Genomic DNA, 93,171 nt, shown 5'->3' with positions numbered 1-93,171 from the left:
TATCGTCTTCTTCAATGAATCAAGCAATTCGTGTGGGAACTTATGGAGCAGCTGATGTCGTCGATTAAGGAGGTGATCCAGCCGCAGGTTCCCCTACGGCTACCTTGTTACGACTTCACCCCAGTCATGAATCACACCGTGGTAACCGTCCTCCCGAAGGTTAGACTAGCTACTTCTGGTGCAACCCACTCCCATGGTGTGACGGGCGGTGTGTACAAGGCCCGGGAACGTATTCACCGCGACATTCTGATTCGCGATTACTAGCGATTCCGACTTCACGCAGTCGAGTTGCAGACTGCGATCCGGACTACGATCGGTTTTCTGGGATTAGCTCCACCTCGCGGCTTGGCAACCCTCTGTACCGACCATTGTAGCACGTGTGTAGCCCAGGCCGTAAGGGCCATGATGACTTGACGTCATCCCCACCTTCCTCCGGTTTGTCACCGGCAGTCTCCTTAGAGTGCCCACCATTACGTGCTGGTAACTAAGGACAAGGGTTGCGCTCGTTACGGGACTTAACCCAACATCTCACGACACGAGCTGACGACAGCCATGCAGCACCTGTCTCAATGTTCCCGAAGGCACTCCGCTATCTCTAGCAGATTCATTGGATGTCAAGGCCTGGTAAGGTTCTTCGCGTTGCTTCGAATTAAACCACATGCTCCACCGCTTGTGCGGGCCCCCGTCAATTCATTTGAGTTTTAACCTTGCGGCCGTACTCCCCAGGCGGTCAACTTAATGCGTTAGCTGCGCCACTAAGAGCTCAAGGCTCCCAACGGCTAGTTGACATCGTTTACGGCGTGGACTACCAGGGTATCTAATCCTGTTTGCTCCCCACGCTTTCGCACCTCAGTGTCAGTATCAGTCCAGGTGGTCGCCTTCGCCACTGGTGTTCCTTCCTATATCTACGCATTTCACCGCTACACAGGAAATTCCACCACCCTCTACCATACTCTAGCTTGACAGTTTTGAATGCAGTTCCCAGGTTGAGCCCGGGGATTTCACATCCAACTTAACAAACCACCTACGCGCGCTTTACGCCCAGTAATTCCGATTAACGCTTGCACCCTCTGTATTACCGCGGCTGCTGGCACAGAGTTAGCCGGTGCTTATTCTGTCGGTAACGTCAAAACACTTACGTATTAGGTAAATGCCCTTCCTCCCAACTTAAAGTGCTTTACAATCCGAAGACCTTCTTCACACACGCGGCATGGCTGGATCAGGCTTTCGCCCATTGTCCAATATTCCCCACTGCTGCCTCCCGTAGGAGTCTGGACCGTGTCTCAGTTCCAGTGTGACTGATCATCCTCTCAGACCAGTTACGGATCGTCGCCTTGGTGAGCCATTACCCCACCAACTAGCTAATCCGACCTAGGCTCATCTGATAGCGCAAGGCCCGAAGGTCCCCTGCTTTCTCCCGTAGGACGTATGCGGTATTAGCGTCCGTTTCCGAACGTTATCCCCCACTACCAGGCAGATTCCTAGGCATTACTCACCCGTCCGCCGCTCGCCACCAGGTACAAGTACCCGTGCTGCCGCTCGACTTGCATGTGTTAGGCCTGCCGCCAGCGTTCAATCTGAGCCATGATCAAACTCTTCAGTTCAAACATCTTTGGGTTTTTAAGAAACCCTAAACTTGGCTCAGCAATCGTTGGTTACATCTTTGATTTCTCGCGGAGTAACTTGTGATGCTGATAATCTTGTTGACTATCAGTCTGACCCCACAAGCACCCACACGAATTGCTTGATTCAGTTGTTAAAGAGCGGTTGGTTAAGATCTTTCGTCTCAACCGAGGTGCGCATTCTACGCTTTCCTCTGCTGCTGTCAAGCGGTTATTTTCAGAAGTTTTCAAAGTTTCCCTTGTAACTTCAACCACTTGCGCTTCCGATCACTCGTTAGCGGGATGCGAATTCTACAGCGTTACTCGCTGCTGTCAACACCTGTTTTACACCGCTTTCGACCGAGTGGATCGAACCGTTAATAGGGTCAAACAACACGACTCTATCAACTCCTTCTGGGCTTCGATGAACTGAAGCAACTCGCTGTCGAAAACCGCGTAACTCTTTGTTTACCAAGGAGTTTTCCGTTTCGACTGCGCCGGAAGTGGGGCGAATTATAGACTTCCAGGATCTGCCGTCAAGGCCTAATTGAGGCTTTCTATCGATAAGCCCGGAAAAGCCCGAAAAGCGCCGGTTTTTGCCCCTTCTATATAGAAGCGCAGTTAGCGCCTCTATATAGAAGAGAACACTTACAGCACGCCGGCTTCTCGCAAAGCAGCAACAGCTGACGGCTCCATGCCCAATACCTGCTGCAATACCTGCAAGGTGTGCTCGCCCAATAGAGGAGGGGCATTGCGGTATTCAACCGGCGTCTCGGAAAGACGGATCGGACTGGCCACCTGGGGAACCAGCCCTGCCAGGGCATGGGGCAGCTCGATTGCCAGACCACGCGCCTGGACCTGTGGATCGGCAAACACCTGGGCCAGGTCATTGATCGGCCCACACGGCACACCGGCCTGCTCCAGCAACGCGACCCACTCAGCCGTAGTCTTGAAGACCGTTGCCTGACGAATCAGCGGAATCAGCAGCGCACGGTTGGCCACCCGCAGTTTGTTTGTAGCAAACCGCGGATCATCCGCCCATTGTGGCTGCCCGGCCGCCTCGGCAAACTTGCGGAACTGCCCGTCATTGCCAACGGTAAGAATGAAGTTGCCATCGGCCGTCGGGAAATCCTGGTAGGGCACGATGTTAGGGTGAGCATTGCCTAGCCGCTTGGGAGGAATTCCGGTGGTGAGGTAGTTCATCGCCTGGTTACCCAGACAGGCCACCTGAACATCCAGCAACGCCATATCGATATGCTGGCCACCGCCGTCATGATCCCGATGCGCCAGTGCCGCAAGGATCGCCACCGTCGAGTAGAGCCCGGTCAGGATATCGGTCAGCGCGACGCCGACTTTCACCGGCCCGGCACCTTCGTCGCCCTCAGGACGACCGGTCAGGCTCATCAAGCCACCCAAGCCCTGAATCATGAAGTCATAGCCGGCACGCTTGGCATATGGCCCGGTCTGGCCAAAGCCGGTGATCGAGCAATAGATCAGCTCAGGGTTAAGCGCCTTGAGCGACTCATAGTCCAGGCCATACGCTGCCAGACCACCCACCTTGAAGTTCTCGATCAGGATGTCTGACTTGGCCGCCAGCTCACGCACCAGGCGCTGACCTTCCGGACGCGTGAAGTCGATGGTGACCGACTGCTTGTTGCGATTGGCCGACAGGTAGTAGGCCGCCTCGCTGGTGTTCTCGCCATAGGCGTCTTTCAGGAAGGGCGGGCCCCAGGCGCGCGTGTCATCGCCATTCCCCGGGCGCTCGACCTTGATAACCTCGGCCCCGAGATCCGCGAGGATCTGCCCGGCCCAGGGACCGGCCAGCACTCGCGATAAATCCAGTACTCGTAGATGCGATAGCGCGCCCATGGTCGTTCTCCTATTAATAGAACGCCTGGATGCCTGTCTGTGCACGGCCGAGGATCAACGCGTGAACGTCGTGAGTACCTTCATAGGTGTTCACCACTTCCAGGTTGACCAGATGACGGGCCACACCGAATTCGTCGGAGATACCGTTGCCACCCAACATGTCACGGGCCATGCGAGCGATGTCCAGGGACTTGCCGCAGGAGTTGCGCTTCATCATCGAGGTGATCTCGACGGCAGCAGTGCCTTCGTCCTTCATCCGCCCCAGGCGCAAGCAGCCTTGCAGGGCCATGGTGATTTCAGTCTGCATGTCGGCCAGTTTTTTCTGGATCAACTGGGTGGCGGCCAACGGGCGGCCAAACTGCTGACGGTCCAGGGTGTATTGGCGGGCGGTGTGCCAGCAGAACTCGGCAGCCCCCAGCGCGCCCCAAGCGATGCCATAACGCGCGGAGTTAAGGCAGGTGAAAGGACCTTTCAAGCCACGGACGTCCGGGAATATGTTCTCTTCTGGCACAAACACGTTATCCATGACGATCTCGCCGGTGATGGAGGCGCGCAGGCCAACCTTGCCGTGAATCGCCGGAGTGCTCAGACCTTTCCAGCCTTTTTCCAGCACGAAACCGCGAATGTCACCGGCATCGTCCTTACCCCAGACCACAAACACATCGGCGATCGGGCTGTTGGTGATCCACATCTTGCTGCCGGTCAGGCTGTAGCCGCCTTCCACTTTGCGTGCACGAGTGATCATCGCGCCAGGGTCGGAACCATGGTCAGGTTCGGTCAGACCGAAGCAACCGATCCATTCACCCGAGGCGAGTTTTGGCAGGTACTTCTGCTTTTGAGCTTCGGTACCGAATTCATTGATCGGCACCATCACCAGCGAGGACTGCACGCTCATCATCGAGCGATAGCCGGAGTCGACACGCTCGACCTCACGCGCAATCAGGCCGTAGCTGACGTAGTTCAGGCCACTGCCACCGTACTGCTCAGGAATGGTCGCACCCAACAGACCCACTTCACCCATCTCGCGGAAGATCGCCGGATCGGTCTTTTCATGGCGGAAAGCTTCAAGAACGCGCGGCGCGAGCTTCTGCTGAGCGAATTGCTGGGCAGTATCGCGAATCATGCGTTCTTCTTGGGTGAGCTGTTGATCCAGCAGCAGGGGATCGATCCAGTTGAAGCTTGCTTTACCGCCCATGGGTGTGTCCTCACGAATCAGGTGAACTATCGTGGACCGATCCTAGGCCGACCCAGCGAATACGGCAAACGAGGATTTTGCATACTGTTGTGCTAATTTCTCACTCCGTAACAGCTCGAAACCGCTTTTTGACAGTTTTCTTGTGAGGTTGCCGTAGATGCGCAGGAAGATCCCCAGTACCACTGCACTGATCAGTTTTGAAGCGGCAGCCCGCCACGAGAGCTTCACCAAGGCTGCGCAAGAGCTTTCCCTTACCCAGGGTGCCATTTGTCGGCAGATTGCCAGCCTTGAGGAGTTCTTGAGCGTCGAACTGTTCCGACGCTCCCGCCGCGGGGTGAAGCTGACTGAAGCCGGACTGTCTTATAGTCGCCGGATCGCCACCCAACTGGATGCCGTCGAGCGCGATACGCTGTCGGTGATGGGCCAGCAGGGCGCCAACGTCATCGAGCTGGCCGTCGTTCCCACCTTCGGCACGCAATGGTTGTTGCCGCGGCTCAAGGATTTCCAGCAGCAGCACCCGGAAGTCACGGTCAACCTGACTAACCGGACCCGGCCATTCCTGTTTGCCGACACCGACTTCGATGCCGCGATTTACTTTGGTGATGCCGATTGGTCGGGTACCGAGTCTCACCGGTTGATGGGCGAAAACCCGATGCCGGTCTGTAGCCCACGACTTATGGGGCCTGAAAACCATCTGAGCGCCGAACGGATTGCCCAATTGCCCCTGCTGCAGCAAACCACCCGGCCTTATGCCTGGCGCCAGTGGTTCGGGTCACAAAACCTTAATGTCCCGCGAGACATGACAGGACCGCGCTACGAGCTATTCTCCATGCTTGCTCAGGCCGCCATGCACGACATGGGCATCGCGCTGATCCCGCCGTTTCTGATTCAGCGGGAATTGGCCGAGAAGCGCCTGGTGATTGCCAACCCCCAGGCACTGTCCAGCATCAAGGCGTATTACCTGATGATTCCTGACCGAAAGGTCGAATCGGCCTCTTTAAAGGCATTTCGCGACTGGCTGGTGAACCAGGCGCAGAGCTACAGACTAGAAGGGTAGGGGCTTACAGGCATTAGCTGACCCCGTAGTCAGTAAATTGAAAACCCTACAGATATAACTATATGTCGCGTTTAATGAAACTGTACCGAGATGAGGTACAATCGTCCCATAAGCGCCTGAAAACGTGGCTTCCAGCGGCTATTTCGAGCCGATACCGGCACATTCACAGCGCCGATCTGGAAATCGCAAAATTCCGGCCAGAATCCATGCAAGGCCCGGCTTTCAAGGGATCTAGCCTGTTCATTGCGACATTCGGTCACGGGGTGACTTGTAGTTAATTTTCCGTCACGCGCCATAAACTCTTGAAGGGCACAAAGTTCGCCTGCAAAATGCCGCGCCCCGCCTTTGATTAGCGCGGGGTCGTGCTGATCGGCCGCCCCAGCCGCACCGTCCGGAGTGCGCTGGCCTTCTTATAAAGATCAAAAGCAATAAGATCATGCAGGAGATTTGACGTGCACATTGGTGTTCCTCTCGAAACCCAGACGGGTGAAACGCGGGTTGCTGCAACCCCTGAAACCATCAAGAAGCTGATCGGCCAGGGTCATAAAGTCACTGTGCAAAGCGGCGCCGGCATTAACGCCAGCGTTGTCGACAGTGCCTATGAGGCAGTAGGTGCGACCATTGGCAGCGCCAACGATGCGTTCGGTGCGGAGCTGATTCTCAAGGTCGTCGCTCCCAGCGACAGCGAGCTGGCTCTGATCAAGAGCGGCACGGTCGTGGTGGGCATGCTCAATCCGTTCAGCAATGAAACCATTGCCAAGCTGGCTGAGTGTGGCATCACTGCCTTCGCCCTCGAAGCCGCACCGCGCACCTCCCGCGCCCAGAGCCTTGATGTGCTGTCGTCCCAGGCCAACATTGCCGGCTATAAAGCCGTGCTGGTAGCCGCTCATCACTATCCGCGTTTCATGCCGATGCTGATGACCGCTGCGGGTACCGTGAAAGCGGCACGGGTGCTGATTCTCGGCGCCGGCGTGGCCGGCTTGCAGGCGATCGCTACCGCCAAGCGACTGGGTGCGGTGATCGAGGCCTCGGACGTGCGTCCGGCGGTGAAGGAGCAGATCGAATCCCTGGGTGCCAAGTTCGTCGACGTGCCTTACGAGACCGATGAAGAGCGCGAATGCGCCGTCGGTGTCGGCGGGTATGCGCGGCCGATGCCGGCCAGCTGGATGCAGCGCCAGGCGCTGGCGGTCCACGAACGCGCCAAGCAGGCGGACATCGTCATTACCACCGCGTTGATTCCGGGTCGCAAGGCTCCGGTGTTGCTGAGCGCTGAAACCGTCGCGCAAATGAAGCCCGGCTCGGTGGTGATTGACCTCGCGGCGGCTCAAGGCGGCAACTGCCCGCTGACCGTGGCCGATCAAGTGATCGTCGCTCACGGCGTGACCATCGTCGGCCATACCAACCTGGCGGCGCAGGTCGCTGCAGACGCCTCGGCGCTGTATGCCCGCAACCTGCTGGACTTCCTGAAGCTGGTCTTCACCCCGGAAGGCCAATTCCAGATCAACCTCGAAGACGACATCGTCGCCGCGTGCCTGATGTGCCGCGACGGCCAAGTCATCCGCAAGAACGCCTAAGGACAAGACGATGGAAGAGCTTATCTCCCCCGGTATCTACAACCTGATCATCTTCGTGCTGGCGATTTATGTCGGTTATCACGTGGTCTGGAACGTTACCCCTGCACTGCACACGCCATTGATGGCGGTGACTAACGCCATTTCGGCGATTGTCATCGTCGGCGCCATGCTCGCTGCTGCGTTGACCGTCACCCCATTGGGCAAGACCATGGGCACCCTGGCCGTGGCACTGGCCGCGGTGAACGTGTTCGGTGGCTTCCTGGTCACTCGACGCATGCTTGAGATGTTCAAGAAAAAAGCCCCCAAGGTTAAAGAACTGCCAGTAGAACAAGGGGCTCAGAACTCATGAGTATGAATCTGGTTACTTCTCTGTATCTGATCGCCTCTGTTTGCTTCATCCAGGCCCTTAAAGGCCTGTCGCACCCGACCACGTCACGGCGCGGCAACCTGTACGGCATGCTCGGCATGGCGCTGGCGATCATCACCACCGTGGGTTTGATCTACAAACTCGGCGCCGAGCTGGCAACCGACGGTATCGGCTACGTGATTGTCGGCCTGCTGGTCGGCGGCACCGCCGGTTCGATCATGGCCAAGCGCGTTGAAATGACCAAGATGCCGGAACTGGTCGCCTTCATGCACAGCATGATCGGTATGGCCGCGGTGTTCATCGCGATCGCTGCTGTCGTTGAGCCGCAATCGCTGGGTATCGTCAAGCTACTGGGCGATGCGATTCCATCCGGTAACCGCTTGGAGCTGTTCCTGGGCGCGGCGATCGGTGCCATTACCTTCTCCGGCTCGGTGATTGCCTTCGGCAAGCTGTCGGGCAAGTACAAGTTCCGCCTGTTCCAGGGTGCACCCGTACAGTTCAGCGGCCAACACAAGTTGAACCTGGTGTTGGGCTTGACCACGCTAGGCCTGGGCCTGGTGTTCACCTTCACCGGCGACCTCACGGCGTTCGCAGTGATGCTGGCGCTGGCTTTCGTGCTGGGGGTGATGATCATCATCCCGATCGGCGGCGCGGACATGCCGGTGGTGGTGTCGATGCTCAACAGCTACTCGGGTTGGGCCGCGGCCGGTATCGGTTTCTCGCTGAACAACTCGATGCTGATTATCGCCGGCTCCCTGGTGGGCTCCTCGGGTGCGATCCTCTCGTACATCATGTGCAAGGCGATGAACCGTTCGTTCTTCAACGTGTTGCTCGGCGGTTTCGGCGGCGCAGCCGAAGTGGCCGGCCCTGCCGGTTCCAAGGAAGCGCGCCCGGTGAAGTCCGGCTCGTCCGACGACGCCGCGTTCCTGCTGACCAACGCCGATACCGTGATCATCGTGCCCGGCTATGGCCTGGCAGTGGCGCGTGCCCAGCACTCGCTGATGGAACTGGCGGAGAAGCTGACCCACCGTGGCGTCACCGTTAAGTTCGCGATTCACCCGGTTGCCGGGCGGATGCCAGGGCACATGAACGTCCTGCTGGCCGAGGCCGAAGTGCCTTACGAGCAGGTGTTCGAGATGGAAGACATCAACTCCGAATTCGGTCAGACCGACGTGGTACTGGTGCTTGGCGCCAACGACGTGGTCAACCCGGCGGCGAAGAATGATCCGAAATCGCCGATTGCCGGCATGCCGATCCTCGAGGCCTATAAAGCCAAGACCGTGATCGTCAACAAGCGCTCGATGGCCAGCGGTTATGCCGGCCTGGATAACGAGCTGTTCTATCTGGACAAGACCATGATGGTGTTCGGCGACGCCAAGAAAGTCATCGAAGACATGGTCAAAGCCGTCGAATAAACACTGCTCCAGCGCAACACCCAAAACCCCGGCCTCGAGTAGGCTGGGGTTTTTTATTGCCCGCAAAAACCGACCAAAGGCTCTAAATCAAGGGTCGGCATTCGACCATGGTAGCGGGAGGATTTTTTTTGAAGTCACTAAACTGCATTCCTTGCTTTCGTTGCCCGAGATAACCATCCATGTATCGTGATCGTATTCGCTTGCCTTCGCTGTTAAACAAGATCATGAGCGCGGCTGATGCCGCCGCGCTGATCAAGGACGGCATGACCGTCGGCATGAGCGGTTTTACCCGCTCCGGCGATGCCAAGGCCGTGCCTCATGCACTGGCCGAACGCGCCAAAGTGACTCCGCTGAAAATCAGCCTGATGACCGGCGCCAGCCTGGGCAACGACCTCGACAAACAACTCACCGAAGCCGGCGTACTCTCGCGGCGCATGCCGTTCCAGGTCGACAGCACCCTGCGTAAAGCCATCAATGATGGCTCGGTGATGTTTATCGACCAGCACCTTTCCGACACTGTCGAACAACTGCGCAACCGTCAGATCAAAGCCGTGGACCTGGCGGTGATCGAGTGCGTCGCCATCACCGAAGAAGGCCATCTGGTGCTGAGCACCTCGGTGGGCAACTCGGCCAGCTTCGCGATCCTGGCCAAAGAGGTGATCATCGAGATCAACCTGGCCCAGCCGCTGGAGCTCGAAGGCCTGCATGACATCTATATACCGAGTTATCGGCCGACCCGCCTGCCGATTCCGATACTCAAGACTGACAGCCGCATCGGCAGCCATGCGGTACAGATCGATCCGGCGAAGATCGTCGGTATCGTCATCAGCGACCAGCCCGACTCGGCGTCCACCGTATTGCCGCCAGACCTGGACACCCAGGCCATCGCCAATCACCTGGTGGAGTTCTTCAAGAAGGAAGTGCGCGAAAACCGCCTGACCAACAGCCTGATGCCACTGCAAGCGGGCGTCGGCACCATCGCCAACGCCGTGATGCACGGTCTGCTCGACTCACCGTTCCACGACATGACCATGTACTCGGAAGTCCTGCAGGACTCTACCTTTGATCTGTTCGACGCCGGCAAGCTGAGCTTCGCCTCGGGCAGCTCCTTGACCCTGTCGGCGAAAAAGCACGCCGAAGTCTTCAGCGACCTGAGCCGCTACAAGCCGCGACTGGTGCTGCGCCCACAGGAGATTTCCAACCACCCGGAAGTCATCCGCCGCCTGGGCATTATCGGCATCAATACCGCGCTGGAGTTCGACCTGTACGGCAACGTCAACTCCACTCACGTCTGCGGCACGCGGATGATGAACGGCATCGGTGGTTCGGGCGACTTTTCGCGCAATGCGCACCTGGCGATCTTTGTCACCAAGTCGATTGCCAAGGGCGGGTCGATCTCCAGCGTCGTGCCGATGGTCAGCCATGTTGACCATACCGAGCACGACGTCGACATTCTCGTCACCGGGATAGGCCTGGCGGACTTGCGCGGCCTGGCGCCACGGGAGCGGGCGAGGGTGGTGATCGACAACTGCGTGCATCCAGCCTATCGCGACGCCTTGAACGATTACTTCAAAGCCGCCTGCGCCATCGGCGGACACACCCCGCATATCCTGCGTGAAGCACTGAGCTGGCACATCAACCTGGATGAAACCGGGAAAATGCTCGCGGTGTAATTGATACAGTTGGCAGCTGACGCAAATGCAATTTTGTCAGCTGCTCGCTGCCAGCGCATATACCGTCTAAAACTGTACTGCTGTACCGGTCTTTTCCTAGGGTATTCTCCTACTTTTTCGGGTCAATCGGTCTAAATTGCACCATTATCGTGCAGACAGGTACAGTTGCTCCAATTTGGACCCGTACAGCCGCTATAAACAGTTAACTGGTCCCTCACAATACAGGTGAACTGTATCTACAGAGACTTGCACAAGAGGAGGATCATTGGCATCAGTTAAACCACTACCTAATCCCGCCACAAGCGGAAGGATGCTAATCATGGAACGTACACTCAGTTCCGACCTGTACTTCGAAGACCAAGCTGTAAACACCCAGGCTTCCATGCCTCTTCGTGTTTTCGCCAACCTGATGCTGTGGCAGCGCCGCATCTCCAGCCGCCACCAACTGGCTCGCCTGGATTCGCGTCTGCTGGCTGACGCAGGGATTAGCGAAGCACAACGTTATGAAGAGTTGAGCAAGCCGTTCTGGCGCTAAATTAGCGTCGCTGGCTCTGATCCCACGGGATCCACCGCCAGCACCCTGAATTGCACAAACAAAACCCGTCGCGGGCAACCGCGACGGGTTTTGTCGTTTCAGGCCTGGAAAACAGGGGCCGTACAGACGCGATACTTTCCAACAAGTACAGTTTATTAATAGTGCAAATTGAACCGGTACAATTTATCCGTGGTGTGTCTGTATTCATAGACTCCTGGCGAACAACATGGTGTTCCAAGGCCTGCACGTTGGCCTCTCGGCGAGGACCGCAGCATGAATCACTTATTGGAAGTAGCAGCACCCAAGACCCGCCAGCGGACGTTCATCCAGGCCTTGGGTCGCCTGTTCGCAGCCATTGCCCGGAGCCGGGAGAGAGCCCGCACCCGCCGTTTACTGGGGCAGTTGAACGATCAGCAACTCGCCGATCTGGGCCTCAGCCACGCCGACCGCATCGTTGAACTGGACAAGCCATCCTGGCGTTAACTGCTTATAGTTGACGCGACAGGCTTTTCGAACAGCCGCAGTACGGCCTAATATCCACCTGGAACGTGGCGAACCCGGCAAAGCGCGCGTCTGATATTCAAGGCACCGCAAACCGCAGTGGCTGCCAGGTGCTTTGCTCGGTGCCACTTTGATCTGTTATTTCACAGGAGTTTCACCATGTCCCGTCTTCGTCTGCTCAGTGCTGCAGCCCTGCTGGTCGTGGCCGCCAATGCGCAAGCCACCAGCTTCATCGTGACCACGGACGCTGTCGTCGGTGCGCTCAAGGCCACCTCAGACGCCACCTCCGATCTGACCTCATCCCTGCGCGACGACAAGATCGTTCGTGAGGCCCGTGACGACGCCGCCAGCTTCGTCGCCACCGAAGGCACCATTCGTGGTGTGAAACTGGAAAGCGCTCTGGACCACATTCGCCAACAGGCACCGCAGTTGAATGCGAGCGACGCACAGCTGGCACAAGCGATCCTGGCCATCTGATCGCAAGACGCAAAGCGGGGCATGCTTGCCGTGCCCCATTCTTCGATGCTGGCTCTAGCACGGGCATTGCGCTAGCCTTGGCACTCGCTTTGAGCTATCGAGTCCCATGCGTTATCTGCCCCATACACTCATCATCACCTTATGCATGGCTGCCTGCTGGACAGGTCCGGCGCAGGCCCTCGAGGTCAGCACACAAGGCCTGGTGGTCAGCGGCTACGCCACCAGCAAAGTGATCTCCGCGCCTTTTGAAAACAAACTGATCCTGGCCGCCCAGGATGATGCCGCAGCCTTTGTCGCCAGCGATGGGCAGCTGCGCGGGGCCCAACTGGAATCCGCGCTGAATTTCCTGCGACACAGCCAATCAAAACTTCGTGCCAGCGACCTTGAACTGGCACAGGCAATTCTCGTCCAATAGTTATCCCTGCTTTTCGGAGTCGTACCATGCGTAGCCCGCTGATTGTCGCCACTCTTGGCCTGCTGTTGTTAGCCGATGTGACCCAGGCGCAAACCCTGGTAGCCACCAGTAACATCATTATTCGTGCCTTTGAGCGCTCGATTGATTTCACCTCGGACACCACCTCCTCCATTCGCGACTCGAAAGTCGTGCGAGAAGCTCACGACGACGCCGCCAGTTTTGTCGCCAGCGAAGGCGATATCCGCGGCGCCCACCTGGAAGCGGCCTTTGATTCCCTGCGTAGCCATGTGCCCGAAGCGCGCGATGCCAGTGATCAGGTTCTCGCTGAAGCCATCCTCGCACTGTGAGGTCGCTCGCCACCTGGCTACTGGCCGGGGTTGTACTGCTGCTGGGCAACGCGGCCCAGGCTGACCTGCAACTACGGCTCAAGACCGACGGCCTGAGCCCGGCCGAGCAACAGGCCAGCCAGGTCCTGCTGGATGAGGCGATGCAAGCGCTGCCACCGCGCTTCATCGAGCAACTGGACCGACGCATCCATGTCGGCTGGACCAACAAGATGCCGAGCAACGCCTACGGCCAGGCGTCGCTGGTCTCCGAGCTCGACCTCAATCGCAAACTGCTCGCCAGCCTCACCGATGGTTCTGCGGCAAAGAAAAAAACCCATCGCCCGCACGTTACCGTGCGCCGGGAAATGCTCGCCACGGTACTGCACGAACTGACCCACATCTACGATCGCTCACGTTTATGGCCGAACGCCGAACGCACGCTGATCCAGCGCTGCGCGCGGCAGAACAACAGCTCGGGGCTGATCGGTATCCCGGACCAATGCCGCGGCCAGACAGCGCGGCGCTTTACCCTCAGTGACGACCCGCGCCTGCTGGACCTGGCTGGCTGGCCGCAGTACGTCGGCCGCCGTGGCGAACGCGAACAGCACAACCGGCAGATCGCCCGCAGCCCGGATATCTACGAGACCAGCAGCCCGAAAGAGTTCGTCGCGGTCAACATGGAGTACTTCCTCCTTGACCCGAGCTACGCCTGTCGTCGTCCCGCGCTGTACCGTTACTACAAAGAGCATTTCGGCTGGGCACCCGCTGCCAGGGACAATTGCGCCAAGTCATTCGCCTTCCTCAACGCCGGCAATGACTTTGCCAAACAGCCGCTAGGGCAGGTCGACCCGGAACGGGTGTACGCCGTCGACTATCTATTGGCCGAAGCCAACCAGAACTGGGTCAGCCGCTGGGGGCATAGCATGCTGCGGCTGGTGATCTGTGCGCCTGGCCGCCCGCGCGGGCCAGACTGCCGACTGGACCTGGACCAGCACCTGGTGCTGTCCTACCGCGCCTTTGTCGGCGATGTCCAGCTGTCGAGTTGGGACGGCCTGACGGGGGCTTATCCATCGCGGCTGTTTGTCCTGCCGCTGGCCCAAGTGATCGACGAATACACCAAAACCGAGCTGCGCAGCCTGGCCTCGGTGCCGCTGACCCTGTCACGCAGCGAAATAGAAGATGTGGTCGAGCACGCCGCCGAGATGCACTGGAGCTACGACGGCAACTATTATTTCATCTCCAACAACTGCGCCGTCGAAAGCCTCAAGTTGTTGCGCAGTGGCAGCAACCATCCACAGCTGATCGGCCTGGACAGCATTATCCCCAACGGTTTGCTGGAAGTGCTCAAGGCGCGCGGGCTGGCGGACACCAGCGTGCTGGACGACCCGCGCGAGGCGTTGCGACTGGGCTATCGCTTCGACTCGTTCCGCGACCGCTATCAGGCGATGTTCGAGGTGTTGAAGAAACATCTGCCGATCAAACAGACCAGCGTCGAAGACTGGTTGGCGCTGGACGCTGCAGAGCGTCGTCAATGGTTCGGCCAGGCCGACCTGCGCACCAGCGCCGCATTGTTGCTATTGGAGCAGGCCAGTTTTCGCCGGCAATTGCTGTTGGCTCAGGATGAAGTCAAACAGCGCTATCTCGGCGCGCGCGACCTGAAAAACGGCGGCATGGATAAGGCCAACAAGACCCTGCAACAGATCCTCGCCAATAGCGGCTTCCTCAGTCGCCCGGCCGAACTGCTGGGCAGCGGTGGTTATGGCTTGCCGCAGGCCAGCGAGTGGCAACGGCTGGAATCGGAGAGCAACCTGCGGCAGAAACAGCTGCAAGCCCTCACCGGCGATCTGGACAAAGAAGTCCGCGCCTTGCTCGAGCCGAGCCGGGCTGCGGAGATGGCGGCGAATGAGGCCAACGTCAAACAGGTCGGCGAGCATTTGCGGGCATTGCATAAGGCTGCGGGTGGGTTGGAGTTGCCGTAGCAGCTGGCGAAGCCTGCTGCTACGTGAACGTGTCATGTCAGAGGTTGACAAGGATCGTCACTGTGCCACTATTCAGTCAGTGTAATTGGCAGAATGCCAGCAGTTTGGCGCTTGTCAGCGGTTTTCCTGCTGCACTTCGTCCAAATACTCACCCCCTTTTGAAGTGATTGCCTGAGCTTTCAGGTGGTGGCTTGCACGCCTGTTTTGCGGGTTTCGGTAGGATTATATGGATGTAATCAGCGACGGCGACCTGTACGCGTGGCCGCTCCACAATCAACTTTGGGCACAGAAAAGCGATAACCAATTTGCGCTGGTGAATGTCGCCGGCGTGGAGCCTGATCCAGATCTGGTCGATCTTGATTACGCCGTCGGTGCGCCTCTGTCTCCCGCGTCCAATCCGCCGAGCTACCTTCCCGCAGACTTTGTCTACTGCCCGCAAACCGGCACGGCACTGACTCCTGTTGCCTATCAGAAAGAACGCCGCTGGCTGCCCCCCTATGGCAACGGCAGCGGTCGACGGGTGGTCGACGATGAATGTGATCTGGACAACGCCGAGCGCACGCTCGCGAGCCTGTATCAAAAACTGCTTGCCAGCCCCCAGCGCGACCTCAACAGCAGCAAGCAAGCGATCGAGGCACCGCGCAAGAACGGCCTGAATTTCTTTGTGGGCAAGCTCGGTGGTCATCGTGACGCATTATTTGGGCTGAGCCGGGAAGGGGGCCTGTTCCTCTGGCAACGTGGCTCGCAAAAATGGTTGAGCGTCCTGCCGCAGACCACCCCGATCGGACGCTCCAGCCTTGAGAGCTGGGCCTGGGCCGTTGCGCTGCAGAACGTCGGCCAGAACCAGACGCTGATTCTGGCCGGTGACGAAGGCGCAACCCGGGTCAGCATTGATCCGCTGACGCTCAAGTATCAACTGGATCGCAGTCCAGGCCACGCCCTCGGTGCGCCGGGTGACTTGGATGAACAGGTCTTCATTCCGCTCAAGCTGAACGACAACACTGTCTGCCTGGCCAGCCCACGCGCTGATGGTGGCTGGGACCAGTACGCCGTGGCCAATGCCGACCCGGCGCTGCTGACTCGACTTTCTGCGCCGTTGCGTGAACCCTCTTCGCGGCGGCTGCTGTGGATCGGCGAAAACGGTTACCTGAGCGCGCACCTTGGCGAGTCCGTTGCGGCCCAATGGCACAACTGGCCGACTGGTGCGACCGCCAAACCCGAACTGGGTCCGCCGTTCCTCGACGGTTACGGGCTGTGGCAGTTGTTGTTCGACGACGAAGGCCAGAGCTGCCTGCGCCTGGGCTCCGATGAGCGCACGCCAATCAAGGGCACGCGCCTGGGCACCGGGCACTTGAGTTACAAATTCAATATCCGTCTGGAGCATCCCTGGGCGGAAAACGATGAACACATCAACCCGACCCGGCGCGAAGTGGTGTACCCCTTCATCGAGTTCACCACCGACAAACTGTTGCTGTCCTTCTTCGTAAACCTGACCTCCGGCAGCATGCAGAGCTTTTTCGACAGCGACCAGGCGGTCGATACCGAATTTCGCCTGGAGCAGATCGGTGGTGCGGCCCTGGGCTTGCAGCTCAAGGTCAGCAAACCGTGGAATGCCCAGTGGTTCTTTTTCGATCAAGCCCTGTGGTTGTACATCGACTCATCCGGAGCGCTTTTTCGATGGAACGCTTGAGCCTGCTGGTTCGCCGTAGCCTGCTGATAGTCCTGACCCTCGCCAGCAGCCTGGCCGCTGCCGAGCCGGTACGCCAGGTGTTCCTGGTGCAGAACTCCGGCTGGATGGAACCGTTCTACCTCGATCCGTCCTCACCGTTCAAACCGCTGGTCATTCAACTGGCCGCAGCGGCCGCCGGCAGCTCGCAAGTGGTGGTCGGCGGTTTCAACCAGGCAGACGCACAGCACCCGTCCCCGGACTGGAAATACCGCGGCCCGGGCACCCATGCCAAGCTCGCCGAAAGCGTGAACAACCTGACCCTGGTGCGCAAAGCCAGCGGTGCCTACGCAGACACCGACTTCAAAGAAGCCCTGATGGCCGCGATCAAGACCGGCCTGGAGGGCCGCGAAGGTATTATCTGGATCATCACCAACAACAAGAACAGCCCCAACAACAGCAGCGAAACCCAACTCAAGAACCGCGAGTTCTATGACCTGCTGCACAAAGAGACGGTGATCAGCCGCATCGCTGCGTTCCCGCAGAAAATGCCGGTCAAAGGCACCAACTATCAGGCCAACGGCTTGATGATCTATGCCTTGGCCTACGGTGAGAAAGCCGGCATAGCCCTTGAGCAAGTGCTGGCACAACCGGCGCTGGCCAGCTTGCTCCACGATGATCGGGTGCGACTCAAGCCTCTGACTCAAGCAGCGGTGCGCTTTATCCCCACCGGCGTCAAAGACACGCCGGACGTCAGCGCCGAACTGGCCGCCGACAAGCAGACGCTCATCCTCAACATCAATGTGGACGGGTCGCCCAAGACCGCCGTGTTGCTGGGTCAATTTGAAAATCAGTTCAACCCGTATCAAATTCACGACGCCAGGATCGACATGCGCCTGGACATGCCAGGCGAAGCCTTGCAGTCGAGCATCTCGCTGGAGCGCCTGACCGATCTGGAGCCGGGCGCACGCTCGCCAGAACTGGCCATCAGCATGCAATTGCCAGCGCTGCCGTCCCAGTGGTCCAGCGAAGTCATCTTCTCCAGCGGTTATCAGCGTGCCGGTGCTATCGAAGTGCGGCTCAGCGAACAACAGCTGCGAATCTCCCAACAATTCATCGCCCGGATGAACGAACTGTTCCCCGGTGATGCCTTGCCCGACGTGTTCCTGCCGTCCAGTGAAGCCAGCACCTCAGCCACCCGCTTGCCAGTGGAGTTGCACATCAGCTACCCCCTGGGGCCCGTACTGGTGCTGTTCGGACTGTTCGTGTTGCTGTTGGCCGCCGCACTGGTGGGCAAGAGCATGATCGGCGGCAAGAAGCCGATTACCGTTATGGTCGAAGGCATCGCCCAGAACTACCCGCTCAAGCCGTTCAGCAGTGCCAGCGTCTACGACGCGCAGCAGAACAAGGTTGCGACACTCAAGCGGGGCCTGTTCGGGGCCAAGCTGGAAAACCTGGCACCCGACATCGCCGTACGTCTCAAGTAACCCTCACCAGAATCGCAAGGAAGTTCATCGATGGCCCAGACCAGCACATTGCCAGCCCCCATTGAAAGCGAAGCCCCGACCGTCATCACCACTACGACCCTGAGCGCACCGACCCCGGGTGGCCTGGACCTTGGCCCGAAAAAAGTCGACAGCCGTGACGCACTGATCGGCGTGGCCGTGCTGGTGGTACTGGCCATCCTCTTCTTCGTGATCAAGAACGCCTACGCCAACTGGCGTGTTCGCGAGCGCGTTGCACCCAGCCGAGCCAACGCCTCGGGCTGGTTCCTGTTCCTGGGTCTACTGATGGTTTCGGCCATGGCGGTCCTGGCCGTGGTCAACTCCGGCCAGTTCCTCGTGCCTTTGTACCTGGCACCGTTGGGCGGGGTGGCAATGATCTCGTTGATCGCCTGGCTGATGACGTTCTCGGCCAAGCGCTAAGTCACCTCGATACTGCCCAGGCCCCGATGAGCCTTGCTCATCGACGGCGGGCAACACCTGATCATTGGATTACTACGCCGAGAACGTTCGGCCAGCCCAACGTGGGCTCATGGAGTTTCAGATGAACGAGAGTGCACAACCTACCGGCCCGGCAACACTCAACCCGGTCAGCGAGAAAATTCATCCCACCTTGTTTATCGCCCTTGGCGGTACCGGCATGAAGGTCAACATTCGCCTGCGCCGGCGCATCCTCAACGCTATCTGGGGCGGCAACAATCAGGTTCAGCAGATTGCTGATTTTCCGCTGGTGCAGTTCGTCAACTTCGACCTGGATTCCGGTGAGGTGACTCAGGATGGCAAGTCGGTCAAAACCGACGTGCTGGCCGAGCAGGTGGCCTTCACCTCCGAAGAAAAAATCATCGAACCGCTCAATCTGAGCAAGTACACCCACTCCCTGGACGAGCTCAATCGTCACCGGGAAGTGGCCGAGTGGTTCCCGCTCACGCCTGAGAAAATCAAGGCCCTGGGTATCGACCCCTCCAAAGGTGCCGGGCAGATCCGTGCGTTGTCACGGCTGTACTTCTTCGACAAATACCCGGTCATCCGCGACAAGCTGCGGGACAAGGTCGGTCGTTTACTGAGCAACATCGGCGCCCATGCCGACAAGCTGAAAAAGCTCGGCCTGGAAATCGACCCGGGAAAGATCCGCGTCGTTATCACCGGTTCTGCGGCTGGCGGCACCGGCTCGGGCTCGTTCCTCGACATGGGCTACCTGGCCAAGGCCATCCTCAAGGAAAACAACATCGCCGGTAAGGTCGATCTGTTTTTCGTATTGCCGGGCGGTTTTCATGCCTACAACACCGAACGCGTACAAGCCAACGGCTACGCGGCGCTGATGGAGCTGGAAACCTGCATGCGCGGTAACCCTCTGGTCAAACACTGGGACGCCACCGACAACCTGTTCATCGACAGCCGGCCGTACGACGACGTCTACATCATCGACAATAGCAACGTCGCCCAAGCCAAGACCAGCGACCAGGAAGACATCTACGAGATGCTGTCGGACGTGCTGTTCACCGACTTCACCTCCCAGGACTTCGCCAACAAGAAGCGCTCCATCGCCGTCAACCAGAACCAGCACAAGATCCGCTCCTACACGGTGCGTTTGCCGCAGGATTACGGGGACGACACTGAGCTGCGCTTCCCGTGCTCCTACTCATCCCTGGGCCAGGCAGTGCTCGATACCCAGATCGATGCGCGGCAGAACGTGCGCCTCAATCGCCAGGTGCAGCAGATGCTCAAGGCGTTCTTCGGCGTGGCCAACGCTACCGTCAACGGCAATCGCCCGACAGACAAAGAACGCGACGAATTCCTCAAAGAGCAACTGAACGTTACCCCGCGCACCTTTACCGAGCTGCCGGAGTTCCTCTCCCGGGTCGAGCTGACCCTGGCCACCGGCGAGTTCACCCATTACCAGATCGCCGACGACCTGCTACAGATCGAGGGTGACAACAGCATCACCGCGCAGATCGAACAGAAGGTCGAAACCCTGTTCGAGCGCCTGCAAAACGGTGGCGCCGACAAGGATCAGTGGCTGACCCACGTGCGCGAGATCCAGCAACAGCTGGACCGCGACACCAAGGGCAGTTCCATCGACAGCGCCGAGCGCAACCACGAAGTACGGATCAAGGAAAATCGTCAGAAGCGCTTGGCCGAGCTGGTGCGCGAAGATGCCTTGCCGGAAAAGCTCTTCCGTCGCCTGGACGACGACGAGCGCGGTGGCCTGGATTACACCCTGGCACTGGTGGAAATGCTCAAGGACCGCCTGGAGAACGAAGGCAGTGGCATCATTCCGGCGCTGGAGAAGAACGCCGCGCGTTTCAAGGAGCTGGCCGAGAAGCTTGAATCCTCGGAGCTGAGCCGCGAATTCGAACGCCTCAAGGAAACCACCGGCAAAGGTCTGCTGGCGCGCCTGAGCGGCAAGGAAAAACAAGCCGAGACGGTCCTCACCCAAGTCAAGGATACCCTGCGCGAAGGCCTGCTGTTTTATGTGCGCCACATCGCTGCCCGTGAAGCGGCGCAATTGCTCCGTGAGGTTTCCGAATGGCTGGGCCGCAAGGAGTCGGTGGATCAGAACGGGCGTGCGGTATGGAACGGCTTTGTCGGTCGCCTGCAGGATGGTCGCAATGCAGTTGATCGACTATTGCGCCGAATCGACACCGATATCAGCAAGATCGACGCGAGTATCAAGGAAAAACACGCCACCCTGATCCCGCTGAAACTGGTCCAGGGCGGCGAAGAACAGCCCGTGGACGGTCCTGAAGTGCGCGAATGGGCCAAGGACGCCTTCAAGGACTTCGGCGGCTCCAAAGTACTGTTCGGTAAGCTGCAAACCGAAGAAGGCCAGGAAGAACTGCTGGGCAAGCTGCGCAACAAGGCTGTCCAGCAACTGCCGCCGAACCAGATCGGCACCGACCCGCTGCTCAGCGCCCTGGCGGCATTGACCCCGGACGAGCAACGGGAAAAATTCCGCCTGCTACTGCAACGAGCCATGCCCTGGACCCCGCTGAACCTCAATGGCGGTTTCGGGATCAGCAAGGATCGCTACACCTGCCTGATCGGTGTGCACGACGCCAACGAATTCAAACGCACTTACGGGGCGATGCTCGGCCAGTGCCTACCCCAAGGCACCGGAATGACCGCCGGGCAAATCCAGTTCGTCGAGTCCGGCACTCAGGGCAAACTGATCTGTTTCACCGAGCTGAGCGGCTACCCGCTGCCGGCGTTGACGCCACTGCCGACCTACCTGGCCAGCTACCGCAAGGAAAGCGCAACCATTCCGCTGCACGGACACAAACGTATCAGCCAGTTCGTTCAGCCGATCCAATTCACCCAGGAGCAATACCGCCAGTTCGCCGAGGACTTCAAACTCTATATGCACGGCGTTGGCCTGGGTATTCTGCGGCGCGCCAAGGATGACCGTTACGAGTTTGTGATCGACCAAGACTACTTCACCGTAGGTGACGAATTCGCCATCCGCCAGAATGGACTGAACCTGGGCCAGCGCAAGGACATCGAAGACCAGTTGCGCAAGCGCCTGGACGCCCTGCGCAGCCCAGTGCAACTGGCGGCGTTGCTGGCGTTGTTCGACGACTACCGGCGTAGCGCCTACAAGCCGCAGAAGCGCATCGATGAAATCGGTGTGTCGTCGCTGTACCAGACGTTCCCGTACAAAATCGCCGAACTTCTGAAAAACGAATACGAACTGCGACTCAACCGTTTGGCGCCGGACAGCGCCGGGCAGTTGATCGAACAGGCCCGCAGCCTGCTGTTGCAGTTCGCCGAGCCGATCAACGGTTCAAAGGCCGACGTCTACAACGACGAAGTGCATACCGAGCACAGCGAAAAACTGGCGTTGCGCAAAGAATTCTTCACCGAAGGCTGGCTGGAGAACCTGTTCAAGCCTGCCGCCGCAGCGCCGGTTCACGCGCCTGCCGCGCCAGGCCTGGCCGTGCCGCCACCTCCCGGCGGACCTGGCATCGCACCGCCACCGCCCAACGTGCCGCTATTGAGCTATCACCTGAGCGTCAGCGGGACCAATTACGGGCCTTACACCGTCGCGCAATTGCAGCAATACGTGCAGACAGGCCAGATCACCCGCGATAGCCAGTTGTGGCGTGACGGGATGGCTGCGTGGCTGAGTGCCGGGCAGATTCTTGAACTTGCCCATCTGTTCGTGCCAAGCGCGGGCGGGCCGCCGGCCGCGGCTGGCGTTGCGCCGCCGCCTGCCATCTGAATCAAGACGAGAGCCCTATGTCCGTGTCAGTAAAATCCGTAGAGTTCCCCGCTTCCTGCGTCAACAGCGCTTGTGGCAAGGCCCTCTACGGCCCGGTGAAACATTGCCCATTCTGCGGCAGTCGCCTGGCACAGGTTGCGGCGCTGGCGGCCAAGGCTGTCATCGCACCAACGATCGACCTGAAACCTGCCGCCCCGGCAGCAAAAGTGGCTGCGCCAGTTGCTGCCAAGAAAACCGCAGCGGTGGTGAACTTCGATCTCATAGAGGTTGAGCCGCTAGAACCGCCCGCCAAGCCAGTGCCTTCACCTGTGGTCGAGTCGCCCAAACCCAAAGGCACCCTGAAAAAAATCCTCATGGGCCTGGTGGTGCTCGCGGTGGTGGTCAGCTATGGGCTGTACCAATTGGGTTCGCGTCATACCCGGGAACAGTTCGAGCAGAACCTGCTGGCCGGACAAAACTGCCTGAAGAACAATCGATTCGACTGCGCACTGGAAAATGCCGAACTGGCCTTGCAAAAGGACAGCAAAGAGCCGCGCGCCGTCAGCTTGCTGCAACGGGCGCAAGCCGGCCTTGAACGCCAACAACAAAATGAAGAGGCACAAAAAGCCGCCGCTGCACGCCAGGCGGCCAACAAAAAGGCCCAGCCCGAGAAAGCCGCACAGGAACAGGCAGCCCGCGATCAAGCCGCCCGAGAGAAAGAGCAGCGGGATCTGGATCAGCGCATGCAGCTTCAAGAACAACTGCGCGCCCAACAACAGCAGCAACAACAGCAGCAGCAGCCGGAGATTCGGACTCCGACGCCTCGTCCGTCCCCCCCGGCGCGGCCAATCCAAGGCATTTCCGGCGCCAATCCTGGCGTCGTCGGCCAGTCGCTGTCCCAGGCTCGCAGCGCCCTGGCTCGCCAGGACTACCAGTCTGCCATTGCCGTCGCCAACGTCGTGTTGACCATGGACCCGGGCAACCGTCAGGCCCGGATCATCATCCGTCAGGCCGAACAACTGCGGACCCAGGCATTGAACCGGACCACCATCGAATGATGAACCTGCCTGACCTTTCGCCCATCTTCGACAACCAGGAAGTTACTCGATGACTGCTATCCGTCGCCCTTCAAACAAGCGTCTTCTCGTGCTGAGCGTGGTATCCCTGTTTGGTTTGCAGAGCTGCGCCAATATCGACTCCGGCAGCTACAACCCCACTTCGTGGAGTGGCAGTGACTGGATGAAATGCGGCCTGGCCATCGCTGCCGGAGCTGCCGCCGGGGCCGCTGTCAGCGGCTCCAAGGATCGCGGCGCAGGTGCTCTGATAGGCACCACCGCCGGTATTGCCGTCTGTTTCGTGATTAATTCCAAAACCGTACAAACCCAAACCAGCGAGCAAGTCGAGGAGCAGTACAAGACCGGCGGCAAGAAAATCACCAGCGAACCACAAGTGGTGAGTTACCAGACCAGCATCAAACCCGGGTCGACCATCAAGCGGGGCGAACCGATGCAGATCGTCTCGAATATCGTCGTCATTGATGGCAGCAGCCAATCGGTGAACGAAATCAAGGAACACGTCCGTCTCTTCGAGCCCGGTGCAACCACGCCGCTCAAAGAAGGCACCAAAGTCGCCAACCAAAAACCTGGCAGCGGTGGCTACGAAAACACCTTTACCGTGAACCTCGACAAACAGGTGCCACAGGGCGTCTACCGCGTCGAAACCTCCGTGCTGCTCAACGGCAAAACGGTCAACACCCGCAGCAACGATGTGCAACTGGTGATGATCGATACCGACACCTACCAGTTGGCTTATCTGGACTGAATCGCAGCCGCTCAGCAATGGCGCCATCGCGCTGTTCTCGGCGGGATGCCAACCGTCTAAATGAGCTCTTGTGCCTCACCCGGTAAATGCTCATCCAGATGCACCCATGGCAGCCGGCTGTCGGTCCAGATATGCCGATCAGCGGGTGCCAGCTCTGGATGGTCGAGGGGTCGCGATGGTCACATCGATGCTATCCGGGCTCAGCTGGGTAACCAGAGCCAGTTGAGCACCGCAGCTCTGACAGAAATATCGCACACAACCTGGTGAAGATTCGTACTGCCCAGGAGTGCCGGCCAGCCACTGGAAGGCGCTACGGGGCAGGGTGATCCAGGTCGTGACCAGCCCGCCGCTGACTTTTCGACAAATTGAACAATGGCAGTGGGCAATATCGCGCAGAGGCCCGCTGAACCTGTAACGCAGGCCGCCGCAATGGCAGCCGCCGGTATGGAGTTCGGTCATATCGATGCCTCCTCGAATGATTGGGGGGTCTTGAATCTGATCCTTACCCGGCATTTTCCCACACTGTAATTCCACAATCCCTACGACCAGCAACTCGTCAGACGTTTCGTCAGCGAAAGCTGGCTGAAAGCTTGCGCGATTAGGATCGCCCTCACTCCCGGCAATAGACCGGTTGGCCAAAGCAAGTGTTCCGACCTCTTGTGGCCCGATTAACAACAACAATGGTGATTCTGATGTTTGCTGCTATCCGCCTGTCCGCCTCGACTCCCCCCATACGCCTCGTGCTTGCCGTTCTGCGCTGACCTGTCCGGTTCGCCATTCCCTAGCCGCGCTACGTCTGGAGTATTCCTATGCTGACTTTCCTTGGCTTTGCCATGGTCCTCACGTTCATGTTCCTGATCATGACCAAGCGCCTGTCCGCGCTGATCGCCTTGATCATCATTCCGATCCTGTTTGCCTTGTTCGGTGGTTTCGCGCCGAAAATCGGCCCGATGATGCTCGAGGGCATCACCAAGCTTGCCCCGACCGGGGTGATGCTGATGTTCGCCATTCTCTATTTCGCCTTGATGATCGACTCCGGGCTGTTCGACCCGGCGGTGCGCAAGATCCTCAAACTGGTCAAGGGCGACCCGCTGAAGATCTCGGTCGGTACCGCGGTGCTGGCGCTGATTGTGTCCATGGACGGTGACGGCGCCACCACCTACATGATCTGCGTGGCCGCCATGCTGCCGCTCTACAGCCGTATCGGCATGAGCCCGCGGATCATGGCCGGCTTGATCATCCTCGCCGGTGGCGTGATGAACATGACCCCCTGGGGCGGCCCGACCGCTCGTGCAGCCAGTGCCCTGCATATCGACCCGTCGGATATTTTTGTGCCGATGATCCCGGCCATGCTTGCCGGTGTGGCAGCGATCCTGGCGATTGCTTATATGTACGGTAAGCGCGAACGCGCTCGCCTGGGTGAGTTGCACCTGACAGGCGACGAAATCGACCACAGCGAAATCAGCGTTTCGCAGTTCCCGGATGCCCGTCGTCCGAAGCTGATCTGGTTCAACGGCGGTCTGACCCTGGCGCTGATGGGCACCCTGGTCGCGGGCCTGTTGCCACTGCCCGTATTGTTCATGGTGGCCTTCAGTATCGCCATGATCGTCAACTACCCCTGCCTGCAACAGCAGAAAGATCGGGTTGCGGCCCACGCCGGCAGCGTGCTGGCGGTGGTCGGGCTGATTTTCGCCGCCGGTATCTTCACCGGTATCCTGTCCGGAACCGGCATGGTCGATGCGATGTCGAAAAGCCTGCTGGCGGTGATTCCGGATGCGCTCGGCCCGTACCTGGCGGTGATCACGGCACTGGTGAGCATGCCGTTCACCTTTTTCATGTCCAACGATGCTTTTTATTACGGCGTGTTACCGGTTCTCGCCGAAGCCGCCAGCCACTACGGCATCACCGCCGTGGAAATGGCCCGTGCCTCGATCGTCGGTCAGCCCGTCCACTTGCTGAGCCCACTGGTGCCGTCGACCTATTTGCTGGTGGCACTGGCCGGGATCGACTTCGGTGATCACCAGCGTTTCACCTTGAAGTGGGCAGTACTGGTTTGCCTGTGCATAATGTTCGCCGCTTTGCTGTTGGGGATTTTTCCGCTATTCAGCACTCTATAAGCTCAAGTCTCACCACGACGGGTCTAAACTTCGACTTTGAAGTCTGACCCGGTGCGGTTCAACACTCGCTCAAAGGAATACACATGGAATGGCTGACCAACCCGGAAATCTGGGTTGCCTTCTTTACGCTGACTGCCCTGGAGATCGTCCTGGGCATCGACAACATCATCATGATCTCGATCCTGGTCAGTCGTATGCCCAAGCATATGCAGGCCCGCACGCGGATCTTCGGCCTGGCGCTGGCGATGATCACCCGGATCCTGTTGTTGCTGTCGATCACCTGGGTCATGCGTCTGACCGCCGATCTGTTCACGGTCGCCGGCCAGGGTATTTCCGGACGTGACCTGATCCTGTTCTTCGGCGGCCTGTTCCTGCTCTGGAAAAGCTCGCAAGAGATGTATCACGCGCTCGAAGGCGAAGATGAAACCCTCGACGAGCCGACGGGCAAGGGCGGTAACTTCCTTTACACCATCATCCAGATCGCGATCATCGACATCGTCTTCTCCCTGGACTCGGTGATCACCGCGGTCGGCATGGTGTCCCATGTGCCGGTCATGGTCGCGGCGATCGTTGTCGCGGTGCTGGTGATGATGATGGCTGCAGGCACCATCAGCGATTTCATCGACAAGCACCCGTCACTGAAAATGCTCGCGCTGGCGTTCCTGTTGCTGGTCGGTACCGTATTGATCGCCGAAGCCTTCGAAGTGCATCTGCCAAAAGGCTACGTCTACTTCGCCATGGCATTCTCGCTGGGAGTGGAAGCGATCAACATCAAGCTGCGCACCGCGATGGCGAAAAAGCGCAAGCAACCAGATCCAGTGAAACTGCGTAAAGACGTCCCGAATCAATAATCCGAGGCGACGCTGATGAAGAAGGGGCTTTCGAGCCCCTTTTTCACGTCTGCAGTGTCGCGAAAGAAGGTCGCAAGAGAAGCTGATTTCATGACGGTTTTGTTTCAATCGACGCTTTAGCTATGCGATGCTGGCGCCCAGACCGTTAGCCAACTAAAGCTTAAGTACAGAACTTAGAGCGTCGCTTGCCCCTATGGGGCGCTTTTCATCCCAGGGGGCCCTGTATGCTGACCCTGCTCAATCTGCTCTCTGCCGTGGCCTTGTTGATTTGGGGCACGCACATCGTCCGAACCGGCATCTTGCGGGTCTACGGCTCGAATCTGCGCCACTTGATTGGCCAGAACATGTCCAAGCGCCCGCTGGCGTTTATCGCCGGGATTCTGGTGACCGCCATGGTCCAGAGCAGCAACGCCACCGCGATGCTGGTCACCTCGTTCGTTGGCCAGGGCTTGATGGCGCTGACGCCAGCCCTGGCAACCATGCTCGGCGCCGACGTCGGTACCGCGCTGATGGCCCGGGTACTGACCCTCGACCTGTCCTGGCTATCGCCGCTGTTGATTTTCCTCGGGGTGATTTTCTTTCTTTCGCGCAAGCAGACCCGTGCCGGGCAATTAGGTCGAGTCGGCATCGGTCTGGGGCTGATCATCCTCGCCCTGCAGCTCATCGTCGAAGCCGCGGCACCGATCACCCAGGCGCAAGGCGTGAAGGTGGTATTTGCTTCCCTGACCGGGGATATCCTGCTCGATGCCCTGGTCGGCGCGCTGTTCGCGATGATTTCCTATTCCAGCCTGGCAGCCGTCCTGCTCACGGCGACGCTGGCCAGCGCCGGGGTCATCAGCCTGCCGGTGGCCATCGGCCTGGTGATCGGGGCCAACATTGGCAGCGGGGTATTGGCCTTCCTCAGCACCAGCATGCAGAACGCCGCCGGCCGGCAAGTGGCGCTGGGTAGCCTGCTGTACAAACTGATCGGCCTGTTACTGATCATCCCGGTGCTCGATCCACTGGTGCATTGGATGGACACCCTCGACTACGGTCCGCAAGGCCTGGTGATCGGTTTTCATCTGCTCTACAACACCGTCCGTTGCCTGTTGCTGCTGCCCAGCGTCGGGCCGATGGCGCGGCTCTGCGCCTGGCTGCTGCCGGAGCGCCCGGAGACCAACGGCCTGGCTCGGCCGCGCCATCTGGACCTGACCGCACTGGTGACCCCAAGCCTGGCGCTGGCCAACGCGGTGCGGGAAACCCTGCGCATTGGCGACCTGATCGACAATATGCTCGAAGCGATGCTCGATGTACTGCGAGGCAAACAAACCGCCGTCACCCAGGAGGTGCGGCGCTTGAGTGACGATGTCGAGGCGCTCTACAGTGCGATCAAGCTCTATCTGGCGCAGATGCCCCGCGAGGACCTGAGCGAGCAGGACAGCCGGCGCTGGGCGGAAATCATCGAGCTGGCAATCAACCTCAAACTCGCCAGCGACCTGATCGAACGCATGTTGCGCAAGGTTCAGCAGCAGAAAACCTCTCAGCGTCGCTCCTTCTCCGACGTCGGCCTGGAGGAACTGGCGGACTTGCACAGCCAACTGATCGTCAACTTGCGCCTGGGCCTGTCGGTATTCCTCAGCGCCGACAAGGAAAGCGCCCGGCAATTGCTGCGGGAAAAACGCCGCTTCCGCGCTCAGGAACGGCGCCTGGCCCATGCCCATGTCAGCCGCCTGCAACGCAAGATCGTGCAAAGTATCGAGACCAGTTCCCTGCATCTGGAGTTGATTGCCGATATGAAGCGCTTGAATTCACTGTTCTGCAGCAGTGCTTACGTAGTGTTGGAAACCTCCGACACCGGGGCACTGGTGCTGGACGATATGGCGGACATCACCCATTCGCCTTGAACGTCTGGCGTTGGCGCCAGTCAGTAAGCATTGATCCCGGCTGAATATCATTCGCGGCCTGGCTGACGACATGGATCTTTAATTCTCCGCCTGGAAGCTCTTTATGCGTTGTCTGCTGTTGGCTTTGCTGTTGCTCGGCTCAACCCCTTCGTTTGCCCTGGATCGCTTCCAGGTTGAAGGCTACATGCTGCCCAACGGTCTTCAGGTGCTGCTCAAACCCGGCGGTGAACGCGGCCATGTGTCGATCCGTCTGGTGGTCGGGGTCGGTCTGGATGATTTCAGCTGCGCCGACAAGGAACTGCCGCACCTGCTCGAACATCTGCTATTCAGCGGCACCGACGCCAGCGGCGAAGGCGGGCTGGAAGAACGCATGCAGGCACTGGGTGGCGAGTGGAATGCGTTCACCAGTAACGCCGACACTACGTTCGTCATCGAAGCTCCGGCAAAGAACCAGCGCAAAGTCCTCGATCTATTGCTCGCGCTGCTGACCCACACCCGGATCGACGAAGCCGCTATCCATGCCGCCAAGCAAGTGGTCCAGCGCGAGGACGGCGGTCACTACACCCACTTGCAGCGTTGGCTGGATAGTCAGGACCTCGGCCATAAGGCCAGCAATCAGCTGGCGGTGGAACTCGGTCTGAAATGCCCCGAACGGGCCGAGGTCGACCGCTTGACCCAAGACCAACTGGAGCAGGTACGCAAAGACTGGTACGCACCCAACAACATGACGCTGGTCATTGTCGGCGACCTCGAGCGCCTGTTGCCCGCGTATCTGGAGCGCACCTATGGTCAGCTGGAACCGGTGGAGCCCAGCAAGCATCCGCCACTGCCGGAAATCAAGACCCGCGCTGAACTCAAACGCAACCTGATCCACGGCTGGCTCGGTGAGGGTGCCAAGCTGCACTGGCTGTTTCCCGAGCCGGTCATGGATAAGCAGCACGACGAAACCTTCGACTTGCTCAAGGACTATCTGGACTGGGCGCTGTATCGCCAATTGCGCCTTGCCCATGGGCTGTCCTACGGCCCCTGGAGCGAGCGCCAGGTGTTTGGCGGCGTCGGTTTTCTCAGCCTGAACGCTGACCTTGAGCGTGATGATCTGCCGCAGGCCGAGCAGGTGCTCGATGAGATGAAGGCCAGGCTGCTCAAGGACGGACTCGATCCCGCGACCTTTACCCGCCTGCAACAGGCCGCTGTCGCCCGTCAGGCATGGGCCGTGCAAGGTAATAGCGCGTCGGCGGATTACTACTGGAGCGCCCTCGGCGATTATGACAATGGACGTTTTGCCGATCCGGCCAAGCGCCTGCAAGCGGTCAGTCTCAAGCAAGCGAACCAGGCCATGCGCCAGTTGCTCGACCAGCCCGGCTACCTGCGGATCGAGAAGCCCTTGCTCACTTACGATCAGCTGAGTTGGCTGATCGGCGGCTTGCTGGGATTGCTTGCATTGGCGTTACTGGGTTGGCGAATTCATCGCAAAAAACACTAACCCTGTGGCGAGGGAGCTTGCTCCCTCGCCACAGGGGCACGCCACCGGTATTGTGTCGGAGATTTTTCCTACTAAGACTGCGAATAACCGAATGCCGAACTGGACTCCTCACATACAGCGCATCATGGAACTGATGAAGCGCTATCCAGGGGTGATTGCGCTCGGTGGTTTTGTCTCCGGAGTGGGCAGCTTCATGCTGGTGGATCGCCAGCAAGGTCTGGCGACCTGGATCACCGCCATCATGCTGGTGAGCTGGATCTGGCTGATGCTGGAACACAGCCTGACCAAACTCTTCACCAAGGTCTTCAAGCGCGAGATTCCCCAAACGTTGCTGCGTTATGCGACGCAGATGATTCACCAGGAAAGCCTGTTCTTCGTCCTGCCGTTCTACCTCGTCACCACCACCTGGAACAGCGGGCAATTGTTCTTCACCGGGATGCTCGGCGCCGCGGCACTGATTTCGATCATCGATCCGTTGTATTACAAATGGCTGGCGCCACGCCGCTGGCTGTTTCTGGCGTTGCATACGCTGACCTTGTTTGCCGCCTTGCTGGCCGCGCTGCCGATCATCCTGCACCTGACCACCGCGCAAAGCTTCAAGCTGGCACTGGGCATCGCCATGCTGCTGTCGTTCCCGAGCCTGGCGTCGAGCTTTCCGATCCGCAACTGGCGTAGTGGAGTGGCGTTGCTGGCCGTGACCCTGGCGGTCGGCGGCGCTGGCTGGTTGCTGCGCTCCTGGGTGCCACCGGCGACCCTGTGGATGACCGAGGTGGCAATCACCACTCAATTGCAGGACAGAACCCCCGGCGAGAGCCTGGAAGAAGTCAACGCCAGCCAGGTCCGCAGTAGCGGTTTGTATGCCTTCACCGCGATCAACGCACCCCGTGGGCTGAATGAGCGGATCTATCACGTGTGGAAATTCAACGGCAAAGAGGTCGACCGCATTGCCCTGGATATTCACGGCGGGCGCAAGGAAGGCTATCGGGCCTGGACCCACAAACAGGTGTTCCCGGACAATCCGGTCGGCAACTGGCAGGTTCGGGTGCTGACCGAAGACGGCCAGGTGATCGGTGTATTGCGCTTCAAGGTGACCGACGCAGGTCAAAACACCAAGGTGTCGAGCAAGGTAAAGTAACCGCTACCGTGGTATTACGTAGGACCGTGTAACAGCCAGAGCAAGGAGCTTATGACCAGCAGGACAATGGCCGGCAACGCCCGGCTGGATACCTCGAGCACCCCTGCGCAGTTGCGGGTCACGGGTGACTGGACGCTGGCCCACTACGCTGATCTCAAGCGCCTGAGCGAAGCACTTCACGGCCAGTACGACGACACCACCCATATCGACCTCAATAGCCTCGGCGCGCTCGACACCGCCGGCGCATCGGTGCTGGTGGAGCTGTTGGGCGCCGAACGCCTGGGCAAGTCCGCCGAACACCCCGATTGCAGCCTGTCCGCTGCCGATCGCGCGCTGCTGCAAACCGTTTACTGCTCGCTTGCCGACTTCTGCGTGCCGGTCAAAGAACCCGAGGTGAATGTCGGCATTCTACTGCTGACCCGGATCGGCCGCGCCGTCGACGCTATCTGGCAGGACACTCTGCAACTGCTGGGCTTTATCGGGCTGATCCTCGAAACCCTGGTGCGCGGGCTGCTGCGCCCCAAACGCTGGCGCATCACTTCGATGGTCGCGCACATCGAGCAAACCGGGCTGGACGCCGCTCCCATCGTGGCCTTGCTGACCTTTCTGGTGGGGGCGGTGGTGGCCTTTCTCGGCGCCACGGTACTGGCCAGTTTTGGCGCGAGCATCTTTACCGTGGACCTGGTCGCATTCTCCTTCCTGCGCGAATTCGGCGTGCTGCTGACCGCGATCCTGATGGCCGGCCGTACCGCCAGCGCCTTCACCGCGCAAATCGGCTCGATGAAGGCCAACGAAGAAATCGACGCCATTCGCACACTCGGCCTCGATCCGGTCGAACTACTGGTGGTGCCACGGGTTCTGGCGTTGTTGGTGGCCCTGCCGATGCTGACTTTTCTGGCGATGCTCTCGGGCATTGTCGGCGGCGGGGTGGTCTGCGCACTGTCGCTGGATATCTCGCCGGCGATGTTCCTTTCGCTGCTGCAATCGGACATCGGCGTTCAGCACTTTCTGGTGGGCATGGTGAAGGCACCGTTTTTCGCCTTCCTGATCGCTGCGATCGGCTGCCTGGAAGGCTTCAAGGTCAGTGGCAGTGCCGAATCGGTAGGCGCCCACACCACCTCCAGCGTGGTCCAGTCGATTTTCGTGGTGATTGTCCTCGACGCGGTAGCGGCGTTGTTCTTTATGGAGATGAGCTGGTGAGTCGTTTATCCCGTGCCCCCGCCGAGGCGGTGATCGAGGTCCGTGGGCTGTGCAATCGCTTTGGCAGCCAGAGCGTGCATGAAAACCTCGACCTGGATTTGTACAAGGGCGAGATTCTCGCCGTGGTCGGTGGCTCTGGCAGCGGCAAGTCCGTGCTGCTGCGCAGCATCATCGGTTTGCGCCGGCCCAGCGAAGGCTCGGTACGGGTGTTTGGCCAAGACTTGCCAAGCCTCTCGGAACACCAGCGATCGCTGGTGGAACGGCGTTTCGGGGTGCTGTTCCAGAAGGGCGCGCTGTTTTCCTCACTGACGGTGACCGAAAACGTCGCGTTGCCCCTGATTGAGCACGCCGGCTTGAGCCGCGCCGATGCCGAGCATCTGGCGGCGGTGAAACTGGCACTGGCCGGGTTGCCGCTGTCGGCCGCCGAGAAATACCCGGCCTCGCTGTCCGGCGGCATGATCAAGCGCGCGGCGCTGGCCCGCGCCCTGGCGCTGGACCCGGACATCCTGTTTCTCGATGAGCCGACCGCCGGCCTTGATCCGATTGGTGCCGCGGCCTTTGATCAATTGATCCTGACCCTGCGCGATGCCCTCGGCCTGAGCGTGTTCCTGGTCACTCACGATCTCGATACGCTGTACACCATTACCGACCGGGTCGCGGTGCTGGCACAAAAGAAGGTGCTGGTGGCGGATGTCATCGACAAGGTCGCCGAGACCGACGACGCCTGGATTCACGAATACTTCCATGGCCCTCGCGGCCGCGCGGCGCTTCAAGCCGCTACACAGCTCAACGAGGTATGACATGGAAACCCGAGCCCATCATGTATTGATCGGCCTGTTCACCGTGATTGTGGTGGTCGGCGCCTTGCTGTTCGGTCTGTTGCTGGCCAAGTCCAGCGTCGACACTGAGTTCAAGGACTACGAAGTGGTCTTCAATGAAGCGGTCAGCGGCCTGTCCAAAGGCAGCGCGGTGCAGTACAGCGGGATCAAGGTCGGCGACGTGGTTAGCCTGCGCCTGGACCCGAAAGACCCACGCCGGGTGCTGGCGCGTATCCGTCTGAGCGGCGATACCCCGATCAAGGAAGATACCCAGGCCAAGCTGGCGCTGACCGGGATCACCGGCACCTCGATCATCCAGCTCAGCGGCGGCACACCGCAAAGCCCCCGGCTCAGGGGGCGCGATGGCAAGCTGCCGGTGATCGTCGCCTCGCCATCGCCGATCGCCCGCTTGTTGAACAACAGCGACGACCTGATGACCAGCATCAATGAGCTGCTGCACAACGCCAACCAGATGTTCTCACCACAAAACGTCGAGCGCATCAGCAGCACCCTCGAACACCTGGAGCAGACCACCGGGGTCATTGCCGATCAGCGCGGCGACATCCGTCAGGCCATGCAGCAGCTGGCATCGGTCGGCAAACAGGCGAGTGCCACCCTGGAACAGACGTCCGCGCTGATGCGCAACGCCAACGGTTTGCTCAACGATCAGGGCAAGCAGATGTTCGGCAGTGCCGAACAGGCCATGCAGTCGCTTGAGCAGAGCAGCGCGACCATCAACAAATTACTCACGGACAATCAGGACTCGCTGAACAGTGGCATGCAGGGCCTCAACGGACTGGCCCCGGCCATGCGTGAACTGCGCGACACCCTGAGTTCGTTACGGACCATCTCCCGTCGCCTGGAAGCCAACCCCAGCGGTTACCTGCTGGGCAGCGACAAGCACAAGGAGTTCACCCCATGAAGGTTGCCCGCAACGTATTCGGCCCGCTTGCACTGATTGCCGGCTTTGCCCTGATCAACGCCTGCTCGATCCTGCCCAAGGTCGAGCCTGCTGATGTTTATCGGCTGCCCTCGGCGCAGAACAGCCTGCCGGCCTCTCAACACACTGGGTTGCCCTGGTCATTGCGCCTGGCCAAACCGCAGGCAAGCGAAGCCTTGAACAGCCCGAACATCGCCGTCGTTCCGCAAGGCGATCTGATCAGCAGCTACAAGGCTTCGCGCTGGAGCGACCCGGCGCCGACCCTGCTGCGCAACCATCTGTTCGATGGTTTTCAGCGTGAAGGACAGGTGTCGTTGCTCAGCACCGACGACAGTAATCTGCAGGCTGATTTTGAGTTAGGCGGGCAATTGCAGGCGTTCCAGACCGAATATCGGGGCAGCGCCGTGGAAGTGGTGGTTCGCCTGGATGCGCGACTGGTGCGCGACGCGGATCAACGCATCATCGCCAGCCGCCGGTTTGAAGTTCGTCAGCCCCTGGGCGACTCGAAAATCCCGGCGGTGGTGGCCGGCTTCGGCCAGGCCAGCGACAGGCTGACGAGCCAGGTGATCGGCTGGACGGTGGAGCAGGGGCAGCGTTACTCCCGGCAAAAACCCTGACCGTCATTGCGCGCGCCTTACAACTGCTCCAGGCATCCCGCCAGATCATTGCCGAGCTTTTCCAGCAACTGCTCATACCCTTGGGCAGTGGCGGGCGTGTAACCGCCCAATGCATCGAGTTCCGCCAGCTTCACCGGTAGACCCGCGACCAGCGTTTCGGCCAGCCGTGGACGCAGCGGGGGTTCACTGAAGACGCAAGTCTTGCCGACTTCCTGCAAGCGCTGGCGCATCGCCGCCACATGCTGGGCGCCCGGTTGCACCTCGGTCGCCACGCTGAATACCCCGGCATGCTTGAGGCCGTAGGCTTGTTCGAAATAATCGAAGGCCTCGTGGAAGACAAAGTAGGGTTTGTCTTTGATACCCGCCAATCGGGCCTTGAGGCGTGTGTCCAAGGCATCCAGGCGCTCATCGAAAGCTTTGCGGTTGAGTTGATAGCGAGCGGCGTTGGCCGGGTCGGCAGCACTCAGGTCCGCGGCCATCTTGGCCGCAATCACCCGGGCATTGAGCGGTGACAGCCAGAGATGGGCGTCCAGGCTGCCAGGTCGATGATCGTGATCATGCTCATCGGCGTGTTCGGTTTCTTGAGCATCTTCGGCATGGGAGGGGCTATCTTCGCCGAAATGGCGCAATTTCAGGCCCGGCAGGTCCTGCACGGCTATCGATGGCAAGCTGCGCCCCTTGAGCACCCGTGGCAGGAAACCTTCCATGCCCGGGCCGATCCAGTAGAGCAGGTCCACCGACTGTACCCGCCGAACGTCGGAAGGGCGCAAGGCATAGTTATGCGGGGACGCTCCCGGCGGCAGCAGCACTTCAGGAACACCGACTCCATCCTGCACCGCAGCAGCGATCAACTGCAGCGGTTTGATGCTGGTGAGGACCTTTACTTCGGCATGGGCCGCGCTGATCACGAACACACTGGCGATAAATACGACAAAAAGGGCAAAAAGTCGGGACACGATGACCACTCGGAGAGGCGAGAACGGGTAACATAATAACGTCTCTCACAAATATCGTCTCCGCTCATGCCTAATACACCGCTGGCCAGCCGTCCCCATGACCACTCTCACTGCGTGCACAGCGCACTGTCAGAAGCCGATGCACTCTGTGCCCGTCAAGGCTTGCGCCTGACCGCACTGCGTCGGCGGGTGCTGGAACTGGTCTGGCAAAGCCACAAGCCCTTGGGCGCCTACGACATTCTTGCGGTACTCAGTGAGCAGGATGGTCGCCGCGCCGCGCCGCCGACTGTTTACCGGGCGCTGGATTTCCTGCTGGAAAACAGCCTGGTGCATCGCATCTCGTCCCTCAACGCCTTCGTCGGCTGCAATCATCCGGAACACGCTCATCAGGGCCAGTTCCTGATCTGCCGTGAATGCCACGCCGCGATCGAACTCGAGCAAAAAACCATCAGCGATGCGATCGTCACCAGCGCTCGCGAGGTCGGTTTTGTGGTCGAAGGGCAAACCGTCGAAATCGTCGGTCTCTGCTCGGGTTGCCAGGGGGCTTGATGAGCACTGCGTTGATCCGTCTAGACAAAGTGGCGGTAACCTTTGCCGGGCAGCAAGTGCTGGAAAATATCCAGCTCAGCGTCGAGCCAAGGCAAATCGTCACCTTGATCGGCCCCAATGGGGCCGGCAAGACCACCCTGGTCCGCGCCGTGCTCGGCCTGCTCAAGCCGGACAGCGGCAGCGTCTGGCGCAAGCCGAAGTTGCGGGTGGGTTATATGCCGCAGAAGCTGCATGTCGACCCGACACTGCCCCTGTCCGTCCTGCGCTTTCTACGATTGGTGCCGGGCGTCGATCGCGCCCGAGCCTTGGCCGCGCTCAACGAAGTCGGTGCTGAACAGGTGATCGATAACCCGGTGCAAAACATCTCCGGTGGCGAAATGCAGCGCGTGCTGCTGGCCCGCGCCTTGTTGCGCGAACCGGAACTGCTGGTACTCGATGAGCCGGTGCAAGGCGTCGATGTCGCCGGCCAGGCCGAGCTGTACAGCTTGATCACCCGGCTGCGCGACCGACACGGTTGCGGGGTGCTGATGGTTTCCCACGACTTGCATCTGGTCATGAGCACCACCGATCAAGTGGTCTGCCTCAATCGCCATGTCTGCTGCTCCGGGCATCCCGAGCAGGTCAGCGGCGATCCGGCGTTCGTCGAGCTGTTTGGCAAGAACGCGCAAAGCCTGGCGATCTATCACCACCATCACGATCACGCCCATGACCTGCATGGCGCGGTGGTCAGTGAGGCCCCGGCGGCCCACGCCCATGTCCACGGAGATAGCTGCAAGCATGGCTGATTTTCTGTTTTACGCTTTGCTGGCAGGCCTGGCCCTGGCACTGGTCGCGGGTCCCTTGGGCTCGTTCGTGGTCTGGCGCCGCATGGCCTACTTTGGCGACACGCTTTCCCACGCGGCCTTGCTCGGGGTTGCCCTCGGGTTTCTGCTGGATGTCAGCCCGACCGTGGCCGTCACCGTCGGCTGCCTGCTGCTGGCCGTGTTGCTGGTGACCTTGCAACAACGCCAACCACTGGCCTCCGACACTTTATTGGGAATTCTCGCACCGAGCACCCTGTCTTTAGGCCTGGTGGTACTAAGCTTCATGCATGAAGTGCGGATCGACCTGATGGCCTATCTGTTCGGCGACCTGCTGGCGATCAGCCCGAGTGATCTGGCGTGGATCCTCGGCGGCAGCACGGCGGTGTTGCTGTTGCTGGTGTCACTGTGGCGGCCACTGCTGGCAATCACCGTGCACGAAGAACTGGCCACGGTCGAAGGCTTGCCGGTGGCGGCGTTGCGCCTGACCTTGATGCTGTTGATTGCCGTGGTGATTGCGGTCGCAATGAAGATCGTCGGCGTTCTGCTGATTACTTCGTTGCTGATCATCCCCGCGGCCGCGGCTCAGCGTCATGCTCGATCGCCGGAGCAAATGGCCCTGGGCGCAAGCCTGCTGGGCATGCTCGCAGTATGTGGCGGTTTGGCGATGTCCTGGTTCAAGGACACTCCGGCCGGCCCATCCATCGTTGTCACGGCTGCCGCGCTGTTTCTGCTGAGTTTTGTCCTGCCCCGGAGAGGGGTGTAGACTTGCTCGCTTTTTGCGCAATTAGAGAGTCGCAGGAATGAAGCCGTTCGCCTCACGTTATCTGCTCCTTGTCGCATTTTCCCTGCTGCTGGGTGCCTGCCAAAGCACGCCGCCCGCAGCCCCCGAGGTCTCGGATAGCCGGGCAGCGGCCATCGCGCAGCTGGAGCAAAACCTCGCCAGCAGCGAGTTGGCCACCGCGGAAGATCAACTGAGCACCTTGCAGGCCCAATCGCCCAATGACCCGGTGCTGGAGCAGTATCAACGGCAATTGGCCGAGGCTTACTTGCAACGCAGCCAGATCGTCCTGCAAAAAGGCGACGTCAATGCTGCCGCTACCGCGCTGAGCCGCGCCCGGGTATTGATGCCCAAGGCCCCGGCGCTGACCGGCGGCGTCAACAGCGCCATCACCCACGCCCGCAAAGCCGAGCTGGATAAAGCCGAAGCCGCCCTGAGCGCCGCGGAGCCCAAACCCGTCGCCAAAGTCATCGACCCTACCGCCGAAAGCACCACCGTTGCCCTGAACCTCACCGACATCGCCAAGCTGCGCAAGCAACTCGATGCCATTGCCGCTGACGTGGTGAATTACCAATGCGATGTGAGCATTCAGGCGCCGCGCACCCAGGACTATCCGTGGCTGGCCACGCTGCTGAGCAAACGGGTGAAAAAGCTCGACGCCGATTTTGATCTGCAGATCCAGCGCCAGATCCTGCGCCACATTCCGGCGCAGATGGTTTTGAGTCCGCGCAAGCCATAAACAAAAACTTCGCGGGCAAGCCCGCTCCCACAGGGACAGTGCACAATCTGTGGGAGCGGGCTTGCCCGCGAAGACGATCTACCTGTCACCCAAGCATTTGGGGATAACCACTAAGCCGGAATCGCCTTGGCCTTAGGCTCCCGATCCCAGACCCGATGCTGGGCAATCGCCGCAAAGAACGCCTTCAACGCCTTGGCATCCCCGCCGACAATCAATCCCGCATCCGCCTCCAGTTTCAGTACATCCAGCAGCTGTTTCGCTTCACCGTGCAAGGCAATTGCCTTCAGGTGTTTGTACGCCTCCAGCACGTAATGCAGCGCCACGCCATCGGTGCTCAAGGCCTGTACCGACTTGGCCCCACCGGGCACAAACACCGCGTCGAACGCCACTGACGGCAACCCCTCCATGGAGGCATCCACCGCGAGGCTTTTGCCGTCCGAAGTGGTTACCGGAGCGGAAGTCGGGCCGAGCAATTTGGCATGGGCGCCTTCGGCTTCCAACGCCTTCTTCAGTGCGGCAATCGCCGCGCCATCGACACCGTCCGCCGCCAGGATCGCCACTTTGCGGGTTTTGATATCCCCCGAAAGCAGGTTGACCTGACTCAAGGCCGGCGACTCGGCCAGCGAGGTTTTGCGTTCGGCCATTGTCCCGGCTTTCGGTGCCGGCAAGCCAAGGTTCTGCGCCACGCGACCCGCCAGTTGCAGATCGATATTGGCCAGCACTTCGTTGACTTCACGCTCGCGAATCCATAGCCGCTCGACCTTGCCCAACTCGAAGCTGTACGCGGCGATGATGTGCTCCTGCTCGTGTTTGCTCATGCTCTTGAAGAACAGCCGGGCCTGTGAGAAGTGATCGCCGAACGACTCGCTGCGCTGACGGATCTTCTGCGCGTCGATGCGCTCCGGGTAGCTCTCGAACCCACCGTCCTGAGCGGCCGGAGGGGTTTCCAGTGGCCAACCGCCGTCGATGGAGTTCGGCTCATAGGAGGCGCGGCCCTTGTCGATGGTCATGCGATGCATGGCGTCACGCTGACCATTGTGGAACGGCGCCACCGGACGGTTGATCGGGATCTCGTGGAAATTCGGCCCGCCCAGTCGGCTGATCTGCGTGTCGGTGTAGGAGAACAGCCGACCTTGCAGCAGCGGGTCATTGGAGAAATCGATGCCGGGCACGATATGCCCAGGGCAGAAGGCAACCTGCTCGGTCTCGGCAAAGAAGTTGTCCGGGTTGCGATTGAGCACCATTTTGCCCAGCGGGGTAATCGGCACCAGTTCTTCCGGGATAATCTTGGTCGGATCGAGCAGGTCGAAGTCGAAGCTGTGTTCGTCTTCTTCAGCGACGATTTGTACGCCGAACTCCCACTCCGGATAGTCGCCGCCTTCAATCGACTCCCACAGATCGCGACGGTGAAAATCCGTGTCCTTGCCCGCCAGTTTCTGCGCTTCATCCCAGACCAGAGAACAGGTCCCGGCTTTTGGCCGCCAGTGGAATTTGACGAAAGTGGATTTGCCCTCGGCATTGATCATGCGAAAGGTGTGCACGCCGAAACCCTGCATGGTCCGCAGGCTTTTCGGAATCGCTCGATCGGACATGGCCCACATCACCATGTGCGCAGACTCTGGCTGCAAGGAAACGAAATCCCAGAAGGTGTCATGGGCCGAACCACCGGTGGGTATTTCATTATGCGGCTCGGGTTTTACCGCATGGACAAAGTCGGGAAACTTGATCGCATCCTGGATAAAGAACACTGGCATGTTGTTGCCGACCAGATCGAAGTTGCCCTCGTCGGTGAAGAATTTCACCGCGAAGCCGCGTACATCACGCACGGTATCGCCGGAACCGCGAGGGCCCTGGACCGTTGAAAAACGCACGAAAACCGGGGTTTTCTTGCCTGGGTCCTGCAGGAAGCCGGCCTTGGTCAGCGCCGTATGGGCTTCATAGGTCTGAAAGTAACCGTGAGCGCCGACACCACGAGCGTGGACGATGCGCTCGGGAATCCGCTCGTGGTCAAAATGCGTGATCTTTTCACGCATGATGAAGTCTTCCAGCAGCGATGGCCCGCGAGCGCCGACCCTCAAGGTATTTTTGTTATCGACGACCTTTACGCCCTGGTTGGTGCGCAACGCCTGGTCGGTGGCATCCGAGCGAAACGTTTCCAGACTTTGCAGTTTGGCGTTGGTGTTGCCCCGGTCCAGGGTGTCGGTTCCGGCCAGTTGGCTCTTCGTTGGGGCAGGCTTCTTGGTACTCATCAGATAAGAACTCCTCGTTTGCGATTCCCGGCGCTCCCGGGTTTCATGGGCAAAGTCCCCGGGCACGGCACCTGGGAGATTTCGAGTTGCTTAACTAATGACTGGCACCGATTTGCGCCGTTCCTTTTTTATGACCTTTGATCGCGTTATTGCCAAATGAAAGGATGATTACGAAATAAATGCTAAGAACCTCTATACGGACAGGCTAAAATGCGCGCCCGGCTAACCGCTGACCCTTTCTAACGCGCCCACAAGGTTCGCTACGTGATCGAGTTTCAAAACGTCCATAAAACCTACCGGGTTGCCGGCAAGGATATTCCTGCCCTGCATCCGACCAGCCTGCGTGTCGAGGATGGCCAGGTATTCGGCCTGATCGGCCATTCCGGCGCGGGAAAAAGTACCCTGCTGCGCCTGATCAACCGCCTGGAAGCCCCGAGCGGCGGCAAGATCTTCGTCGATGACGAAGAAGTCACCGCGCTCGACGCCAATGGTCTGCGGCGTTTCCGGCAGCAGGTCGGGATGATCTTCCAGCACTTCAATCTGCTGGCGTCCAAGACTGTTGCCGACAACGTTGCGCTGCCACTGACCCTGGCCGGCGAATTGTCCCGCAGCGAGATCGACCGACGTGTTGCCGAGTTGCTTGCGCGAGTAGGCCTGGCCGACCACGCGAAAAAGTACCCGGCACAGTTGTCCGGTGGTCAGAAGCAGCGTGTCGGCATCGCCCGCGCGCTGGCGACCAAGCCGAAAATCCTGCTGTGCGACGAAGCCACCAGCGCCCTTGATCCGCAAACCACGGCGTCGGTCCTGCAATTGCTGGCCGAGATCAACCGCGAGTTGAACCTGACCATCGTACTGATCACCCATGAGATGGATGTCATCCGTCGGGTCTGCGATCAGGTGGCGGTGATGGACGATGGCGTGATCGTCGAACAGGGCACGGTGGCCGAGGTGTTCCTGCATCCCAAGCACCCGACTACCAAGCGCTTTGTACAAGAAGACGAGCAGATCGATGAAAGCGAACAACGCGATGACTTCGCCCACGTACCTGGCCGCATAGTGCGCCTGACCTTCCAGGGTGAAGCGACCTACGCGCCATTGCTGGGTACCGTCGCCCGCGAAACGGGTGTGGACTACAGCATCCTTGCCGGTCGTATCGATCGCATCAAAGACGTCCCTTACGGGCAACTGACCCTGGCCGTCACCGGTGGTGACATGGAAGCCGCATTCGCCCGCTTCACCGCGGCGGACGTCCATATGGAGGTGCTGCGCTAATGGAGCCCTTGTTGAGTTTCTTCGCCAATGTCGACTGGTTCGAAATCTGGCTGGCCACCGGCGACACCCTGCTGATGCTCGGTGGTTCGTTGCTGTTCACCGTATTGTTCGGCCTGCCACTGGGGGTGTTGCTGTTCCTCTGCAGCCCGCGTCAGTTGCTCGAGGCCAAAGGCATTTACGCGCTGCTGTCGCTGGTGGTGAACATCCTGCGCTCGTTGCCATTCATCATTCTGTTGATCGTGATGATCCCCTTTACGGTACTCATCACCGGCACCTCGCTGGGTGTGGCCGGTGCGATTCCGCCGCTGGTAGTGGGCGCGACGCCTTTCTTCGCGCGACTGGTGGAAACCGCGCTGCGTGAAGTGGATCGCGGCATTATCGAAGCGACCCAGGCCATGGGCGCGACGACGCGGCAGATCATCATCAATGCCTTGCTGCCGGAAGCGCGGCCAGGCATTTTCGCGGCGATCACGGTGACGGCGATTACCCTGGTGTCCTACACCGCGATGGCCGGTGTGGTCGGCGCGGGTGGCCTGGGTGACCTGGCGATTCGTTTCGGTTACCAGCGTTTCCAGACCGATGTCATGGTGGTCACGGTCGTGTTGCTGCTGGTGCTGGTACAGATGCTGCAAACCGTCGGCGATAAGCTGGTGGTGCACTTTTCCCGAAAATAACTGTAACCGCCAGCCACGGCTGGCAGGCGCCTGAACCGGCGCCTAACAAGGAGTTAGCTGGATGAAAAAACTACTCGTCGCTTTCGCTGCCGTTGCAGCGTTTTCCGCCCATGCACAAACCCTGACCGTGGCCGCAAGCCCGGTGCCGCACGCGGAAATTCTGGAGTTCGTTAAACCGGCTCTGGCCAAAGAGGGCGTCGACCTCAAGGTCAAGGTCTTCACCGACTACATCCAGCCGAACGTACAAGTGGCCGAGAAGCGCCTGGACGCCAACTTCTTCCAGCACCAGCCGTACCTGAATGAGTTCAACAAGGCCAAGGGCACTAACCTGGTGAGCGTTGCCGGCGTGCACCTGGAGCCGCTGGGTGCTTACTCCAGCAAGTACAAAACCCTCGCAGAACTGCCTGGCGGTGCCAACGTGGTGATCCCGAACGACGCCACCAACGGCGGCCGCGCCTTGCTGCTGCTGGCAAAGGCCGGGCTGATCCAGTTGAAGGAGCCGAACAATATTCTTTCAACCGTGCGGGACATCACCGAGAACGCCAAGGACCTGAAGTTCCGTGAACTGGAAGCCGCCACCATCCCGCGCGTGCTGACCCAGGTCGACCTGGCGCTGATCAACACCAACTACGCGCTGGAAGCCAAGCTCGATCCGGCCAAGGACGCACTGGTCATCGAAGGCAAAGACTCGCCTTACGTGAACATCCTGGTTGCCCGCCCGGACGACAAGGATTCCGAGGCCATGAAGAAACTGGTGACCGCCTTGCACAGCCCGGAAGTGAAGCAATTCATTCTGGAGAAATACAAAGGCGCGGTATTGCCAGCGTTCTGATGTAAAACGGGGTGCAATCGCTGCACCCCCGCTTGCTGTAAATCCCTCCGCACAAAAAACTCAAGATCAAAAGATCGCAGCCTGCGGCAGCTCCTACACAAAAGCGTGTACACCCGTTGATTCGCGGGTGTCGCGATCCCCTGTAGGAGCTGCCGCAGGCTGCGATCTTTTGGGGCCAGCAGGTTAGTTACGCTGCAACATCGCCGGCAACTGAACCACCAGTTTCCGGTTGTTCAACGGCGCTCGAATGAAACCACGCTGGGTGCCGTCCGGGCCGATCACGTGCCTTCCTTCGCAATACCGCTAAAATCCACATCCCACAAAGCTCAAGATCAAAAGATTGCAGCCTGCGGCAGCTCCTACAAAAGCGTGTACACCTGTTGATTCGCGGGTGTCGCAATCCCCTGTAGGAGCTGCCGCAGGCTGCGATCTTTTGATTCTTACGCCAGATACAGAATTCCCTGTCGCACCTGAACCTTGCACCGCTCAAAGGATGAAGCTTATAGTCCGCCGGTCGCCCATATGGCGATCGGGTTTGGCGATCCGAAGTTAAATGGCAGAAGCACTTTCAGCGCTTTTGCTGAGAACTGCTGCGCACGAAACGCTGCTTTATGGCGGCTGTGCGCGGGAGACCTTCGGGTCTGCCGGTTTTCTCCATTTACCCGGTTCGCCAACCTGCGTACAGCTGCCACCCTTTCGTTTGGCGACGATTGAGTGGTGGTTCTCTGTAGTAAATTGGAGGTTTACCCATGAATCGCTACATGCCCGTCACAGGAATTGACAATAATTTCCACGCTCTGCTCATCGACACCGAAGCGCCCCTCGACGTATTACACGACACCGCCGCCTACCGCATTAGCGCCGTCACCCAATTACTGGAAAACCTCGCCATGCGCGAAGAGATCAGCAGCGACGCGATGGTGCTGCACGACTTCGCTCGGGTGCTTGCGATTCCGCTGCGCGACGGTTGCGATTTAATGGACGTGATCGGGCGGCGATTGCAGGCGCAGATTTCTTAAGATCAAAGCGTATTCTCTGTAAGCGGACTTGCTCTAATGCCTGGTAGTAAGGGCAAGACCGCGTACTCTGTCCCTCGTCCTAGCAGTTCTGCTAGTAGACAGCCTTCGTAATACCTTCGAACCTGAACACCCTGCACCAAGGACCTTCAGGAGTTCAGCCCATGTCTGCTAAACGTGAAGTCGTACTCTGCCATTACCGCTACGACCCGCTGGACCGACTCATCGACACGACACCGACGAGAGATGTCGAGCTTCAGCGCTTTTACTGCAAAAGTCGTCTAGCCACTGAGATACAGGGCCTGCTGCAGCGTTCAATTTTTCAACAAGACGATCAAATATTGGCGCAACAACAACGACAGGGCGACGCGATCGAGACCTCACTATTGGCAACAGATCAACAGCGCTCGGTGTTGCAGACTCTTAGGGCCAATCAACCCCGACCGATTGCCTACTCACCTTACGGCCATCGACCCGCCGAAAGCGGTTTGCTGAGTTTGCTGGGATTCAATGGCGAACGCCCGGACCCGATCACCGGGCATTATTTGTTGGGCAATGGTTATCGGGCGTTTAATCCGGTGTTGATGCGGTTTAACAGCCCGGATAATTTGAGTCCGTTTGGGAGGGGTGGGTTGAATCCGTATGTGTATTGTTCAGGTGACCCGGTAAATCTATATGACCCCACTGGGCATTGGCCTGCTTTCATGACGCGCCTAGGGACAACCCTGCGCAGAATTGCTGGTGGAAGACCAGCAAAGGCAACTGAAAATACGCATGCGCTAGCGAGACCGTCAGTTGCTGGAAGCGTGAGCTCTATAGGAAGTTTTAGCTCTATGGGATCTATGAATACAAAGACTACAAGCCTGGCAAGCTATGGGAGTAAGACGTCTATAGTGAGCAACAATTCTGATAAAGCAATGTTCTCCAGCTCAGCGCGTGCCGAAGTTGTTGATAACAACAGGTCGGCAACTTACGGACCAATAAGTAAAACTGAAATTCACCAAGAAATTGGATGGGCCCAGACAAGAGTTCACAAGGCAAGCGAAGACGTACAGAAAAGCGCTCGTGCTTGGGGAGTGGGTGTATCCAAGGATGATCTGCTGACAACCAGCTTAAAAGATAAAAATAGAGAAATAGATGCAAGTATCGGAAAACTACAAAAATCACTTGTCGAACTGGATATGTGGAACAAGCAGTTGAATAGTATTCCGGCGCCCTACTACGACTCTCCGGCTCATAAAAATAGAATAGTACGAAGCTCAACTTCATAGTGAGCACAGCAGTGCAAAACCTCTCACAATATAACGGGGCTGCCGCAAAAACCGAGTGCAACACCTGGCCCATTCGGCAAGGCACGGCGATGCCCTATAAAAAACTCGGAATTGATGAATACGCTACGATTCAAGTGAGCCAATGTCGCGGTTCAGGGTGAAATGGCCCGCAGTTACCGGCGGCAAGCCGATTTGAACGTTTCCCCGCAGAGCGTGGGAACGATCAAAACGCACAACCTTGTGGGAGCGCGCTTGCCCGCGAAAGCGTCAGTCGGCACAACATATGTGTTGCCTGAGATGACGTCTTCGCGGGCAAGCCCGCTCCCACAGGTTGGCTGTAGGCCAAAGGGCGGCGTCCGCCTGAAGAGTTTCCTACTTACGCTGCAACATCGCCGGCAACTGAACCACCAGTTTCTGGTTGTTCAACGGCGCTCGAATGAAACCACGCTGGGTGCCGTCCGGGCCGATCACGGCCAGGTTGCCGCTGTGGTCGACGGTGTAGTTGGGCTTGCTGGTATCCGCCGGAATGAACGGAATGCTCACGGCATTGGCGAGTTTCTGCACGTCCTCTACCGTAGCGCCGGTCAGGCCTTTGAAGTCCGGGTCGAAGTAGCCCAGGTACTGCTTGAGTTGCTTGGGATTGTCACGGGCCGGGTCGACGCTGACCAGGATAATCTGCAGCTTGTCGACCGCCTCCTTGGGCAACTCGCTCTTGATCTGCCGTAACTGGGCGAGGGTGGTCGGGCAGATGTCCGGGCAGAAGGTGTAGCCGAAGAACAGCAGGCTCCATTTGTCTTTCAGCTCGTTGACCGTCACGGCCTGGCCATCCTGGTCAACCATCTGCAGATCCGGCAACTGACGACTTTGCGGCAGCAGGATGATCCCGGCATCGATCAGCGCGGTCGGGTCGCCCTGACCTCTGCCATTGAGCACTTTGTTGACGGTAAGTCCCAGGATCAAAGCCACCAGGGCCACGAGAATAAAGACGGTTTTCTGAGTTCGAGTCATAGGCTCAACAATAGGTAGTGGTCTACGAGCAGCGCGATAAACAGCAGGAACAAGTAGTAAATAGAGTACTTGAAGGTGTTGATCGCCGCGTGCGGCCGAGTGCCACGGTACAGCACGAAGGCCCATTGCAGGAACCTCGCGCCAAGGCCCAGCGCACAAATCAGGTAAAGCATGCCGCTCATGTGGATGACAAAAGGCAGCAGGCTGACCGCGAGCAGGACGAAGGTGTAGAGCACGATGTGGACTTTTGTGTAGTGCTCGCCATGGGTCACCGGCAACATCGGGATATCCGCCTTGGCGTATTCCTCCTTGCGATGAATCGCCAGCGCCCAGAAGTGCGGCGGGGTCCAGGCGAAAATGATCAGTACCAGCAGCAGCGGCTCGGCACTGACATGCCCGGTGACGGCGACCCAGCCGAGCAACGGTGGAGCGGCGCCGGCCAGCCCGCCGATGACAATATTCTGTGGCGTGGCGCGCTTGAGGAAGCCGGTATAGATCACCGCGTAGCCGAGCAGCGAGGCCAGGGTCAGCCAGGCGGTCATTGGGTTAGTGAAGACCAGCAGCACGGCCTGGCCAGCCAGCGCCAACGCAAAAGCGAAGGTCAACGCCGCGGCTGGCGAAACCCGCCCTTCGGCCAGTGGCCTTTTATGGGTCCGGGCCATCACCGCATCGATCCGCCGGTCCACCACATGATTGACCGCCGCCGCGCCCCCCGCGCACATCGCGATCCCCAGATTGCCGAACACCAGCACCGTCCACGGCACCCCGGCTCGCGTAGCGAGAAACATCCCGACCAAGGAAGTGATCAACATCAGCACCACCACCTTGGGTTTGGTCAGCTCCAGATAGTCACGCCAGATTGCCTGACTGTGACGTTCGCCGATCAGAGTCGCCATGGCATCTCTCCTTTTATTGTTATGGGGCCGCCTGATTGTTTGCGCCGGGTGAGCCGCCAACGTACAGGGACCTGATGCTTGACCCGAACCAGGCTGGTTCGCGCGTGATAATTGACCAGTACCAGCGTCAGCAGCAACGCTGCTCCGCCAGCGTTATGGGCGACCGCAACCGGCAGCGGCAGATGAAACACCACATTGCTCACTCCCAGGCTGATCTGTACGGCCAGCGCCACCAGCACCAGACCGGCAAGGCGGCTCATTCCCACTGCCCGCAATTGCCACGCCAGCCCCAGCAGCACCAGGGTGACCACCAGCGCGCCAATGCGATGGGTCAGGTGAATCGCGGTGCGGGCATCGCTGTCCAGCTGGCCACCGAGGTAATTGGGCCCGATGTGCTGGGTCAAGTGAAAGCCATTGGCGAAGTCGGCGGCCGGCAGCCACTGCCCATGACAGGTAGGAAAGTCGATACAGGCCACTGCCGCATAGTTGGAGCTGACCCAGCCACCGAGGGCGATTTGTCCGATCACCAGCAATAACCCCGCAGTCGCCCAGTACTGCAGGCGCCGCGGTACGGTCAGCGCCGGCAATACCCCGGACAGGCGCAGCGTCAGCAAAAACAACAGGCTCAAGGTGGCAAAACCGCCGAGCAAATGCCCGGTGACCACTTGTGGCCAGAGCTTGAGGGTCACCGTCCACATGCCGAACGCCGCTTGAGCGCACACCACCGCCAGCAAAAACAGCGGTAGCTTCAATGGATGCCCCGGATGATGACGATGGGTCCAGGCCCGTGCGGCCAGCAACACAATCAGCAACCCCAGGGCCCCGGCGAAGTAGCGGTGGACCATCTCGTTCCAGCCCTTGTGGGCCTCTACCGGCGCATCGGGAAAGTGCAGTTCGGCATGGGCCAGCTGGGCTTCGCTTTTCGGCACACTGATAAAACCGTAGCAGCCCGGCCAGTCCGGGCAGCCCAGCCCGGCATGGGTCAGCCGGGTATAGGCGCCGAGTAACACCACTACCAGTGCCAGCAAAGTGGCAAACAACGCGAGGCGAAATCCAGGTTTGGCCATGACGATGCCCTTATCCGATGTTCGACAGTTTCAGCAGATGGCGCAGGTCGTTGAGCAGATCCTTACCCTTGACCTTGGCGTCATAGCGCAACACCAGGTTGCCGTGAGGATCAATGATCCATAGCTGCGCCGCACCTTGGCCTTGGGCGGTCTTGCCCACGGCACCTTTAGTAAAGGTCGGCAGATCAAGTGAGTAGCGCTGCAGCTGCGGGTACTCGAGTTTCAGTTTAGCGTCGTAATCGGCACTCAGCGGCTGGGCGACAGCCAGTGCATGACTGGCGCGGGACGCGTCGCGCCCCAGACCGATCTGGATCTGTCGCGCCAGATAAACCAACTGCTGGCAGTCCACGGAACACTCCTGCGGTGCGCTGACCAGGACCTGCCAGCGGCTTTCGTCAGCCTGCACGCCAAGGTCGGCGCGAGTCTGGCCGTTGCCGATCAATTCGCCGTGATAGCTGCGATTTTCCGGTACCCAGAACTGCCATTTGTACATGCCGGTGGCGAGGATCATCGGACCGATGACCATCAGCAGAATCAGGATCAACTGCAAGCGCCCGCGCCGACGACTCGGCGACTTGCGCGTCTCAGACATGTTGGGTGGATTCATGGCCGCTCCCATGGTGTTTCTCCCTTGCGTTGTGCCAACCGAGATAGAGATAAAGGCCGAACAGTGCCACCGCCATGGCGAACCACTGCACGGCATATCCGAGATGTTTTTCCGGCCCCATGGCCACTACTGGCCAATCGGCCTGGTAGGTGGCAGGGCCGCTTTCTGCGCGCAGCTCAAAGGCAAAACCGTTGCGCCCCAACTCGGCCCAAAGGCTGGCCGGAGCCACTGCCGTCACCAGCCGCGGCCAGTTCGCGCCCACCGGGTCGGCATGCAGCTGGAAGGTTGCGCCCGGGGCGACATAGACCCAGGCATTGAGGTCCAGCGTTTGCGTGGGGGTGGTGAACACCGGTGGGGTGCGCCGATCCGGCCAAGGCAGCCAACCGCGATTGAGCAACAACCACAGACCACTGGGCTGGTCGAAAAACCCTTGCAACAGCTCGACCCCGACCTTGCCGTCGCGGATGCGGTTATCCAGCAGGAAGCTGTGCTCGGCGTCGAACTGCCCGTGCAGGCGCACTCGCCGGAATGCCGGGGCCTCATCCGGCAATTGCGCGAGGGCAACCGGTTGCGCCGCCCGACGCTCGGCATAGCTCTCGAGCAGCAGGCGTTTCTGCTCGCCCCGGTCCAGTTGCCAGAAGCCGAGGAAGATCATCAAGGGCAACAGCACCAGAACCACAAGGGTCGGTACCACGCCCGGACGAAAACCTTTCATGGCCTCGCCGCAGATTCAGGAATTCGACTAGCTATACTGACTCGCATCGCGTTCCCCCCGGAGTATCACCATGCTTAAAGCCGCAATCGTCCTGATGCTGATAGCCACGGTCATCAGCCTGTTCAGCGGCCTGTTCTTTCTGGTCAAGGACGAAAGCCGTTCGAACCGACTGTTCATCGCCCTGACTGTTCGCGTCAGCCTGGCCGCCGTCACCGTCGGCTTGATTGCCTGGGGTTTCTTCAGCGGCCAGCTGGTGTCCCACGCGCCCTGGTAAGCGGAACGTCAGAGCACGTACACAAAGACAAACAAACCGATCCACACCACATCGACGAAGTGCCAATACCAAGCGGCCGCTTCGAAGCCGAAGTGATGCTCGGCATTAAAGTGCCCGCGCAGGATCCGCATCATCATCACGAACAGGATGATGGTGCCGATGGTTACGTGGGCGCCGTGAAAGCCGGTGAGCATGAAGAAAGTCGCACCGTAGACACCCGAGCCCAGCGTCAGACCCAGCTCGTGATAGGCGTGGATATATTCTTCAGCCTGAAAGCCAAGGAACCCGCAGCCCAGCAACACCGTGATCGCCAGCCAGATTTTCAGCGCGCCACGATGACCTTTTTTCAAGGCATGGTGGGCGATGGTCAAGGTCACGCTGGAGCTCACCAGCAACACCGTGTTGAGCAACGGCAACCCCCACGGGCTGATGATGTCCTTGGGTGCCGGAAAGAGTTTCGGGTCGGGGTTGTTCAGCAGTGGCCAGATGAACTCGAAGTTCGGCCAGAGCATGTGCGCGACACCTTTGGCCCCCTCACCACCCAACGCCGGTCCGGAGATGTTGCGCACGTAGAACAGCGCACCGAAGAACGCGATGAAGAACATCACTTCGGAGAAGATGAACCAGCTCATCCCCCAGCGAAATGAGCGATCCATCTGCGCACTGTACAAACCGGAGCGGCTCTCCTTGATCACCGTGCCGAACCAGCCGAACAGCATGTAGGCCAGCAGCAGGCTGCCGATGAAGAAGATCAGCGGCCCGTGGGATTCCGGTCGTGCGGCCTTGAGGTCATTGAACCAGGTGCCCAGACCATACATGGTGATCAGCATGCCGAAGGTGGCAATGATCGGCCATTTGCTCTGGGCGGGAACGTAGTAGTGCTCGTGAGTTGCCATTTATTGTTCTCCTTATCGGGCACGCTTCAACGCCTGGCTACCTGGATCAGTTAGTAACCACAGGTGGATGGCGAGCGGTGATATCGAACAGCGTGTAAGCCAGCGTCAGGTGTTTCACATCCTTGGGCATGTCGCGGTCAACGATGAAACGCACCGGCATCTCGATCCGCTGCCCCGGCTGCAAAACTTGCTGGGTAAAGCAGAAGCACTCGGTCTTGTGGAAGTACATCGCCGCCTCGCCCGGAGAAATACTCGGAATCGCCTGGGCGGTCATGGGGTGATCGGTCGGGTTGTAGGCCACGAACAGCATCTCGTTGACCGCCCCGGGGTACACCAGGATCTCGTCGGACTTGGAGTAGAAATCCCAGACCATGTCGCTGGAGTTGGTGGAGAGAAACTGCACGCGTACCTGGCGCGACGAGTCTATCGCCTGTGTCCCTTCGTACTGCCCGGAAGTCTTGCCGTTGATGCCGAACGCCTTGCACATCACGTCGTAGATCGGCACCAGGGCAAAACCGAAGGCGAACATCGCCGCCACCAGAATCAGCAGGCGGGTGACCAGGCGCTTGGTGGGTACGGATTCAGCCATGATCGACTCCCGGCAAGCGGTTCATTTCACCTCCGGCGGCGTGGTGAAGGTGTGATACGGAGCCGGCGACGGAATGCTCCACTCCAGACCTTCAGCGCCATCCCAAGGTTTGGCCGGTGCGGGTTCGCCGCCGCGGATGCACTTGATGACGATGAACAGGAAGAATATCTGCGTGGCGCCGAACATGAAGGCACCGATCGAGGAGACCATGTTGAAGTCGGCGAACTGCAGGTTGTAGTCCGGGATACGCCGCGGCATCCCCGCCAGCCCGACAAAGTGCATCGGGAAGAAGGCCATGTTCATGCCGATGAAGGACAGCCAGAAGTGCAGCTTGCCCAGGGTCTCGTCGTACATGTGCCCGGTCCACTTCGGCAGCCAGTAATAGGCTGAGGCGAAGATCCCGAAGATCGCCCCCGGCACCAGCACATAGTGGAAGTGCGCCACCACAAAGTAGGTGTCGTGGTACTGGAAGTCCGCCGGGGCGATGGCCAGCATCAGCCCGGAAAAGCCACCGATGGTGAACAGGATCACGAAGGCCACCGCGAACAGCATCGGCGTCTCGAAGCTCAACGAGCCTTGCCACATGGTGCTGGCCCAGTTGAACACCTTGACCCCGGTCGGTACCGCGATCAGCAGCGTGGCGTACATGAAGAACAGCTCGCCCACCAACGGAATGCCCACCACGAACATGTGGTGCGCCCAGACGATGAACGACAGGAAGGCAATACTCGCCGTGGCGTAGACCATCGAGGTGTAGCCAAACAACGGTTTGCGCGAGAAGGCCGGGATGATCGCGCTGACGGCACCGAAGGCCGGCAGGATCATGATGTACACCTCGGGGTGACCGAAGAACCAGAACACATGCTGGAACAGCACCGGATCACCACCACCGGCGGCACTGAAGAAGCTGGTGCCGAAGTGGATGTCCATCAGCATCATGGTCACGCAACCGGCCAGCACCGGCATTACCGCGATCAACAGGAACGCGGTGATCAGCCAGGTCCAGACGAACAGCGGCATTTTCATCAAGGTCATGCCGGGCGCACGCAGGTTGAGGATGGTGGCGATCACGTTGATCGCGCCCATGATCGAGCTGATACCCATCAGGTGAATGGCAAAGATGAAAAAGGTCACGCTTTCCGGTGCGTAGGTGGTCGACAACGGGGCGTAGAAGGTCCAGCCGAAGTTCGGCCCGCCACCCGGTGAAAACAGGGTCGAGATCAACAACAGGAACGCCGCCGGCAACAGCCAGAAGCTGAAGTTGTTCATCCGTGGCAGGGCCATGTCCGGAGCACCGACCATCAACGGGATCATCCAGTTGGCAAGGCCGACGAACGCCGGCATCACCGCACCGAAGACCATGATCAGCCCGTGCATGGTGGTCATCTGGTTGAAGAATTCCGGCTGGACGATCTGCAGGCCCGGCTGGAACAACTCGGCGCGGATCACCATGGCGAACGAACCACCGAGCAGGAACATCGCGAAACTGAACCACAGGTACATGGTCCCGATGTCTTTGTGGTTGGTGGTCAGCACCCAGCGCATCAAGCCTTTGGCCGGGCCGTGGGCGTGCTCATGGTCGACATGAGCGTGGTCATCGGCTACATGAGCGTGGTCATCGGTCAAAGTACTCATGTCCTGTCTCCTGCAAACGGGTGAACGCTGCGGTCAAGGGCAATGAACCCCAACCGGTTCCGGGAACACGCAATAGACCGGGTCATTTGCTTTCCGCCTGTTTCAGAGCCAGCACGTCTTTGGGCGTGACCATGTCGCCCTTGTTGTTGCCCCAGGCATTACGCTCGTAGGTCACAACGGCGGCGATATCGACTTCCGAAAGCTGTTTGCCGAAGGCTGCCATGGAAGTGCCTGGCTTGCCGTGGAAGACAATATTCAGGTGACCTTCCTTCGGTCCGGTGGCGATTTTCGAACCCTTGAGCGCCGGGAACATGGGCGGCAGGCCCTGGCCCTCGGCCTGGTGACAGGCCACGCAGGTGGTGTGGTAGACCTTGTCGCCGCGGGCCACCAGCTCTTCGAGGGTCCACTCTTTGGAGGTCAGCTCTTTGAGTTTGCCGGCCTCGGCTTTGCGTTCAGCCAGCCAGGTGTCGTAATCGGCCTTGGACTTGACCTCGACCACGATCGGCATGAAGCCGTGGTCCTTGCCGCACAGCTCGGTGCATTGACCGCGATAGAGGCCAGGCTTCTCGACCCGGGTCCAGGCTTCGTTGACGAACCCCGGAATCGCATCGCGCTTCACCGCGAAGGCCGGAACCCACCAGGAGTGAATCACATCCGCGGCGGTCACCAGAAAGCGCACCTTGGCACCGACCGGCAGCACCAGCGGCTGGTCGACTTCCAATAGATAGTGCTCACCCTTGGTGGCCTGGTTATGGATTTGCTCGGCGGGCGTGGCCATATTGCTGAAGAACTCGACGTCCTGGCCCAGGTATTTGTAATGCCACTTCCACTGATAGCCGGTGACCTGGATGTCCACATCCGATTCCGTGCTGTCGTAGATCTCGATGAGGGTCTTGGTTGCGGGGATGGCCATCGCCACCAGAATCAGGAAAGGCACGATGGTCCACAGAATTTCGACCGTCGTACTTTCATGAAATTTGGCAGCCACCTGACCGGTAGAACGACGGTGGACGATCATCGACCAGAACATGGCACCGAAAACCACGATGCCAATCGCCACACAGATCCAGAAAATGGTCATGTGCAGGTCGAATACTTTGTTGCTGACCTCAGTAGCCCCAGGCGCCATATTCACCGTCCAGGCGGCTTGCGCCTGGCTGAATATCGACCACAACACAAGGCCCACCCAGACTTGTGGATGTCGCATCATTGCGGGTTCCCCTTATCGTTCTTTTTATCCCGCCGGCTTTCACCAACGGCCAAGGAAGCGGCTGCCCCAGACTACGAACTCAAACCGCCAAACCTCGGCTGCACGTGCAGTCGGGCGTTATCGGCTAACTCCATACAGACCCGAGTATAGACAGCGACTGAGACCTCGCAATGCGATCGGGTAAATCAGCTGAGACAGGTGCTTCCTGCGCCAAAGACCATGGTGGCAAAGGGATACCTGACGAATGGTGGCAAATGGATATAACCTAGGCATATAACCATGAAATAATTATGACAAATGCGTCTAAGCTTTTTTTGCACGCAAGCTAACTTATGTCTTCCCTATTTCTTTGCCTCGTTTCCTGGAGTTTTCATGAACACCGCCGCATTGCGCGAGCAGATTCAACGTGCCCTTCAACATGAAGCCGAAACCGGCCATTTGACGCGTCAGCTGGAAACCCAACTACCGCACCTTCACCCGGCCATCCAGTTACCTGATGGCGATGCCAAGGGTGTTTTGACTCGTTTTGTCGCGGCTTATATAGAACAAGTCCCGGACCTGCTCGACGCGGCCAACGAAGTGGCGCGTGAAGCCGGCATCGAAGATCAGATCAAACCTGTTCTGAAGATCGCCGAGCAGTTTTTCATCCAGCCTCCAGCAATCCTGGCCGGCCATGAAGGCCTCGATAGCCTGCTGGATGAAGCCTACCTGGCCCATCGTCTGGTTGAAGAGGTCAACGATCTCTACATCAAGCATTTCGGTCAGCCATTGATCCCGCTGGATATGACTGTCGCCAACCTGATCACCCACCAACTGATCGGCGAAGAATTCGCCAACCAACTGGATGAGGCGGTGCATCACGCCGTAGACGAAATGCTCAACGAAGAGAGCTTCGCGCTGGAGTCTGTCGAGACTTACCGCGACAAACTGGCCAGCCCCGACACCGGAGCGGCGTGGAAGCGCTGGCCATGCCTGTCGCGCCAACTGGGCGTAGAGTTGGAGCTCGATAAGCCGGCCTGACCAATGCCCTTTGCGGGCATCTGGCATTGAACAGATCGCAGCCTACGGCAGCTCCTACAGATTTAGCGTACCCCTGATAATCCAAAGGTATGCGCGGTCGGCGTAGGAGCTGCCGCAGGCTTGCCGTCACCGAAAAACTCGGGATCTATGTCAGACTGCGGCCGACCCCATCCCGGCCGTCGTGCGCAATCGCCCCTCCAGTCGGCGCTTCAAGCCACGCGCCTCAATCACCAGCTTCGAGCCTTTGGCCGCATTGGCCCGGCCCCATTCTTCCAGCAGCTCAAGGCAGGCATGGTCGATGTAACTCAGGTTACTCAACGGCACGTGCACTGTGACACCCGCTGGAATGGTCCCCAGCACCTGAGTCAATGCAGGCACTTTGAGAAAGGTCGCCGCACCCACCAGGCGCAACTCCATTTCGCCCTCAGGGGGCAGATCGATCAGGCTGATTTTCAGCCGCGATGCTTTCCACGCAAGTTTCGCCAAGGTCAGACCAAAACCAATCAGCACGCCGGTCAGCAAGTCAGTGAAGATGATTGCCAAGGCGGTGGCTGCGTAGGTCAGCATGGGCATCCGGCCATAACGGCCAAGCCCGCGAAAAGCCTTGAGGTCGACCAGCTTTATCCCGGTGTAGACCAACACCCCGGCCAGACTGGCCACCGGAATGCTTTGCAACACACTCGACAGCAGCACAACAAAAGCCAGTAGCCATAGGCCATGGAATATTGCCGAGAGCCGTGTGGTCGCGCCAGCCTGCACATTCGCCGAGCTGCGTACGATCACCCCGGTCATTGGCAGCGCACCGAGCAGGCCGCAGAGCATGTTGCCAACGCCCTGTGCCGACAGTTCCCGATCGAAATCCGAACGCTGTCCGTTGTGCATGCGATCCACCGCCGCGGCCGACAACAGCGTTTCGGCACTGGCGATAAAGGCCACGGCGAACGCCGCGATCAATAGATTGGGATCGGCCAGATTGAGCAAGTCGGACGGTCGCAGCCAATCAATCGCGTCTGCCAGATTGGCCGGTACTTCGACGCGTTTGACCTGCAGCGCGAGGACAAGACTCGCAACGGTCGTAAGACCGACGCCGAGCAGGGCTCCAGGAACAAACCGCAACGACTGTGGACGTAACCTGTCCCACAGCCACATCACCAGAATCGTCGACAGCCCGAGCAGCCCAGCCTGCCAGCCAAGCCCGCCGCCGAGCGTCGGCAATGCCTGAGCCAGAGCAGCGGGGAAGCCCGTCAGATTATCCATCCCGGACGGCTTGGGTGCGCCATCGAGCATCACATGGATCTGTGACAACACAATTAACACGCCGATCCCGGCGAGCATCCCGTAGACCACCGCCGGTGCCGTGACCCTGAACCAGCACCCCAGACGCAAACGTCCGGCGACCAATTGCAGAAACCCGGCCAGCAGCAGAATCGGCCCGAGCATGGCCACTCCATGCTGACGCACCAGTTCAAACACCAACACCGCCAAACCTGCAGCCGGGCCGCTGACCTGGAGCGGCGAGCCCGCCAGCCAACCGACCACCAGACCACCGATAATCCCGGTAATCAGGCCTTTGGCCGGCGGCATGCCAGAAGCAATAGCGATACCCATGCACAAGGGCAGGGCGACGAGAAACACCACCACCGAAGCCAACAGCTCCCGTGGCAGAACAGCTTTTAATTGCGCAGCACGCATGAAGACTCTCCCGAGGCTTTCTTCGGGCGTGGCAAAGCCCTGACCGCTGAATCAGCAGCCACGGCTGAACCACACCGGGGTAGTTAGGAAGATCTAGAAGCGCGCTTTGGGCGTCGCAACGGGAATCGGATGGCTGCCATCGAGCGGCAGGAAACACCCTTGGTCCGCGTCGTAGGCTTTGATTTCACTGGTTTCGATGTTGTAGACCCAGCCATGGATAAACAGCTGACCTTTGGCCATGCGCGAGGCCACCGATGGGTGAGTGCGCAAGTGCTGCAACTGGGCAATGACGTTTTCTTCAGTCAGCACATGCATGCTTTCTGCTTCGTCGGCACAATCACAGTTGTCCTGCACCATGGTCTTGGCCACTTCCGCATGGAGCAGCCAGGCTTTGACCGTGGGCATTTTCTCCAGGCTTTGCGGATTGAGCACTGCGCGCATCGCACCGCAATCGGAGTGCCCGCAAATGATGATGTGCTGCACGCCCAGCGCCAGCACGGCGTACTCGATGGCGGTGGATACGCCGCCGTTCATTTGCCCGTAAGGCGGCACCACGTTACCCACGTTGCGGGTCACGAATAGATCGCCCGGGGCACTTTGAGTGATCAATTCAGGGACGATGCGCGAATCGGCGCACGCGATGAACATCGCCCTTGGCTGTTGGGCCGTGGCGAGTTTTTTGAAGAGTTCTTCCTGCTGCGGGAAAATCTCGTGATGGAAATGCAAGAAGCCGTCAACGATATGCTGCAGCGCCGCATCGGCGCTTTCGGCCTCCGGGAGGGTAGAAGCCGACGCAGCCAACGGCTGTTTATCCTTGTCACTCATGGTTCATCCTCTTTGACGAATTAAAGGGATTTTCCGGTTTTATCCGGCACGAGGCCAGTGGCAGGTTAAAAAACACTCAGCCCACCGACCGCGACCAACCGGTCACTCGATGAACAAGGTAACTGCCGAAACTTAACTCAAACTGAATCGAGCGCTCTAGCATGCTGGTTCCACGTCATTGAAAAAGTGACCCGAGTATAAACCTGGTGTTTGTTGGTACTCTTCAACGATAGGCTAATTCCCCCTAAAGCAACGACATCTGGCCGCCCGGCGGGCAAAAAGCCTCGCAATCCAGATTGAAACCCTCCCGTCGATTCAACCCAAGCCGTTTAATGGCTTTGGCGAAGCGCTGCGCCAGCAAATCGGCAAACGGCCCTTCACCCCGCATGCGTGCGCCGAAGCGACTGTCATACAACTCACCGCCACGGCTTTGGCGAATCAGACTCAGCACATGGGCTGCACGCTGCGGGTAGTGGGCGGCCAGCCACTCCTCGAACAACGGCGCGACCTCCAGCGGCAGGCGCAGCATCATGTAGGCCGCGCTTTGTGCTCCCGCGGCATGGGCTTCGTCGAGCAGGCTTTCCAGTTCGCTGTCGTTGATCATCGGAATCATCGGCGAACACAGCACGCCCACCGGGATTCCCGCCTCGCGCATCACCCGAATCGCCCGCAGCCGTGCCTTGTGCGCAGCGGCCCGCGGTTCCAGAATACGTTTGAGTTCATCATCGAGCGTGGTCAGGCTGATCATCACGGCCACCAGATTCTGCTGCGCCAGCTCGGTCAACAGGTCCAGGTCACGAAGAATCAGCGAGCCCTTGGTAATGATGGTCACGGGGTGGCGATAGCGCAGCAGCACTTCCAGGGTTCGGCGAGTGATTCTGTACTCGCGCTCGATCGGCTGATAAGGGTCGGTATTGGACCCGAGGTTGATCGGCGCGCATTGGTAGCCGCGCTTCGACAGTTGCTGCTCCAGCAAATCGGCCGCGTTGGTCTTGGCGATCAGCCTGGTCTCGAAATCCAGCCCCGGCGACAGGTCCCAATAGGCATGACTGGGCCGTGCGTAGCAGTAGATACAACCGTGTTCGCAGCCACGATAGGGATTGATCGAACGATCGAAGGGCAGGTCCGGCGAGGTGTTGCGCGTGATGATGGTTTTCGCCGTCTCGATGCGCACTTCGGTGCCCTGGGTTTCAGGCACCTCCTGATACCAGCCGTCGTCCTCGGCGACCGAGCGGCTCGGTGCGAAGCGGTTGTGCGGATTGGTGGCGGTGCCGCGTCCGCGAGGGGGCAAGGGAGTCGACATCAAGCGGACCTCGTTAGCTGTATGCACATACAGTATCCGAGTGCCTTCATTCTGGCCAGTGCCGTTCGGCACTCCAGAGTGTTTCAGATTATAGGAGTTCGAAACACTCTATTATTCGAGCCCTCGAAAAGTTTACATAGAAAAACAACGACACATATTGGTGCGGCGCGCCCCCTGATACCAACTATGGTTAGTTTTACTCCAACGCAACATCACTAAATAAACATACAGGTATCAAGTCATGTCGTTTTTTAATCAACGCGGTATCTTCATGCAACTGCTGGCCCCCACCCTTGTCAATCCAAATGAAGCACAAGTTTCAATGCAACTGGCGCGAAAAGAGTTGGGTTGGGATGCAGAAAACGAAATGCAAACCGAGACCCTGGTCGACTCTACCTTTCTAACCGCCGTCTCCAGCGATGGCGGCCGCACCTTCAGCATCCGCACCAATCCGACGGACGTTGACGGCAACCGGGTTATTGACGACGACGATAAGGCCAAGCTTCTCGCGCTGGCTGTGGCTTACTCCAGCATCGTCAACCCTTGATAAGTGCTGAAAACATTTTTAACAATACATGCAGCCCAAACAAAAAACGCATCAACCCCGCGCGAAGTTTCTTCGCGCGGGGATCTATTTACATCGACCAGACAACCCTAAATTATGTTTCGTTATTTGCCAAAGCACATCAGCCAGTATCAGATAGATATTATCGCTACGTAAATTAGCTTCCCCCGGCTTCACAATTCTTTGACCTCCACCTCACGGGTCTTTATTCGGTCCGGGCTAATACTCCGCTCGATTAGCCCCTTGCTCACGGCGTCTCACGCATGTCGAAAATCCGCATCATCCTCGGACTGTGTCTTTCTTTCATGGCGCTCATTGCGACGGCCCAGGTTCAAACCGACGAAGCTCCGTCGACCCGCTCCGCTGAATGGGCGCAACCCGTCGAAGTGCAGTACAACCTGTACCAGATGTCCCCGACGCTCTACCGCAGCGCTTTACCCGATGAAAACGCCATCCCCTTGCTGAAAAGGCTCAACGTCGCAACAGTGATCAACTTCTTGCCGGAACCGGACTCAAGCTGGTTAGCGACGCCGGGTATCAGCCAGGTGCAACTGCCTTATCGAACCAAGCATGTCGATGACGCCGACGTACTGGCCGCAATACGCGCGATACAGGCCGCCGAAAGCAAAGGCCCGGTATTGATGCACTGCAAACATGGATCGAATCGCACCGGCCTGATGGCCGCGATGTACCGCGTGGTGGTGCAGGACTGGAGCAAAGAGGACGCCTTGAATGAAATGACCCAAGGCGGCTTCGGGGATAGCACCCACTTCAAGGATGGCATTCGCTACATGATGCAGGTCGACGTCGAAAAACTGCGCACTGCGCTGGTCAATGGAACATGTAGCACCAGCCCGTTCGCTATCTGTTCGATGAAACGCTGGTTCAAAACCGCCGACGCTTAAACGACGAAATCAACTCCGAGAGGTTTCTGACAATACGGTCTCGCGTGAAAATAGATCAGCAGCCAGCGGCTGGCCGAGAAACTTCTCTAGTGATTCGAAAAGCAGCCGTGAATCGCCCGGCGCGAAAATAGCCTCACGCAAAGCTTTCCCGGTGTCAGCGTTGAATACCCAATCCTTCTGAAATTTCTTGAAAGCCTCAGTGGCGAGAACATCCGACCAGATGTAGGCATAGACCGAGGCCCCATAGCCGGTAACCATATAATCGAACCCATTGGCAAAGCGCGCGTAGGCCGGAAATTGCACATGCGCGATTTCGCTCTGCACACTTTCAAAAACACTTTGCACACTTCGACCGTCGCCATGGCTGCGGTGCAGTTCAAAGTCGAACAACGCCCCCATCAACAAATGTGCGGTTTCCCAACTGGTTTGCGTAGCCGTCGATGCCAACAGCAGATCGACCTCTGCCTCGGACAGTCGCTCCGCGGTTTGATGATGGGCCGCCAGCCAGATCAGGAACTCACGCGACAGGCACCAACGCTCAAATACCTGCCCGGCGAACTCTGCGGCGTCACGCCCCAACTCTGTAATTCCCGATAACGGCCAGTAAGGGGTCACTGTCAGCACCTGCTGCAAACAGTGGCCAAACTCATGGAACAGCGTTCTCAGCTGTCGATGATCCAACAGGCAGGGCTGACCCGCCACGCCCTCAACGAAATTGCCGTACAGAATGGCAATCGGCAGCTTGACCCGACCTTCGGCGGTGATACGACGGTTTCGTGCGGTGGCTGTCCAGGCAAAATCTTTCGCTTCCTGGCGCTGATAAGGGTCGATATAGATATGCCCAATCACCTCGGCATGTTCTTTGATCTGGAAAAGACGCACTCGGTCATGCCAGCGGCTGAAGTCCTTTTGCTCGACAATCTCGATACCAAACAACCGCTCGGCAAAGAGCGCTAGCCTGCGCAAAGTACCCTCTAAAGGAAAGTAGGCGCGAAACTGCTCCTGGGAAACCCCATGACGCTCTTGACGCAGCTTCTGTGCAAAAAAATCAAGATCCCAGGCTTGCAGGTCAGCGATGCCATGTTCACCGGCAAACGCTTTGAGCTCCTGTGCCTCTCGAGAGAAACGCGGTTTTTCGACGGCCAATTGTCTACGCAGAAAGCTCGCCACCTGCTCGGGCGAGTCAGCCATGTTGGTCGCCAGGCTCAACTCCATGAAGTTTGAATAACCGAGTACCCTGGCTTTTTCGTGACGATCTGCAAGCAGCAATTCCAACACTGGCGTGTTGTCGAACTGACCGGCATACGGACCTTGATCAGACGCCCGTGTGACGTAGGCGATAAAAAGCTCCTCGCGCAAGGCGCGGTCCTCGGCATAGGTCATGACCTGCCGATAGGTGTCCTGGTCCAGGGTAATCAGCCAACCCTCATGACCTGCCTCCAGCGCTTTTACCGCCATGCGTTGTTTTATCGTCTCCGGTAAACCTGCCAGGTCAGCCTCATCCTCGACGTGCTTGCTCCAGGCACGATCAGCGCTCTCCAACTGGGCAAGAAACAAATTTCCGAGCGCGGAGATTTCATGGTTCAGCCGTGCAAGGGTTTGCTGCTGGTCCAGGGGTAGAGTAATGCCTGACAGACGAAAATCTCGCAGTACTTTGTTCAGAACCGCTTTGCGCGACGCATCGAAATTCACTGCCTGCGGGCTGTTCGCCAACCGTTGGTAAGCCTGGAACAGCAGGTGATTATGCTGAAGTTCGGCTTTGAACAGAGCGGCTGCTTCGTAACATGTACTGCTTGCCTCACTCCAGGCGTTGCCCTCGTGCGCAACCAGGCCAAGTGTGTTTATGACCCCCATCGCTTCATCAAGACGAGCGCTCAGTTCATCCATGGCCAGAACCAGGTCATCCCAGGTCGGGAGATCGGATTGACTGGCAATAATCTCTGCAATTACCCGGCGGTTATCGGCGATGATGGCCTCGATGGCGGGCACAAGATGTTCGGCGCGTACTGCCGAATAGGGGGGCAGGACATAAGCCTGCAAGAGAGGATTGGTAGCGGGCATGAGTCTTCCTTGAATAAAAGCTGAATGAACCATCAGCTTAAAAAGGAAGCGCAGTCGCAGGTGGTAGATGATTACCGCCTTCCATCCAAAGGGTTGGAAAGCGGTAATGGATGCCCTCGAGACTCAGTGCTGATCGTCAGGCTTTTTCTTCAACTTGGGATTTGGAAAAAACTGCACCGCCTGGACCTTTGCGTCCGGTGCTTTCAACGCCGAGACATTGACCCGTGTACCCAATTCCTTGGGCACCGACAGGCCTTGCTCGTTGAGCGTGTCGGAATAACCGCAGGCCACGCATTCACGGTGCGGTACGTCGTCTTCGCTCCACATCATCAACTTGTCTGGCTCGCTGCACGCCGGGCAGACTGCCCCGGCGATGAAGCGTTTTTTGGTTTTGCTCACAGGCCCGTCACTCATGCTGCTGCGTCCTCACTCAGGCCGCTATGGCGCAAGAGTGCGTCAATCGACGGCGCGCGTCCGCGAAAATCGACGAACAGCACCATCGGTTCCTGAGAACCACCGCGGGCAAGAATGGCTTCACGGAACGCACGACCGGTGTCAGGGTTGAGCACGCCTTCTTCCTCGAACTTCGAAAAAGCGTCCGCCGACAGCACTTCAGCCCATTTGTAGCTGTAGTAACCCGCCGCGTAACCACCCGCGAAGATGTGCGCAAAGCTGTTGGGGAAACGGTTGTAAGCCGGCGGGCGCATGACCGAGACTTCGTCGCGTATACCTTCGAGCACCTGCGCCACGCTACGCCCATCGCCGTGGGTAGCGTGCAGTTCGAAGTCGAACAGCGAAAACTCCAGTTGGCGAACCATCATCAGGCCGGACTGGAAATTCTTCGCCGCGAGCATTTTTTCCAGCAGGTCCTGGGGCAGCGGTTCAGCGGTTTCGTAGTGACCGGAAATCAGCGCCAGGCCTTCGGGTTCCCAGCACCAGTTCTCCATGAACTGGCTCGGCAACTCCACCGCATCCCAGGCCACGCCGTTGATACCGGACACGCCGGCATACTCGACTCGGGTCAGCAGGTGATGCAAGCCGTGGCCGAACTCGTGGAACAGGGTGGTGACTTCATCGTGGGTCAGCAGGGCAGGTTTGCCGCTGTCGGCCGGGGTGAAGTTGCACACCAGGTTGGCCACCGGGCTTTGCAGCACGCCTTCGGCAGTGCGCCGACGATCGCGAGCGCCGTCCATCCAGGCGCCACCACGCTTGTTGGCGCGGGCATACAGGTCGAAGAAGAAACGCCCGACGTGCTGGCCGTTTTCCTTGATTTCGAACAGGCGAACATCCGGATGCCAGGTGTCGAAGCCTTTCTGCTCGGCGATCTCGATGCCGTACAGACGCTGGACGATGGCGAACAAGCCGCTCAGCACCTTGTCGATCGGGAAGTAGGCGCGCAGGGTTTCCTGGGCCACGCTGTAACGCTGTTCGCGGAGTTTCTCGCCGTAGAAACCGCTGTCCCAGCTTTGCAGGTCCGGGCAACCTTGTTCGGCGGCATAGGCCTTGAGTTGTTCCAGGTCGAGCGCGGCGAACGGTTTGCTGTGTTTGGCCAGATCACGCAGGAAGTTCAGTACCTGATCGCTGGACTCAGCCATTTTTGTCGCCAGGCTCAGCTCCGAGAAACTGGCGAAACCCAATAGTTGAGCCAGCTCCTGACGCAGGTCGAGAATCTCTTCCATCACCGGACCGTTGTCGTTCTGACCGGCGTTCGGGCCCTGGTCCGACGCACGGGTGCAGTAGGCGGCGTAGACTTCTTCGCGCAGCGCACGGTCCTGGGCGTAGGTCATCACGGCAAAGTAGCTCGGGAATTCCAGGCTGATCAACCAGCCATCCAGGCTTTTGGCCTCGGCCGCGGCCGCCATTTGCGCCTTGGCGGAGTCGGTCAGACCGGCCAGGGCCGCTTCGTCGGTGACGTGTTTGGTCCAGGCCTGGGTGGCATCGAGCAATTGATTGGAGAAGCGGCTACCCAGTTCGGAGAGCTTGCTCTGCACTTCGGCGTAACGCTTTTGTTGCGCCTCGGGCAGATCGATACCCGACAGGCGGAAGTCACGCAGGGAGTGTTCCAGAATGGTTTTCTGCGCGACCTCGAAATCGGCGGATTCCGGGCTATTGGCCAAGGCTTCGAAGGCCTGGAACAGCTCGCGGTTCTGCCCCAGCTCGGTGGAGTAGGCGCTCAAGGCCGGCAGGCATGCCTCATAAGCCTCACGCAGTTCAGGACTGTTGCACACGGCATTCAGGTGGCTGACCGGGCTCCAGGCAGCACCCAGGCGATCGTTCAGTTCATCCATGGCCAGCACCAGACCCGCCCAGTCAGGCTGTTTGCCGTGGCTTTCGAGGATGCCGGCGATGGCGGCGCGGTTGTCCGCGAGGATCCGTTCGATGGCCGGCTGCACGTGCTCGGCGCGGATAGCCGAGAACGGCGGCAAGTCGTAGGGCTGCAGAAGAGGGTTGTTCACGCTCACGGTTTGGCACCTTGGCTGGAAGAAACATTGGGCCATCTTAATTACAATCGACACTCACTGCAGCTATCAGCTCCATTAATAAATGTCACAGAGGGAATCCAGCTTGGCCATTCGCACCTACCAGAACCACACCCCGAGACTGGGCGAGCGGGCCTTTGTCGACAGTTCGTCGGTGGTCATCGGCGACGTTGAAATAGGCGCTGACAGCTCGGTCTGGCCGCTGACGGTAATCCGCGGCGACATGCACCGCATCCGCATCGGCGAGCGCACCAGCGTGCAGGATGGCTGTGTGTTGCATATCACCCACGCCGGTCCCTTCAACCCCAACGGCTTCCCGCTGCTGATCGGTAATGATGTGACCATCGCCCACAAAGTGATGCTCCATGGCTGCACGGTTGGCAGCCGAATCCTGATTGGCATGGGCAGCATTGTCATGGACGGCGCGGTGGTGGAGGACGATGTCATCATCGGCGCCGGCAGTCTGGTACCACCGGGCAAACGCCTGGCAAGCGGTTTTCTCTATGTGGGCAGCCCGGTCAAACAGATTCGGGCGTTGACTGACAAGGAGCGGGCCTTTTTCACCTATAGCGCGGGCAATTACGTGAAGCTCAAGGATCTGCATCTGGCCGAAGGCTACGACCAGGCTTGAACGCTGCGCCATTACTCAGGAATCACCATGCATTACCAAAGTGTTTTGTTCGACCTCGATGGCACCCTGACCGACCCTCGCGAAGGTATCACCCGTTCAATCCAGTTCGCGCTGAGCAAATTGGGAATTGATGAGCCGGAGCTGAGCAGGCTTGAGCACTTTATCGGCCCGCCATTGCTGCAAGCCTTCATGCAGTTCTATGACTTCGACGAAGCCAGGGCCTGGGAAGCGGTGAATTTCTATCGCGAGCGTTTCAAGGTCACCGGGTTGTATGAAAACCGCGTGTTCGACGGTGTCACACCGCTGCTGGAAACCCTCAGTGGGCAAGGGCGGCAGTTATACATCGCCACCTCGAAACCCTGGGTGTTTGCGCGGGAAATTGCCCGCCACTTCGATTTCGCCAAGCACTTCAAAGTGATCTACGGCAGTGAACTGGACGGTACCCGCACCGACAAAGTCGAGCTGATCCGCCATCTGCTGGTCGAAGAAGGCCTCGATCCGAGGGACACGTTGATGATCGGCGACCGCAAACACGACCTGATCGGCGCCCGACTCAACGGGCTGGACGCGGCAGCGGTGGGCTATGGCTTTGGCAGCAGGGAAGAGTTGAGCGCCGAGCAACCGGCTTATCACTTTGAATCGCTGAGCGAGTTGCATCAGGCGTTTTTGCAGCGCTGATCAATTCCGTTCATCGGCAAGCTTCGCGCCAGCCAGGTCATTGCCGGCGCGAGGCTTGTCCACACTGGCGGTTATAGCGCGAATGGCAATGGCGTGCAGATGGTCTGGCGTTGCACCAGCCGCTGCTGAAACTCCATTGGGTCGTGAATCAGCACGTCTTGCCCGGCAAAGGATTCGGCGGCGATCAGTCGTGACAACCAGAAACGCACACAGGCCACCCGCAGCATCGTCGGCCACAACTCGGCTTCGGCCGCGGTAAAGGGCCGCAATGTTGCGTAAGCACCGAGCAAGGCCCGCGCACGCGGTCCGTCGATCAGCCCGGCTTCGTCCGAACACCAGTCGTTCAAGGCGATAGCCACGTCGTAGAGCATCGGTCCGGAACAGGCGTTGTAGAAGTCGATCAGGCCGGTCAGGTGCGTGCCTTCGAACATGGCGTTATCGCGGAACAGGTCGGCGTGGATATTGGCCCGTGGCAGCGCGAGGATTTTTTCCTTGCAACGCTCGAACTCATCAAGAGCATCCTGCAGCAGGCCGCGCTGTTGCGGACTCAGCGTCGGCATCAACTGCGCACCTTCGGCCTGCATCCAGTCCAGACCACGATCGGTCTTGCGCTCCAGGACTTTACCCAGGGTCGCCAGGTGCAGATGACCGAGCAGCTCACCTACCTGCACGCAGTGCTGGGCGTTAGCTTCTTTGATGTGCTTGCCGGCCAGCCGCGGTTGCAACAGCGCCGGTTTGCCGGCGAGTTCGCGCAAGGCTTCGCCGTCTGTCGTGCGCAGCGCATAAGGCACCGGCAGATTGGCGTCATGCAGCACGTCGAGCAATTCGATGAAGAACGGCATCTCCTGGACCGGACCACGCTCAACCAGGGTCAGGACGAACTCACCCTGCTCAAGGCTGATGAAAAAATTGGTGTTTTCGCTACCCGCGGCAATCCCCTGGAAATCAAGCAGGCGGCCGAGCCCGTAAGGGGCGAGAAAGGTTTCCAGCTCGGGCCGAGCCAGGGGGGTGAACACAGACATGGTTAAAAACTGCCAGTACGGGCGCCGCGATCCAGCCAGCGCCGATTAAAGTTAGGAACGACTTACCACTCGAAGATTTTCCACGACGGAATCAGCATATCCGGCTGGTCCGAGCGGATGAAGTTGCCATCGGAGCCATCGGCGCGCACCAGGAAGTACGGTTTACCGACCTTCGGGGTGATCTTGATGGCATACAGGAAACCGTTTTGGCGGTACTCCTGAATGAGATTGTCGCCTTCAGTGCGGATGGTCACATCCGGGTCCGCTGATGGCGCATCATCCGCCGCCATCACTGCCAATGGAGTGATTGCAAACAAGCTTGCCAGCAGCAAGCGATTTAGTGTGCGCATGATAACCTTGTCCCTTTGTCGTCAACGGTCCCGCTATTCTAGCGCCGGACCCGCCGAAAAGGTTGATCCTGCATGAGCCAAGCCCCCCTCGTCCTGGTGGACGGTTCTTCTTACCTGTACCGCGCCTTTCATGCGCTACCACCGCTGACCACCTCCAGAGGCCTGCCGACCGGCGCGGTCAAGGGTGTACTGAACATGCTCAAGAGTCTGCGCAAGCAGTACCCGGACAGCCCGTTCGCAGTGGTCTTCGACGCAAAGGGCGGAACCTTTCGCGATGAGATGTTCGCCGAGTACAAGGCCAACCGTCCGAGCATGCCCGACGATATGCGGGTGCAGATCGAGCCGCTGCATGCGAGCGTGATCGCCCTGGGCTTCCCGCTGCTGTGCGTCGAAGGCGTCGAGGCCGACGATGTGATCGGCACGCTGGCCCGCAGCAGCGCGGCCGCTGACCGCCCGGTGGTGATCTCCACGGGCGACAAGGACATGGCGCAACTGGTCGATGGGCACATTACCTTGGTCAACACCATGACCGGTAGCGCGCTGGATGTGGCTGGCGTGAAAGAGAAATTCGGCGTCGCTCCCGAGCAGATCATCGATTACCTGGCCCTCATGGGCGATTCGTCCGACAACATTCCGGGCGTACCGGGTATCGGGCCCAAGACTGCTTCCGGCTTGCTGGTAGGGGTAAACGGTGGCCTGACCGAGCTGTATGCCCAGCTCGATATCGTTCCGACCCTGCCGATTCGCGGCGCCAAGACCCTGCCGGCCAAGCTCGAAGAGCACAAGGAGATGGCTTTCCTCTCCTATCGATTGGCGACCATCAAGATTGATGTGCCATTGGACGTCGGTCTCGACGACCTGCAAATGGGCCAACCGGATCACGACAAGCTCGCCGAACTCTATACGCTGCTGGAATTCAAGAGCTGGTTCGAAGAGAACCAGCGCGATGCCAAGCGTTCCGGCCAGGAAGTCGCCGCTCCGGTCGCCGAAGAAGCCGCTGTCGATACCGAACTCAAGTACAGCACCATCCTCACCCAAGCCGACTTCGACCTGTGGCTGAAGAAGCTCAACGACGCCAGGCTGATTGCCTTCGACACCGAAACCACCGGCGTCGATGCGCAGCAGGCGCAACTGGTGGGGCTGTCGTTCGCGGTACAAGCCAACGAAGCGGCCTACATTCCTCTGACCCATTCCTACATGGGTGTGCCGGAGCAACTGGACCGCGATACCGTTCTGCGGGCGCTGAAACCCATTCTTGAAGACCCGGACAAACTCAAGGTCGGCCAGCACGCCAAGTTCGACATGAACATCCTGGCCAACTGCGCCATCGGTGGCGATCAGGCTTGCGGCATTTCGGTGCAGGGCATCGCCTTCGACACCATGCTCGAATCCTATGTCCTGGACTCGACGGCAACCCGTCACGACATGGACAGCCTGGCGCTCAAGTACCTGGGGCATACCACCACCAGCTTTCAGGACATCGCGGGCAAAGGCGTCAAACAACTGACCTTCGATCAGATCTCCCTGGAACAGGCCGGGCCTTATGCCGCTGAAGATGCCGACGTGACCTTGCGTTTGCACCAGGCCTTGCAGGAAAAGCTCTCGGCGATTCCAAGCCTGGGTAAAGTGCTGAACGAAATCGAAATGCCGCTGGTACCGGTGTTGGCCAGGATCGAACGCCAGGGCGCGTTGGTCGATGCCAATCTATTGGGTATCCAGAGCGTCGAGCTGGGCGAAAAGCTGGTCGCGCTTGAGCGCGAAGCCTTTGCCATTGCCGGTGAAGAATTCAATCTCGGCTCGCCCAAGCAGTTGGGGGTGATTCTGTATGAGAAGCTCGGCATGCCGATTCTCAGCAAGACCGCCAAGGGTCAGGCGTCGACCGCCGAAGCGGTACTCGCCGAACTGGCCGAGCAGGATTTCCCGCTGCCTAAAGTGCTGATGCAGTACCGCTCCCTGAGCAAACTGAAAAGCACCTACACCGACCGCTTGCCGGAGCAGATCAACCCGCGCACCGGGCGCATTCACACCTCCTACCATCAGGCAGTGGCGGCGACCGGGCGGTTGTCGTCCAGTGATCCGAACCTGCAAAACATTCCGATCCGTACCGCCGAAGGTCGGCGGATTCGCCAGGCGTTCGTTGCCCCCAAAGGCTACAAGCTGCTGGCGGCCGACTATTCGCAGATCGAACTGCGCATCATGGCCCACCTGGCCAAGGACGAAGGTTTGTTACATGCCTTCCGCCACAACCTGGACGTGCACAGGGCAACGGCCGCCGAAGTGTTCGGCGTAGAGCTTACCGAGGTCACCACTGATCAGCGCCGCAGCGCCAAGGCGATCAACTTCGGCCTGATCTACGGCATGAGCGCGTTCGGCCTGGCCAAGCAGATCGGCGTCGACCGCAAGCAGTCCCAAGCCTATATCGACCGCTATTTTGCTCGTTACCCAGGCGTACTCGAGTACATGGAGCGCACCCGCGCCCAGGCCGCCGAACAAGGTTTCGTCGAAACCATTTTTGGCCGGCGCCTGTACCTGCCCGAGATCAATGCGAAAAATCCGGCCCTGCGCAAAGGCGCCGAACGCACCGCGATCAACGCACCGATGCAGGGAACAGCGGCGGACATCATCAAAAAAGCCATGATTGCCGTGGACAATTGGCTGACCTCATCCGGCCTGGACGCCAAAGTCATCCTGCAGGTACACGATGAACTGGTGCTTGAGGTTCGCGAGGATCTGGTCGACCAGGTGCGCGAGGAAATCCGTGGCCATATGAGTGCCGCGGCAGCACTCGATGTACCGCTTTTGGTTGAAGTAGGGGTTGGAAACAACTGGGACGAGGCTCATTAAGCCGTCTTGAAGGACTTTTTGCTGCGGCATATTGCCGCAGCAAAAGCTAACAAAGAGCGATTGGTTCAGGAAATTCCAAGGCTTATCGCCAATAGTTTTTTATCCCGCGGAACTAAACCCGTGATCTGCCACTCAGATTTACTGAATGGGTGGTGAAGCCCTTCAATGCTCCTATGTTGTGTTAAGTGTTGGCAGATATCTGGACCCCGCCCTAGCGGTCCGGAACTTGTACCCCGAACTTCTCCTCCCCATACGAAGTCCGGGGTTTTTTTTGCCTGCGATTCCTTACTCGGCCGCTTCCGCGCCTTTATCCGCCAACTCCATCCAGCCCGCCAATACAGTGTAGGCGTCTTCCAGGCCCATGCGCTTGGGGGCCGAGAACAGCTGAATGGTAATGGTATCGCCCCAGCCTTTACGAATGTCCGCCTGCACCTTGAGCAGGGTGTTCTTCGCTGCGCCGTACGTCAGTTTGTCGGCCTTGGTCAGCAGAATGTGCATCGGCATGCCGCTGGCAACGGCCCAATCGAGCATCAACAGGTCGAAATCAGTCATTGGATGACGGATGTCCATCATCAAAATCAACCCTTTGAGGCTCTCGCGACCGCCCAGATAGGCTTCCAGGTGGCGCTGCCAGTGCAATTTCAGCGGAATCGGCACTTTGGCGTAGCCATAACCCGGCAGGTCGACCAGACGACGATCATCGTCTAATTTGAAGAAGTTCAGCAGTTGCGTGCGACCCGGAGTTTTCGAGGTTCGGGCCAGGCTGGCGTGAGTCAGGGTGTTCAGGGCGCTGGACTTGCCGGCGTTGGAACGCCCGGCGAAGGCCACTTCAAAGCCTTCGTCGTCCGGACATTGGTCGACTTTGGCGGCGCTGAGCATGAAGGTGGACTGTTGGCACAGGCCGAGAATGGGGTTCTTGAGTTGCATGGGATTTCCGATGTGGGCGGTGCCGAGAATGGACGCGGCGAGCAGTGTCGTTTCCGTTTCAGTAGCGCCAGTATATAATGCCGCAGATTTTGTGTGCGCTTTGTCCCAGCGTAGGATGAAGTTCACGAGAGCGATTGACCTTGATTGCGCATTAGAACGCAGCACGCTCTCAACCCTGAAAAGGTCGTTTTATGACGAAATGGCTGCTAGCTGCCGGTGTCTTGATGCCGCTTTACAGCGCTCAGGCTACACAGGATCCGGAAGCTGTGTACAACCGTGTTTGTGGAGCTTGTCATTCCGGCCAACTACCCATGGCACCCAAAAAGGGTGATCAGGAAGCTTGGGCGCCGAGGTTGGCGCAAGGTATGGAGACGCTGGTGCAACACGTGACCCAGGGTTTCAAGGCGATGCCGCCGCGTGGTTTGTGCATGGACTGCAGTGCCGAGGATTACCGAGCAATCATCCAGTGGATGAGCGAGTGATCCCGGCCCATAACTCTTTAACCCTTAGCCGTAGTTGGATTAGCTGATGAACAAATTGATCGTGAGTCTGCTGTTGACCCTGGGGATCTCCGGCATAGCCCATGCTGCAGGCGATGCTACTGCTGGTCAGGCGAAAGCCGCAGTATGTGGTGCCTGTCATGGCCCGGATGGCAACAGCATGGCGCCAAACTTTCCAAAACTGGCGGGTCAGGGCGAGCGTTACCTGAACAAGCAACTGCAAGACATCAAGTCCGGCAAGCGCACCGTCCTGGAGATGACCGGCCTGTTGACCAACCTGAGTGATCAGGATCTGGCCGACATCTCCGCGTACTTCGCCAGCCAGAAGGGCAGTGTTGGCGCCGCCGATCCAAAGGTTGTGGCTCGCGGTGAAGAGTTGTTCCGTGGAGGCAAGCTGGATCAAGGCATGCCTTCATGCACCGGCTGCCACTCGCCGAACGGTGCAGGCCTCGCGGCTGCAGGCTTCCCGCATCTGGGTGGCCAGCATGCTCAGTACATCGCCAAGCAATTGACCGACTTCCGTGAAGGCGCTCGTACCAACGACGGCGACACGAAGATCATGCAAAGCATCGCAGCCAAGCTGAGCAACAAAGACATCGAAGCGGTGTCCAGCTACATTCAAGGCCTGCACTAAGGTCTGTTCGATCGGCGTTGCGCAAGGTCTACATCTTTTGCAACGTTAACGGTCTATTAATCCGTCGGTGCGAACATAAAAGGGTGGCTCAGGCCGCCCTTTTTTATGGCGGCTGCCGTTACACTAGCGAACTCAAGCCCGTCCGGACCTGTCTCATTTCAGGTCACGCGAGGCGACCCAATTTGTCCAGGAGTAAAGCATGCGTAATCTGATTCTCAGCGCCGCGCTCGTCAGCGCCAGCCTGTTCGGCATGACCGCCCACGCTGCCGGCGAACCGCTTGAAGCCGGTAAACAATATGTCGAGCTGAGCAACGCCGTGCCGGTTGCCGTACCGGGCAAGATCGAAGTGGTGGAGCTGTTCTGGTACGGCTGCCCGCATTGCTACGCGTTCGAACCCACCATCAATCCCTGGGCTGAAAAACTGCCTGCCGATGTGAACTTCGTACGCATTCCAGCCATGTTCGGCGGAATCTGGAACGTTCACGGCCAGCTGTTCATCACCCTCGAAGCCATGGGCGTGGAGCACAAGGTTCACAAGGCCGTTTTCGAAGCCATCCACGGTGGCAAGAAACTCGCGACGCCTGAAGAAATGGCCGAATTCCTGGCCGCCGAAGGCGTCGACAAGGATAAATTCCTGAGCACCTACAATTCCTTCGCCGTCAAAGGCAAGGTCGAAGATGCCAAGAAGAAGGCTCAGGCGTATCAGATCACCGGGGTACCGACCATGATCGTCAATGGCAAATACCGCTTCGACCTCGGCACTGCCGGCGGCCCTGAGGGTGCGTTGAACGTGGCTGATCAATTGATCGCCAAGGAACGCGCCGCACCCAAGGCTGTTGCCAACTAAGCGCGGCACTCGCCATGCGCCGCTGGGGTACTGAACGCATCGTTGGCCTGCATGAACCAAAGGTCAACGAGCATCATCTGGAATCGACTGGCCTCCCCGCAGACAGTCGTCTGCGTCTGCTCAGCTTCAATATTCAAGTCGGCATCAGTACCGAGCGCTATCGGCATTACCTGACCCGTGGCTGGCAGCATCTGCTGCCGCACACCGGGCGTGCCGACAACCTGCAAAAGATCGGCAATCTGCTGGGCGACTTCGATCTGGTCGCCTTGCAGGAAGCCGATGGCGGCAGCCTGCGGTCGGGCTACGTCAATCAGGTCGAACACCTGGCCCAATTGGGCGCCTTCCCTTACTGGTATCAACAGCTCAACCGTAATCTCGGGCGCCTGGGCCAGCACAGCAATGGTGTGCTCAGCCGTTTGCGTCCCTGGGCTATCGAAGATCATCCATTACCTGGCCCAAAAGGCCGTGGGGCGATCCTCGTGCGCTTTGGCGAAGGACCGGAGGCGCTGGTCGTGGTCATGATGCATCTGGCGCTGGGCGCACGTGCCCGAACCCTGCAACTGGCCTATATCCGCGACTTGATCGGTGGCTACCGGCACCAGGTGCTGATGGGCGACATGAACACCCATGCCAGCGATTTGCTGCAAAGCTCTCCCTTGCGCGATCTCGGCCTGTTGGCGCCACAGCTTGAGGCAACGTTCCCCAGCTGGCGTCCACAACGCTGCCTCGACCATATTCTGCTAAGCCCCAGCCTGACGCTTGAACGGGTCGAGGTGCTGGCCCAACCCATTTCCGATCACCTGCCGGTCGCGGTAGAGATTCGTCTGCCGGGTTCGCTCACGGCTGATGCATTGCCCGCGTTGTGTCCTGCCCCCTCGCGGATCCCTTGAATGAGCGACGAAGCACAGCGCTGGAAAGAAAAGTACCTCAAGAGCGTCGAACAACAGGAAAAGCTCGAGCGTCGCTGGGATGCCCGTCTCGATTTGCTTCGCCGTGGCCTGGTCCGCAGCACGCTGGCGGCGGAGGGCACCGACCGGGCTGTTGACCTGTGCATGAAAGAAATGCGCGAGGTCGTTCGCACCGACGATATGGACGCCGGTTTGGCGGCGTTGCTGCCACGCCTGGAAAGAGCCGTGCTCGATTCCGAGCAGCGCCGGGAAACCCGCATTGAGCAAATCGGTTCCGCGCTGACAGCCCTGGTCACTCAGCTACAAGCCTTGCCGCTGCCTCGAGAGGTGAGTCGGCCGCTCAAGAGCTTTGCCAAGCAACTGGACAGCCGCGTCGGCCAGGCCCGCGAAATGCCCTTGCTGCTCGGAGAACTCAGTGGCTTGCAAGGTCAGGCGCTGAGCCTGCTGGAGAATCCGGCAGAGCCCAGTCGCCCGGGTTTGCTGCAACGATTGTTTGGGGGCAAGGAAGCGGCTGAAGGCCTGATCGAGGCCAGCAATGGCTTGATCGCGCCGCATGGCCAGCAACCCGTGGAAGCGCTTCGAGAGCCCGTTGCCCGGGGCCTGGTTCTGGCCGAACCTGTACGCGAATTCGCTCAGCCGAGTGCTGTTGCTCCCGCCGCGGTGGTCGTTGCGCAGGCAGTGGTCTCACTGGCCACAGAGCCGTGCGTAACGCTGGTTTCAGTGGCCGAGGCGGCTCCAGCTCCAGAGCCAGACTACAGCGCGCGACAACCCGAGGTGTTGGCCTTTGTCCCGCCGGTGCTGGACTCGCCAGCGCCGACGACTGCCTTGCCGATAGCGGTTCAGCAACCGCCGCAGGCCGACTCCACGACAGCACCGCAGCCCCCGACGGCCAGCACTGAAGGTGTTCAAGCGCTCAGCAGTCCTGATGAGCTGCTGCCAGCAGCCCACGAGGCGGGGCATGAAGCACCGGTTTTGCCCGATGACCCGCCTTGCGCGTCGACCCAGGCGGTGACAGCGGTTGATCCAGAGGCGCTTCAAGGCGATACCTGCTACGCGCTGCCTGACTCACCAGAGCCATCCTATAGTTCCGTGGCCAAGCACATCGAAGATACCCTGCTCGGCCTACTCGACGAGCTCAGCCTTCCCGAGCGCCACAAGCCACAAGCCGAGGCAATGCGCCATCGACTGCAAAACGGCTTGAACTGGTACGAACTGCTGCCGATCCTCGACGATCTTGCAGTCTTGATGCTGGCAATCACCGATAGCGGCCAATATGAGTTCGAGGTTTACCTCAAGCAGCTCAATGAACGACTCGAGTCCTTCCAGAGCAATCTGCAAGCGGCCAGCGACGGCCATGCCGACAGCCGCTCAGCAGCACGTGAAATGGAAACCCAGATGCGCGAACAGGTCGATGGCCTGCAGAGCAGCGTACAAGAGGCGGCGGATCTGGAGGGGCTCAAGCATGTGCTGGAGAACCATCTGGAAGGTCTGCTCGGCACTATGGATCAGCACCAGAAACAACGTGATCAGCGTGAGCAGGAAATTGCCGAGCGGCTACAAGGGCTGGCCGAACGCGTGGTCAGTATGGAGCAGGAAGCCCAAGGCTATCGTGAACACCTTGAAGAACAGCGACAGAAAGCGCTGATCGATCCACTGACCGGCCTGCCGAATCGCGCGGCCTGGAGCGAGCGACTGGAGCACGAGGTCGCTCAGTGGCAGCAGCACGGCAAACCGCTGCTGCTGGCCATACTCGACCTCGACCACTTCAAGCGCATTAACGATAACTACGGTCATCTGGCCGGCGACAAAGTGTTGAAGCTCATTGCCAGCGTCCTGCGCAAGCGTCTGCGCGGCTCGGACTTCATCGCCCGGTTTGGCGGCGAGGAGTTTGTGCTATTGGTTCCCGACACGCCATTGTCGATCGGAGCAAAACTGGCGGAAAGCCTGAGAGCGGCCATCGAGGCGTGCCCGTTTCACTTCAAAGGGGAGCGGGTGACGATAACCGTCTCCATGGGCATGACGGCATTCAAACCCGGTGAACACAGCGATCTGGTGCTTAAAAGAGCCGATCAGGCGCTGTACCGCGCCAAAGGGGCGGGCCGTAACAGCGTCGTACTGGACTGATCGTCAATTGTTCCATTTTGTTTAAAACACAGCCTTTTGCCGGTTCTGCGAAAGGCTGTACGTTACACTGTTGCATTACTGTCTTCAGCGTACTGTTCTTTCATGAAAATTCTTACTCTCGCCCTGTCGCTTCTTGTATTGGCCGGCTGCGCCAAAGGTCCGAGGATCGACACCAGCCATGTTTCGGTCAACCACGATAGCCGCATCCAGTTTGTGGTACTGCATTACACCTCCGCCTCGCAGGAGGATTCGCTGGCCTTGCTGACCCATGGCGAAGTCAGCAGTCATTACCTGATTGGCGTCAACCCGCCGACCATCTTCAGGCTAATGGATGAAAGTCTCCGGGCCTGGCACGCCGGGGAAAGTGAATGGTTAGGCCGGACCTGGTTGAACTCCAGTTCCATCGGCATCGAAATCGTCAACCCGGGTTTTCTCGACACCCCCACTGGTCGTGTCTGGTACCCCTATACCGAGGACCAGATCGAGGCACTGATCGTTCTGCTCAAGGACATCAGCAAGCGTTACAACATGAACCCACGCCATATCATCGGTCATAGCGATATCGCACCCATGCGCAAACTCGACCCTGGCCCGCTGTTTCCCTGGAAGCGCCTGGCCGACGAAGGCTTGGGTATCTGGCCCGACGCTCAGGCCGTGGCTCGCCAGCAAGCACTGTTCGCGACGCAGCTGCCGGACATCAGCTGGTTCCAGAGCCAGCTGGCCCGCCTGGGTTACGCCACGCCTCAGACCGGAGAGCTCGATGAGGCCACTCGTAATGTCCTGGCAGCCTTCCAGATGCACTATCGCCCTGCACGTTATGACGGCGTGCCCGACGCGCAAAGCGCGGCCATTCTTCAGGTGCTTAACCAGACAAAATATTGACACCGCCCGGCGGTCAGCGCTATTTCTCAATCAGTTGCTATAACTCATTGGTATTCTTTCGGATCTTCAATGATGCCAGCCGCTCGAGAGGCCCTACGCGCGTGGTTCTATCGCCCCTGGTTGCTGGCGATACTGGCTGCTGTGCTGAGTGCTGCGCTGCTGCTAATGGCCAGTATGGGGGTGGCGCTGCATCAGGTTCAGCAACGCGAAAGTGAACAGATGAATGCTCAGGGAGAACGCTTTCTCGAGCGCCTGGAGCAACTGTTCGGTCAATTGCGAGAAGGCCTTGATCAGCTGGAAAGCCAACCGCTGCGTGGCTGCAGTGACGAGATGATTGCGGCCTTGCAACAGGCCAGCTTCAGTTACCGCTTTATTTATGAAGCGGCCTACATCGACGCCAAACAGTCCTGCTCGAGCCGGCCGCGCCAGGGCAGCCTTTCCGCTGCACGTGCCCCGGACATTACCGGACCGACCTACAGCTATTGGCTGAATACCTCCACGGAGCCCAATGAAAACCTGGCCGCGCTGATGCTCGGACGCGGCAACTTCCGTGTCGCGACGTCCCGTGGTCATCTGACCGACATGGTTGACCTGCCACTTGGCAGTAGCTTGCTGGTAGTGCTCGACCGTGGCAAGCGGGCAATCCCGGTGCTGGGCTCCGCGCAACCCTGGCCGCCAGCCGAGCCTTGGCCTGCGGCCAATACCGATTCCTTGCAGGTGACCCAGGATCACCTGATTTACCAGATGCCGACCAACAACCCGGTGTACCAGCTGGTACTCATTACTCCGCGCACCAGCCTGCAGGTCGGAATGAGCGGGGCCTGGCGCTGGTTGGTACCGATCAGTCTGTTGTTGGCGGCGTTGATCGGATGGCTGGTCCTGCAGCTGGCTCGCCAGCGTCAATCACTGGGTGGCGAGTTGCAGGGTGCCTTGCGCCGTGGCGAGTTACAGGTCTTGTATCAACCCATTTTCGATCTGCGCAACCGGCAATGCGTCGGTGCTGAAGCATTGCTGCGTTGGCGTCGGCCGGACGGGACCTTGACCAGCCCGGACCTGTTTATCCCCCTGGCGGAAAATACCGGGCAGATACGCCAGATCACCGACTTTGTGTTGCAGCGCCTGCTTGAACAACTGGGTCAGCTGTTACGGTCCAATCCGCAGTTGTACATCTCGGTGAACCTGGCGGCCTGCGATGTGATGGTGCCTCGTGTCGGGCAGGTCATGGCCCGCTTGCTGGCCCTGCATGGGGTGGCAGCGCGACAGATTGCCTTTGAAGTGACCGAGCGTGGCCTGATCGACGTGGTCGTCGCCCGGGACAACCTGCAGGCACTACGCGATGTCGGCCATCAAGTGCTGATCGATGACTTTGGTACCGGCTATTGCAGCCTTGCTTACCTGCAAACCCTGCCCGTGGACTGCCTGAAAATTGACAAAGCTTTTATTGATGCTCTTGGGCATGATGCCGCGAGCAGTGGCGTGGCTCCGCACATCATTCGCATGGCGCATGCCCTGGAACTCAAGGTGATTGCCGAAGGGATCGAGTCCGAATCCCAGGCCACTCTGCTGAGCAGCGAGGGCGTCAACTTCGGACAGGGCTGGTTGTTTGCCCATGCCTTGAGTGCTGTGCAGCTTACCGAGTTGATCACCCGGGGTCGCCGAATGGCGACGCGGCGCATGGATGACGAAGCCTGATTGCGCGCCGTGTGCCTACAACGGCAGCGCCATGTAAAACTGCGTGCCTTGCCCAGGTCGTGAATAGACGCCCATCCGCCCACCGTGCAATTGCACGATCTCCTTGCACAATGCCAGACCCAGACCGGCGCCGCCCTTCTTGCGCCCGACCTGAACGAAAGGCTCGAAAATCCTCCCCTGTTGGCCGTAAGCAATGCCTTCGCCGTTGTCCTCGACGCTGATAATCACCCGTTCGCCGTGTCGACGGGCCTGCAATCGGATCTGCCCGTCCCGGGCGGTATGACGCAGCGCATTGCCAATCAAGTTATCCAGCACCCGATCGAGCTGCGCCTGGTCAGCTTGCAGCCAAGGCAGGGGCGATTGCACTTCCACCCGTAAATCGATGCCTTGCTCGCCGGCCTGAACAGCGAAACGACCTTGAGCCTGTTCAAGCAGATCGACTATCGGGCAGGGGGCTAGCGCGAGCTTTTGCAGACCATTCTGATAGCGCGAGAAGTTCAGCAGGTCGTTTATCAACTGCATCAAGCGCTGCATCTCTTCATTGACCGTGTTGAGCAGGTCGGCCTCGCGGGAGTCGGCGGCAAAATGCACGCGCTCCTGGAATAATCCAAAGGCCATGTGCATCCCGGTGACCGGTGTGCGCAGTTCATGAGAGGCACGCAACACGAACTCACTGCGGACTCGTTCAAAGGCGCGCTGTTCGGTAACGTCGTGCAGCACCATGACCGCGCCGAGTATGTGCCCCTGGGTATGGCTGACCGGTGTGAGGCTGTAAGTCAGCAGCCGCGACTCACCATCAACCTCAATACTCAGATCTTCGGGCGCCCGCTCCAGACTGCCGCCGCGCAGCACCAGTTGCAGCTCCTGATCAAGCTCTGGACGTTCAAGGGCGGTACCTAATCCCTGACCCAGTCGATCTTCGTCCCAACCCAACTGTCGTTGTGCAACGGGGTTGAGATGCTCCAGCCGCCCTTGGCGGTCAATCATCAGCAGGCCGTCGTCGATGCTGTCGAGCACCGCTTGCAAACGTTGCTGGCCAGCGAGCAACTCATCGATATTGGTTGCCTGATGCTGACGCAGGGCTTCGGCCATGATCCCGAAGCGACGGGTCAGCAGATTCATTTCCACCGCCGAGGATATCGGCAAAGTCACTTCGAAATTGCCCTGGCCGATATTGTCCGCGGCCTTGGCCAGCGCCTCGATGGGGGCGCCGAAACGTTGAGCGATGCCGTGGGCGGTGATAAAGCCGATGATCAGCACCGCCAGTCCCACCAGCCCGAGCAACCCGCTGATCAACAGCGCACGCTCTCTGGCCTGGTCTTGGGTTTGAACAATATTGTCCAGTGCTCGCTTATGTTCGACGATCAAGCCATTGCGTAGCGCATTGAATTTTTCGCTCAGACTCTGGTTGTCGCTCAGGTTTTGCGACTGCGCCCTGGAGCGGTCGAACTCGCCGAGAAAGCTCAGGTAGTCGGCGCGGATCTGGCTAAAGCCGTTGTGCTGATCACCGGCTTGCTCATGCTCAATGCCCTGATCGAGCAACTCGAAGAAATGCTGCCTGGACGCCTCCAACGCCACCGGATCAGGCTTCTCGCTGAGCATAAACATAAACTGGTCGCCCAGGCTCTGTCGCAGCTTCAGCTCTAGATCAAGGGTGATGAAGTTGCTGCGGATCAGTGACTCCTGGGTATTGGTCATCTGCATGACGCTGACGAGCCCGAGCAGTAGCCCGAGCAAGGCGACGGTGATCAGCGCCGAAATACTCAGAAACAGCCGAGTACGCAGTTTCATCGCAAGCTTCATTGGGCGCCGCTCATAAATTGTACTGTTTGCGTTTTCGGTACAGCGTCGAGGCATCAATGCCGAGGGTTTTGGCGGCCTGATCAAGGGTGTCGCTGGTGGCCAGCACCGCACCGATATGGGCTTTTTCCAGCTCGTCCAGGCTCAACGCCGCACCAATGCGCGGAGCGTTGTTGGTGGGCTGCTCGGCCATACCCAAGTGGCTGATTTCTACCCGCTCCTGCGGGCAGATGATGCTCGCGCGCTCGACCACATTGCGCAGTTCGCGGATGTTGCCTGGCCAGCGATAGTTGAGCAGCGCCTCGCGGGCTTGATCGCTGAAACCGCGAGCCGGCCGTGCGTACTCCTTGACGAAGCGGGCCAGGAAACGATCAGCCAGGGCCAGAATGTCCTCGCTGCGCTCGCGCAGGGGCGGCAGGTGCAAGGTGATGACATTCAACCGATAGAGCAAGTCTTCACGGAAACGCCCGTCGCGGACCATGTCTTCGAGATTGAGATTGGTGGCGGCAAGGATCCGTACATCGGCTCGACGAGTCACCGGGTCACCGACCCGCTCGTATTCCTTGTCCTGAATGAAGCGCAACAGCTTGGGTTGCAAGGTCAGGGGGAAGTCACCGATTTCATCGAGAAACAGCGTTCCGCCGTCGGCCTGATTGACCCGACCCAGCGTGCTTTCACTGGCACCGGTGAAGGCCCCACGGCTGTGACCGAAGAGCTCGCTTTCCATCAGCTCGGTACTCAGCGACGGGCAATTGATGGTGACGCAGGATTTCTTCGCGCGCTTGCTCCAACCGTGAATGGCCTGGGACAGCTCGCCTTTACCGGTGCCGGATTCGCCGAGAATCAGAATATTGGCATCGGTACTGGCCACCTGGCGTGCGGTTTCCAGCACCACTTTCATCGCCGGGCTGTGAGAGTCCAGGCCGTCCTTGGGTTTGCGCACTTCGCCTTCGAGCGCCTCCAGCCGCGCCGATAGCTGACGCACTTCCAGTTGCTTGGCCGTGGCGAGCCGTAATTGATCCGGGCTGCAAGGCTTGACCAGATAATCCGCGGCCCCGGCCTGGATTGCATCGACGGCGGTATCCACGGCGGAGTGGGCAGTGACGATGACCACCCGCATCCACGGCGCCTGGATACGCATCTGTGCCAGAACGTCCAGGCCATTGTCTTCGCCCAGTCGCAGGTCGAGGAAGCACAAGTCGAAAACCTGGCGCTGCAACAACGCGTCAGCTTGAGCCGCGCTGTTGGCCGTGGCCACGGTATAGCCTTCATCTTCCAGACAGTAGCGGAAGGTGCGGAGGATGGCGGATTCATCATCCACTAGAAGAATACGCCCCTGATGCTCCGTGGCTGATTCCATTTCCCGCGCTCCTTTAATGAATGATCTTAAGTTAGTCCCGGAAAAATCGGGCAAGTTGCATGGTCAATCTTGATCCCATCTGCAGAGTCCCGGTTAGCTATCTATTCAAGATATGGCTAACCATATGATTCACCTGGCTTTTTATAAGACAGCCAAGCATTCACAACGCTCGCACACTCCCTTGTGACACCCACGATCTCCGTTGTCTCCAAAAATTTTTCGACCGCCTGGCCATCGATCGTGCAATGTGCCCGACGCGGAGGGTGCCATCGTGCAAGATGCGTTTGAAAGTGTTTTTCATTAAGTTGTAACTTGTTGATTTTACTAGGTTTATTTCAAACATAAAGCTGGCATGCAGGCTGCAATAGTCTGAATAACCAAAGGCGCTTCAACTGTTTATGAGTGCCTTCAAATGACACCCGTGTGGGAGGAGCTTCAGGATGATTCGCCAACGTCTCGCCCGATTGCCTATCTCGCCGCTGCATCTGCAGCAAGGGTTGTTCGGCAGTCTGGCGCTGCTGCTAACGCTGATAGGTGGCCAGCAGTTCCAGCGCTGGGACCAGAGCCAGCAGGAAGTGGCGTTACGCTCGCCGACCCAGCACACCACACAAACCCATTTCAGCGCAGTCAGCAGCCAATTTGCCGACTCCGCGCCCCTGCATCTGATGGACGTTGACCAGGCGCAGCCTGTGACCGAGACGTCCCCTCAGGAACGTTGGGTGTTCTAGCACCACAACCCGGCGCGCTTTGCTCGGCACCGGGCGCAACAAGAAGTAAACGCAAGACCATTTATTAGATGCGTAAAGGAGAATCACCATGTTGAGCTGGGCAATCACATTCTTGATCATTGCCATCATCGCTGCTGTATTGGGCTTCGGTGGTATCGCGGGCACCGCCACGGGTATCGCCAAGATTCTCTTTGTCGTGTTCCTGGTGATGTTTATTGCTTCTTTCTTCTTTGGCCGTCGCGGCCGAGGCTGAAAATGAACATGAGGGTGCTATTCAAGACACTGGCAGCCGCCCTCTTGCTGGGCGGCGGTGCCATGGGCTCCGATGGCATGCAGTTCTTCTTATTGAAAGAACAGCTGAAGAAAGCGTACTGAATTCATTTCGAGAAAGAAGCCGGAAATTAACTTCTTTCCATTGCGCCACCCGAGGAGGGCAGGCGCATGACCAAGGGGCCGGGACGTTCTGATCGATAGGATCGGAGTGACCTAGGGGTACATGGGGTGCCTCCGCAAGGGCCGGGTCAGGTAAGTACCGACGTAAGCTCGCCCGCCATTCAGGATTTGGCGGGCTTGCGGCGCGGGTGAACACCCAACCCCTTGTTCTTGAGCGATCCGCTGAATCCTCACGCGCTGATCCTGTGAAAAATCCTCCTGCTGCTCCTCGCAACCGTTTCGCGGTGTTTAATCGCGACCGTATATCGAGAAACATTGCCCTGATTTCAGTGATAATTTCGCCCTTCGTTGTGGCTTGTTTCCCTGATTTTCGTCGTTTTTTACACCCTCAATAAATCCGCAATTCTCCCTGTGATGGCCGGTTCACGGCACTTATGACTGCCGATATGTCGTACTCGAACCGGCTGGGACGATGGTTTTGTTTGATAAATCCCATGCCGATTCGGCATAGGGTAGGCGTTTACGGCATTAGACGCGCCCCTCTTGCATCGGAATAGTTGCGCCTTTTTTCGCCTGCCGAAGAGCCATAAATGCTCGCTCGCGGTGACCTTATACAGGGGTAGATGCGCAGACTTTTTCGCGATTGAGCGTTCCAGTTTGTGCATCTTCCCGAGTCAACTTGAAATAAGGGTAACGATATGAAGAAGGCAAGACTTAGCCTCGCCTGGCAGATCCTCATCGGTCTGGTATTGGGGATTGCAATTGGGGCGCTGCTCAACCATTTCAGTGCCGAAAAAGCCTGGTGGATCAGCAACGTCCTGCAACCGGCGGGCGATATCTTTATCCGTCTGATCAAGATGATTGTGATCCCGATCGTGGTCTCGTCGCTGATTGTCGGCATTGCTGGCGTAGGGGATGCGAAGAAACTCGGGAGCATTGGTCTCAAGACCATTCTTTACTTCGAAGTGGTGACCACCATCGCTATCGTTGTCGGCCTGGTGCTGGCCAACGTGTTCCATCCGGGCGCGGGTATCGACATGAGCACCCTGGGTACGGTGGATATTTCCAAGTACCAGGCAACTGCCGCCGAGGTTCAGCATGAACATGCGTTCATCGAAACCATCCTCAACCTGATTCCCTCGAACATCTTTGCCGCCATTGCCCGTGGCGAGATGCTGCCGATCATCTTCTTCTCCGTACTCTTCGGTCTCGGCCTGTCGAGCCTGCAGTCCGATTTGCGCGATCCGCTGGTGAAGATGTTCCAGGGCGTGTCGGAAAGCATGTTCAAAGTCACCCACATGATCATGAACTACGCCCCGATCGGCGTATTCGCACTGATCGCGGTGACCGTCGCCAACTTCGGCTTCGCCTCCCTGCTGCCGCTGGCCAAGCTGGTGATCCTGGTCTATGTGGCAATCGCCTTCTTCGCCTTCGTGGTGCTGGGGCTGATCGCTCGCCTGTTCGGCTTCTCGGTGATCAAGCTGATGCGCATCTTCAAGGATGAGCTGGTACTCGCTTACTCCACCGCAAGCTCGGAAACCGTGTTGCCGCGAGTGATCGAGAAGATGGAAGCCTACGGCGCGCCGAAAGCCATCTGCAGCTTCGTGGTGCCGACCGGTTATTCCTTTAACCTGGACGGCTCGACGCTGTATCAGAGCATCGCGGCGATCTTTATCGCCCAGCTGTATGGCATCGACCTGTCGATCAGCCAGCAATTGCTGCTGGTGCTGACCCTGATGGTCACCTCCAAAGGCATCGCCGGTGTACCGGGCGTTTCCTTCGTGGTGCTGCTGGCGACCCTGGGCAGTGTCGGGATTCCATTGGAAGGGCTGGCGTTCATCGCCGGTGTCGACCGCATCATGGACATGGCCCGTACCGCGCTGAACGTGATCGGCAATGCCCTTGCCGTGCTGGTCATCTCTCGCTGGGAAGGCATGTACGACGACGCCAAAGGCCAACGCTACTGGAATTCCCTGCCACACTGGCGCAGCAAAGAGCCGCTGCCAGCTGGCGAGACTTCCACAAACTAAGGCCCTGTAAAGGCTGACCAAACCAGACCCCGGGAAACCGGGGTTTGTTGTTTCTGGCACTCGACCGCTATCATTCGCCGCATCTTTTGGGGGATTTTCCTGATGCTCAATGGCCTATGGCTTAGCTTCTTCATCGTGGCTGCCGTTTCGGCACTGGCGCAGTGGTTGATAGGGGGTAACGCCGGGGTCTTCTCGGCGATGGTGGAAAGCATCTTCGGCATGGCCAAGTTGTCGGTGGAGGTCATGGTCCTGCTGTTCGGCACCCTGACCCTCTGGCTGGGCTTTTTGCGGATCGCCGAAAAAGCCGGGATCGTTGACTGGCTGGCCAAGGCCCTCGGCCCACTGTTCTTGCGCCTGATGCCGGAAGTACCCCCCGGCCATCCGGCCATCGGCTTGATCACCCTGAACTTCGCCGCCAATGGTCTGGGCCTGGACAATGCGGCCACGCCGATTGGCCTGAAGGCCATGCGCGCCTTGCAGGACATCAACCCCAGCGCGACCACGGCGAGCAACGCGCAGATTCTGTTTCTGGTGCTCAATGCCTCGTCGCTGACCCTGCTGCCGGTGACCATCTTCATGTACCGCGCCCAGCAAGGCGCTCCTGACCCGACACTGGTATTCCTGCCGATCCTGCTGGCCACCAGCGCCTCGACGCTGGTCGGCCTGTTGTCGGTGGCGGTCATGCAGCGCCTGCGACTGTGGGACCCGGTGGTGCTGGCCTACCTGATCCCGGGTGCATTGCTGCTGGGCGGTTTCATGGCCTTGCTGGCGACGCTTTCCGCGACAGCGCTGGCCAGCCTGTCATCGATTCTCGGCAACCTGACATTGTTCGGCTTGATCATGCTGTTTCTGCTGATCGGCGCGCTAAGGAAGGTCAAGGTCTACGAAGCATTCATCGAAGGCGCCAAAGAAGGCTTCGATGTTGCCAAGAACCTGCTGCCGTACCTGGTGGCGATGCTCTGTGCGGTGGGCGTGCTGAGGGCATCCGGGGCGCTGGACTTCGGCCTGGACGGGATTCGTCACCTGGTGGAATGGCTCGGCTGGGATACCCGCTTCGTCGATGCCTTGCCTACGGCGCTGGTCAAACCCTTCTCGGGCAGCGCCGCCCGCGCCATGTTGATCGAAACCATGCAGACCCAGGGCGTGGACAGCTTTCCGGCGCTGGCGGCCGCAGTCGTTCAGGGCAGCACCGAAACCACCTTCTATGTACTGGCGGTGTACTTCGGCGCCGTCGGCATTCAACGTGCCCGCCATGCGGTAGGTTGCGCGCTGCTGGCGGAGTTTGCCGGCGTGGTGGCGGCGATCCTGGTATGTTACTGGTTCTTCGGCTAAGCCAGGACCAGGCAGCCTGAGCGGGTTCAGGCCCGCGGTTCAGCAGCTATGGCGCTGGGCTGCGCCAGCCTGGCCAGCGCCCTCTTTCGCTGCTCGAGCGGCAATCTGCCGAGCTTTTCCACCTCGGCATAAAACCTCGGCCAATCCCCTCCTGACTGCCGGAACAATTCGGCAAACGCCGGTACCCATTGGTCGTACAAACCAAAGGGCAGCAGCCTGGCGTTGTTCATTGGCGCGTTGATCCAGGCATCGTACCGGCTCGCGCCGGCCCATTGGCTATCGCGCAACTGACGATACTCGCGACGCAACCGCTCAAACTCGGCGGCTTTGCGCTGGCGCATCTGCTCAGTCGACAGTGGCGATGCATACAGCTGTTCAAGCCGCGTGCGCGTCTCAAGAACAAGCTCAATGAATTGCTCACGCTGGCGTACCTCCGCCCCGCTGGCCGGTGGCAACCCACGGGCCGCACGCCACTGACGAGTCCCTTCCTGCTCGACGAAGGTGGCGAAGGACTCATTGAACTCGGTGTCGTCCTTCACATAACAACGCTGATGCGCCAGCTCATGGAAAATCAGCGTCGCCAAGCGCTCATCGCCCCAGTGCAGCATCGAGCTGATGATCGGATCATTGAACCAGCCCAGGGTCGAATAGGCCTCCACGCCGCCGACCGACACGTCCAGGCCTTGCTGACGTTGCAACGCCGCCTCACCCCGTGCCGCGCCCAGGCTGTAATAACCGCGATAGGCCACACAACCGGCAATCGGGAAACAATGATTGTGCGGTGTCAGGGAAAACTCGGGCGTAGCGAACACATTCCACACTACAAAAGGCCGCCCGATATCGGCGTACATTCGATAACTTTTATTGTCCGGCAGGTGCAGGTGCCGGCTGGCGAATTCGCGGGCCTTCTGCGACTGGGCCAGATGCGCGCGCAGTATCGGGTCGCGATCCGGATCGGCAATCACTTGCGTGACCGGCTCACGCGCGCGCAGCAACTGCCACTGACCGTTGGCCAATTGACTGTAGTAACTGACGCTCGAACAACCGTTCAGCAGTAAAAGCAGCAACCCGGGAAACCAAAGGCCAAACTTACGGTCGAGTACCCCATGGCTCATACGCTGCCTATCCAAATCGAATCGTCCTGTGAGTTTCTGCTTGCAAGACTATCTCGCCCACCCGGAGCTTCGCTATGCGCACGTTAATGCTAACTGGTGGCCTGCTGATGTTAGCTGGCTGCGCTGGACTGCCCGACCCTGACCCGACACAAGCCTGGATCGACCTGGAGACTCATCAGGACACGGCACTGCAAGCTCTGGAAGTCGACGATAAAACCTCGACCGACAAACGCTATTTCGAGGTCCCGCCCGGCAGCCATGAGCTGGTCGTGCGTTATCAATTCCCGGTGGAACCGACCAATATCGGCGGTCCGGCTACCGAACCGCTCTGGCGTGACTGTCAGTTGAGTGTGAAATTCAAGGATTTCAACGCCGGCCAGCGTTATCAGCTGCAAGCCGGGAACATCGGTTTCCGGCCGTGGGCCAAGCTCTATGACCAGCAGCGCAAAGTGGTCGGCCAGGGACAACCGGCAGGCTGTCAGCGCACCTGATCGGCGCTATGCTGAAAGCCTGACCGTTCGGGATTTCATCATGCGCACGCCACTGCTGTTACTCGCCCTCGGCTCGCTCGCCGCCTGCGCCAGCCCGTTGCCGCCGGTCGACCCACACCTGGCCTGGGTCGACCTCGCCACCCCGACCCCGGGCGGCAAACTGGTCATGGCCGAGCGCCTGGACAAGCAAAAATTGCGGGATGGGCGGTTTTTCCAGGTCACACCCGGCAGCCATGAGTTGCAGGTGCGTTTCGACTTCGAAATTTATGGTGGCGGGACAAACATAATGGCCGCCCCGCAGGAACGCATGTGTTACCTGACGGTGCGCTACGACCACTTCGAGGCGGGCCAGCGTTATCGCCTGGAAGCCCGCTCCCTGGCCTTCAACGCCAGTGCCCGGCTCTACAACGCCAAGCGTGAGATCGTCGCCGAAGACCGGATGGTGAACTGCGTGCCTTGATCGGCAGCTATCTGTCGTTTCTTTGATAAATGATTTTCTTGGTGCCGTATTCACAGCTACCGACCACCATGTTTTTGTCATGCACCTCGTCATTGCTGACAATTTCCAGGGTGTAGGACGCGACGTTGTTGGCCTGGATCTTCGCTTCGATCTCGGCCTTGAGCTCTTCACAGGATTTCGGTGCCGCCAGCGCCGAAGTGGCCAGCGCGCAGCAGATAACCGCCAAAGCAAAACGTTTCATGGTTAAAGCTCCCTTGATACGGCGCGCAAAAGCATGCGCTACAGCCGCAGTCACTCATTCGACCACAGTTTTATCAATCGGGTTCTGATTTGGCTCACTGCCGGCATTGGCCCGAAAAGATCGCAGCCTGCGGCAGCTCCTACATTGACCGCGTTAACGTACGCCAACCGTAGGAGCTGCCGCAGGCTGCGATCTTTTACGGCGCACTAAATCTTCGGATCAGCTCACCAACTCCCCATCCAGCGTGATCTTGGCATTCAACACCTTCGACACCGGGCAGCCTTCTTTGGCTTTTTTGCTCAGCTCGTCGAATTGCTGCTGAGTGGCGCCAGGAATGTTCGCCTTGAGCGTCAAGTGCACCGCGGTAATCGCAAAACCACCCTCGACCTGGTCCAGTGTCACCTCGGCATTGGTATCGATGCTGGTGGCTTTCAGGTTGGCCTCGCCGAGAATCATCGAAAACGCCATGGAGAAACAACCCGCGTGAGCGGCGCCGATCAGTTCTTCCGGATTGGTGCCCGGGCCGCCTTCGAAGCGTGCCTTGAAACCATAAGGTGCATTCTTCAAAACCCCGGTTTCAGTCGAAATAGCACCCACGCCGGTTTTCAGATCACCTACCCAATGAGCCGATGCTTTCTTTTTGATACTCATCTCTGTCTCCTCAAGATCCGGCGCGAAGAGGTCGCGCCTTCATGGTTTTCCGTTACTAGGGTTCTGAGGATAGAACGACTGGCAAAGTTCACCTTGTCGGATCGAACCGCTTATCTGGTAGGCAAATTCACTTCAGCTATTGAATCTCGGGTATATGCCCACATTTCATAGAACAGGCTAGTAGACATCGGCAGGTTTTGGCTCGTGACAAAAGCCTGCGCACCCATTGGAGAAGCAGGTTTATGAAACAACTGTCTGATATCAAGTTCTCGACCCTCGACCTGGTGCCTGTTCGTGAAAACGGCAGCCCGGCGCAATCGCTGCACAACTCGCTGGACCTGGCGCAGCACGTCGAGAAATTCGGCTACCAGCGCTTCTGGGTCGCCGAACACCACAACATGGATGGCATCGCCAGCTCCGCGACCGCGGTCCTGCTGGGCTATCTGGCGGGTGGCACCTCGACCATTCGGGTCGGCTCCGGCGGCGTGATGCTGCCCAACCACGCGCCGCTGGTGATCGCCGAGCAGTTCGGCACCCTGGAAAGTCTCTATCCGGGACGGATCGACCTCGGCCTGGGCCGTGCACCGGGTTCCGATCAGATGACCGCTCGCGCCCTGCGCCGTGAACGCTCCGGCAGCGCCGATGATTTTCCCGAAGATGTGGCTGAACTGATGCGCTACCTCGGCCCGCGTACACCTGATCAAAAAGTAATCGCCGTGCCGGGCACCGGTACCAATGTGCCGGTCTGGTTGCTGGGTTCCAGTCTGTTCAGTGCGCAACTGGCCGGGGAGCGCGGTTTGCCCTACGCCTTCGCCTCACATTTCGCTCCGCGCTACATGCATGAAGCGATTCGCGTGTACCGCAATCACTTCAAGCCTTCGGCGGTGCTCGACAAGCCATACGTGATGCTCGGCGTGCCGCTGGTAGCCGCGGACACCGACGAGCAGGCCGATTACCTGGCGACCTCGGTCTACCAACGGATTCTCGCCCTGATGCGCGGCCAGAGCCTGGTGCAGCGCCCACCGGTAAAAAGCATGGACGGCCTCTGGCTGCCTCATGAGAAAGAAGCAGTGGCCAGCTTCCTTGGCCTGGCGATGGTCGGCAGCCCGGAAAAAATCCGCGCCAAGCTGCAGGTGCTGATCGAGCAGACGGGAGCCGATGAGCTGATTTTCACCTGCGACCTGTATGAGCACGCCGATCGGGTGCATTCCTACGAATTGCTGGCGCAAGTGATGAAGGGCTGACCTTTAGAGAGCCCATGAAAAAGCCGACGCTACCCGCGTCGGCTTTTTTGTCCAAGGCAGGATTAACCTTGCTTGTAGACAATTTCCTTAGAACCCTGATCACAGGTTCCAACCACTTTTCCGTCAGCCGCTGCGCCTTTATCGACGATTTCCAGCGAGTAGTTCGCAATGCCTTTGGCATCGAGCTTCGCTGCAATTTCTGCTTTCAACTCTTCGCACGGCTTGCTGGCTGCAAGGGCTGTTCCCGCAATGCTCAACAAGCCTACCGCCAATATGAATTTTTTCATCGCTCGCTTCCCCTGGTCGAATCAAAACGGGGCGTCGACGTTTTTCGCTGACGCGCCAAAAACTGCGGCGCTTTGCCATTCCCTATGGCAATCAGCCAGCGCACAAGTTCAGAGCCTAGTTCAATCTCAGCTGCTGGCAATCCGGAACCCGACCTTGAGTGTTACCTGAAAGTGGTCGACCTGGCCGTCCTTGATGTGCCCGCGGGTCTCCGTCACCTCAAACCATTCCAGATATTTAAGACTTTTGTTGGCTTCGGCCAACGCGTTGTTGATGGCGTCTTCGATGCTGGTGGTCGAAGAGCCGACCAGTTCGACTTTTTTGTAGGTGTGATGGTCAGTCATGGTGTTCTCCTTAGGGTGTGAAATACAGCCTAGCAGCGATTTTTCGTATTACTTCTGTCGGTTATTGCCTTGGGAAAGTTCAGATTTACTGCACTTTCCCAAACCCCTGGAGTCCCAACCTTCACACGTCACTCATCATCAATGCAGGAGAGCCACCATGGCCACCACTTCTTTACGTAAAGCCTCATTGCAAAGCATGGAAGCCGAGATCGAGAGTCTGCTCAAGTCGCTGGAAAGCCTTAAGGATGACACCTCGGACGAGTCGCGTAGAACCCTCAAAGCGCTGAAAAGCAACGCCGAAAACGCGCTGAAACACTCGCGCCATCTGCTCAGCGATGCGTATGAGGACGTCAAAGTCAAAACCCGTGAAACCGGGATTGCCACTCGCGATTACGCCCAGGAACACCCTTGGACCACCGCCGGTGTCGCGGTCGGTGCCCTCGGATTGCTGGCGGCTTATCTGCTGCTCAAACGCGGGGATTAACTGGTTTGGCGCAGCTCATGCTTGAGCCACTGCGCCAACTGCCGAGCGCGCCCATCCGCGGCGCGCTTGGGT

Annotated in this window: 87 protein-coding genes, 1 rRNA gene and 2 pseudogenes (1 of these 90 cut by a window edge); 57 read left to right on the top strand and 33 right to left on the bottom strand. The window is 59.0% G+C overall.

Annotated elements, in window-relative coordinates:
• Window positions 1–65 precede the first annotated feature (65 nt).
• The 3 genes from F8N85_RS19230 to F8N85_RS19215 all read right to left on the bottom strand — a co-directional run bounded on the left by F8N85_RS19230 (window position 66) and on the right by F8N85_RS19215 (window position 4,665).
• Window positions 66–1,604, bottom strand: a 16S ribosomal RNA gene (locus F8N85_RS19230).
• A 645-nt stretch (window positions 1,605–2,249) separates the two neighbouring features.
• Window positions 2,250–3,470, bottom strand: coding sequence for a CaiB/BaiF CoA transferase family protein (locus F8N85_RS19220; protein ID WP_150805119.1), 1,221 nt, complete (start codon window positions 3,468–3,470; stop codon window positions 2,250–2,252).
• A gap of 13 nt (window positions 3,471–3,483) precedes the next feature.
• On the bottom strand, window positions 3,484–4,665 hold the full coding sequence (locus F8N85_RS19215) for an acyl-CoA dehydrogenase (RefSeq protein WP_150805118.1): 1,182 nt from the start codon (window positions 4,663–4,665) through the stop codon (window positions 3,484–3,486).
• Window positions 4,666–4,822: 157 nt separating this feature from the next.
• Between F8N85_RS19215 and F8N85_RS19210 the strand changes: the two genes are divergently transcribed.
• The 17 genes from F8N85_RS19210 to F8N85_RS19130 all read left to right on the top strand — a co-directional run bounded on the left by F8N85_RS19210 (window position 4,823) and on the right by F8N85_RS19130 (window position 24,171).
• Window positions 4,823–5,722: a LysR family transcriptional regulator gene (locus tag F8N85_RS19210; protein WP_150805117.1), complete on the top strand. Its 900-nt coding sequence runs from the start codon at window positions 4,823–4,825 to the stop codon at window positions 5,720–5,722.
• A 452-nt stretch (window positions 5,723–6,174) separates the two neighbouring features.
• Window positions 6,175–7,296: a Re/Si-specific NAD(P)(+) transhydrogenase subunit alpha gene (locus F8N85_RS19205; protein WP_150805116.1), complete on the top strand. Its 1,122-nt coding sequence runs from the start codon at window positions 6,175–6,177 to the stop codon at window positions 7,294–7,296.
• A 10-nt stretch (window positions 7,297–7,306) separates the two neighbouring features.
• Window positions 7,307–7,645 (top strand): NAD(P) transhydrogenase subunit alpha, encoded by a 339-nt coding sequence (locus F8N85_RS19200; RefSeq protein WP_150805115.1) that lies wholly within the window; start codon window positions 7,307–7,309, stop codon window positions 7,643–7,645.
• Window positions 7,642–9,078 carry an NAD(P)(+) transhydrogenase (Re/Si-specific) subunit beta gene (locus tag F8N85_RS19195; RefSeq protein WP_150805114.1) on the top strand — a complete coding sequence of 479 codons (1,437 nt, stop codon included), beginning with the start codon at window positions 7,642–7,644 and terminating at the stop codon, window positions 9,076–9,078. Before F8N85_RS19200 ends, F8N85_RS19195 begins: the two co-directional genes overlap by 4 nt.
• Window positions 9,079–9,257: 179 nt before the next feature.
• Entirely contained in the window at window positions 9,258–10,751 is a 1,494-nt protein-coding gene (locus tag F8N85_RS19190; protein ID WP_150805113.1) for an acetyl-CoA hydrolase/transferase family protein, read from the top strand.
• 319 nt (window positions 10,752–11,070) lie between these two features.
• A complete protein-coding gene (locus F8N85_RS19185) occupies window positions 11,071–11,286 on the top strand; it encodes a DUF1127 domain-containing protein (RefSeq protein ID WP_150805112.1) in 216 nt (71 codons plus the stop codon).
• Window positions 11,287–11,559: 273 nt separating this feature from the next.
• Window positions 11,560–11,769 carry a DUF1127 domain-containing protein gene (locus F8N85_RS19180; protein WP_150805111.1) on the top strand — a complete coding sequence of 70 codons (210 nt, stop codon included), beginning with the start codon at window positions 11,560–11,562 and terminating at the stop codon, window positions 11,767–11,769.
• Between the two features lie 177 nt (window positions 11,770–11,946).
• Window positions 11,947–12,264, top strand: a complete 318-nt coding sequence (locus F8N85_RS19175; RefSeq protein WP_150805110.1) for a DUF2388 domain-containing protein — start codon at window positions 11,947–11,949, stop codon at window positions 12,262–12,264.
• A 106-nt stretch (window positions 12,265–12,370) separates the two neighbouring features.
• Window positions 12,371–12,679: a DUF2388 domain-containing protein gene (locus F8N85_RS19170; protein ID WP_150805109.1), complete on the top strand. Its 309-nt coding sequence runs from the start codon at window positions 12,371–12,373 to the stop codon at window positions 12,677–12,679.
• 26 nt (window positions 12,680–12,705) lie between these two features.
• Window positions 12,706–13,026 (top strand): DUF2388 domain-containing protein, encoded by a 321-nt coding sequence (locus F8N85_RS19165; RefSeq protein WP_150805108.1) that lies wholly within the window; start codon window positions 12,706–12,708, stop codon window positions 13,024–13,026.
• Entirely contained in the window at window positions 13,023–14,984 is a 1,962-nt protein-coding gene (locus F8N85_RS19160; RefSeq protein ID WP_150805107.1) for a DUF4105 domain-containing protein, read from the top strand. Before F8N85_RS19165 ends, F8N85_RS19160 begins: the two co-directional genes overlap by 4 nt.
• Window positions 14,985–15,210: 226 nt before the next feature.
• Window positions 15,211–16,674 carry a hypothetical protein gene (locus F8N85_RS19155; protein ID WP_150805106.1) on the top strand — a complete coding sequence of 488 codons (1,464 nt, stop codon included), beginning with the start codon at window positions 15,211–15,213 and terminating at the stop codon, window positions 16,672–16,674.
• Window positions 16,662–18,137 (top strand): hypothetical protein, encoded by a 1,476-nt coding sequence (locus F8N85_RS19150; RefSeq protein ID WP_150805105.1) that lies wholly within the window; start codon window positions 16,662–16,664, stop codon window positions 18,135–18,137. Before F8N85_RS19155 ends, F8N85_RS19150 begins: the two co-directional genes overlap by 13 nt.
• A 30-nt stretch (window positions 18,138–18,167) precedes the next feature.
• On the top strand, window positions 18,168–18,575 hold the full coding sequence (locus F8N85_RS19145; protein ID WP_150805104.1) for a hypothetical protein: 408 nt from the start codon (window positions 18,168–18,170) through the stop codon (window positions 18,573–18,575).
• A gap of 121 nt (window positions 18,576–18,696) precedes the next feature.
• A complete protein-coding gene (locus F8N85_RS19140) occupies window positions 18,697–22,371 on the top strand; it encodes a tubulin-like doman-containing protein (protein WP_191636210.1) in 3,675 nt (1,224 codons plus the stop codon).
• A 17-nt stretch (window positions 22,372–22,388) separates the two neighbouring features.
• Window positions 22,389–23,408 carry a hypothetical protein gene (locus F8N85_RS19135; protein ID WP_150805102.1) on the top strand — a complete coding sequence of 340 codons (1,020 nt, stop codon included), beginning with the start codon at window positions 22,389–22,391 and terminating at the stop codon, window positions 23,406–23,408.
• A gap of 49 nt (window positions 23,409–23,457) precedes the next feature.
• Complete coding sequence (locus F8N85_RS19130) at window positions 23,458–24,171, top strand: hypothetical protein (RefSeq protein WP_150805101.1); 714 nt, start codon at window positions 23,458–23,460, stop codon at window positions 24,169–24,171.
• 56 nt (window positions 24,172–24,227) lie between these two features.
• On the opposite strand, the pseudogene F8N85_RS19125 reads toward F8N85_RS19130, so the two are convergent.
• Window positions 24,228–24,630 (bottom strand): annotated as a pseudogene (locus F8N85_RS19125) (GFA family protein).
• A 350-nt stretch (window positions 24,631–24,980) separates the two neighbouring features.
• Between F8N85_RS19125 and F8N85_RS19120 the strand changes: the two are divergent.
• The 9 genes from F8N85_RS19120 (at window position 24,981) to F8N85_RS19080 (ending at window position 35,215) form a co-directional block, all read left to right on the top strand.
• Entirely contained in the window at window positions 24,981–26,288 is a 1,308-nt protein-coding gene (locus F8N85_RS19120; RefSeq protein ID WP_150805100.1) for a CitMHS family transporter, read from the top strand.
• An 83-nt stretch (window positions 26,289–26,371) separates the two neighbouring features.
• A complete protein-coding gene (locus F8N85_RS19115) occupies window positions 26,372–27,139 on the top strand; it encodes a TerC family protein (protein WP_150805099.1) in 768 nt (255 codons plus the stop codon).
• 224 nt (window positions 27,140–27,363) lie between these two features.
• Window positions 27,364–29,022: a Na/Pi cotransporter family protein gene (locus F8N85_RS19110; RefSeq protein ID WP_150805098.1), complete on the top strand. Its 1,659-nt coding sequence runs from the start codon at window positions 27,364–27,366 to the stop codon at window positions 29,020–29,022.
• A gap of 103 nt (window positions 29,023–29,125) precedes the next feature.
• Window positions 29,126–30,505 (top strand): M16 family metallopeptidase, encoded by a 1,380-nt coding sequence (locus F8N85_RS19105; RefSeq protein ID WP_150805097.1) that lies wholly within the window; start codon window positions 29,126–29,128, stop codon window positions 30,503–30,505.
• Window positions 30,506–30,596: 91 nt separating this feature from the next.
• Window positions 30,597–31,640 carry a DUF5924 family protein gene (locus F8N85_RS19100; protein WP_150805096.1) on the top strand — a complete coding sequence of 348 codons (1,044 nt, stop codon included), beginning with the start codon at window positions 30,597–30,599 and terminating at the stop codon, window positions 31,638–31,640.
• Between the two features lie 51 nt (window positions 31,641–31,691).
• A complete protein-coding gene (locus F8N85_RS19095) occupies window positions 31,692–32,840 on the top strand; it encodes an ABC transporter permease (RefSeq protein ID WP_150805095.1) in 1,149 nt (382 codons plus the stop codon).
• On the top strand, window positions 32,837–33,640 hold the full coding sequence (locus F8N85_RS19090) for an ABC transporter ATP-binding protein (protein ID WP_150805094.1): 804 nt from the start codon (window positions 32,837–32,839) through the stop codon (window positions 33,638–33,640). The genes F8N85_RS19095 and F8N85_RS19090 overlap by 4 nt, the downstream gene beginning before the upstream one ends.
• Before the next feature lies 1 nt (window position 33,641).
• Entirely contained in the window at window positions 33,642–34,580 is a 939-nt protein-coding gene (locus F8N85_RS19085) for an MlaD family protein (protein WP_150805093.1), read from the top strand.
• Window positions 34,577–35,215, top strand: coding sequence for an ABC-type transport auxiliary lipoprotein family protein (locus F8N85_RS19080; protein WP_150805092.1), 639 nt, complete (start codon window positions 34,577–34,579; stop codon window positions 35,213–35,215). The genes F8N85_RS19085 and F8N85_RS19080 overlap by 4 nt, the downstream gene beginning before the upstream one ends.
• A gap of 17 nt (window positions 35,216–35,232) precedes the next feature.
• On the opposite strand, the gene znuA is transcribed toward F8N85_RS19080, so the two are convergent.
• Window positions 35,233–36,180 (bottom strand): zinc ABC transporter substrate-binding protein ZnuA, encoded by a 948-nt coding sequence (znuA, locus tag F8N85_RS19075; protein ID WP_150805091.1) that lies wholly within the window; start codon window positions 36,178–36,180, stop codon window positions 35,233–35,235.
• Window positions 36,181–36,237: 57 nt separating this feature from the next.
• Between znuA and zur the strand changes: the two genes are divergently transcribed.
• Genes zur through F8N85_RS19055 form a run of 4 tightly spaced genes read left to right on the top strand, consistent with a single transcriptional unit; the run spans window position 36,238 to window position 39,040 of the window.
• The gene (gene zur / locus F8N85_RS19070; RefSeq protein WP_150805090.1) at window positions 36,238–36,720 is read left to right on the top strand and encodes a zinc uptake transcriptional repressor Zur; all 483 of its coding nucleotides are present in this window, start codon (window positions 36,238–36,240) and stop codon (window positions 36,718–36,720) included.
• Window positions 36,720–37,505: a zinc ABC transporter ATP-binding protein ZnuC gene (gene znuC / locus F8N85_RS19065; protein ID WP_150805089.1), complete on the top strand. Its 786-nt coding sequence runs from the start codon at window positions 36,720–36,722 to the stop codon at window positions 37,503–37,505. Before zur ends, znuC begins: the two co-directional genes overlap by 1 nt.
• The gene (gene znuB / locus F8N85_RS19060) at window positions 37,498–38,286 is read left to right on the top strand and encodes a zinc ABC transporter permease subunit ZnuB (protein ID WP_150805088.1); all 789 of its coding nucleotides are present in this window, start codon (window positions 37,498–37,500) and stop codon (window positions 38,284–38,286) included. The genes znuC and znuB overlap by 8 nt, the downstream gene beginning before the upstream one ends.
• Before the next feature lie 37 nt (window positions 38,287–38,323).
• On the top strand, window positions 38,324–39,040 hold the full coding sequence (locus F8N85_RS19055) for a PA5502 family lipoprotein (RefSeq protein WP_150805087.1): 717 nt from the start codon (window positions 38,324–38,326) through the stop codon (window positions 39,038–39,040).
• A 110-nt stretch (window positions 39,041–39,150) separates the two neighbouring features.
• Here the strand turns inward: F8N85_RS19055 and katE are convergent, their stop codons facing one another.
• Window positions 39,151–41,289, bottom strand: coding sequence for a catalase HPII (gene katE / locus F8N85_RS19050; protein WP_150805086.1), 2,139 nt, complete (start codon window positions 41,287–41,289; stop codon window positions 39,151–39,153).
• Window positions 41,290–41,553: 264 nt separating this feature from the next.
• Here katE and F8N85_RS19045 point away from each other — a divergent pair, with 264 nt between their 5' ends.
• The 3 genes from F8N85_RS19045 (at window position 41,554) to F8N85_RS19035 (ending at window position 44,067) form a co-directional block, all read left to right on the top strand.
• A complete protein-coding gene (locus F8N85_RS19045) occupies window positions 41,554–42,561 on the top strand; it encodes a methionine ABC transporter ATP-binding protein (protein ID WP_150805085.1) in 1,008 nt (335 codons plus the stop codon).
• The gene (locus F8N85_RS19040; protein WP_150805084.1) at window positions 42,561–43,235 is read left to right on the top strand and encodes a methionine ABC transporter permease; all 675 of its coding nucleotides are present in this window, start codon (window positions 42,561–42,563) and stop codon (window positions 43,233–43,235) included. Before F8N85_RS19045 ends, F8N85_RS19040 begins: the two co-directional genes overlap by 1 nt.
• A 61-nt stretch (window positions 43,236–43,296) precedes the next feature.
• Window positions 43,297–44,067, top strand: coding sequence for a MetQ/NlpA family ABC transporter substrate-binding protein (locus tag F8N85_RS19035; RefSeq protein WP_150805083.1), 771 nt, complete (start codon window positions 43,297–43,299; stop codon window positions 44,065–44,067).
• Window positions 44,068–44,250: 183 nt separating this feature from the next.
• On the opposite strand, the pseudogene F8N85_RS19030 reads toward F8N85_RS19035, so the two are convergent.
• A pseudogene (locus tag F8N85_RS19030) lies at window positions 44,251–44,349 on the bottom strand (SCO family protein); the annotation flags it as partial.
• Window positions 44,350–44,816: 467 nt separating this feature from the next.
• Between F8N85_RS19030 and F8N85_RS19025 the strand changes: the two are divergent.
• Both F8N85_RS19025 and F8N85_RS19020 read left to right on the top strand, forming a co-directional pair.
• Window positions 44,817–45,086 carry a hypothetical protein gene (locus tag F8N85_RS19025; RefSeq protein ID WP_150805082.1) on the top strand — a complete coding sequence of 90 codons (270 nt, stop codon included), beginning with the start codon at window positions 44,817–44,819 and terminating at the stop codon, window positions 45,084–45,086.
• 161 nt (window positions 45,087–45,247) lie between these two features.
• On the top strand, window positions 45,248–46,354 hold the full coding sequence (locus tag F8N85_RS19020; protein ID WP_150805081.1) for an RHS repeat-associated core domain-containing protein: 1,107 nt from the start codon (window positions 45,248–45,250) through the stop codon (window positions 46,352–46,354).
• Between the two features lie 372 nt (window positions 46,355–46,726).
• Here the strand turns inward: F8N85_RS19020 and F8N85_RS19015 are convergent, their stop codons facing one another.
• From F8N85_RS19015 to F8N85_RS18995, 5 genes are read right to left on the bottom strand one after another with little or no spacing between them, the layout of a single operon-like run.
• Complete coding sequence (locus tag F8N85_RS19015; RefSeq protein WP_150805080.1) at window positions 46,727–47,362, bottom strand: SCO family protein; 636 nt, start codon at window positions 47,360–47,362, stop codon at window positions 46,727–46,729.
• A complete protein-coding gene (cyoE, locus tag F8N85_RS19010; protein ID WP_150805079.1) occupies window positions 47,359–48,258 on the bottom strand; it encodes a heme o synthase in 900 nt (299 codons plus the stop codon). Before cyoE ends, F8N85_RS19015 begins: the two co-directional genes overlap by 4 nt.
• Entirely contained in the window at window positions 48,246–49,325 is a 1,080-nt protein-coding gene (locus F8N85_RS19005; protein WP_150805078.1) for a COX15/CtaA family protein, read from the bottom strand. Before F8N85_RS19005 ends, cyoE begins: the two co-directional genes overlap by 13 nt.
• A 10-nt stretch (window positions 49,326–49,335) precedes the next feature.
• Entirely contained in the window at window positions 49,336–49,944 is a 609-nt protein-coding gene (locus F8N85_RS19000; RefSeq protein WP_150805077.1) for a hypothetical protein, read from the bottom strand.
• Window positions 49,910–50,647 (bottom strand): SURF1 family protein, encoded by a 738-nt coding sequence (locus tag F8N85_RS18995; protein ID WP_150805076.1) that lies wholly within the window; start codon window positions 50,645–50,647, stop codon window positions 49,910–49,912. The genes F8N85_RS19000 and F8N85_RS18995 overlap by 35 nt, the downstream gene beginning before the upstream one ends.
• 70 nt (window positions 50,648–50,717) lie before the next feature.
• Here F8N85_RS18995 and F8N85_RS18990 point away from each other — a divergent pair, with 70 nt between their 5' ends.
• Window positions 50,718–50,921, top strand: coding sequence for a twin transmembrane helix small protein (locus F8N85_RS18990; RefSeq protein ID WP_150805075.1), 204 nt, complete (start codon window positions 50,718–50,720; stop codon window positions 50,919–50,921).
• Window positions 50,922–50,929: 8 nt separating this feature from the next.
• On the opposite strand, the gene F8N85_RS18985 is transcribed toward F8N85_RS18990, so the two are convergent.
• The 4 genes from F8N85_RS18985 to coxB all read right to left on the bottom strand — a co-directional run bounded on the left by F8N85_RS18985 (window position 50,930) and on the right by coxB (window position 55,251).
• Entirely contained in the window at window positions 50,930–51,817 is an 888-nt protein-coding gene (locus F8N85_RS18985; protein ID WP_150805074.1) for a cytochrome c oxidase subunit 3, read from the bottom strand.
• Window positions 51,818–51,863: 46 nt separating this feature from the next.
• Window positions 51,864–52,406, bottom strand: a complete 543-nt coding sequence (locus F8N85_RS18980; RefSeq protein ID WP_150805073.1) for a cytochrome c oxidase assembly protein — start codon at window positions 52,404–52,406, stop codon at window positions 51,864–51,866.
• A 21-nt stretch (window positions 52,407–52,427) separates the two neighbouring features.
• Complete coding sequence (gene ctaD, locus F8N85_RS18975) at window positions 52,428–54,041, bottom strand: cytochrome c oxidase subunit I (protein WP_150805072.1); 1,614 nt, start codon at window positions 54,039–54,041, stop codon at window positions 52,428–52,430.
• An 82-nt stretch (window positions 54,042–54,123) separates the two neighbouring features.
• Window positions 54,124–55,251, bottom strand: a complete 1,128-nt coding sequence (coxB, locus tag F8N85_RS18970) for a cytochrome c oxidase subunit II (RefSeq protein WP_150805071.1) — start codon at window positions 55,249–55,251, stop codon at window positions 54,124–54,126.
• Between the two features lie 372 nt (window positions 55,252–55,623).
• Between coxB and F8N85_RS18965 the strand changes: the two genes are divergently transcribed.
• Window positions 55,624–56,271 carry a hypothetical protein gene (locus tag F8N85_RS18965; protein ID WP_150805070.1) on the top strand — a complete coding sequence of 216 codons (648 nt, stop codon included), beginning with the start codon at window positions 55,624–55,626 and terminating at the stop codon, window positions 56,269–56,271.
• 150 nt (window positions 56,272–56,421) lie between these two features.
• Here the strand turns inward: F8N85_RS18965 and F8N85_RS18960 are convergent, their stop codons facing one another.
• The 3 genes from F8N85_RS18960 to F8N85_RS18950 all read right to left on the bottom strand — a co-directional run bounded on the left by F8N85_RS18960 (window position 56,422) and on the right by F8N85_RS18950 (window position 60,091).
• Complete coding sequence (locus F8N85_RS18960; RefSeq protein WP_150805069.1) at window positions 56,422–57,963, bottom strand: SulP family inorganic anion transporter; 1,542 nt, start codon at window positions 57,961–57,963, stop codon at window positions 56,422–56,424.
• 93 nt (window positions 57,964–58,056) lie between these two features.
• A complete protein-coding gene (locus F8N85_RS18955; protein WP_150805068.1) occupies window positions 58,057–58,788 on the bottom strand; it encodes a carbonic anhydrase in 732 nt (243 codons plus the stop codon).
• 244 nt (window positions 58,789–59,032) lie between these two features.
• A complete protein-coding gene (locus F8N85_RS18950) occupies window positions 59,033–60,091 on the bottom strand; it encodes a PA0069 family radical SAM protein (protein ID WP_150805067.1) in 1,059 nt (352 codons plus the stop codon).
• Between the two features lie 241 nt (window positions 60,092–60,332).
• On the opposite strand from F8N85_RS18950, the gene F8N85_RS18945 reads away from it, so the two are divergent.
• Complete coding sequence (locus F8N85_RS18945) at window positions 60,333–60,638, top strand: hypothetical protein (protein ID WP_150805066.1); 306 nt, start codon at window positions 60,333–60,335, stop codon at window positions 60,636–60,638.
• Window positions 60,639–60,919: 281 nt separating this feature from the next.
• The gene (locus F8N85_RS18940; RefSeq protein WP_150805065.1) at window positions 60,920–61,561 is read left to right on the top strand and encodes a dual specificity protein phosphatase family protein; all 642 of its coding nucleotides are present in this window, start codon (window positions 60,920–60,922) and stop codon (window positions 61,559–61,561) included.
• A 9-nt stretch (window positions 61,562–61,570) separates the two neighbouring features.
• Here F8N85_RS18940 and F8N85_RS18935 read toward each other — a convergent pair whose 3' ends face one another.
• From F8N85_RS18935 to prlC, 3 genes are all read right to left on the bottom strand, one after another.
• A complete protein-coding gene (locus F8N85_RS18935) occupies window positions 61,571–63,622 on the bottom strand; it encodes a M3 family metallopeptidase (protein ID WP_150805064.1) in 2,052 nt (683 codons plus the stop codon).
• A 123-nt stretch (window positions 63,623–63,745) separates the two neighbouring features.
• The gene (locus F8N85_RS18930) at window positions 63,746–64,036 is read right to left on the bottom strand and encodes a YheV family putative zinc ribbon protein (RefSeq protein WP_150805063.1); all 291 of its coding nucleotides are present in this window, start codon (window positions 64,034–64,036) and stop codon (window positions 63,746–63,748) included.
• A complete protein-coding gene (gene prlC, locus F8N85_RS18925; RefSeq protein WP_191636208.1) occupies window positions 64,033–66,120 on the bottom strand; it encodes an oligopeptidase A in 2,088 nt (695 codons plus the stop codon). Before prlC ends, F8N85_RS18930 begins: the two co-directional genes overlap by 4 nt.
• Window positions 66,121–66,187: 67 nt before the next feature.
• Here prlC and F8N85_RS18920 point away from each other — a divergent pair, with 67 nt between their 5' ends.
• Window positions 66,188–66,733 carry a gamma carbonic anhydrase family protein gene (locus F8N85_RS18920; protein WP_150805061.1) on the top strand — a complete coding sequence of 182 codons (546 nt, stop codon included), beginning with the start codon at window positions 66,188–66,190 and terminating at the stop codon, window positions 66,731–66,733.
• A 27-nt stretch (window positions 66,734–66,760) separates the two neighbouring features.
• A complete protein-coding gene (locus F8N85_RS18915; RefSeq protein WP_150805060.1) occupies window positions 66,761–67,411 on the top strand; it encodes an HAD family hydrolase in 651 nt (216 codons plus the stop codon).
• 71 nt (window positions 67,412–67,482) lie between these two features.
• On the opposite strand, the gene F8N85_RS18910 is transcribed toward F8N85_RS18915, so the two are convergent.
• Both F8N85_RS18910 and F8N85_RS18905 read right to left on the bottom strand, forming a co-directional pair.
• Window positions 67,483–68,433 carry a homoserine kinase gene (locus F8N85_RS18910; RefSeq protein WP_150805059.1) on the bottom strand — a complete coding sequence of 317 codons (951 nt, stop codon included), beginning with the start codon at window positions 68,431–68,433 and terminating at the stop codon, window positions 67,483–67,485.
• Between the two features lie 62 nt (window positions 68,434–68,495).
• Window positions 68,496–68,783: a DUF2782 domain-containing protein gene (locus tag F8N85_RS18905; RefSeq protein WP_150805058.1), complete on the bottom strand. Its 288-nt coding sequence runs from the start codon at window positions 68,781–68,783 to the stop codon at window positions 68,496–68,498.
• Window positions 68,784–68,855: 72 nt separating this feature from the next.
• On the opposite strand from F8N85_RS18905, the gene polA reads away from it, so the two are divergent.
• Window positions 68,856–71,627, top strand: coding sequence for a DNA polymerase I (gene polA / locus F8N85_RS18900; protein WP_150805057.1), 2,772 nt, complete (start codon window positions 68,856–68,858; stop codon window positions 71,625–71,627).
• A gap of 285 nt (window positions 71,628–71,912) precedes the next feature.
• Here the strand turns inward: polA and yihA are convergent, their stop codons facing one another.
• Entirely contained in the window at window positions 71,913–72,554 is a 642-nt protein-coding gene (gene yihA / locus F8N85_RS18895) for a ribosome biogenesis GTP-binding protein YihA/YsxC (protein WP_150805056.1), read from the bottom strand.
• A gap of 191 nt (window positions 72,555–72,745) precedes the next feature.
• Here yihA and F8N85_RS18890 point away from each other — a divergent pair, with 191 nt between their 5' ends.
• From F8N85_RS18890 to F8N85_RS18860, 7 genes are all read left to right on the top strand, one after another.
• Window positions 72,746–73,036: a c-type cytochrome gene (locus F8N85_RS18890; RefSeq protein WP_150805055.1), complete on the top strand. Its 291-nt coding sequence runs from the start codon at window positions 72,746–72,748 to the stop codon at window positions 73,034–73,036.
• Window positions 73,037–73,082: 46 nt separating this feature from the next.
• A complete protein-coding gene (locus F8N85_RS18885) occupies window positions 73,083–73,688 on the top strand; it encodes a c-type cytochrome (RefSeq protein WP_150805054.1) in 606 nt (201 codons plus the stop codon).
• Between the two features lie 199 nt (window positions 73,689–73,887).
• Window positions 73,888–74,535, top strand: a complete 648-nt coding sequence (locus F8N85_RS18880) for a thiol:disulfide interchange protein DsbA/DsbL (RefSeq protein ID WP_150805053.1) — start codon at window positions 73,888–73,890, stop codon at window positions 74,533–74,535.
• A gap of 14 nt (window positions 74,536–74,549) precedes the next feature.
• Window positions 74,550–75,425 carry an endonuclease/exonuclease/phosphatase family protein gene (locus tag F8N85_RS18875; protein WP_150805052.1) on the top strand — a complete coding sequence of 292 codons (876 nt, stop codon included), beginning with the start codon at window positions 74,550–74,552 and terminating at the stop codon, window positions 75,423–75,425.
• Window positions 75,426–77,567 carry a GGDEF domain-containing protein gene (locus tag F8N85_RS18870; protein ID WP_150805051.1) on the top strand — a complete coding sequence of 714 codons (2,142 nt, stop codon included), beginning with the start codon at window positions 75,426–75,428 and terminating at the stop codon, window positions 77,565–77,567.
• Window positions 77,568–77,669: 102 nt separating this feature from the next.
• A complete protein-coding gene (locus F8N85_RS18865) occupies window positions 77,670–78,449 on the top strand; it encodes an N-acetylmuramoyl-L-alanine amidase (RefSeq protein WP_150805050.1) in 780 nt (259 codons plus the stop codon).
• 69 nt (window positions 78,450–78,518) lie between these two features.
• Window positions 78,519–80,141 (top strand): EAL domain-containing protein, encoded by a 1,623-nt coding sequence (locus tag F8N85_RS18860; protein ID WP_150805049.1) that lies wholly within the window; start codon window positions 78,519–78,521, stop codon window positions 80,139–80,141.
• Window positions 80,142–80,156: 15 nt separating this feature from the next.
• On the opposite strand, the gene F8N85_RS18855 is transcribed toward F8N85_RS18860, so the two are convergent.
• Both F8N85_RS18855 and algB read right to left on the bottom strand, forming a co-directional pair.
• A complete protein-coding gene (locus tag F8N85_RS18855; protein ID WP_150805048.1) occupies window positions 80,157–81,944 on the bottom strand; it encodes a KinB sensor domain-containing domain in 1,788 nt (595 codons plus the stop codon).
• Between the two features lie 10 nt (window positions 81,945–81,954).
• Window positions 81,955–83,301: a sigma-54-dependent response regulator transcription factor AlgB gene (gene algB, locus F8N85_RS18850; RefSeq protein ID WP_150805047.1), complete on the bottom strand. Its 1,347-nt coding sequence runs from the start codon at window positions 83,299–83,301 to the stop codon at window positions 81,955–81,957.
• Window positions 83,302–83,741: 440 nt separating this feature from the next.
• Here algB and F8N85_RS18845 point away from each other — a divergent pair, with 440 nt between their 5' ends.
• The 4 genes from F8N85_RS18845 to F8N85_RS18830 all read left to right on the top strand — a co-directional run bounded on the left by F8N85_RS18845 (window position 83,742) and on the right by F8N85_RS18830 (window position 87,784).
• Entirely contained in the window at window positions 83,742–84,029 is a 288-nt protein-coding gene (locus F8N85_RS18845; protein ID WP_150805046.1) for a hypothetical protein, read from the top strand.
• 88 nt (window positions 84,030–84,117) lie between these two features.
• Complete coding sequence (locus F8N85_RS18840) at window positions 84,118–84,282, top strand: DUF1328 domain-containing protein (RefSeq protein ID WP_003177151.1); 165 nt, start codon at window positions 84,118–84,120, stop codon at window positions 84,280–84,282.
• An 838-nt stretch (window positions 84,283–85,120) separates the two neighbouring features.
• Complete coding sequence (gene gltP, locus F8N85_RS18835; protein WP_150805045.1) at window positions 85,121–86,452, top strand: glutamate/aspartate:proton symporter GltP; 1,332 nt, start codon at window positions 85,121–85,123, stop codon at window positions 86,450–86,452.
• A gap of 102 nt (window positions 86,453–86,554) precedes the next feature.
• Window positions 86,555–87,784 (top strand): nucleoside recognition domain-containing protein, encoded by a 1,230-nt coding sequence (locus tag F8N85_RS18830; RefSeq protein WP_150805044.1) that lies wholly within the window; start codon window positions 86,555–86,557, stop codon window positions 87,782–87,784.
• A gap of 26 nt (window positions 87,785–87,810) precedes the next feature.
• Here F8N85_RS18830 and F8N85_RS18825 read toward each other — a convergent pair whose 3' ends face one another.
• Complete coding sequence (locus F8N85_RS18825) at window positions 87,811–88,899, bottom strand: aminopeptidase (RefSeq protein WP_191636207.1); 1,089 nt, start codon at window positions 88,897–88,899, stop codon at window positions 87,811–87,813.
• Window positions 88,900–88,973: 74 nt separating this feature from the next.
• Here F8N85_RS18825 and F8N85_RS18820 point away from each other — a divergent pair, with 74 nt between their 5' ends.
• Together F8N85_RS18820 and F8N85_RS18815 are read left to right on the top strand one after the other, a co-directional pair.
• Complete coding sequence (locus F8N85_RS18820) at window positions 88,974–89,390, top strand: hypothetical protein (RefSeq protein WP_150805042.1); 417 nt, start codon at window positions 88,974–88,976, stop codon at window positions 89,388–89,390.
• A gap of 40 nt (window positions 89,391–89,430) precedes the next feature.
• Window positions 89,431–89,850 (top strand): hypothetical protein, encoded by a 420-nt coding sequence (locus F8N85_RS18815; protein ID WP_150805041.1) that lies wholly within the window; start codon window positions 89,431–89,433, stop codon window positions 89,848–89,850.
• A gap of 7 nt (window positions 89,851–89,857) precedes the next feature.
• Here the strand turns inward: F8N85_RS18815 and F8N85_RS18810 are convergent, their stop codons facing one another.
• The gene (locus F8N85_RS18810; RefSeq protein WP_150805040.1) at window positions 89,858–90,091 is read right to left on the bottom strand and encodes a DUF1161 domain-containing protein; all 234 of its coding nucleotides are present in this window, start codon (window positions 90,089–90,091) and stop codon (window positions 89,858–89,860) included.
• Window positions 90,092–90,310: 219 nt separating this feature from the next.
• The gene (locus tag F8N85_RS18805; protein WP_150805039.1) at window positions 90,311–90,742 is read right to left on the bottom strand and encodes an OsmC family protein; all 432 of its coding nucleotides are present in this window, start codon (window positions 90,740–90,742) and stop codon (window positions 90,311–90,313) included.
• 242 nt (window positions 90,743–90,984) lie between these two features.
• Here F8N85_RS18805 and F8N85_RS18800 point away from each other — a divergent pair, with 242 nt between their 5' ends.
• Entirely contained in the window at window positions 90,985–91,986 is a 1,002-nt protein-coding gene (locus tag F8N85_RS18800; protein ID WP_150805038.1) for an LLM class flavin-dependent oxidoreductase, read from the top strand.
• 62 nt (window positions 91,987–92,048) lie between these two features.
• Here F8N85_RS18800 and F8N85_RS18795 read toward each other — a convergent pair whose 3' ends face one another.
• Together F8N85_RS18795 and F8N85_RS18790 are read right to left on the bottom strand one after the other, a co-directional pair.
• Window positions 92,049–92,273, bottom strand: a complete 225-nt coding sequence (locus F8N85_RS18795) for a DUF1161 domain-containing protein (RefSeq protein WP_150805037.1) — start codon at window positions 92,271–92,273, stop codon at window positions 92,049–92,051.
• Window positions 92,274–92,399: 126 nt separating this feature from the next.
• On the bottom strand, window positions 92,400–92,615 hold the full coding sequence (locus tag F8N85_RS18790; RefSeq protein ID WP_150805036.1) for a dodecin: 216 nt from the start codon (window positions 92,613–92,615) through the stop codon (window positions 92,400–92,402).
• Between the two features lie 157 nt (window positions 92,616–92,772).
• Here F8N85_RS18790 and F8N85_RS18785 point away from each other — a divergent pair, with 157 nt between their 5' ends.
• Window positions 92,773–93,099, top strand: coding sequence for a DUF883 family protein (locus F8N85_RS18785; protein WP_150805035.1), 327 nt, complete (start codon window positions 92,773–92,775; stop codon window positions 93,097–93,099).
• On the opposite strand, the gene F8N85_RS18780 is transcribed toward F8N85_RS18785, so the two are convergent.
• Window positions 93,096–93,171, bottom strand: partial view of a LysR family transcriptional regulator gene (locus F8N85_RS18780; protein ID WP_150805034.1) — the final stretch only. The gene runs 818 nt beyond the window's last position; only the last 76 of its 894 coding nucleotides appear in the window; its start codon lies beyond the right edge, outside the window; its stop codon occupies window positions 93,096–93,098. The two genes, F8N85_RS18785 and F8N85_RS18780, sit on opposite strands and share 4 nt — an antisense overlap.

The organism is Pseudomonas fluorescens (genome assembly GCF_902497875.1).
Taxonomy (GTDB): domain Bacteria; phylum Pseudomonadota; class Gammaproteobacteria; order Pseudomonadales; family Pseudomonadaceae; genus Aquipseudomonas; species Aquipseudomonas fluorescens_BR.
The sequence above is the reverse complement of the archived record's forward strand: the minus strand, read 5'-3'. Positions and strand labels throughout refer to the sequence as shown.

Excerpts from the sequence above, each read along its gene's own strand:
- F8N85_RS19220 (WP_150805119.1), bottom strand. The coding sequence starts at position 3,470 with ATGGGCGCGCTATCGCATCTACGAGTACTGGATTTATCGCGAGTGCTG.
- F8N85_RS19215 (WP_150805118.1), bottom strand. The coding sequence starts at position 4,665 with ATGGGCGGTAAAGCAAGCTTCAACTGGATCGATCCCCTGCTGCTGGAT.
- F8N85_RS19210 (WP_150805117.1), top strand. The coding sequence starts at position 4,823 with ATGCGCAGGAAGATCCCCAGTACCACTGCACTGATCAGTTTTGAAGCG.
- F8N85_RS19200 (WP_150805115.1), top strand. The coding sequence starts at position 7,307 with ATGGAAGAGCTTATCTCCCCCGGTATCTACAACCTGATCATCTTCGTG.
- F8N85_RS19195 (WP_150805114.1), top strand. The coding sequence starts at position 7,642 with ATGAGTATGAATCTGGTTACTTCTCTGTATCTGATCGCCTCTGTTTGC.
- F8N85_RS19190 (WP_150805113.1), top strand. The coding sequence starts at position 9,258 with ATGTATCGTGATCGTATTCGCTTGCCTTCGCTGTTAAACAAGATCATG.
- F8N85_RS19185 (WP_150805112.1), top strand. The coding sequence starts at position 11,071 with ATGGAACGTACACTCAGTTCCGACCTGTACTTCGAAGACCAAGCTGTA.
- F8N85_RS19180 (WP_150805111.1), top strand. The coding sequence starts at position 11,560 with ATGAATCACTTATTGGAAGTAGCAGCACCCAAGACCCGCCAGCGGACG.
- F8N85_RS19175 (WP_150805110.1), top strand. The coding sequence starts at position 11,947 with ATGTCCCGTCTTCGTCTGCTCAGTGCTGCAGCCCTGCTGGTCGTGGCC.
- F8N85_RS19170 (WP_150805109.1), top strand. The coding sequence starts at position 12,371 with ATGCGTTATCTGCCCCATACACTCATCATCACCTTATGCATGGCTGCC.
- F8N85_RS19165 (WP_150805108.1), top strand. The coding sequence starts at position 12,706 with ATGCGTAGCCCGCTGATTGTCGCCACTCTTGGCCTGCTGTTGTTAGCC.
- F8N85_RS19155 (WP_150805106.1), top strand. The coding sequence starts at position 15,211 with ATGGATGTAATCAGCGACGGCGACCTGTACGCGTGGCCGCTCCACAAT.
- F8N85_RS19150 (WP_150805105.1), top strand. The coding sequence starts at position 16,662 with ATGGAACGCTTGAGCCTGCTGGTTCGCCGTAGCCTGCTGATAGTCCTG.
- F8N85_RS19145 (WP_150805104.1), top strand. The coding sequence starts at position 18,168 with ATGGCCCAGACCAGCACATTGCCAGCCCCCATTGAAAGCGAAGCCCCG.
- F8N85_RS19140 (WP_191636210.1), top strand. The coding sequence starts at position 18,697 with ATGAACGAGAGTGCACAACCTACCGGCCCGGCAACACTCAACCCGGTC.
- F8N85_RS19135 (WP_150805102.1), top strand. The coding sequence starts at position 22,389 with ATGTCCGTGTCAGTAAAATCCGTAGAGTTCCCCGCTTCCTGCGTCAAC.
- F8N85_RS19130 (WP_150805101.1), top strand. The coding sequence starts at position 23,458 with ATGACTGCTATCCGTCGCCCTTCAAACAAGCGTCTTCTCGTGCTGAGC.
- F8N85_RS19120 (WP_150805100.1), top strand. The coding sequence starts at position 24,981 with ATGCTGACTTTCCTTGGCTTTGCCATGGTCCTCACGTTCATGTTCCTG.
- F8N85_RS19115 (WP_150805099.1), top strand. The coding sequence starts at position 26,372 with ATGGAATGGCTGACCAACCCGGAAATCTGGGTTGCCTTCTTTACGCTG.
- F8N85_RS19110 (WP_150805098.1), top strand. The coding sequence starts at position 27,364 with ATGCTGACCCTGCTCAATCTGCTCTCTGCCGTGGCCTTGTTGATTTGG.
- F8N85_RS19105 (WP_150805097.1), top strand. The coding sequence starts at position 29,126 with ATGCGTTGTCTGCTGTTGGCTTTGCTGTTGCTCGGCTCAACCCCTTCG.
- F8N85_RS19100 (WP_150805096.1), top strand. The coding sequence starts at position 30,597 with ATGCCGAACTGGACTCCTCACATACAGCGCATCATGGAACTGATGAAG.
- F8N85_RS19095 (WP_150805095.1), top strand. The coding sequence starts at position 31,692 with ATGACCAGCAGGACAATGGCCGGCAACGCCCGGCTGGATACCTCGAGC.
- F8N85_RS19085 (WP_150805093.1), top strand. The coding sequence starts at position 33,642 with ATGGAAACCCGAGCCCATCATGTATTGATCGGCCTGTTCACCGTGATT.
- F8N85_RS19080 (WP_150805092.1), top strand. The coding sequence starts at position 34,577 with ATGAAGGTTGCCCGCAACGTATTCGGCCCGCTTGCACTGATTGCCGGC.
- zur (WP_150805090.1), top strand. The coding sequence starts at position 36,238 with ATGCCTAATACACCGCTGGCCAGCCGTCCCCATGACCACTCTCACTGC.
- znuC (WP_150805089.1), top strand. The coding sequence starts at position 36,720 with ATGAGCACTGCGTTGATCCGTCTAGACAAAGTGGCGGTAACCTTTGCC.
- znuB (WP_150805088.1), top strand. The coding sequence starts at position 37,498 with ATGGCTGATTTTCTGTTTTACGCTTTGCTGGCAGGCCTGGCCCTGGCA.
- F8N85_RS19055 (WP_150805087.1), top strand. The coding sequence starts at position 38,324 with ATGAAGCCGTTCGCCTCACGTTATCTGCTCCTTGTCGCATTTTCCCTG.
- katE (WP_150805086.1), bottom strand. The coding sequence starts at position 41,289 with ATGAGTACCAAGAAGCCTGCCCCAACGAAGAGCCAACTGGCCGGAACC.
- F8N85_RS19040 (WP_150805084.1), top strand. The coding sequence starts at position 42,561 with ATGGAGCCCTTGTTGAGTTTCTTCGCCAATGTCGACTGGTTCGAAATC.
- F8N85_RS19035 (WP_150805083.1), top strand. The coding sequence starts at position 43,297 with ATGAAAAAACTACTCGTCGCTTTCGCTGCCGTTGCAGCGTTTTCCGCC.
- F8N85_RS19025 (WP_150805082.1), top strand. The coding sequence starts at position 44,817 with ATGAATCGCTACATGCCCGTCACAGGAATTGACAATAATTTCCACGCT.
- F8N85_RS19020 (WP_150805081.1), top strand. The coding sequence starts at position 45,248 with ATGTCTGCTAAACGTGAAGTCGTACTCTGCCATTACCGCTACGACCCG.
- F8N85_RS19015 (WP_150805080.1), bottom strand. The coding sequence starts at position 47,362 with ATGACTCGAACTCAGAAAACCGTCTTTATTCTCGTGGCCCTGGTGGCT.
- cyoE (WP_150805079.1), bottom strand. The coding sequence starts at position 48,258 with ATGGCGACTCTGATCGGCGAACGTCACAGTCAGGCAATCTGGCGTGAC.
- F8N85_RS19005 (WP_150805078.1), bottom strand. The coding sequence starts at position 49,325 with ATGGCCAAACCTGGATTTCGCCTCGCGTTGTTTGCCACTTTGCTGGCA.
- F8N85_RS19000 (WP_150805077.1), bottom strand. The coding sequence starts at position 49,944 with ATGGGAGCGGCCATGAATCCACCCAACATGTCTGAGACGCGCAAGTCG.
- F8N85_RS18995 (WP_150805076.1), bottom strand. The coding sequence starts at position 50,647 with ATGAAAGGTTTTCGTCCGGGCGTGGTACCGACCCTTGTGGTTCTGGTG.
- F8N85_RS18990 (WP_150805075.1), top strand. The coding sequence starts at position 50,718 with ATGCTTAAAGCCGCAATCGTCCTGATGCTGATAGCCACGGTCATCAGC.
- F8N85_RS18985 (WP_150805074.1), bottom strand. The coding sequence starts at position 51,817 with ATGGCAACTCACGAGCACTACTACGTTCCCGCCCAGAGCAAATGGCCG.
- F8N85_RS18980 (WP_150805073.1), bottom strand. The coding sequence starts at position 52,406 with ATGGCTGAATCCGTACCCACCAAGCGCCTGGTCACCCGCCTGCTGATT.
- ctaD (WP_150805072.1), bottom strand. The coding sequence starts at position 54,041 with ATGAGTACTTTGACCGATGACCACGCTCATGTAGCCGATGACCACGCT.
- coxB (WP_150805071.1), bottom strand. The coding sequence starts at position 55,251 with ATGATGCGACATCCACAAGTCTGGGTGGGCCTTGTGTTGTGGTCGATA.
- F8N85_RS18965 (WP_150805070.1), top strand. The coding sequence starts at position 55,624 with ATGAACACCGCCGCATTGCGCGAGCAGATTCAACGTGCCCTTCAACAT.
- F8N85_RS18960 (WP_150805069.1), bottom strand. The coding sequence starts at position 57,963 with ATGCGTGCTGCGCAATTAAAAGCTGTTCTGCCACGGGAGCTGTTGGCT.
- F8N85_RS18955 (WP_150805068.1), bottom strand. The coding sequence starts at position 58,788 with ATGAGTGACAAGGATAAACAGCCGTTGGCTGCGTCGGCTTCTACCCTC.
- F8N85_RS18950 (WP_150805067.1), bottom strand. The coding sequence starts at position 60,091 with ATGTCGACTCCCTTGCCCCCTCGCGGACGCGGCACCGCCACCAATCCG.
- F8N85_RS18945 (WP_150805066.1), top strand. The coding sequence starts at position 60,333 with ATGTCGTTTTTTAATCAACGCGGTATCTTCATGCAACTGCTGGCCCCC.
- F8N85_RS18940 (WP_150805065.1), top strand. The coding sequence starts at position 60,920 with ATGTCGAAAATCCGCATCATCCTCGGACTGTGTCTTTCTTTCATGGCG.
- F8N85_RS18935 (WP_150805064.1), bottom strand. The coding sequence starts at position 63,622 with ATGCCCGCTACCAATCCTCTCTTGCAGGCTTATGTCCTGCCCCCCTAT.
- F8N85_RS18930 (WP_150805063.1), bottom strand. The coding sequence starts at position 64,036 with ATGAGTGACGGGCCTGTGAGCAAAACCAAAAAACGCTTCATCGCCGGG.
- prlC (WP_191636208.1), bottom strand. The coding sequence starts at position 66,120 with ATGGCCCAATGTTTCTTCCAGCCAAGGTGCCAAACCGTGAGCGTGAAC.
- F8N85_RS18915 (WP_150805060.1), top strand. The coding sequence starts at position 66,761 with ATGCATTACCAAAGTGTTTTGTTCGACCTCGATGGCACCCTGACCGAC.
- F8N85_RS18910 (WP_150805059.1), bottom strand. The coding sequence starts at position 68,433 with ATGTCTGTGTTCACCCCCCTGGCTCGGCCCGAGCTGGAAACCTTTCTC.
- F8N85_RS18905 (WP_150805058.1), bottom strand. The coding sequence starts at position 68,783 with ATGCGCACACTAAATCGCTTGCTGCTGGCAAGCTTGTTTGCAATCACT.
- polA (WP_150805057.1), top strand. The coding sequence starts at position 68,856 with ATGAGCCAAGCCCCCCTCGTCCTGGTGGACGGTTCTTCTTACCTGTAC.
- yihA (WP_150805056.1), bottom strand. The coding sequence starts at position 72,554 with ATGCAACTCAAGAACCCCATTCTCGGCCTGTGCCAACAGTCCACCTTC.
- F8N85_RS18890 (WP_150805055.1), top strand. The coding sequence starts at position 72,746 with ATGACGAAATGGCTGCTAGCTGCCGGTGTCTTGATGCCGCTTTACAGC.
- F8N85_RS18885 (WP_150805054.1), top strand. The coding sequence starts at position 73,083 with ATGAACAAATTGATCGTGAGTCTGCTGTTGACCCTGGGGATCTCCGGC.
- F8N85_RS18880 (WP_150805053.1), top strand. The coding sequence starts at position 73,888 with ATGCGTAATCTGATTCTCAGCGCCGCGCTCGTCAGCGCCAGCCTGTTC.
- F8N85_RS18875 (WP_150805052.1), top strand. The coding sequence starts at position 74,550 with ATGCGCCGCTGGGGTACTGAACGCATCGTTGGCCTGCATGAACCAAAG.
- F8N85_RS18870 (WP_150805051.1), top strand. The coding sequence starts at position 75,426 with ATGAGCGACGAAGCACAGCGCTGGAAAGAAAAGTACCTCAAGAGCGTC.
- F8N85_RS18865 (WP_150805050.1), top strand. The coding sequence starts at position 77,670 with ATGAAAATTCTTACTCTCGCCCTGTCGCTTCTTGTATTGGCCGGCTGC.
- F8N85_RS18860 (WP_150805049.1), top strand. The coding sequence starts at position 78,519 with ATGATGCCAGCCGCTCGAGAGGCCCTACGCGCGTGGTTCTATCGCCCC.
- F8N85_RS18855 (WP_150805048.1), bottom strand. The coding sequence starts at position 81,944 with ATGAAGCTTGCGATGAAACTGCGTACTCGGCTGTTTCTGAGTATTTCG.
- algB (WP_150805047.1), bottom strand. The coding sequence starts at position 83,301 with ATGGAATCAGCCACGGAGCATCAGGGGCGTATTCTTCTAGTGGATGAT.
- F8N85_RS18845 (WP_150805046.1), top strand. The coding sequence starts at position 83,742 with ATGATTCGCCAACGTCTCGCCCGATTGCCTATCTCGCCGCTGCATCTG.
- F8N85_RS18840 (WP_003177151.1), top strand. The coding sequence starts at position 84,118 with ATGTTGAGCTGGGCAATCACATTCTTGATCATTGCCATCATCGCTGCT.
- gltP (WP_150805045.1), top strand. The coding sequence starts at position 85,121 with ATGAAGAAGGCAAGACTTAGCCTCGCCTGGCAGATCCTCATCGGTCTG.
- F8N85_RS18830 (WP_150805044.1), top strand. The coding sequence starts at position 86,555 with ATGCTCAATGGCCTATGGCTTAGCTTCTTCATCGTGGCTGCCGTTTCG.
- F8N85_RS18825 (WP_191636207.1), bottom strand. The coding sequence starts at position 88,899 with ATGAGCCATGGGGTACTCGACCGTAAGTTTGGCCTTTGGTTTCCCGGG.
- F8N85_RS18820 (WP_150805042.1), top strand. The coding sequence starts at position 88,974 with ATGCGCACGTTAATGCTAACTGGTGGCCTGCTGATGTTAGCTGGCTGC.
- F8N85_RS18815 (WP_150805041.1), top strand. The coding sequence starts at position 89,431 with ATGCGCACGCCACTGCTGTTACTCGCCCTCGGCTCGCTCGCCGCCTGC.
- F8N85_RS18810 (WP_150805040.1), bottom strand. The coding sequence starts at position 90,091 with ATGAAACGTTTTGCTTTGGCGGTTATCTGCTGCGCGCTGGCCACTTCG.
- F8N85_RS18805 (WP_150805039.1), bottom strand. The coding sequence starts at position 90,742 with ATGAGTATCAAAAAGAAAGCATCGGCTCATTGGGTAGGTGATCTGAAA.
- F8N85_RS18800 (WP_150805038.1), top strand. The coding sequence starts at position 90,985 with ATGAAACAACTGTCTGATATCAAGTTCTCGACCCTCGACCTGGTGCCT.
- F8N85_RS18795 (WP_150805037.1), bottom strand. The coding sequence starts at position 92,273 with ATGAAAAAATTCATATTGGCGGTAGGCTTGTTGAGCATTGCGGGAACA.
- F8N85_RS18790 (WP_150805036.1), bottom strand. The coding sequence starts at position 92,615 with ATGACTGACCATCACACCTACAAAAAAGTCGAACTGGTCGGCTCTTCG.
- F8N85_RS18785 (WP_150805035.1), top strand. The coding sequence starts at position 92,773 with ATGGCCACCACTTCTTTACGTAAAGCCTCATTGCAAAGCATGGAAGCC.